The sequence below is a fragment of the Tenggerimyces flavus genome (assembly GCF_016907715.1).
GTDB classification, from domain to species: Bacteria; Actinomycetota; Actinomycetes; order Propionibacteriales; family Actinopolymorphaceae; genus Tenggerimyces; species Tenggerimyces flavus.
Genome location: NZ_JAFBCM010000001.1, coordinates 1,703,032 through 1,815,664, shown reverse-complemented (window position 1 = coordinate 1,815,664; position 112,633 = coordinate 1,703,032). Strand labels below are relative to the sequence as shown.

The following is a 112,633-nucleotide window of genomic DNA, read 5'->3' as shown; positions in this document are numbered from 1 at the left end:
CATCGTCACGATGGACGACCTCGTCGAAGCGGTCGGCGTCGATGCGGCACGGTACGCGCTGATCCGTTCCTCGGTCGACGCGACGCTGAACATCGACCTCGACCTGCTCGGGAAGAGGGCCAACGACAATCCCGTCTTCTACGTCCAGTACGCCCACGCCAGACTCGCCGCGATCGCGCGCGCCGCCGACGACCTCGGCATCGCGCCGGGCGACCGGTACGACCTCCTCGAGCACCCGCGCGAGAGCGAGCTGATCCGTACGATCGGCGCCTTCCCCGAGACCGTCGCGGCCGCCGCCGAGCTCCGGGAACCGCACCGGGTGGCGCGCTTCCTCGAGCAGCTCGCCGGCGCGTACCACCGGTTCTACGACACCTGCCGCGTCCTCCCGATGGGCGACGAGGAGACCACCGACCTGCACCGCGCCCGCCTCGCCCTCTGCCACGCGGCACGGCAGGTCCTCGCGAACGGTCTCGGTCTGCTCGGCGTCACGGCTCCCGAACGCATGTAGCGGGAGCTCAGAGCTCGTCGAGGCGAGCCGTCAGGTAGGCGCGTTCCGCATCGGTGGCAGCGAGCGCGATCGCCTCGCGGTAGGCCTCCGCCGCGGCGGCCGAAGCGCCCTGCCGGCGCAGCAGGTCGGCGCGCGTCGCCGGCAGCAGGTGGTAGCCGTCGAGCTCACCCGACGCGACGAGTTCGTCGACCAGCTTCAACCCCGCTGCGGGACCGTCCGCCATCGCGACGGCCACCGCCCGGTTGAGCCGCACGACCGGCGACGGCGTGTAGTGCAGCAGGTCGTCGTACAGCGCCACGATCTGCGCCCAGTCCGTCGCCTCGACGGTCGGTGCGATCGCGTGCACCGCGGCGATCGCGGCCTGCAGCTGGTACGGGCCGGGCGTCGCGCGCAGGTGCGACAGCCCCTCCGCGATCCGCGCCCGGTCCCAGCGCGAGCGGTCCTGCCGTTCCAACGTCACCAACGCGCCGTCGTCGTCGACCCGCGTCGAACGGCGGGCGTCGTGCAGCAGCATCAACGCCAGCAGCCCCAACGACTCCGGCTCGGGAAGCAGCTGAACGAGCAAGCGGGCAAGGCGAATCGCTTCACCACTGAGGTTCTGCCGGATCAGGTCCGCACCCGTCGTCGCCGAGTATCCCTCGTTGAACAGCAGATACACCACGGCGAGCACCGACGACAGCCGCTCCTGCAACAGGTGCGGAGGCGGCACGCGGTACGGGATGTTCGCCTCGCGGATCTTCCGCTTCGCGCGGGTGAGCCGCTGGTACATCGTCGGCTCGGGGACGAGGAACGCGCGTGCGATCTCCGCGGTCGTCAGACCGGTCAACGTCCGCAGCGTCAACGCGATCCGCGCGTCGAACGGCAACGCCGGGTGGCAGCACGTGAAGATCAGCCGGAGCCGGTCGTCGTGCACCTCGTCCGGCTCGGCGACCTCGCCGGACGCGTCGCGCTCGAGCAGAGCGAGGTCGCGCAGCTTCTCCGTACCCCTGGCCGCGTGCCGGATCCGGTCCGTCGCGCGATTGCGCGCGGTCGTCGTCAGCCAGGCACCGGGGTTGCGCGGGATGCCGTCGCGCTTCCAGCGTTCCAAAGCGGTCGTGAACGCGTCGGCCGCGCTGTCCTCGGCCAGGTCCCAGTCGCCGGTGACGCGGATGAGCGTCGCGACGACCTGACCCCACTCGCTCTGGAACGCCGCCGCGACCGCCGCCTCGACGTCGGAGGCATCGGACGTGTCGGAGGTGTCGAGGCTCATTCCCAGACCGGTCGGACCTCGACCGTGCCCCACTTCGCGAACGGGTGTCCCGCCGCGACCTCGATCGCCTCGTCCAGGTGCTCGACCTCGATCACCATGAACCCGCCGACGAAATCCTTGGTCTCGGCGTACGGCCCGTCAGAGACCAGCGTCTCGCCGTTGCGGACCTGCACCTTCGTCGTCGCCTCGGGGCGCAGCCGCGCGCCGCCTCGGGTGATGCCACGCGCCACCAGGTCGTCGTACCAGACCTTGTGCTCCGGCCACTCGCCGATCTCCTGCGGCGACTCCCAGTGGTCGTCGCCGTGCCAAATCGTCAGTTGATACTTCACGAGGCCCGACTGTAGAGCCTCGCACCGACAAACGGCGAGGTCACGACAGGTGGAGCTCCTTGGCGAGCTCGTCGAGCCGGTCCCACGCCGGGGACGGCAGCGCGGTCGACGCGACGAGCCGGGCGACGGTGAGGTCGTCGATCGGAGTACTCGTCCCCTGCTCCCCCAGCACCCGCACCGTCCGTTCGGCCAGCGGCCGAAGCCGCGGGTCGTCCGGCGACCAGGAGAACGCGGCGTCGTACTCGAGGTAGACCTCCCGGAACTCCGGGTTGCCGAAGATGTCCCGCTTGTCCGCGATCCACACTGCCGCGTCCTTCGGCGAGACCGACTGCATCAGGATCCAGCCGTCGCGCTCCATCCGGATCATCCGCTCGCTGACCCCGAGGGCACGCAGGTCGTCGAGGAAGGCGTTGACCTCGGCCGACACGAACAGCTGGTCGCCGGCGCTGAGCTGGGCGATCCGTTGCCGCGTACGACGGATCTCGGCGGCCCGTTCCCGCAGCGACTGGTCGATCTCGGTGATGGCCGCGGCGAACCGTTCAGGGCCTGCGGCGAGCAGTTCCTTGATCCGCGCGAGCGGCACGCCGGCCTGCGCGAGCGTCCTGATCTTGACCAGCTGGATCGCGTCCTCGGCGGTGTACCGCCGGTAGCCGGAGGAGTCCCGCGGCGGCTCGGCGAGCAGCCCGCGCCGGTGGTAGTGCCGGACGGCCTTGATCGTGACGCCCGCGTAGTCGGCGACCTGACCGATGGTGATCATCACCACCTCCGGTGTGAATGAAGGGCACCTTCATTCAATAGGTTCGAATGAAGGTGCCCTTCATTCAAACGGCGGCGGGTCATCCTGTCATCCGACGCGGCGGAAGATCCGGCCGGCGAGGTCGCCACCGACGATCGCGCCGCTGTCGTCGCGGGTGAAGTAGCCGCGCTGTCCCTGCATAGCGCCGCCGAGGATCAGGAACTCGTCGTCGGGCAGCAGGCCGACGGGCTCCGCGTCGTACCCCGGCGGCAGCTCCTGGTCGGCGGCCGCGCGGATCTCCGGGAGGATGTCGACGGCCAGCGTGAGCTGCGCGCCGTCGGTGGCGAGGACGACCTGCATGGCGTCGTTCGCGTACGTGCCCGCGATCTCCCGCGCTCGCGCGTCGTCGTACGCCAGCGGCTCGGGGTCGCGCTCGATCACGCCAACGTACGTCTCGAGTGCCCAGCGCACGACCGCCTGGTTGAACGGGATGCCGTTCGGCGCGGCGTTCGACACCGTGACGATCGCGATGTTCCGCTCGGGAACGAGCAGCAGCTCGGCGAACTGCCCGTTCGACGACCCGCCGTGGCCGGCCAAGCCGACCCCGTCGACGGTACGCAGGAACCAGCAGAGCCCGAGCGCGTCGCCGAGCGCACTCGCGCGCAGCTCCACGGTCGGCTGCCGCATCCGGCGCAGCTGCTCGTCGCCGTCGAGGTGCGACCGCGCCCAGGTCAGCAGGTCGGCGACCGACGACGCGAGCCCGCCGCCCGGGTTGTCGCCGCGCCCGAACCGCCATGGCCGCGCGACCGCCGGCGAGCCGTCGTCGGCGGGGTTGTGGCCGACCGAGAACCGCCGCGTCATCACGTCATCGCGCAGGAAGTGCGTGTTGCGCAGCCCGAGCGGTTCGGTCGCGATCGTGGCGACGGCCTTCTCGTACGTCAGGCCGGTGACGTTCTCGATCACGCGGCCGAGCAGGTTGTAGCCGCCCTGGCTGTACGAGGCGCGCGTGCCGGGCGGCGCGATCTGGCCGAGGTCGCCCATGGCTTCGACGTAGCGGGCCAGCGCGTCGTCGCCCTCGCCGGTGTCGACGAGGACGCCCCAGTCGAGGCCGGAGGTGTGGTTGAGCAGCTGGGCGATCGTGATGCTGTCGTCGGGCAGCTTCGCGTCGGGCACGTACTGGCGGACCGGCGCCTCCAGGTCGACCTTGCCCTCGGCGGCGAGGCGCATGATCACGGTCGAGGTGAACGTCTTGGAGACGGAGCCGATCAGGAACAGTGTGTCCTGGTCGACCGGCAGCGGGTTCTCGAGGCTGGTGACGCCGTGGGATGCGTACGACGCCTGGCCGTCGGCCCAGATGCCGACGGCCACGCCGGGGATCTCGAACCGCTTCGCGGTGGCGGAGACGAACTCGGTGAGGGTCTGTGTAGGGGTCATGCCGACGATGCTCCAAGGTTGCCCCAGGGTCAAGGTCAAGCCCTTACGCGGCGACCTCCGTCACGCACCGGTGCCTACCAGCGGTGCCGGTGGGGCCGGAAGTCCGCCCAGCTGTCGTCGAGGTAGTACGGAACGGTCGCCCGGCCGGGCGGTGCGATCCGGTCGAGCAGCGTCAGCTCGTCGTCGGACAGCTTGACCTCGAGGGCGCCGAGCTGCTCGGTCAGCTGCTCCGGCGTCCGCGCGCCGAGGACCACGCTCGACACCGCCTCCTGCTCCAACACCCAAGCCAGGCTGAGCTGTGCGGGGGTGCAACCCTTGTCGGCGGCCAGCGCGACGACCGCGTCGACCACCGCGTCCGCGCTGGGGTTGAAGTGCTTGACGTCCCATTCGTTCTCGCTGCCGCGCGCGAGTCTCGCGCCGGTCGGCGAGGCGCCGGCGCGGTACTTGCCGGTGAGCACGCCGCCGGCGAGTGGCGACCAGACGGTGAAGCCGATGCCGTACGTCGCGGCCATCGGGAGCAGCTCGCGTTCGACCCTGCGGTCGAGCAGCGAGTACGGCGACTGCTCGACGACCGGCCGGTTGAGATGGTGCTCCTTCGCCGCCCACAGCGACTCGAGCAGCTGCCAGGCCGCGAAGCTGCTCGTGCCGACGTAGCGGATCTTGCCGGCGCGGACGAGGTCATCGAGCGCGCGCAGGGTCTCGTCGATCGGCACCTGCGTGGTCGGGCGGTGCACGTAGAAGAGGTCGAGATGGTCGACGTTCAGGCGCCGCAGCGAGTCCTCGCAAGCCTGGATGAGATGGCGCCGCGAGCTGCCGCCCGAGTTCGGATCGCTATCGTCCATCGGGACGAACGCCTTGCTGGCAAGGACAATGCGATCGCGGCGGCCGGACTTGCCGAGCAGCTCGCCGAGCAGCTCCTCGCTCGCGCCGCGTCCGTAGACGTCCGCGGTGTCGATCGAGTTGATGCCCGCGTCGAGCGCGAGGTCCAGCTGTCGTGCGGCATTGTCGGCGTCGACGTCGTTGCCGAACAGCATGGTGCCAAGTGTGAACGGGGTCAGCGAGATCCCCGTTCGGCCCAGGGGTCGGTAGGTGGTCATCGTGGTTCCTCCGTGCTGTCGCGTACGACGAGCTCGGTCTCGAGCACGCGGCTCGGACCAGTGACTCCCGTACGCAGCTGGTCGATCAGTAGCGTCGCGGCGTGTGCGCCTTTGGCACGCGCGGGCTGCCGGATGGTTGTCAAGGCGGGCTTGCTCACCGCGACGGCCGAGGAGTCGTCGAAGCCAACGACCGACAGGTCGCGGGGTACGTCGCGGCCTTGGGCCTCGAGCGCGGCGATCGCGCCGAGCGCCAACTCGTCGGTCAGGCAGACGATTCCGGTCGTCTCTGGCGCCGCTTCGAGGAGCAACCGGACGGCCTGGCCGGCGTGGACGCGCTCGTTCGCTGGACAGGAGATCGTTGTGGGCATGGGGATTGCGGCTCGTTCGGCGCCCGCACGCCAGCCGGCCATGCGTTCCCGTACGACGTAGCTCGCACTCTCCGCGTACGGCGACACCAGCGCGCACTCGGTCGGGCCGGCGGCGACCGTGATCGCGCCGATCCGCTGGTGACCGAGCTCGGCGAGATGGCTGATCGCGGCGACCGCGCCGGCACGGTCGTCGATGTTGACGCTGGGCACGCCTTCTTGCGGCTCCTGGTCCACGAGGACCGCCGGGATGCCGCGCTTGCGGGCGGCCGACAGGCCAGGCGAGTCCTCGTCGACGGAGTAGATGACGAGCCCGTCGACCATCGCCTTCGCCATCGGGTTGGAGTCGCTGCCGCGCGGGACCGAGACCACGGTGATCGCGTAGCCGGCATCCTGGGCATGCTCGGCCAGGCCGGCGAGGAACTGCGACGACACCGGATCGGTGAACGCGTACCCGAGGTCGTCGGTGAACAGCACCCCGAGCGTGTCCGTCCGCCCGGTACGCAGCGACGCCGCCAACGGGCTCGGCCCCTCGTACCCGAGCTCTCGCGCGGTCGCGAAGATCCGCTCCCGCAGGTCGGCCGAGAGCTTCTCCGGGCGGGAGTACGCGTTGGAGATGGTCGTTCTGGACACACCCAGCCGCTGTGCCAGCCGCAGCATCGTGGGGCGGTCCATGTGAATCGATCAACCTTCCGTTGGTGAATCGAGAAACTACGCGTTCACCTGGGCTTGCGTCAAGCCCCTGTGTCGCTTGACAGGGATTGTTGTCAATGATTCGGTGAGGGCATGCGAGACATCGAGGTGATCGAGTCACCCGCGGCAGCGGCGGTGGCGCTGGACCCGGTCCGGTCGCGGTTGCTGGCCGAGCTGCGGGAGCCCGCGTCGGCGGCGACGCTGGCGCAGCGGGTGGGCGTGCCGCGGCAGAAGGTCAACTACCACCTGCGGCAGCTCGAGGCACACGGGCTCGTCGAGGTCGCGAGCACGAAGGCGTGGGGCGGGCTCACCGAACGGCTGCTGGTCGCGACCGCGGCCGGGTACGTGGTCTCGCCGTCGGCGCTCGGCTCGGCCCGGTCGGAGCCGTCGCGTTCGCGGGACCGGCTGGCCGCGGAGTACGTCGTCGCGCTCGCCGCGCGCGTGGTCACCGAGCTCGGCTCGATGCTGCGGCTCGCTTCCAAGCAGTCGAAACGCCTTCCCGCATTGGGGATCGACACCGCGATCCGGTTCGCCTCCCCGGCGGACCGGGCCGCGTTCGCGGACGAGCTCACGTCGGCGGTGACGTCGCTTGCCGCCAAGTACCACGACGAGACCGCGCCGGATGGGCGTTGGCAGCGCGTCGTCGCGGCCGTCCATCCCGTGCCGCAGGGCGTCGATCCCTCAGCACAGAAGGAGGAATCCGCGTGAAGCGGCGGCTCGAGCTCACCGTTCCGGGTACGCCGGAGGAGGTCTGGGACGCGATCGCCACCACCGAGGGACAGTCGGCTTGGGCCTTCCCGGCGGAGATCGGCGAGCACGAGGTGTCGATTCACCGGTCGCCGTTCGGTCCTGACGTGACGGGTCCGGTGACCGCTTCGGAGCGGCCGCGGCGCTTCGCGTACGAGGAGCCTGGCTCTTCGGACGTGCCCGTGCTGGCGGTCGAGTTCCTCGTCGAGGCGCGCGACCACGGCACCTGCGTCGTACGCGTGGTGACCGCGTTCGCCGACGCCGGCGAGGAGTGGGAGGAGCTGCTGGACGGCGTCACCGAGGGCTGGCGGATGTCGTTGCTGATCCTGCGGGCGTACCTGACGCACTTCGCCGGGCGTTCCTCGACGACGGTCGAAGCAACGGTCGACACCGGCCGGAGCGACCGCACCGCCGTCGCTGCCGCGCTGTTCGGCGAGCTCGGCCTCGCCGGACTCGCGGCAGGTGACGCGTTCCGTACGTCTCCGTCCGCGCCACCACTCGCGGGAACGGTGGAGTACGCCAGCCCGGGCTACGTCCTGCTGCGCGTCGACGACCCGCACCCCGCCCTGTACGCGATCTCCGCCTTCCCGATGGCGACGCCAACCGTCTCACTGAACGTCGTCGGTCACCTCTACGACGGTGCCGAGGCCGGCGTCGCCGAGCGCTGGCAGCAGTGGCTCAGCCTTGCAGGAGGGCCCGTTCAGCCTTCGGGAGCCGGCTGACGACGAGCGCGTGCGAGTGGGTGACCATGTCCTCGACCTCGTCGTCGGGGATCGTGCCGTCGAGGTCGACGGTGTTCCAGTGCCGCTTGTTGGTGTGGTAACCGGGACGTACGGCCGCGTGGCGGGCACGCAGCTCGAGGGCAAGGTCGGGATCGCACTTCAGCGTCACGCTCGGCGCCGAGTCGTCCACAGGGACCAGGGCGAACATCTTGCCGCACACCTTGAACACCGCGACCCCGTCGCCGAACGGATAGTCCTCGACGGCGCCGACCAGGCTCGCGCACAGGGCGAACAGCTCGTCGCGAGTCACGAGCCCATCATGCCGGCGATTCAAGGCTGGCAGTTGACTCGGACGCCCTGACGCTCAGGCCGGCGCCCGGCACATGACGATGTCGAGCAGCCGGTCGACCAGGTGCTCGGCGTCCTGCGCGGGCATCGGCGCGGTGAACAGCGCGCGGAAGTAGATCGGCGCCACCACCACCTCCAGCAGCTCGTCCAGCGTCGGCGCCGCCTCGCCTCGGGCGGACGCGCGCGACAGCATGGCCTGCAGCTCGCGGGTCCGTTCGACGAACGCCGGTGAGGGCTGCCGCGGCGAGCCAGCGCGCACCTCCAGCAACGCCGCGCGCAGCACCAGCGGGACCAGCACCTTCTCCAGGTCCGACGCCACCATCGACGCGTACGACAACAGGTCGGACCGCAGTGTGCCCGTGTCCGGCACCGGCGCGGACGAGGCGAAGCGGGCGCTGATCGCGTCGTTCAGGATCTCCGACGTCGTCCCCCAGCGCCGGTACAGCGTCGCCTGATGGACGCCGGACCGCTCCGCGATCAGCGGCACCGTGATCGCCTCGAACGGCAGCTCGTCGAGCAGCGACACGACCGCGTCGTGGACCGCCGTCCGTACCCGCGCGGTCCGTCCGCCGGGCCGTTGCATGGTTCGTCCGTTCCCCATGCGAGGAATCATAACGCGAAATCTCTTGCATTAAGCAACCCCTCGACCTACAGTCACTGATGCGAGGATCCTCGCTTTAAGACACCAGGGAGACGCAGATGAAGCGGTGGCTGGTCCGGGCAGCGACCGGACTTTCGATAGGAGTCGCGGCACTCGCCGCGATCACGGGCGCGGGCTGGACGACAGCCGCCGACGCGATCGGCGCGGTCTACCCGGCCCCCGTGGCACTGACGGACCAGGTCGAGACGGCCGTCGAGCAGGCCCCGATCCCGACGCACGACCCGACGCGACCCACCGCGGTGATCCTGCTGGGCAACCAGGGCGCGAACGTCGTCGACGCGATGGCGCCGTACGCGACGCTCAAGGAGTCCAAGGCGTTCAACGTCTACACGGTCGCCCCGACGCGGCGCCCGGTCCCGCTGAACGGCGGCCTCGACCTCGTCCCCGACCTCAGCTTCGAGGACCTGAAGCAGAAGGTCCCGCTCGGCGCCGACGTCATCGTCGTCCCCGCCGTGCCGGACCCGAAGAAGCCGGTCTCGGAGCCGCTGAAGAACTGGCTGCACGAGCAGGCCACCGCCGGCGCGACGCTCGTCGGAGTCTGTGTCGGCACCGAGCTCATCGCCGACATCGGCCTGCTCGACGGCCGCCCCGCGACCTCGCACTGGTTCGGCCTGACGCCGTTGACGCACGACTACAAGCAGATCGAGTGGATCCGCGGCCCGCGGTACGTCGACGACGGCGACATCATCACCACCGCCGGAGTCCTGTCCGGAATCGACGGCGCCCTGCGCGTGATCGAGCGGTACGCCGGCGAGGCGACCGCGCGGCAGGCAGCCGACGCCGTGCGCTGGCCGAACTACTCGCCCGGCAAGCCGGGCCCCGCGCCGGAGTCCACGCTGGCGCTGACGGACCTCGCGACGCCGATCAACCTGGCGTTCCGTACGCCGACGCAGCTCGGAGTCCTGCTCACCGAGGGCGTGGGCGAGATCGAGCTGTCCTCGATCCTGCGGCCGTACACCGAGCGGTCGTTCATCGCCCGTCCGCTCCCCCTCACGCTGGACGGGCAGCCGATCCGGTCGCGACACGGGCTGACGTTCGTCCCGCGCTCGACCCTCGCGGCCGCCGGCCAGCTGGACCGGCTGATCGTGCCCGGCGAAGCGGCGGCAGCGGCTGCCGACCCGGCGATCGCCCAGGCGGCCAGCGCCGCCGGGCTGACGGCGGAGTACGTCCACACCCGTGGCGGCTTCCCGTTCGACGACGGCCTGCGCGACCTGGCGGCGCACTCCGACCTGGCGAGTGCGAGGTGGACGGCGAAGGTGCTGGAGTACGCGGCACCGGCCGACCTGAGCGGACCTGCTTGGCCGTGGATGCCGACGCTGCGGCTGCTGCTCGTCGCGCTGGCCGGCGCGCTGATCGCGGCGGGGATCGTCTGGGTGCTGCGCCGCTGGCCCGGGTTCCGGCGCTTCACCGGGCACTACCTGGAGATGGTCGTCTCGATGCTGGCCGGAATGATGCTGCTCGACCCGGTCTGGACGGCGGTCTTCCGTGGGCTGTCGGAGAACGTGGTCGCGTCCACGCTGGTGATGGCGGCGAACATGACGATCGGCATGGGCCTGTGGATGTGGCTCCGCGGGCACGGGTGGCGGATGATCGGCGAGATGAGCGTGGCGATGGTGGCCCCGTTCGTCCTGCTGCTGGTCCCCACGCTGCTCGGACTGCTCACCGGGAACGAGCTGATGATGATCGGTCATGTGGCGATGTTCGTCACGATGCTGATCCCGATGCTGGCGCGGCGGCACCACTACAGCGCCAAGCGCGGCGGCGGACCGTTCCGCTGGTCGCGCAGGCGCCAGCCAGCGGAACAGCCCGTCCGGCAGGAGGTGCTAGAGAGCGTCGGCTCACGCTGACGCTAGTTCCTCCTCGGCTGCCCGCGTTCGCACGGCGAGCGCGGGCAGCCGCCGTTCCAGCGCGATCATCGCCAGCCCGGCGAGCAGCGACGCCGCCGCGATCACGAGCCAGGGCGCGGCGGGGTGCCAGCCGAACAGCTGCGTGAACAGGGCCGGGCCGATCGCGCCGGCGAGCGCGAACGAGAACTGGAACGTCGCCAGGTAGCTGCCGCGCTGCTCGGCCGGCGCCGCCGCGGCGGCGAGCGCGTTCGACGTCGGCGCGTGCAGGAGCTCGGCCAGCGTGTACGGGGCGGTCACCAGCAGCAGGAACGGCAGCACCGCCACCGTCGGCAGCCCGAGCGTCGAGGCCATCAGCACGCCCCACCCGGTCCACAGCACCGCCGCGACGAACAGCACCCGCGTACGCCGCCGCCCCTCCGTCCGCTTGACCACCCACACCTGGCACAGCGCGAGCGCCGCGGTGTTCGCGCCGAGGAGGACCGCGACCAGCCAGCCCGGCCCCGCCAGCGCGTCGGCCATGAACACCGGCAGCCCGAGCGCCAACATCCCACTGCACAAGGCGAAAACCGTGTTGGCGCCGACGAGCGCGACGAACGGCTTGTCCCGCAGCGGCCCGACGCCCAGCCCCTGCGCCTTCGGCGCCGGCGCTGCCTTCGTCTTCGGCAGACCGCGCCACAGCACCAGCGCGGACAGCAGGAACGTCGCCGCGTTCACGACCACCGCGACCTGGTAGGCGGACTCGTCGCCGACCGCGAGCAACAGCGCCGCGAGCACCGCGCCGAGCCCGACGCCGGTGTTCTGCGCGGCGCCGGCAATACCGTACGCACGGTCGCGCTCCGGCCCGCTCGCCAGCTCCGCGATCAGCGTGAAGATCGACGACCAGTACGCGCGCTGCCCGAGCGCCGCGAGCAGCGCGAACACCACCAGCGACCCCGGCGATCCGACCCACAGGTAGCCGAGGAACCCGACGCCCTGCAGGACCAGGCCGCCGAGCACGACGGTCCGCGCGCCGACCCGGTCGACCAGCCGGCCGATCAGCAGCGGCAACGGGAGCGTCGCGAGCTGCGCGAACGACAGGCACCAGCCCACCGTCGACAGCGGCAGGTCCGCGACTTTCGTGAAGTAGAGCAGGGAGACCGGCAGGTACAGGCCCGCGCCGAGCATGTCCACGAGCAGGACCGCGATCAGGACGCGCAGCCAGCCAGGTGTCGGTGTGGACGACATGGAGAACCCCTTCGGGAGCAGCAGAAGTCGTTCGCCATCGTGGATTCACCGGCAGGGGGTGCGCCAATCATTCTGTTCAGCCAGAATCGTGGACTGTGATCCAGTACCACTTCACGGCCGTCTCGATGGCCAATTCGCGGTTCGGCTACTCGCCGCTGCTCGAGGTGCGCAACGCGCTGCGCGTGCTGCATCCGTTGAGCCGCGCGTTCTTCCCTGCGTACGACACCTGGCGGCGTACCGCACAGGGGCTCGTCGACGGCGCGGGGCTCGACCTGCGGTTCCTCTACGCGCTCGTGCCCCCGGCGAACTACGTTCCCGACTTCCTCGCCCCGCCCGCCGCGCCGGAGCCGCTCGCGATCGAGGACGAGCTGGCGTCGGTTCGCGCGACGCCGTTGACGCGGGTCCGCACCGAGCTCGGCCTGATCGAGCACTGGCTCGCGCCCGGCACCGACCGGCGCCGTGTCGCCGAGGTACGGGCCCTGCGCCAGCGGCCGGGGCTCGTGCGGGACCGGGCCGCGGCCGAGCTGCTCGCGTTCTGGGAGCTCGTGCTGCTGCCCGACTGGCCGCGGATTCGTGCTTGCCTGCAAGCGGATCTGGACCGCCGCGCGCTGGACCTCGCCCTGCGCGGTGTCGCGCACGCGTTCGGCGCGTTGAACGACGGCATCCGCTGGCGGCGCGACACGCTCGAGGTCCGGCGGCCGTTCCCCGTCGAGGTGGAGCTCAACGACGAGGGCCTGGTGCTGATGCCGTCGGTGTTCGCGGGCAACCGGCTCGGCGGCGCGACGGATCCGCCGAACCCGCCGACGGTCTGGTACCGCGCGTACGACGTCCACCAGGTCTGGCGTACGTCCGCGCCCGTGCCCGACGGCCTGGTCCGCGCCCTCGGCCGAACTCGCGCGCGCATCCTCGCGCGGCTGCACCAGCCGACCCCGACGACCCAGGTCGCCGCGGACCTGGACGTCGCGGCCGGCCACGTCGCCGAACAGCTCGCCGTCCTCCGCGCCGCGGGGCTGGTCCAGTCCCAGCGCAGCGGCCGCCTCGTGCTCAACCAGCGGACACCTTTGGGCGACGACCTCGTCTCCGCCACACCTGGCCCGCGATGATCACCAGGATGATCCCGAGCGAGAGCCACAGGCCGTACTCGGAGATCCGTTCGGCAACGTCAACCGCGGGTTGCCCGATCGCGAAGCCCAAGCCCGCATAGACACCGACCCGGAGTGCGGTGCCGATGCCGTCGAGGACGAGGAACGTCCGCAGCCGCATGCCGGTCCACCCGGCGGCGGCGTAGACCAGCGACGACGGCACCGGCGTCCACGGCGCCAGCGCGACCGCCGGCCACAGCAGCCACCGGCTCGGCCGCTCGAGCTTGCGGGCGAACCAAGCCGCCGCCCTGCCTTTGCCGGCGAACTTGCGCACCAGCCCCGGACCCCACAGCTTGCCGGCCCACCAGACGAGCGCGTCGAACTTCATCATGCCCGCGATGCCCACCACCACGACGACCGCGAGCGGCACCTGCCCGACGTTCGCGAACGCCCCGGCGGCGATGATCGCCTCCTTGGAGCCGGTGAGCAGCTCCAGCAGCACCGGGTTGGTGCCGAGCAGGATCGGCCGCAGCGGCCACATCGCCGTGTAGAAGAGCGCCATCAGCCCGAGCGCCGTCCACGCGACCAGGTCCTTGCGCCCCGGCGTTCCCTCCCACGGCACCCACCGCGAGGACTTGGCCGGCAGTACGTCGGTTGTCATCTCAGCCACCTCCCTCTCTCCCGTTCATGCTCGGCGGGCCGGACGTTCGGCTGAGAGAGCGAAGTGTCACGACGTTTCCAGGCGGATCGCACGGGTGAGCCATGACCCCGTGGCGCGCAATCGGCTTGACGGGCGGAACGGTGGCGGGCACGCTGTGAGCGTCTGAGACCGATCTATGCACGCAGGGGAAGGGGGTGCCGCGTTGAAGCTGCTGAGGAAGCTCGTGTCCGCCCAGCTCCGCGGAGGTCCGCTTGCCCCGCTCGGTTCGTAGCGCGTTTCTCGACGCGCTCGACGTTCAGCCCGACCCGTTCCAACTCCAGGCCATGGCCGCCCTCGACGAGGGGCGTTCGGTCCTCGTCATGGCGCCCACCGGCTCCGGAAAGACGTTCGTCGCCGACTATGCGGTCGCGCGGGCCGTCGACGCCGGTACGCGAGCCATCTACACCACGCCGCTGAAGGCGCTCAGCAACCAGAAGCACCGCGACCTGTCGGCACGCCTCGGCGCCTCGACGGTCGGCCTGATCACCGGCGACCGGGTCGTCAACCCGGGCGCGCCGGTGCTGGTGGTGACGACCGAGGTGCTCCGCGCGATGTTGTACGACGGTGCCGCCGCGCTCTCGACGCTGGGCGCGGTGATCCTCGACGAGTTCCACTACCTGCAGGACGTCGAGCGGGGCGCGGCGTGGGAAGAGGTCGTGATCCACACGCCCGCCCACGTACCGCTCGTGTGTCTGTCGGCGACGATCCCCGATGTCGAGGCCGTGCACTCCTGGCTCGTGCAGGTGCACGGGCCGACCGAGCTGGTGGTCGCCGCGGAACGGCCGGTGAAGCTCAATCATCTTTACGCCATTGGAAATCTGCACCACGCGACACCGCTGCTGCTTCCGGTCTTTCTGGACGAACAGATGAACTCCGCGGCCGAGCTGCTCGACGGCGCTCGCCGGGACACCCGTGGCGACGGGCTCCGGGCCCGAGACCGGGACCGTCCGGTGCCGCCGGAGCGCGGCGACCTGATCGCCCACCTGCGGGCGAACGACCTGGCGCCGATCATCTGGTTCGTCCTGTCTCGCGCCGGCTGCGACTCGGCGGTGGTCGAGTGCGTCGAGAGTGGTCTGCAGCTCACCGACGAGGCGGAGCGGGTACGGATCCGTGCGCTCGTCAGCCAGGCGCTGGCGCCGCTGTCCGCGGGGGAGCTGCGGGCGATCGACGCGGGGCGGTGGCAGCAGGCGCTCGAGGCGGGCGTCGCCGCTCACCACGGAGGCCTGGCGCCGGTGCAGCGGGAGGTCGTGGAGGCGGCGTTCGCCGAGGGGCTGGTGAAGGTCGCGTTCGCCACCGAGACGTTGGCGCTGGGGGTCAACCTGCCGGCGCGGACCGTCGTGATCGACCGGGTGGTGCGGGCTTCGGGGGAGCTGCTGACGGCTGGGGAGTTCGCCCAGCTGGCCGGTCGGGCGGGGCGGCGGGGCATCGACGAGGTGGGCCACGTGGTCGTGCCGTGGTCCTCGCACGTTCCGTTCCATCGCGTTGCCGCCTTGGCCGGTGGGCATCTGGCGGCGATCCGGTCGGCGTTCCGGGTGACGCCGGCGATGGCGGCGAACCTGGTGCGGATCTGTACTCCTGCTTCGGCGGTTGCTGCTGTCGAGTCGTCGTTGCGGCAGCACCGGGCGCTGGATCACACCGCGGTGCTGCGGACGGATCTGGCTCTGCGGCGCGCCGAGCTCGAGGCACTGGGGCCGGAGGTCGCTGTCGCTTCGGCGCCGGTCGCGCCGGCCGCGCCGAAGCGGGACGACGTTCTCGCCGCGGTCTCGGCCGGGGACGTGGTGGTCGACTCCGGCGCTCCCGCGCGCGGGCCGGTCGTCGTGCTGGCGGTGGGTCGCAAGCGCGGCGCGGCGTACGTCGAGGCGATCGGCAGCAACGGCCGGCGGGTCCAGCTCACCACGTCGTCGCTGCGCGGCCGGCCCACCGTCGTCGGGCGGCTCGACCTCCCGGAGTGGGAGCCGACGCGCCGTGGGCATGCCCAGAGGGCGGCGGATGCCCTGGCCCAGTTCGAGGTTCCGGACGTGCCGGTCGAGGCCCCGCCGGCGAACGGCCGCCCGCCGAAGGCGAACGGGCAACGGCGGCGGCTGGTCGAGTCGATCGCCAGCCTGTCGGCGTTGCTGACGGAGAACACGACGGGCGTACGCGACGAGCTGGACCGGATGATCCGGCTGCTCGAGCGTCGCGGCCACGTTGTCAACTGGACGTTGACAGAGTCGGGCCAGGCCGTGCGACGGCTCTTCCATCCGTCCGGGCTGCTGCTCGCCGAGTGCATCGCCGCCGGCGTGATGGACGACCTCGACGCGCCGTCGTTGGCGTCCGCGGCCTCGTGGTTCACCGTACGAAGCCGCCTCGGCGCCCCGCCCTCGACCGGCATCGCCACACCGGAGCTCGCGAGCCGTTGGACGCTCGTACGCGACGTGACCCGGTCGGTCCAGGCGGACGAGCTGGCCTGCGGCCTGCCGCCCACCCAACACCCCGAACCCGCCCTCGGCGTCCCCCTCCACCGCTGGGCCAGCGGCGCCGCGCTCGACGTCGCGCTGGCCGGCAGCGGCGTCCTCGTCGGCGACGTCGTCCGCGAGGTCCGCCAGGTCGCCGAGCTGCTCGAACAGGTGCTGACAGTGCCGGGCAAGCACCAAGCCACCGCCGAGCAAGCCGTCCTCGCCCTCCGCCGCGGCGCGATCGTCGCCGACGACCGTTAGGACGTGGCGAGGGGGCGTTCGTCGACGACGCTCTTCATGACGATGGTCGAGGTGAGGCGGCGGACGCCGGGGAGGGTGGCGAGCTGCTCGTCGCGGAGGCGTTGGTACGCGGCGATGTCGGCGGTGGCGATGCGGACGAGGTAGTCGGGGTCGCCGAAGAGGCGTTCGGCGTGGCGGACCTCGGGGATCGCGGCGAGGCTGCGTTCGAAATCGGCGATCGTGCCCGCGTCCTCGCGGTCCATCGTCACCATCGCCAGCACCTCGAAGCCGAGCCCGACAGCCGCCTGGTCGATCACCGCGCGGTAGCCGCGGATCACGCCGGACCGCTCCAGCTCGCGCAGCCGCCGGTGGCAGGGCGCCACGCTCAGCCCCACTCGCTGGGCCAGCTCGGTGACCGTCAGCCGGCCTTCGTCCTGCAGCAGCGCAAGGATCTTGCGGTCGATCGCGTCCACGCCCAGAATCCTATCGCTGACGCACTCAGGTGAGCACACAATCGCAACTATCTCTCGCGCGGATTGAAATATCATTGCCGAACGTGGCTCATCCGCTCGACTATCTTCCCCTCGCCGCGGCAGCGTTCGGCATCCCGCAGTACCTCCCGCAGATCGTCAAGCTGCGCGTCACCGGCGACACCGCCGGGGTCTCGTGGGCGTGGGCGACGCTGACCAGCCTGAACAACGCCGCCTGGCTCGGCTACTTCGTCCTCTTCGAGTACTGGACCGCGACGGTCCCGTCGTCGGCCGCGATGCTGCTCGCCGGAACGGTCTCGGTCATGCTCGCGATCCGCGGCTGCCTCTCCGCGCGCGCCGCCCTCGTGGTCGCCGCGTGGGCAGCGGCACTCGCCACGGCGTACGGCATCGGCGGCCGGATCGGCCTCGGCACGCTGCTCACCATCGCGTCCTTCGTCCAGGTCGCACCCTCGATCTGGACCGCCTACCGGACGCCCAACCCCAGCGGCATCGCCCGCGGCACCTGGCTCCTCATCGGCGGCGAGCTCAGCTGCTGGACGATCTTCGGCCTGCACGAGTCCGACCCGCGGCTCCTCGTCCTCGGCGTCACGGGCATTGCCGCCAGCGTGGCCATGCTCGTGCGCACTCAGGCGTGGGCGGTACGGAACCGGTCCCGGTAGTCCGACGGCGCGATCCCGACCAGCCGATGGAACGCGCGCCGCAAGGTCTCGGCCGTTCCGAAGCCGTAGTGCCGCGCGATGCTCTCCACCGGATCGTCGCGTTCGGCCAACGCCCGTTGGGCAGCCTCGATGCGTACGCGTTCGACGTACGACGCCGGCGGCACGCCGACCTCGCGGGTGAACCGGCGCTGTAGATGCCGCGAGCTCATGCCGGCCAGGTCCGCGAGGTCGGAGATGCCATGCCGCCCACCGGGGTTGGCGTGGATCGCGTCGACCACCGCACGCAGCGGTTCGCTCGAAGGCTGCGCCGACCAGAGCGGAACGCTGAACTGCGACTGGTTTCCCGGCCTGCGCAAGAACATCACCAGCTCGCGCGCGACCTCCAGCGCTGCCTCGCGGCCGAGGTCCAGCTCGACGAGCGCGAGCGCGAGATCCATCCCCGCCGTCACGCCGGCCGAGGTCCAGACTCGCCCGTCCTGGATGAAGATCGGCTCGCAGTCGACGCGCACGGCGGGATAGTCGCGCGCGAGCCGCTCGCCTTGCCGCCAGTGCGTCGTCACCCGCAGCCCGTCCAGCAGCCCGGCCTCGGCGAGCAGGAACGCACCCGTACACACCGACGTGACGCGGTCGGCCGATGCCGCAGCCGCGACGATCCACGCGACCAGGTCGCGGTCCCGCATGGCGTCGCGGACGCCGCCTCCGCCCACGACCAGCAACGTGTCTGTGTCCCGCGGATCCGCCTCGGCGATGCCGTAATCCGCGTACACGGCCAGCCCCATGTTCGAGTGCACCGGGCCGGCCACGGGCGCCACGATCCGGCAGGGGTAGCCGGCCCGCCGCAACACCTCGAACGGGCCGGTCAGGTCGAGCGTCTGGTACTGCTCGAAGATCACGAAGGTGACCGCTCTCGGGTCCATGCCTCCAGCATGAACGCCGAAGCCAGCTGTCGTCTACGCCACGCACCCCACAGATCGCGCCACCTGCTCCGCCACCGCGCGTCCATGCTCGAGCCGGACGACCTGGTCGGCCCGCGCGATCGTGGCCGGCCGGTTGGAGACGACGAGCAGCGTCCGGTCACGGTTCGCCAGCAGCCGGTCCCAGAGCCGCCGCTCGGTCTCCACGTCGAGCGCGCTGGACACGTCGTCGAGAACGAGCAGGTCGGGCTTCCGTACGAGTGCCCGCGCGAGTGCCGTCCGCTGCACCTGCCCGCCGGACAGCCGTACGCCGCGTGCGCCGACCTCGGTGGCGAGCCCGGCCGGCATCGTCTCCACGTCCTGGTCGAGGACCGCCGTGCGCACCGAGGCCTCGAGGTCGTCGGCGTGGTGGCCGAGAAGCACGTTGTCCCGCAATGTTTCGCTGAACAGTCTCGGAACTTGCGGAACATAGGCCGCACGCGGCGGTACGAGGAACGCGGCAAGGTCGTCGATCGGCCGGTCGTTCCAGCTGATAGTTCCGCTCTGTACCGGTAACAGCCCGAGAATTGCGCGCAGCAGGCTGGACTTGCCCGCTCCGGCGGGGCCGGTGACGACGGTGAAGGTGCCACGCTCCAAGGCGAAACTTACGGCGTCGAAACCTCGGCCGGAAGTTTCGTGGACCGCGCCGAGAGCGTCCACCGTCAGCGACTCGAACGCGGGGTGCAGGACCGACGCCTGCCGCTCGGTCTCGTCGAGCGGCCGGTGCACGACCAGCGAGGACTTGTCGGGAGCGAGCTTCGCCATCCGTTCGATGGCCACCCCGGCTTGACGATGCCGAGAGATGAGCTGCCCGGCGTAGTACGGCACCCACACGAGACTGCCGATATAGCTGACGAACAAGGCCAGATCGCCCACGGTGAAGTCGCCGCGGTGCATCGCAGGAGCGGCCAGCAGCAGGACGACACCGATGCTGAGGTCGACCGTCGCGCGGTTGAAGCTGCTGAGCAGCTGGCTGAGGAGCTGGTCCTTCAGCCCCGTGCGGCGGCGGTGCTCGTTCAGGCGGGCGAGGTGGCGCTGGAGCTCGTTCCCGGCATGGCCGGACTTCACCGCGAGCACCGCGCCGAACAGCTCGCCGAGCAACCCGGTGACAGCCGCCGTCGCCTGCCGGTAGGCGACGCGGAGCGTACGGATCCGGCTGCTCACCAGCCTGGTGACGAGCACGACCGTGACCAACGGCAGCACCACGACGAGCGCGAGGACCGGCTGGATGGAGAGCATGATCACCATCGAGCCCACCGCGGTGACGACCTTCGACCCGGTGGTGAGCGCGGTCTGCACGAAGTTGAGGAAGTCGTCGGTGTCGTCGCGGAACCGGCTGACGGCCTCGCCCGGCGACGAGGCCGGCGTGCCGGCCTGCGGACCACCGCTGTGCAGCTGCGCCCGCAGCAGGTTGAGCCGCAAGAGGCCGCGCATGCGTTCCCACGCGTGCGTACGAACGACGCCGCCCCACATCACCGCGATCCGCGCGAGCTCCGCGGCAGCGAGCACCGCGACGAGCTCGAAGATCCCGAACCCCGCCGGCCGCGCGCCGGAGAGTGCATCGAACACCTGCTGCAGCAGCCAGCCGATGAGCAGCATCGAGGCACTCCAGGCCGTGAGCTGCAGGAAGCTGAGCGCGAACAGGCCCGGGCGGAAGCGGGCGATCCGGACCGCGATCTGCCAGGTGGACAGCTGTTCGCTCATCATCTGAGCACACCCTCCGAATCTTGTTGGCCAGATGCGGTGGCGAGGAGTCCGGCGAAGCGCGAGGCTCGAGTGTCAACGAGCGCTTGACGTGGCCCGTGCTCGACGATCCGGCCATGGTCGAGGACGACGATCTCGTCGGCGCGGTGGAGCGTGCCGAGCCGGTGGGCGATGACGATCGCGGTACGTCCGTCGAGCAAATTGTCGATCGCCCGCTCGATCCTCTCCTCGCTGAGGGGATCGAGGCGGGAGGTGGCCTCGTCGAGGACGACCAGGCCAGGATCGCGGAGGAACACGCGTGCGAACGCGACGAGCTGCGCCTCTCCGGCGGACACACCGGCGCCGTCGGGTCCGAGCATGGTGTCGAGCCCGTCCGGGAGCGCGCGGAACCACTGGCCGAGACCGAGGTCGTCGAGGAGCTCGACGAGGCGGTCGTCGTCGGCCCGGTGCGCGCCGAACAGCGTGAGGTTGTCGCGTACGTTCGCGCCGAACAGCTGGACGTCCTGGGTGACCAGGGCGACGCGTTGGCGGAGGCTCTCGAGCTGCACGTTCCGGAGATCCAGGTCGCCCACGCGTACGGCACCTTCGGTCGGGTCGAGCAGGCGGAGGAGGAGCCGTGTCAACGTGGTCTTGCCGCTGCCCGTACGGCCGACGAGCCCGAGGACCTTTCCCGGCTGGAGGTCCAGGTTGATCGAGTGGAGGACGTTTGTCCCACTGTGGTAGGCGAAACTCACCTGGTCGAGGGTGACGGAGAGCGGTCCGGCGGGGAGCGTCTTGGTCCCGTTGTCGCGGACCGTGGGTCGTTCGTCCAGCAGCTGTTGGACTCTGGCGAATCCGGCGATGGCCTCCTGTGCGATCTGTTGCTGCTCGGAGATCTGCTCGAGTGGGTCGCGGACCAGGCTGGTGTAGCGGAACAACAGGTAGACCGTTCCGAGGCTGATCGCGCCGGCCTGGAAGAGGAGCGTGCCAGCAGCGAGGCTGAGGACGCCGCCGACCGCGAACACGGCGGCGGTGATGACCCACATCGTCCGCGTCGCCATCGACGCTCTGATCGACGCGCGGATGAAGAACGCCAACGCCTGCTGGAACTTCCGCACCGCGTACGCCCCGCCACCGTTCGCGCGAAGGTCGTCGGCGCCGGTCAGCCGCTCCTCGATCTCGCCGAAGAGCCGGGCCGACGCCTCGCGGCGTACGGTCGCGCGCGGCACGGCGAAGTCGCGGAACTTCCCGAGCGTGAGCGCGGCGATCAGGACGAAGCCGAACATGCCGAGCCCGATCCGCCAGTCCTCGAGAAGAACGACCACGAGGACGCCGAGCAGCGTGAGCGCACTGCCGGCGACCTGGACGACGAACGAGGACATGAACGTCGACAGCGCGGTGACGTCGCCGTCGGTCCGTTCGATCAGCTCACCGGGCGAATGCCCATCGTGGAAGGACAAATCGAGGTCGAGCGCGTGCCGCGCGACCTCCTCGCGCAAGGCGTTGGTGGCAACCCAGGCGAGGTGGGTGCTGACGTACCCGACGACGACGCTGAGAGCCTGGTGCGCGAGCGAGACGCCTAGGAACGCGGCGGCGATGCCGGCGAGAAACGACACCGACCGACCCTGGGCCGCGTGGTCGATGAACGCGCGCAGCAGCTGCGGCCCGGCGAGCGGCAGTGCCGAACTGGCGATGAGGAGCACGCCGAGGCCCGCGAGCTGCGGCTCACGTCCCCGAGCGAGAACGCCGATCAGCCGCTGCCGCGAGGGAAACGCCACCTCTGCCGTCGCCATACTTCCACCGTGCCGCCTTCACGGCACGGCGGCCACGACGCGCTCCCCACACTTCGCGCCATCGGGGCGGCGGGGTCAGCCCCGCCACCCGTGCGGCGAGCACCTAACGAGCGCGGCAGACCTTGCCGTGGATGTCGGTCACGAAGTGGTCGACCTCCCAGTGCTGGCTGAGGTAGGTGTAGCCAGTCGCGCCCTCGTACCGGCCGGTGCCACCGGTGAACTCCTGGGTGCCGCCGGCGTGGCCGATGCCCGAGGTGCCCTCGGTGGTGTCGACGTTCCCGATCGCCGTCTCGAGCGCCGAGAGCGTCGAGCCGTCCTTGAACGTGTACGTGATGTTGCCGCTCACCGGGCGGTACGTGGGCGCCGTCGGCGGGGCGGTGCCGCGGGAGCCGAGGACGAAGACCGTGTCGGCGTTGAAGTTGTTCTTACCGCGAACGGTGCCGACCACGCAGGCCGCGCTCGGGGGCGGGCAGCCGACCGTGACGACCTTGTCCGAGATCGTCGCGTCGACCTCTTGGCAACGCGAGTGCGCGCTGGCCAGGGTGGAGCCGGCGACGACGACGGCCGCGGCACCGGCACAAGCCACGGCGAACGCGGAGAAACGCAGGGATCTCATCAAGCCTCCTGGTAAGGGGTACCGCGGCAGCCTAGGAACGCCGAGACCCCAGCGGACCCGCCGATTCGCCGCGATCCGCACCAGTCCAATCTCGATCAGATAACGCGCCGCAACGCCGCGAGCCCCGCGGGGATCCGATCGGCCGAGACGCCGCCGTACCCGAACACGAAACCGCTCGGGCCCGGCCGGTCGATCCCCCAGCCCGACACGGTACGGATATGCACGCCCTCCGCGTGGGCGCGCGCGACGAGCTCGGTGTCCGGCGGCTGCCCGGGCGTGAGCAGCGCGGCCAGGTGCGTTCCGCCGCTGGACTCGATCGGCGCGAGCACGTCGGCGAAGTCCGCGCGCAGGATACCGATCAGCAGGTCGTGCCGGCGTTCGTACGAGCGCCGCATCCGCCGCAGATACCGCGCCAGATCGCCGTCCTCGATGAACGCGGCCAGCGCTCCCTGCATGGGCAACGCCGTACCGAAGTCGGCGGCGAACTTCGCGCCGCGCGCCGCGTCGACCAGCGTCGCGGGGACGCCGAGGAAGCCGACCCGCAGCGCCGGCAGCAGCGTCTTGGAGAACGAGCCGACGTACAGCACGCGACCAGCCCGGTCGGTCGCCTGCAGCGGCGTGAGCGGACGCCCCGTGAAGCGGAACTCCGAGTCGTAGTCGTCCTCGACGATCGCCGCGTCGTGCCGGTCCGCCCACGCGAGCAGGGCGGCCCGACGCGACTCCGACATCGGCATGCCGAGCGGGAACTGGTGCGACGGCGTCACGTACACCAGCCGCGTCTCGGCCGGCAGTTTGTCGACCATCAGCCCCTCGCCGTCGACCGGCACCCCGACCACCTTGGCGCCGTGGGCGAGGAACGCGCGGAAGGCCAGCCGGTAGCCGGGATCCTCGATCGCGACCGTGTCGCCCGGCTCGAGCAGTACCCGCGCGGCGAGGTCGAACGCCTGCTGCGCGCCGGTCGTGATCACCAGCTGGTCGGGTGCCATCCGTACGCCGCGGCTCACCACGAGATGCCGCGCGAGCGCCTGCCGCAGCCGAGCGAGGCCGGCCGGGTCGGTGTAGTTGGCCTCGGTACGGGTCCGCAGCTGGTCGTTGAGCAGCGCCCGCCACCGCGGGAACGGGAATCGGTTGTGCGCGGGGACGCCGGGGGCGAAGTTGAACTCGACCGCCGGCGCGGTGAGATCCGGAACGACGAGCTGCTCGTCCCGCCACATCGCGCGCGGCCGCAACGGGGACGCGGCGCGCGCCGGCGCGGCGGAACCTCGTTCCCCGGTGACGATCGTCCCGATCCCGGCGCGCGAGCGGATCAGCCCGTGCGCGGCCAGCCGCTCGTACGCCGCGACCACCGTCGCCCGCGAGACCGACAGCCGCTCGGCGAGCTGACGCGACGACGGCAGCACCGTCCCCGCCGGCAGCGCGTCGGTGCTGATCCGCTCGTGCAGCTGGGCGTAGATCTGGTCGGCCAGACCGCCCGCGTCATCCAGATGGAGATGCAGATCCATGCCGGCTTCTCGGGGCGTCGCTGCGCGGGTGCGGATCGGCCCAGAACTGGTCCGGGCGACGGTGCCTGTCGTTCTGGCTCATCGATCCTCCCCCTTGTCGTCGATCCATCGTTGCAGCCGTCTGGCCTGGCGGGTCATCAGCTCGGCGAGTCCGAGGGTGGCGGTGAGGACGGCGCTGCCCTGATACGCGGCGAGCAGCTCGTACGCGAGGTCGCGGGCGTCGCGGCGGCCCATCGCGCGGAACTGCTCCTCCGCCCAGTCGAGCTGGATCCGCATCAGCGACGCGGCGAGCTCGTCCGGCACGTCGGGCTTCTTGGCGAGCTCCGTGGACAGCGTTCCGTACGGGCAGCCGTACTGCGGGCCGTACTGCTCGGCCGCTTCGACGGCTCGTTCGGCCAGGGCGTTCACGAACCCCTTGAGCCGCGCTCGAGGGCTGCGGTGACGGCGTTCGAGCTCGGCGATCAGCGCGCGAAGCTGCTCCTCGTACAGGTGGACGACCGCGCCGACGATGTCGTCCTTGGTCTTGAAGTAGTAGTACACGTTGCCCACGGGCACGTCGGCAGCGTCGGCGATGAGCGCGAGGCTGGTCCCGGAGATCCCCTTGAGATACACGAGCTCCCGCGCCGCGTTCACCAACCGCTCGCGTTTGCCTGGTCGCGGAACGGTCGCTGAGTCAGTCGTCACACTCACACTCTAGACATCATCGCGTCCTTGTACCTAGAGTGAGTTAACCAACTAACTCAGCTCTAAGGAGAAGACGATGCCCATCGGCTACCTCGAGGTCCCCGCCGGCGCCGACCGCGACACGAAGGCGGTGCTGGTGAAGGAGATGTACGACGCGATGCACGAGGTCTAACCGTTCCCGGACGACACCCGGATCTTCCTGCGCGAATGGCCGCTCGACAGCGTGAGCCAGAACGGCCAGCTCGGCTCGGAGCCGGCGCGGCCGGTGTTCGTCATGCACGTCTCGGTCGGCGGCGACCTCGACGCCAAGCGCACGATGCTGCGGAAGCTCAACGACGCGGTCACGAAGGCGTACCACCTGCCGGACTTCGCGCTCTTCCTGCAGGAGCACACGCTCGAGACAGTCGTGATCAACGGCCGCCTGCTCGCCGACGACCTGAAGCGGGTCGCGGAACAGGAGGCGGTCTACGGCCAGGCACTCCGTTCCTGACCTCCGTAATGGGCGGCGATCGCGGCGGCGTTGTCGCGGAGAGTGGTGCGAATCCACTGTGGGGCAAGGGCTTCCGCGTTCGTCGACAGTTTCCACAACGCCCATTGGGCATGCTGGGAGTCCTGGAAGGTCGCCTCCAGCCGCAACCAGCCGTCCGCGTCGGGCTCTTCGGCGCGGACGGCCAGCGCTGTACGGACCAGCTCCTCTCGCCGCGCCGGGTCGAGCCGAAGCAGCACGGTGAACTGGTCGCCGCTGTGCCGGAACCGCGTGCTGCGTTCCTGCCAGATCCGGTCCAGGTCGACCTGGCTCGGTCGTTGCGCCGGCTCGGAGAGTTCCTCGGCGGCCAGGATCCGGGACAGCCGATACGTGCGATCCTCGCCGGATCTCGTGGCCAGCAAGTAACCCTGGTCTCGTACGGTCACGAGGCCGATCGGGTCCACCGTGCGCCACGTCGGCGGATGGCCCACCGGCTCGTAGTGGATGCGCAGCTTGTGTCCCTCGAGGACCGCGCGGCGGATCTCGTCCATCGTCGTGTCGGGCACGTCCTCGGCGACCAGCTGGCGCGCGAGCAGGTCGGCTGCCGGGTCGAGGAGCAGCCGCTGGGCCGCGTCGGTCGCGGTGTCCCGGGCCCCTTCGGGGAGTGCGTCGACCACCTTGCGCATGGCCGAGGCGAGCGCCGCGCTGAGGCCGAACGCCTGCTCGCCGCGCCGCGATCCGGCCATCAGCAAGGCGAGGGCCTCGTCGTGGCTCAGCCCGGTGAGCTCGGTGCGGAAGCCGGGCAGCAACGCGAACCCGCCGTTCCGCCCCCGTTCGGCGTAGACCGGCACGCCGGCCGCGGACAGCGCCTCGATGTCGCGCAGAACGGTGCGCGTCGAGACCTCCAGCTCACGGGCCAGCACGGTCGCCGGGAGGCGGCCGCGTTGGCGCAGCAGGAGGATCAGCGAGACGAGCCGGTCGGCGCGCATCTCCTCAGCCTACGGAAATACACGACAGGAGGTGTCACGTATTCGCTGCGAAGGTGTCGGACATGACGAACGAAGCGGCTTCGGAGCCGAACGACCTGGGCAGATACTTCATCGAGCGCGGCAACGCGGGTGACGTGGAGGGGTTGGTGGCGTTGTACGAACCGGACGCGGTTCTCGCGTTCCCGCCGGGCAGCGTCGCGACCGGACACGCGGAGATCCGCAAGGTGTACGAGGGATTCGTCGCGGCCGCGCCGACGCTCTTGCCGGGTCGGCAGCACCCGGCGCTGGTGAGCGGCGACCTCGCGCTGACCGTGTCCACGCTCGCCAGCGGCGAGCTGGCCGTCGAGATCGCCCGCCGCCAGCCGGACGGATCGTGGCTGTGGGCTGTCGACCAGCCGTTCCTCATGTCGGAGCAACAGACGTGACCGAGCCCGCCGCCGCGACGGTCGGCGTCTACGGCTTCACGGTCGACGCGTTCCTCGAGACGCTCGCCAACGCGAGCGTGGGTCTGCTGCTCGACCTCCGCCAGCGCCGCGGCGTCCGGGGGCCGGAGTACGCCTGGGCGAACTCCGCGCGGCTGCAGGACGCGCTCGCGGCGACGGGCATCTCGTACCGGCACGTTCTGGAACTGGCGCCGACGACGGAGCTGCGCCAGCTCCAGTACCGCGAGGACGACCGCCAAGGCGTCGGCAAGCGTTCGCGCGTTGCGCTGGCGTCTTCGTACGCCGAGGGCTATGCCCGCGAGATCCTCGCACCGTATGACCTCGGCGCACTGGTGGCTGAGCTCCCGCGAGACTCGACGACCGCCCTCTTCTGCGTCGAGCGCGATCCCGAGGCGTGCCACCGTTCTCTCGTGGCCTCGCTGCTGCGCGCCGAGCACGGCATCTCGGTCACCGACCTCCGCCCGGACTGACTCGCCCGCGTGTCAGGTGGGCGTCAGGGCTGTGTCAGCTCAGGCGATGATGGTGAGGACATGACAACTTCCTCCACCAGCTCGGCATGGACCGGCATGGTCTCGATCGACGACACGGCGCTGGCCGTCACCGACACCGGCGGTGCGGGCGTCCCGGTGATCTACCTCAACGGCCAGTTCGCCACCCAGGGGTACTGGCGGCGGACCATCGCCGACCTGGGTACGGGGTGGCGGCACCTCACGTTCGACGAACGGGCTCGCGGCCGGAAGTCGAAGACGTCGTCGGACTACTCGTTCGAGGCGGCCATCCGCGACGTCGACGCGGTGCTCGCCGCCCGAGGCGTGGACCGGGCGCTGGTGGTCGGCTGGTCGTACGGCGCGTTCGTCGGAGCGCACTGGGCCAGCCGCAACCCCGACCGCTGCATCGGCGCGGTCCTGGTCGACGGCGCGCAGCCGTCGGACTGGCTGACCGACGAACTGGAGCAGGGGATGCGGAAGCTGTTCAAGCGGCTGTATCCGTTGATGGTGCTGGGGCGCCCGACCGGTCTGACGCCGCGGATGACCGCAGAGCAGATGGCCGTGAGCAACATCGAGATCGGCGAGATCGCCCGCGAACGTGAGCTCGGCCCGGTGCTGGACGCCATCACCGTTCCGGTGCGGTACGTGCTCGCGTCGGGGGCGTCGTTCGGCAGCAAGGGCGACGAGCAGGAAGTCATCCGCGCCGCCCTCGACCCGGTCTTCGCGCGCAAGCCGAACATCCAGCTCAGCGCCAAGGTGCCCAGCAACCACGGCGCGATCCTCCGCAAGGACTTCCACGCCGTCGCCAACGCCATCCGCGAAGTCGCCGCCCTCGACCCCACGTCCTAGCCCTCGACGTTGTCGCCCGGCGGTGGGATCGACCGGTCCACCCCCGGCCCCGCCCCACGGGCCAATGATCATGTTTACATGATCATTTGCCCCTTTACGCCGGGTAGACGCCAGGCAGAGGGGGCACTGGCCGGGTAAGGCGAGGCTAGACCTCGATGTGCGATCCCATCACCACCGTGTTGTCGCGGGGCAGGGCGAAGCTGTCGGCCGCGTCGGCGGTGATGTGGGAGGTGGCGATGAACAGCCGCTTGCGCCACATCGGCATGGTCTTCGCGTCGCCGGCCTGCAGCTCGATCTTGGACAGGAAGTACGACGCCGACTCCAGTTCGAGCCGTCCCTCCGTGGCCGCGGGGTCGAGTTTGGCTAGCGCGGCAGGGACGTCCGGAGTCTCCATGTAGCCGTACCTGGCGGTCACGTGCGTGATGCCGTCGTCGGCGTAGCCGAGGTCGTCGACCACGACGCGTTCGCTCTCCGGCACCCGCGGCACGGGCTCGGTCTCGATCGACATGATCGCGACGTGTTCGTGGCGTACGTGGTTGTGGTCGACGTTCGCGCGCATCGCCAGAGGCACGGTTTCGCTGCCCCGGTTGAGGAAAATCGCCGTTCCAGGGACCACCTGGGTCGGCTTCTTGCCACTGCGCAGGTCGTCGACGAACTCCCGCAGCGAGCCCTCGAGCTGCTCGCGCTTGGCGGTGACGATCTCGCGCCCCTTCTGCCAGGTCGTCATCACGGTGAACAGGGTGAGCCCGATCAGCAGCGGCAGCCAGGCGCCATGGGCGAGCTTGGTCAGGTTGGCCGCGAGGAACAGCCCGTCGACCACCAGCAGCACCGTCGCGCCGATGACGAGGACCCACCTCGGCGTTCCCCACTTCACGCGCGCGACGTAGAAGAACAGCAACGTGGTAAGGGTAATCGTGCCAGTGACGGCCATGCCGAACGCGAACGCCAACGCTGCCGACGTACGGAACGCGAACACCAGCGTGAGCACCGAGACCATCAGCAACCAGTTCACCCAGGGCACGTAGATCTGCCCCCGTTCGACCGCCGACGTGTGCGTGATCCCGAGCCGCGGCAGGTAGCCGAGCTGGGCGGCCTGAGCGGCCACCGAGAACGCGCCGGTGATCACCGCTTGCGAGGCGATCACGGTCGCAGCGGTGGCGAGCACCACCAGCAGGAGCCGCGCCCATTGCGGCACCAGCAGGAAGAACGGGCTGCTGATGTTGGCCGGATCGTCGAGGATCAGCGCGCCCTGCCCGAAGTAGCTGAGCACGCACGCGGGGAACACCAGGAACAGCCAACCCCGGCTGATCGCCCGGCGGCCGAAGTGGCCCATGTCGGCGTACAGGGCCTCGGCTCCGGTGACGGCCAGCACGACCGCGGCCAGGGCGAAGAAGGCGATGTGGAAGTGGCCGACGAGGAAGCCCAGCGCGTACGTCGGCAGCAACGCCCTGAGGATCTCCGGGTGGTGGCTGATGCCGAACGCACCGACGACGCCGATCACGGCGAACCAGGTGATCATCACCGGCCCGAACACGCGTCCGACCGCGGCGGTCCCTCGGCGCTGCACCAGGAACAGGCCGACGATGATCACCGCCGTGATGGGGATGATCCAGGCCTCGAAGCCCTCGTCGACGACCTTGAGTCCTTCGACCGCGGACAGCACCGAGATCGCCGGGGTGATCATGCTGTCACCGAAGAACAGGGCGGCGCCGAAGATGCCCACGCCGGCCAGGACGAGTGCCGCCCGCCGGCCGGTTCGCGCACCGAAGCGCCGCAGCAGCGTGATCAGCGCCATGATGCCGCCCTCGCCGTTGTTGTCGGCGCGCATGGCGAGCAGGACGTAGGTGACGGTGACGACGATCGTCACCGACCAGAAGATGAGCGAGACGATGCCGTACACGTTGTCGACGCTCACCGGGACGGGATGCGGGTCGGCCGGGTTGAACACCGTCTGGATCGTGTAGATCGGGCTGGTCCCGATGTCGCCGAACACCACGCCGAGCGCGCCGACGATGACCGCGAGCCGGACGGTGTCCTTGACCGCCTTGGCGCGAGCGGTCGGGTCCTGGCGATCGGTCACGATGGTCCTCCTCAGCGCGGGTGCAGGGCACACCCGCGCCGGAACGTACCGGCCGATCTCGCTGTCTTCCGTGCCACGCGGCGTCGAGACCGCGAATCTTGACGCGATCTTGACGCCGGTCAGGCCCCCGGGGTCAGACGTCCGGGTCGTACATGAACTTGCGCACGTCCTGCGGACACCGGCAGGCGACGGCGATCTTCGCGGCCCACGCCAACGCCTCGTCGCGGGTGGGCACCTCGACGATCGTCACGCCGCCGATGAACTCCTTGCCCTCCGTGAACGGCCCGTCGGTCAGCATCCCGTCGATGGCCACCACACCGTGCTCGACGTCGTCCTTCTCGTAGTCCAGCCCGCCGGCGAAGACGTAGACGCCAGCATCCTTGGCCGCCTGGACCACCGCGTGGGCGTCCTTGCCCACCTGCTCCAGGTCCCGATCGGGGATGTGGTCCATCGCGCCCTTGTCGAACGAGATCAGGTACTTCGACATCGCATCGCTCCTTGTCCGGCGGCCAGTCTCCGGCCTCTCACCGCTCATACGAACGGCCCGCTGCGGAATCGACACGCTACCGACGGAAACTCAGCCGGACAGGCTCACGCTCCAGCGCACGCCGAACCGGTCGCGGCACTCGCCGTACTCGTCGCCCCACATCTGCTGCTCCAGCGCGATGTCGACCGTGCCGCCGTCGATCAGCAGCTTCCACTGGTCCCGCAGGCCCTGGTCGCCGGCGCTTCCGGCCAGGCCCAGGATGACGTCGTTCTTGAACGGGTCGGCGGTCTCCCCCGGACGGTTGTCGGACGCGCTGATCGTGAACCCGCCGGTGGCGGTGAGCCTGCCGTGCATGACCTTGTCGGCATGGCCCGCGTCGCCCATCTGGGTGGCGAAGTCGACACCGTAGAGGTTCACCTCCAGGTCGCCACCGAGGACGCTCCGGTAGAACTCGAGCGCCTCCGCGGCGTTGCCTGGGAAGAACAGGTGCGGCGTCAAGGTGGTGGTCATCGTATGCTCCCCCGGTTGAGGTAAACTGAGTGGTTTCCAGCTAAGGTAAACTAGGTAGTTTCCGCACGTCAAGGGGCAACTCACAGGTGAATGCCATCGATCCCGCAGGCGGCTCAGGCCGGTCGCCAGCCAAGCGCGCGGCCATCGTCGCGGCGGCCCGAGTCGTGTTCGGTCGCCACGGCTACATCGGGGCGAGCATGGACGAGGTCTCCGCCGAGGCCGGGGTGTCGAAGCGAACGGTGTACCAGCACTTCGCCGACAAGCAGGACCTGTTCCGTACGGCCGTGCTGGACGCCGTGGATCGCGGCTACGAGCTGTTCCGCCCGCACAACGAGGCGCTGGCCGACGTACCCGACGACCAGCTCCCGGACGCCCTGCTCGCCCTCGCCGACCTGGCGTACCGCGGTCTGCTCGCTCCCGAACTGCTGCGGATGCGGCGCCTGGTCATGGCCGAGGCCGAACGCTTCCCGCACCTGGGACGGGAGTACTACGACCGCAGCTGGGGACGCAGCGTCGGCGGCCTGGCCCACTCGATCGGTCGACTACACGCCCGTGGGGTGTTGCACGCCCCCGATCACGACGCGGCGGCCCATACGTTCGTGATGCTGGTGGCAGGCCGCGAGCTCAACCGCGCCGCGTTCCTCGGGGCGGAGTCGAACGGCGACGCGGACCACCGCCACCGCGTCACCCGGGAAGCTGTCCGCATCTTCCTCACCGCGCACTCTTACGGGCGAGCGGGCTGATCGCCGCTCGGCGGCGGGGCGAGGAGGGTGCGGGTCCAGACGTCGGCGAGGAGGCGGGCGTATTCGTCGGGGGTGTAGCCGGCGTCCGCGAGCAGCTGGAAGTACTCCGGTGAGTTCATCGACCACACCAGGTCTGCCGCCTGCTCGTCGGTGAGGTCAGGGCGAAGCTGCCCGGTGCCGCGGAGATCGGCCGCGAACAGCAGCATGTTGGCCCGTCGGCGCCGACTGATCGACGCGCGGAGCTCCCGGCACTCCGGCTCGCGGGCGCCGGCGTCGCGGAGGGCGAGGTCGAGCGGGACGGTGTCCGGGAGCAGCTCGGCGAGCGTCTCGGCGTAGAGCAGGATCTTGTCCTCCGCCGTGGCGGCCTCGCGGAGCCGGCGTACGTAGTCGCGCTGCTCGGCGGGGATCGGTTCGTCGGAGGATCCGAGGATCATGTCGTGCACCGCCAGCAGGAGCTGTGGCTTGCGCCCCACACTCGCGTAGATCGTGTCGACCGAGACGTTCGCCTGGCGGGCGACGTCGGCGACCGAGGTCTCGGCGTACCCGCGTGCGATGAACAGCGCTCTGGCCGCTCGCAGCACGGCTCGGCGCGTCTCCTCGGCCTGTTGGCGACGGGCGGGCGAGTGATAACGGCGGGTGTTGACGGGATCTGCCACGTGACCTAGCCTACCCGTATTCGCCCGAAGTCGATTCGGGTCAATTGAGGGGGCGGGGCCATGACCGGCACCGACACACAGCACGACCAGGTGGTGGCGTGCGAGCCCGGCGCGGGCCGCGGCACCTGGGCGATGGGATCGCTGTTCGAACACCTCGTGGGGCCTGACCAAACCGGCGGCTCACTCGGCGTCGCGCTGGTGACCCAGCCGCCGGGCATCGCCACGCCCCTGCACCGTCACCATCACGAGGCCGAGGCGTTCTACCTGCTCGACGGCGAGCTGACCTACGTGGCCGGTGAGGAGACGTACGAGCTGACGGCCGGGTGGTTCATGTACCTCCCGAAAGGTCTGCCGCACGCGTTCCGCATCCGCGGCGACCGACCGGCCCGCTTCGTCGCTCTCACTGTCCCCGGCGGTCTCCTCCGCCTGTACGACGAGGTCGGCCTGCCCGCCGCCGCGATGCGCCTTCCCGCAGAGGGCGAGGGTCGCACGATGGCCGAGGAGATCGGCCGGTGGAACGACGTCGGCCCGCGGTACGGCCTCGAAGTCGTCGGACCGCCCATTCCGGAGTAGGTACGCGCATGTCGACGCCCTATCTGCTGGACAACAGTGCTGCCGATGCCGGCGGCCGGTTCGCGGCGCTGTCGAAGCTGTTCGACGCGGTGACCGATCGACACCTCGACGCCCTCGGGACCTCGCCGGGCGGGCGGTGCTGGGAGGTCGGCGCTGGGAGGTCGGCGCCGGCGGGCCGTCGCTGCCCTGCTTGCTGGCCCGCCGGGTCGGCGACTCCTGGTGCACGCGCGGCTGGTGCTGGTGCACGTTCCAGGGCGGAGCGACGCCCTGCGGCAGATGGTGAGCGCGCTGCGGCCAGGAACTGGCGAACGTCAACCAGGTCCGAGACGCCCTGATCGCCCAGGGCCACGCGACAGCAGCCGAGGTCGACGCGCACCTCGAAGCAGTCCGCACCGGCACGATCGACGTCGTCACTCCCCCACTGATCTCCGCCTGGGGCCGGCGCGCCCAGCCGTAATTCCGGTGCCGATCGATCCCGCCGGAATGTACGGTCCCGGGATGCCTGACGACGAGGTTCTCCAGGACAGGTCGGACCGGCAGGTCGTTCGGCGCGGCTCCACTGTGCGCCATCCCGTGCAGCCCTGGACCCCGGCGGTGCACGCACTGCTCGACTACCTCGGAGACGCTGGCTTTCCGTACTCGCCCCGCGTGGTCGGGATCGAGGGCGACGTCGAGATCCTCACCTACATCGAAGGGGAGTCCGGGCCAGACGGCTGGGCCAAGGTCGTCGACGAGGACGGGTTGGTGGCCGCGGCTCGCATGCTCCGGCTCTACCACGACGCCGTGGCCGCGTGGAAGCCCGACGAGGAGCCGGTCTGGTTCACCGGACAGACGGGAACCGGAGGACCTGGCGAGGTCGTCTGCCACGGCGACTTCGGGCCCTGGAACATCGTCTGGCAGGGGACCCAGCCGGTTGGACTGCTCGACTGGGAGTACGCGAACCTCGCCCCGCCCCGGCAGGACGTCGCGTACGCGCTGGAGTACCTGGCGCCGTTCCGAGACGACGAGACCTGCGTGCGGTGGCTTCGCTATCCCGAGCCTCCGAACCGTCGCCGCCGGCTCGAGTTGTTCGCCGAGGCGTACGGGCTGTCATCGACCGATGGGCTGGTCGACGAGGTCGTTGCCGTTCAGCGCGCCGGCTTGGACACGGTTCGCCGGCTCGCCGAGGAGGGTCACGAGCGCCAGGTCGCCATGGTCGCCGACGGTGAGCTGGAACGGCTGCGGGGAGACGTCGACTGGACCGAACGGCACCGGCACCTGTTCGACTGAGCGCCCGGGCAGGTCGTGTCTGGCAAATAGCGCCGGCCTGGCCTCGATCTTTCGTCCGGCGGTGGGTTCGACCGGTCCGGCCCCGCCCTGCGTCCAATGATCATGTTTACAGGATCATTGGCCGCTTTACGTGGGGTGGACGCCAGGTAGAGCGGTCACTGGCCGGGTAAGGCGACCACGACGCTTCACCTACGGAGTGCCTTCCCGCTCGGATTACTTGAGACGTCGCCATCCCAAGTCTCCCCAGCAGGACAGGCACTTCCGTCCTTCACAGGCCAATGTCGCCCACCAACACCTGAATCCCCGCCGCTAGGGCTTGCGGGCGACTCCGGCGAGCATCCAGCGGGAGCCGTCGCTGTCGGCGACTTCGGGGTCCACGGCACCCCAGAGACCGGCGAAGGTGACGGCCGGCTCGGCGCCTTCGTACGGGGAGACGAGCTCGAGGCCGTCGAAGAGGGTGCGGATGTACTCGGTGGGCCGGAGGTTGAAGTGGCCGCCGCGTCCCAGTACGCCGCTCATCCGTTCGGCGGCTTCGGGGGCCTGCTTGTCGCCCGTCGGGTGCGTCAGGGCGAGGTAGCTGCCCGACGCGAGCCTGCTGACGTAGCGCTGCACCAGTCCGCGCGGGTCGGACTCGTCGTCGACGAGCATGAGGAGGCCGGTCATGAACAGCCCGACGGGCTGGTCGAGGTCGATCAACGACTGAACCTCGGGGCTGTCGAAGATGGGGTCGGGCTCGCGTACGTCCCCGGTGAGCACCGCCGTGTTGGCGGCGCCGCGAAGCAGGTCGTCGGCGTGGGCCTTGACCATGGGGTCGATGTCGACGTACACCACGTGGGCGTCCGGGATGACCCGCTGGACGACCTCGTGGGTGTTGTTCTGAGTCGGGAGACCCGAGCCGACGTCGAGGAACTGGCGGATTCCCTTCTCCGCCATCCAGCGCGCCGCCCGCTGGTGGAAGCCGCGGTTGGACCAGGCGATGTCGGGGAGCTCCGGAACGCCCTTCTTGGTGTGCTCGACCGCCTGGCGGTCGACCTCGGTGTTCTGGGTGCCGCCGAGGATGTAGTCGTACACCCTCGCGGCCGCCGGCCGGGTGGGATCGACCCCGGGGGGAAGAGCGGCATCTTGCCCAGTCATCCGTAGCCTCCAAGCGACCGTGAACGTTGGATCGAGCCCGAATCTATCGAGCCCCAACTCACGCGAGGCCCGCAGTGTATCGACTGCCCTACCGTCCGCTGCCACCTGTCTTGCCAGGAGCCGGTCAGCGACGCACATTCTTTCGTGCCCACACCAGGCAGCCCCGCTTCGTGAGCGTGAGCGGCGTGGCCACCTGTTGGCCAAGCTCCGCGGGCAGCTGATGGTGGCGTACGTACGTCGCCACTGCCGCGCGATCGGGAAGGACCATGAACGGCCCGTCCCAAGCCTCGACCTGTACCGCCTCGGAACCGAACACCGAGGCCACGACCGCCGGAGCCTCCTCAGCGTCAAAGGTGCTCGGCGCATATCCGTCCGGAACCAACTCAGGATCCTGAGCCCGCGCCTTGGTCTGCGCGAGGAACAGTCCACCAGGGCGAAGCACCCGACGAGCCTCGGCGATCACGTCCGCGGGACGTTCGAAGTGATACAGCATGTTGCGGCACACCACCCCGCCGACGCTCTGGTCGCGAAACGGCAACCGCAGGGCATCGGCCTGGACGACCGGCCGCGCCGTCACCCTGGCGAGCATCGAGGACGAAGTATCGACACCGATCCACCTCGCAGCCGGCGACAACTTGGCAGCAAAGCCCCCGAAGCCGCAGCCGACATCGAGCACGGGTGCGAGCCCCTCCGCCACAAACCGTCCCGCGCCCTCGTCCCAACCCTCGCTGGCAACGACCCAGGACGGGTCCCACGCGGCCGACCTCCCCGTATCCGTGTCGTAGTCAGGCTCGATCGCGCTCACACGTTCATCGTCACCAACGCCCCCGACTCCCTGCAACCACAATGTTGGAGCTCAAGCCTCAACTCGCAGAGCCTGCCTGCGCGCCAGTGCGTCGAAGCGCGGCACGTTCGGCGCAGAAGCTAGCTACGTAGAGCGGCGACGGTTCCGACGAGCTCGTCTCGTTCGAGGCTGTGGAGTACGTCATCGGTCGTCGTTCCGTCAGACCAGGCGTCGGCCATCTGCTGGACAGCGGAGTGGACGACACCCTTGTCGAGGCCGATTTGATCAAGAACGAAGTCGTCCGGATGCTTCGCCTCGACGTTCCACGGGTCGAGCGCAGCCTTGGGAAAGTCGCGAAGGTTGTAGGTGACGATGAGTTGCGCTCGAGCCTTGATCGCCGCGGCCAGAACGTGGCGATCCCCAGGGTCCGGCAACTTCACGGCGTCGATCCGCGGCTCATACCCCATGACCATGCAGTCCCGGATGCTGCGCATCATGAGGGACCGCGTTCTCTCGAGAAGCGTCGGGTTGAGGTCGGGACGGTTCTTGCGGATGTTGTCGAAGGCTTCGTCCAGGATGTCGTCAGTCCACTTGGCTTGTACGAGGCCGGACTGTCCGATCCGGATGAGGAGGTCTCGGACGGTGCTTCGGTAGAGCACGTCCGCGTCGTAGACAACGACGAAGGCCACGACAGTTAGGCTCCGACGTCGCGCAGGGCGGAGAGTTCGTCGGCAGCCTTCCGCCGGCTCTCGTCGTCGCGCCGACGATAGTCGAGCAGCGACTCCGCACGGACTCGACGGTGGCTTCCCACCTTCTTGAACTCGATCTCACCGGCCTCCAGAAGACCGATCAGGAAGGGCCGCGACACGTTCAGCATGTCGGCCGCCTGTTGAGTGGTCAGTTCCGCATGCACCGGGAGGACGGACACACCTCTGCCAGCCGCCATGTGGGCAAGAATCCGGGCGAGCAGGGCAACCGCCGCCCGTGGCACTTCCAGCGTCTCTCTGCCGGACTCATCCACCACTTCGAGTGGGATCGTGTCGTCGCCCCTGTGGCGTTGGAGGTAGTTCCTAATGCGCGGAAGTACCTCGTCCGCCGCTTCGATGTCAGTCTGCTCCGGCAATACACCGTCGATCTGCGCTACACCCATCACATACCTCCTCAACCTCATCGCATTATCCGCAATAATCGCAATAAACGCAACGGCCAGCGCACGTGCCTGAGCGCAGGACGAGGGGACCATGCGACCGCCTGATCAGCCGCTTAGACGAGCTGCCAGGCGCAGCCGCGGTCGAGGGAGCCGGTGAAGGCGCGGACGGTGCGGGGGCGCAGCCGGAAGATGCCCTGCGTCGCGGGCTCGGGTTCCAAACGGCCGTACTTCGCGCTCCAGGCCAGCGTTATGCGCTCGCCGAGCTCAGCGGAGGTCTGTTCGAGGTCCTCCACCTCACCAGTCAGGATCACGACATCGTCCGCGCTCTCCAGATGCGCCGTCGCGCGTGGGTTCGCCGCGAGGTTGCGTCCCCAGCGGGTCGTGGGCAGGCCGTCGAAGTACAACGCCCGCTCGACCCACACGCCCCACAAGGGGGTCACGTGCGGCTGGCCGTCCGGACGTACGGTCGCGAGCCAGTAGTTCGTCGCCTCGAAGAGCCGCTTCTCGACATGTGACCAGGGCACGAACCCGTCCGTACCGCTTGGGAACTTGTACACCGACGGTGCTCGCAACGGGCGTGCTCGCGGTTCGTCGGTGGTCATGGCGGCGAGCGTACGAGCGACCACCGACAACTCCGCTTGCCGATCAGGGTCCTGTCGGTGGTCGGTGACAGAGTGGGGACATCGGGCTCTCGACAGGAGGCAGGCGATGCGCGGAAAACCCTCGTGGTGGGACATCCTGGTCGACGATCTCGACGTGGCCCAACGGTTCTACGGCGCCGTGTTCGGGTGGACCTTTCCGATCTCCGGACCCGACTTCGTGGTCGTGTTCGACGGCACCGAGCAGGTCGGCCAGCTCTACGCGTCAAGCGAGCCGGTCGCTGGCCGCGGCATCCGCATGTACTTCGACACCCACGACCTCGACGGCATCCTCGCCAAGGTCGCCAGCGCTGGTGGCATTGTCACGACCGAACGGACCGCGATCGCCCCCGAGATGGGCTGGTACGGCGAGTTCACCGATCCGAGCGGCGTCACGATCGGCCTCCACACCCGCGTACCCGCCAAGTAGCCCACGACTTGCCGAGTTGCCTTCTATGAGATCAACTGCCTCGGCTCTCGGCCTGCTACGACCCAAAGAACGGTCCAAGGCCGGTCGCCTCGCCGATACGTTCGTCCAGCCTTGACGAGTCGGTCCATCCGCGCTTCTCGATGCTCACGGTTTCGAGATCGACTTCCCTTGGTCGGACCACTAGGGACCGAGTGCTCCGTCTCGTAGTAGTCGGTGTCGAGTGCCTCCTGTATCAGGTGCAGCCCAATGGCTCTCGTCAAGGCGGCGACGCTCCGAGAGATGGCCGGGGATCCACTTGTGGGTCCCCGTACCGGCTAGCTTGCACCCCCGTAGTTTTCTAGGCTCGTGGCCATGTCCGATCCAAACGAGCAGGTTCTGCGGTGGGCCGAACGAACGCTTGGCGGCGGTGCCCGGGTCGTCGCCTGGGAAGCACTGAAGCTACAGGACACGCAAAAGACCTGGCTGCTGCGCGTCGAACAAGGGCATGCGTCCACGAGTTTGGTCCTGAAGACCAGTCCGTTGGGGTGGGACGCTGGCGTAGCCGTGGAGAAGGCGGTGCTGCCCCTGCTCGAGGAGTTGGGCGTTCCGGCGCCGCGGTTGCTCGGCGTCGACCTCACCGGGCATGCTGGCGTGCTGGCTGTCTTGTCGACAGTCGTTCCGGGTAGCAGTGGTCGTCCAGCGAACGCGCCGCTGCAGCGGCTGCGCGGTTTGGGAGCGGCCGCCGCTCGACTCCACGCGATCCCGTTACATCCACGCTCAGACCTACCGCACCGCGACCGCCCAGTTGCCTACGACCCCTATGTTGCCGAGCGGCGCGAGGGCAAGGCACCAACCTCGTCGCTCCTCGACGAAGCAGACCACGTCGTCAGCAACGTGGTCGTCCCGCCGGCGGACACGGTGCTCGTACACGGCGACTACCACCTGGCAAACACGATGTGGTCCGACGACACCTTCGTCGGATACATCGACTGGGACACAGCCGGCGTTGGCCAGCCCGGCATCGACCTGGGCTGGGCCCGGTTCGACGCCGCGTTGTTCTACTCACAGCAGGCTGCTGATGAGATTCTGCGCGGCTGGATGGAAGAGACGGGCTACGAACCCGCCGGGGTGGCCTACTGGGACGCGATCGCCGCGTTGCAGAGTCCCGCCGACCTGGGCGAACTCAGCCCGCAACGTGACGCTTTCCTCCTGTCGGCACTCCAAAGACTTGAACGCTGCTGAGACCAGGTTCGGTTGCGGAGTTAACCCGTCGCAGCTGAGTCCCGGCGTCCGGGGGCTGCCCACCGGCTCTCGTCAGGTGGTCCGACTGCTGCTCGGTAGGTCGCGGAGGTGTTGCAGCGGCGAGGCCGCGATGAGGATCGCGAGGGGTAGGAGGGCGACCATGGTGATCCACATGGTGGATCTGACTCCGAGCCAGCTGGCGAGCGTCCCGCCGAGAATCCCGCCGAGAACGCTGCCGGCGTATTGCAGTGTCCGCGCGACCGATGCGACGCGTCCAAGGAGTTCGGCCGGGCAGATCGAAAGGAGATAGCTGAACGGGATGATGTTGGTCACGGTGAGGCCGGCCCCGAGCACGGCCGCTCCGACGATGTAAGCGGTCAGGCCCCAGCCCGGCTGGGTCAACGGGATGAGCAGCCCAAGGGGGAAGCTGATCGTCACCGCCAGACGCAGTGTGCGGGCGGGGCCCAGGCGCTGGCTGAGCCGTGGTGCGAGCAGCGCACCGAGGAACCCGCCCGCACCTCCGACGGCGAGGAGTCCACCGACAGCTCCGGGTGGGAGGCCCACTGTGCGGACGAGGAAGAGCACGAGCAGGGTCTGGTGTGCGGCCATGACCAGTGCGCCGAAGGCGAAGAAGGCGACGAATGCGGCGGCGAGGGGGTGCTGGGTGAGGAACCTGGCCCCCTCGCCGAGCTCCCGGAACAGATGGATCCTTCGCTGGCGCGGTGGGTTGGGCTCCTTGGCTCGGATCGCTGCGAGGCACGCCGCGGAGAGAAGGTAGCTGGCGGCATCTGCCACTAACGCGAGCGCTGCGCTCATCAGCTGAACGAGGAGCCCGCCTAGCCCTGGTCCTGCGATGCCGATCACGGTGTTGGTGGCCTCGAGTTTGCTGTTGCCGTCGACCAGCCGGTCCCGGTCGATCAGGAACGGCAGGTAGGCAGTCCAGCCGAGACCGAACAGCATCGTCAGAACGCCAGTCGCCGCCGCCACGACGTACAGCGTCCACAAGTGCAGAACGCCGAGAGCCGCAACGAGCGGAACGGCCGCCAAGATCAGTGCCCGACCCACGTCCGCGGCCACCAGCAAGGGCCGGCGTCGTATCCGGTCGACCAGCACACCGGCCGGCAGGCCCAGCGCCAGTTGCGGAAGCCACGTCATCGTCGTCAGCAACCCGATCTCCAACGGCGAAGCGTGCAGGTCATAGATCGCGATCATCGGCAGCGCGATACCGGTCACGGCAGTTCCCGCGAGACTCACGGCGTTGGCCGCCCAGAGCATCCGGAAATCGCGACCCAGCCCGTCACTGCGATCACGGCGGCCAGAAGGCATCTGGTGAGCCTCATGCACCACGCTCACCGCGGTCGATACCTCTCTGCCAACGGCAGAGCGAACCCGTCGACTCCCGCCTGGGCAATACTGCTCGCCATGTGGGCAGTCATTGGAGTGTGGGACATCGATCCGGAGCTCATCGAGGGCTTGCGTGAGCAGTTGTCCCTGATGGCGTCGAGCAAAATCGCGTTGCCCGGCTTCGTGCATGGCACCTGGACCCGCGAGGGCCACATGATTCAGGTGTACGCCGACGAGGCGAGCGCACGTGGTTACCACCGGGACATGATCGACCAGGGTGCGGTCGACCGACCCGGCGTACGCAACATCGTCTGGGACGTTGCCGAGGTCGGCGCCGAGTCCGACACCACCGGCTGGACTGACCGCGACGGACACCGCCACACCCCGGCTTAGGCACCCGCGCGAACAGCGGGCGGTCGATTGCGCTCTTTCACGGGGTCCGGCGGTCACTCGCGTTCGGTGATATCGCCAGGTCAACGAGGTGGGCAGGGGCGGGGTCGAACCGCCGACCTTCCGCTTTCAGGTCTGGTTCATGATCATCCGTTTCGTTATCTGCACTCTCGGGGCGACTCTCGCCGGCTCGTCAGGCCTGCCCCGGCTCCGGTCGGTTGCTGTACGCGCTGCTGTACGGCCGCGGGAGCACGGAGGCGGCGAGGGTTTGGCCGGTGTCCTGGCTTGGGCCGGGAGGTCGGGGACCCGTAGCCTGCCCGGGCTCGGCGGGCGGCTCGCCGCCTGCCCGCAACCACCCGCCGTGGGTCCCTGGCCTTCAGGCCCCGCTCCAAGCGAGGTGGCTAAACCCTCGGCGCCGCCCTAGCGGCGCCACCCTGCGGCACCGTGAGGGTCGTCCATCCATGTCGATGGCGGCCCTCATCATCGCGCCCAGCCGCGCCAGGCCGACCGGCGCACCCTCAGGCGCAGAGGGAGGCCTGGCGCTACCCAGGCGGGCGCGGCGGCCCGGGTCGGGCCGCCCTTGAAGACGTAGGGAAACTCATCACCGCAAGGTGACTGGCGTCGGATCACACCGATGGTACGGAAGTGACGGCAATCTCGGAAACCGTAGAACTAGCGCGAGCCGTCCATTATTTCCCAGACCGCTTGGTAAGCATTCCCGGCATCGCCAAGAAACCTGACCCAATCGCTCTGGCTCAAGCGCGACAATCTCTCGCGAATCTCACCTATTTGTAGTTCGCTGTCATCGCGTACACCGGTCATCATCTGTTCGGAGTGCATGGCGGCTGCCAACTGCGACGCCGCTGATCGCGGAACCCCAAGAAGACGCATCGCAATCGATGCCTCGTCGTTTACCCCATAGAATACAAAAGAAGGGACGTTTCTCAGGGAGCGTTGTTCCTCAGGTGGCAGGTCATCGAATACGCCTGCGAGGGTCATTGCTTGCATTGCTGAGAGCCCCCACGCGATTGTAGGAGCAATGTCTCCGAACAGCCTTTGACAGCATCTCGTTACGGCCACAAGCTGGTTGTCACCAGGTCGCCGGAAGTAGTCATCGGCGATATCCGTCACCGCTCTGCCGTTTACCCAGTCACTTACTACGTTGGCAATGTACGTTCCGCCCGCGTCTCCGTGCTCTATTGCAAGTTCCAGGAGGTTCTCACGGAGTTCCGGAACCTGAAGCATCACGCCGACAAGATCCGATAGAGGTCGATGCTCGCCTGCGAAGATGTCCTCGGACCATATGTCTCGATCAAGTCTTCGCTCCGAAAGCCGCCCAAGTGTGGCTGACACGCTCTCCCACGAGAAACCGGTACTGTCGACTAGCGATAGGGGGCGACCCGTGAGTCGTTCAGTGTATGAACGGACCGCCTCAATCAGCGTGTTGGCTGCTATTGGATCTACTCTTCGCAGCTCCTGATATCCAAAGGAGCCTCTAAGGATCTGGTCGATCTCGCTGGCAAATTCGCGGTGACTGGGAAACTGTCGATACGTGTGCGCCAGAAACTGAGCAAACGCTGACCAGCCTTCTTGATACGTCAGCGTGTGGAGGGCCAATTGCCCAGATGTTTCGATCGCCTCCTGTACTAACGAAACGAGGGTCGAGTTTAGATCTAGAACGCTTCGTTCAACGAAGGTCCGAAGCTTGTCCGCTCGTTCGGCATCGGGAGCCGCAAGCGCTACGAGGCCCACCTCTCCCTGATCGACGCGCCCCGCCCTACCTGCAAGATTCCAGAAGTCTGCGGTAGGTATATCTACACCGTAAGGAAACTGATGAGATGCGAGAACGACATTTGCTACAGGAAAGTTGACGCCCTGAGCGATTGTTGTCGTTGCGACAAGATGATTAATGTCGCCACGCTCAACGAGATATTCAATTACGGTTCGAACCTCGTCGGGCAGCCCGCCGTGGTGGAGGCCGATCCCACGATCGAGGAGGTCTAGGAGGGGAAAGTTTGCTCCGAACTCTGCTGCTACAACTGTCTTTATAGCATCCAGCTCGGCTGAGCGCGCGGAAAGGGGAGGAGTCGTATCCCCTAATTTCTGCGCCAACGCCCACGCATATGACGGTCTCTGTGCAAGCGTAATCGTCGTTCCGCGACCAGCTAGAATAGCGGAGGTGGCCGCAGCAAGGGAGCCTGGAGAACCGGCATCAGAGTACGTCTGGTGAAGAGGCCTATTTCCGCCCACGGGTAGCGCGTCAGCAACGCCAAGAGTGCTACGGCTGGTGACAAGGGTTTCTAGCTCAACATGATAGTCGCCGCGCTTTCCCCCACGTTGTCGGTGCGCCAGCGCAATGATTCGGTCGTTTGGCGTCCAGTCAATTGTCATACCGATTGCTTGGTTACTTGCTGGGTCCAGCCAGGCCGCGATCTGCTGCGCGTTCCGAATGAAAGGCGTCAGTAGAATGAACGCTGCATCTTGCGCTTCTCGGTTAATCGTCGCCAGAAGTAGTTCCAGACGTATTCCGCGGGTCGGTGTCGACAAGTTGTGCGCTTCATCTACGACGACAAGGCAGAGGGGTCGGCCTATTCTCTCTTCCCATCCGGTTCTCAGTAGAAGGTCGAGTTTCTCTGGAGTCGAGACTACAATCTGAAATTGGCGATCCGGATCGTCTTCACTAAAAATTCCTGCTTCTAGGCCGTCGACTTCCAGGGCTGGGCTCACGCGTTCAACCCTTATTCCGAGACTGCCGAGGTCCTGACGCAGCCGTCGCGTTACTTGATTGACAAGGGCGCGGGTTGGAGCAAGATACGCGACCCAACCTCCCTGTTCCCGGTAGGCGCTTAGCGCCTGTAAGATGCGGAATTCGGCTATTAGAGTCTTGCCGGCGCTGGTGGGAAGGCTAACGACTACGCTGCGAAATGACGACCGGATTAGCCCTTGCTCCGCTAGTGCGTGTCGCTGTGGCGGTAAGGCTTCGAAAATTGGCCGCCCCCGCCCACGCCCTATTAGGGCTGCAACGAATTCGGACGTGCGAGGGCTAACTGCACGTGCGACGGTCCACAAACTGTTGTCGACGATTTGCTCTGACGTTGGGCGCAGAAGCCGGATGAGTTCTTCTAGCTCGATATCTTGCGAGCTAGAAGCGGCATCAATTGCGCGATCGAAGTGCCCCTGTAGGCGCTCTCGAATATCGAAGCGAGTATTACCACCTTCGGTGGTGATCTTACCCTCCGCCAGGTACTCCGCCATCAATTCGCCCGCCTTTAGCAGGTGATATGAAGCAACAAGCTCGAACGCCCCAGTGCGCGCCATGTCACCGAGGTTGTTGAGATAAGCGCGCTCTAGCTCATCCTGGCTGGATCGCAGCCCTGCTAAACGCTGAGCCAACAGATCGATGTCGCTCCAGCCATTCTTTCTCAAAATGATCAGCCAGACGTCGATAACGCCTTCTCGTACTATGTCGCCCCAAGAGTTAGAAGTCGTTGCTAATGGCGAAATAGCCTCATCGACGAGTAGTCGAGTGGCCAGAGTGGGTTCGTCTGCAAGCCAGCCCAAGCATGCGGTGCGGAGAAGTGCGATTCGTCGCGTATCCGCGGGTACCTCATCTAGTTGTGTTCGAGCTAGAGCGAACGCTTGGGCACAGAGCTGTCGAGTTTGAGGGTTTGCGCGGTCGGAAGAAACGATTGCATCCCAGGCAACGAGATCGAGACTGCGGCTGACAAATGTCAGACTTGATGAGTCCTCCGCTGCTGTGCGTTGCGAGGGCACGTCGCTCACAGCGCCGTCGGGAGCCTCAACCGAGCGTAGCGCTTCACGCACGATTCGGCGTTTTGCCTCGTGGTCCGCCCGCTGGATCGAACCGGCATCGAGTGATCCTTCGAGCCATGAGAGGTCAGTCATCTGCTGATGTCACCGGCCCTCCCACCTGTTCGTGCCACGTGCTCATTGGCAGCGGAACATACCAGGCCACGAGCATAGCTCGTGTCGGCGCACTGGTGACTGTGGATAACGCGGTAGCTCGGGCCTTGAGATCATTCTCATGAGGGGTTGTGTCACGCACCAAGCATCCGACGAGCGCTAGGTCGCGCCCCTCTGACTCGACGTAGCGCCTGGCCGCGCGCTTGTAAAGGTCGAGATGTGCGTCTGAGGTGCACCGAACCCTGAGCCAGCGAAGGAGCGTGAAGTGATTTAGGGATCTATCGCAAAGGCCTTCTAGCTGGTGGATCATGCCTGTTCTGCTGTACATCACCTGCGGAGGATTCCTGGCGTCTGATGAGGTCTTCACTTCACCGAAGAGAATAGCCACCCCCCGCTCGTCGACAATCATGCCAACGATATCAGCGCCCGGGAGGCTCGCGTGACGTGTTCGGCGGTCGCGACCGCTATTCCAAACCCATATCGCTCCATGCCATTCTTGGAGTAACGTTTCCGCTAGAGCTTCGCCGAGTTCCCAAGGTAGGGGAATCGATTCATTCTCGATTGCCTCCCGTAGCGCGACCACTTGCATGTCAGTAGTCGCTAGCGAATGGAGCTCCCTTACGACTCGGAGAGTCTGCTCTGCGTCATATGCACGTTCCCTCCAGGCGTAGAGAACGCCCTTTACCAGGTCTTCAGTGAGTTCGACGCCGGACCAAGTGACCGAGTCGACTTGTCCTCCGTACCGCTCCACGCCTTTTTGGAGTGGTCCCGATGAGGCGCCTTGGGAGGTGTCCCCGGCGTTCCCCATCGCGGCTTGGCCCCTTGTAGAGTCGGTAGGCAGATACTCGTTGTTTCAGTATCTTGCTTCGGGCCTCCGTCTGTCTGGGGATTGCCTGAACTCGTCGTGAAGGGGCGGCGCGTGCCCGATCAGGCGGCGGTTAGGTCAGGCACTCGCGGGGATTCCAAGGGTCGGGTCATCCGAAGAGGCCGCACCACGATCACCGCGAACCGGCTCCTCAAGGCCCACGCCGTGAAGCACGGCGATACCGGCCGGGTGCGACTCTCTCGTTCGGCAAGGTCGCCGAGTTCCAACGACGCGGCATCGCCCACTTCCACGTCCTGGTCCGCTTTGACGGCATCGACCCCGACGATCCCGATGCCGTGATCGCTGAACCGGAAGGGCGAACATCTTCGAACTCACCGCCCTGCTCCGCGGCGCCGCAGAGACGATTACTTTCCACACGCCGCCGCTGCGCATCGAGAACCACCTCCGAGAGGTCCTCATCGACCAACCCGACGGCTGGCCGATGAGCTTGGGGCACCCAACTCGACATCCGCCCGGTCCGAGTCCGCGGCAGCGACCCACTTAGCGACGAACGAGTTACCGCCGAGCTGGACCAGAAGACGAGACGACGTCGCATCCTCTCCGGGCAAGCCGTCGCCGGCTACCTCGCCAAGTACGCGACCAAGGCAACGGAGACGACCGGTCATCTCTCCCGCCGGCTCGACCAGACCACCGTCGGCTTCTACGCCACCGACACCCACACCGGCCGCCTCGTCGACGCCTGCTGGCGCCTGGGTCACCGCGGCTTGCTCACCACTACCGAGTACGCCAAGCACCCTTACGCACGGCTTCGCCGTTGGGCACACATGCCCGGCTACGGCGGCCACTTCTTCACCAAGAGCCGCCGCTACTCCACGACCTTCGGCCAGCTCCGCCGCGCTCGCATCGACTGGCGACGCTCCCACCACCGCACGATCGAGCACCAGGTCGACGACGAAGACCAAGCGCTCGAACCGCAGCCGAGCTGACCTACGCCGGAAGCGGCTGGCTCACCTCCGGCGACGCCATGCTCGCCAACACCACCGCCGCCCTCGCCCGTGAGCACAGCCGCGTCGCCCGAGAGGAGATCAGCAGCCCCGCTTGACGCATTGGTGTCAAGAGGATCGGCAGGACCTCAATGTAGAAAGGAGAAACGCTCATGGACAAGCTCTTGTTGACGACGACGGAAGCCGCCCAGCGCCTAGGTATCGGTCGGTCTGCGCTCTACGACTTGATCCGAACGCGGCGGCTACGAACCGTCAAGATCGGGGCTCGACGGCTCGTACCTGTCGACGCCCTGCCCGAAGTGATAGCCGTTCTCGTCGAGGAGACCGCCGCATGACTCGACGACGCAAGATCGGACGTAAGCGCCCGAACGGGAATGGCACGGTCTACCAGCGCAAGGACGGACGCTGGGTCGGGCGGGCGTACCTCCTCATGGGCGACGGGACGACGCAGCGAAGGGACTTCTACGCCGACACCGAGGCCAAAGTCCGCGGCAAGCTCGTGGATGCACTGAGCCGCTCCCAGCAAGACGTACCCGCTGAGGCAACCGGTTGGACGTTGGCGCTGTTCCTGGCGTACTGGCTGGAGCACATCGTTCGACCGGCACGGAAGCCGAAGACGCATCATGGCTACGAGGTGATCGTTCGCGTCTACCTGGTGCCGCAGCTGGGCAGGAAGAAGCTGCACAAACTCTCCGCGCCAGACGTCCGGCACTTCCTCACTCGAATGCGGAACACCTGTCCGTGCTGCCTGCATGGACTCGACGAGCGCCGTCCCGAAGGTCAGCGACGGTGCTGTGCTTTACGACCGAAGAACTGTTGCCAGTTCCCATCTGATCGACTCGTACAGCAAGCCCACGCGGTATTGCGCAACGCGTTGCAGGCCGCCGTCCGCGAGGAACTGCTCGCCAGGAATGTGGCCAAGCTCGTGCAGGTCTCCGGCCCGAGCTACGAGATCAACCGCTGGTTGAACGTTGAGCAGGCGCGGAAGTTTCGGGCCACTGCCAGCGAGGACCGGCTAGAGGCGCTCTACGTGCTCGCGCTCTACCTCGGCCTGCGCCGAGGCAAGCTGCTCGGACTCAGATGGGACGACATCGGTCTAGACGCTGGGGCCTTGGAGGTCCGAAGGACCCTGCAACGCGTCGGCTCACGCCTCCAACCGGTGACGCCGAAGACTCGGTCCTCCCGTAGAACTGTCCCGCTGATCGGCCTCTGCCACGACGCGTTGGTCTCGCACAAGGAACGACAGGCTCAGGAACGCGCTGAGGCCGGGTCGAGCTGGGAGTCGACCGGCTACGTCTTCACCTCGCGTCGAGGTACTCCCATCGAGCCGGACAACCTGCGTCGGAGCTGGTACCCGCTCCGCGATGCCGCTGGGCTCGGTCCGATCCGGTTTCATGATCTACGGCACAGCTGCGTGACCCTGCTACTTGATCTTGGCGTGCCGCCGCACGTGGTCCGAGACATCGTCGGACACGCCGACATCGAGGTCACGATGACGATCTACGCCCACGCCTCAATGACGGAGAAGCGGGAAGCCCCTGAGGAAGCTCGATGAGCGTCTTCGCTATGCCGGTTGGCGTCACGGTTGGCGTCAAACGATCTTGGAAGCAGCAACGCCGATGGCGTTTGCGCTGGTCAGATGAGGTGGGCAGGGGCGGGGTCGAACCGCCGACCTTCCGCTTTTCAGGCGGACGCTCGTACCAACTGAGCTACCTGCCCTCGGCAGGCCGGCGAACCGGCCACCCAGCGACCCCGACCGGACTCGAACCGGCGACCTTCGCCGTGACAGGGCGACGCGCTAACCAACTGCGCTACGGGGCCATTGTGAAGCAACTGCGACGATGCATCGTATCGCACCGCACACACATCGCCCCACACCAGGTCAGTCAGACCAACCCAGGAGGGGCGAACGCCACTATAGCCGCCCCGCGGGCCGAAGCACTACGCGGTTCCGACAGCTACCGTGGCCCGCGATGAACCGAGCCCGAGCCCAGGCGTTCGACCACCGGTGGCTGGGACCGGTCTACGCAGTCACGGCGTCGCCCCAAAGCGCAGGTCCCGGGCCGAAGCACTACGCGGTTCCGACAGCTACCGTGGCCCGCGATGAACCGAGCCCGAGCCCAGGCGTTCGACCACCGGTGGCTGGGACCGGTCTACGCAGTCACGGCGTCGCCCCAAAGCGCAGGTCCCGGGCCGGACGTACTGCGTCGGAGCCGCCCGCCGGATCCCCTAGGGCATCACCAGGTACGGCGCGGAGTTCGAAGGCGCCACGTTCGGCTGGGCACTCGGACCGCGGACGATGTTCTGGCAAGACCCAACACGAGTTCACGGGTCGAACGGCTGAGATTCACCCGCAGAACGCCAGAAATCCACGCGCCCATGCACGGTCACGCCAGACGTAGAACTGCCCACGCCCTCTGACCTGCGGACCAGCAAATCGCCCAGGGCGAGTACGAACGTTCCGCCTCCTGGCCACGCAAAAAGCTGGCAAAGTGAAACGTGCGTGCCCAGTGAGCCCGGGAAGCCTGCTGGGCGCGCTCCATTACCTATGAGGGGGAAGAATGCGGTTTCGCGCCATTCGAGCGTTGACGATCGGCGCCCTCACGATCACCGCCGGGCTGGTGTGGACCATCCCGACTACTGCACAATCTGAGATCGACAAAGAATCCGAAATACTCCCAGGACGGCCACAGGTGTCGATTGCCCAGCAACTCGCCGTTCCGACGTACTTTCCGCCAAGAGACGAAACCGTCGCGTACTGGGACAAGCTCACGAAGTCCGGCAAGAACGTCAGCATCGCGATCGCGAACCCGTTCAACGGCCCGCACGACCTCGTGGATCCCAACTACACAAGGGTGATCAAGGCCGCCGTCGACTCGGGCATCACCATGCTCGGGTACGTCGACATCGGCTACTTCGGCACGACCGGCCACACCACGCGGCTCGGCGCGACCGACCCCGACGCGTGGCTTGCCCAGGCTCAGCAGGACGTCAACGCCTGGTACGAGCTGTACGGCGACGCGGGCATTGGCGGCATCTTCTTCGACCAGGTCACCAACCAGTGCGGCACGGACAACGAATACGTCCACCGCATCTCGATGCTGAACGCGTATCTCAAAGAGCTCCACATCGACGCGATCTCGGTGACGAACCAGGGCACCGGCATGGACGAGTGTTACCGCGACTCGGCCGACATTCTGCTCGCGTTCGAAGGCACCCTCACCACGTACCGCGAATGGGAACCGCCCGCGTGGACGCTCGAAGAGGACCCGCACAAGTTCTGGCACCTGATCTACGACACGCAGACCGAGGCCGAACTGACCGAGGCGATCATCCTGTCCAAGGTCCGGAACGCCGGGTACGTCTACGTCACCCCGGGCGTCATGCCCAACCCGTGGAACCTGCTGCCGAGCGACGGGTACTGGGGGAAGCACATCGAGCTGCTCGAGCCGTGGCGGCGCGACCGCACCCCGCCGTCGGAGCCGAACGGGCTCCGCTGGGTCGGCCGCACGTCGACGACGATCACACTCGCCTGGGACAAGGTGCCGAGCCGGCACGGCGTTGTGGCTTACGACGTGTACGACGACGGCCTGCGCGTCGCGACGGCGAGCAAGGGCGCGACGTCCGCGGTGGTGCGGGACCTCGAGGCGGACAGCCGGCACGAGTTCACCGTGCGGGCGCGCGACGCGGCGGGCAACCGTTCCGGCGCGACCGACGAGCTCCGCGTGTCGACGCTCGACTCCGACCGCCGCCGCCCGCAGGCGCCGACGGGACTCTCGGGCATCGCCTCGACACCGACGAGCGTCTGGCTCACCTGGGTGCCAGCGGTCGATCCGGACGGCGAGGTCGCGAAGTACGACGTCTACCGCGACGGCAAGCGCATCCTCAGCCTCCCGCCGGCAACCGTGTCGATCGCGATCGGCGCCCTGAAGTCGGCGACGACGTACGAGTTCCACCTCGTCGCCCGCGACCAGAGCGGCAACGCCTCGCCTGCCTCTGCCAAGGTCAGCTTGACGACGCCACCCGACCCGCAGACACCGCCAACGCCATAAGCAGGTTCGGTCACGGGATCCCGACGCCGGGTATCTTGCTCCACGCCTGGGCCTGCCTGGCCGTCATGGCAGGCCAACGGCGTTCGCCCGGGCGGGCGAACGTGCGGCTCTCGTAGCGGGCGGGTGTGTAGCTGGGGTTGAAGAAACAGCCCGTTCCGTACGTCGCGTCGGCCGAAGGACAGCGCTTTGCGATCGACTGCGCCGACGGCTTGCGCCCGTTCCGCACCCAGGTGACGAGCGCGTCGAGCGCGGTCGCGTACTCGGCGTCGCTCAACGCGCTGTGCTCGTGCTCGTTCGTGAACACCTGCTGGAGCCAGCGCGCGTTGCCGGCGACCGCGACGCTGCTGCGGTACGCGGACTCGTGCTCGACGACCGCCGTCGGATCGTCGATCGCGTGCATCGTCAACACAGGAACGGAAATCTCGCCAGTCAGGTCGCTGTCGTAGGACAGGTCGCGCTTCGCGGTGGGGTCGGCGCCGAACCGTTTCGCGCCGAGGTTGAGCGCAACATCGTCGTGCGATCCGCGGTACCAGACGCCCTGGTTGGAGAAAGGGTTCCGCCCGCCGAGCCGCTGATGGACGATGTCGCGGAACGTGAACGTCGCGAAGCTCAGGTGGGAGGCCAACGTACGTTCGGGCAAGCGGGTCACGGCGAGGAGGTCCGCGAGGTTGCGCTGTTGCAGGGGCGTACGTTCGGCTGCCGGCGACTCGATCCCCGTACACTCCTGCAGCCGTGCCCGGAGCCCGCCGCTCGTCATCGTCGAGCCGGCGCGAAGCCCCATCCACAACGGGTATTGAGGTTCGTCGGGGCGTGGGTGGTTGCGGCAGTAGTACTGGTAGATCACCCGGAGGTCGACGCGCGCGTTGTAGCCGCGGGAACCTCCGCCCAGGACGCCGTTGGTGAGCAGCACGCCGTCGTACCGGAAGGACTCGGCTGCCTTCGCCGCGACGTTCCCGCCCCACGACTGTCCGTGCAGGATCGTCAATCGGGGTTGGCCGAACATGCTGACGAACCATCGCCGGAGCGCCTCGGTGTCGCGCACCGCCATCTGTGTGCCGTACCCGCCGCGGGGGTACGAGGAGCCCGCCCACGCGTATCCCTCGCGCACCATCGCCGCCCAGCGGTTGAGGTCGTCGACCGTCCGCGCCTGTCCGGGCGGGCCGAGGTCCGGGCCGCCGTGCGCATGGAGGACGAGCGACCCGTTCCAGTTGGCGGGGATCGCGACCGAGTAGAACGCGCCGTTCGCGTCCTGCCCGTTGAAGCATCGCGTCCCCGCGGGCACACGGTCCGGGCACGGAGCCGTCGGCGGCGACGAACCGGTCGCCGCGACGACAGGGCTGACGAGCAGGGCACCGACCACGATCATCGAGGCGAGCATCCGCGACCTCCCACACCATTGGGTGGCCGTGACGCTAGTCACGCGGAGGGCGGCGACCGAGGTTCCGGTCATTGTGTTCAAGGCGGGCTCGTCGCTTCGGTATGTTCGTGCCAGCCGGGCAGGTGGTGTTGGGAGGACTCGATGGACAGGCAGCTCGTGTTCGAGGACGACTTCGACGGGTCGGAGCTCGACAGAGGCGTGTGGCTTCCGCACTACTTCCCGGCCTGGAGCTCGCGCGCGGCGACGAAGGCCACCTACGAGCTCAAGGACTCCCAACTCTGGCTGACCATTCCCATCGACCAGGGCCTGTGGTGCGAGCAAGAGCACCCCACGCCGTTGCGTGTCTCCGGCATCCAGTCCGGCAACTACTCCGGCCCCGTCGGCAGCACGCAAGGGCAGCAGCCGTTCCGGGACGGGCTCGTCGTCAGGGAGGCGCAGGACACCTTCTGGGGATGGACGCCGGAGTACGGGCGACTCGAGATCCGGCTCAGGGGCGAGGTCACCCAGCGCTCCATGGTCGGCGTCTGGATGATCGGGCTCGAGGACCGGCCCGAGCGCTGCGGGGAGATTCTGCTGAACGAGGTGTTCGGCGAGTCGGTGAAGGCCGGCGAGTCGTGCGAGGTCGGCGTGGGTCTCCGCCCGTTCCGCGACCCCGACGTCGCCGACGCGTTCACCGCGCCGCGGCTCGCCGTCGACGTGGCCGACTTCCACACCTATGCCGTCGAGTGGACCGCGGAACGGGCCGACTTCTTCGTTGACGACGAGCAGGTCCACACCAGCGCCAAGCCGCCGCGGTACCCCATGCAGATGGAGATCGCCGTCTTCGACTTCCCCGACAAGTCCACCGGCGACGACCACGACGCGGTCCCCGCGCTGGTCGTCGACTGGGTCCGCCAGTACGCCTGACCAGGCCATATACCCCAGACGCATCGAGACATAATGCATGCGTCTTGGACATAAGCCGTCCCGTCCGATGGGCTGAGGCACGCAAGCCGAAACCCCACCGGGAGGGACCCCCACATGCAACGCAGGACGAGAACGGTCAGCCGCCGGAGCCTCCTCGGCGCCGGCTTCGCGCTCCCCGTCGCCGGCCTGATCCCCGCCAGCCAGGCCGCCGCGGCCAGGACCACCGTTCGCGACATCGAGCGCCAGTACGGCGTCCGCCTCGGCGTCTACGCCCGCAACCTCGCCACCAAGCGGACCCTCGCGCACCGCGCGTACGAACGGTTCGCGATGTGCTCCACGTTCAAGACCCTCGCCGCCTCCGCACTCCTGCGCGACCACGACCAACACGGCGAGGTCCTCGCCAAGAGAATCACCTACACAGCAGCCGATCTGGTCGCGAACTCCCCCATCACCGAGCAGCACGTCGCCGACGGCATGACCAACCGCGAGCTCTGCGACGCCATGCTCCGCTTCAGCGACAACACCGCCGCCAACCTGGTCCTGCGCCAGCTCGGCGGCCCGCGCGCGATCACCCGATTCGCCCGCAGCGTAGGCGACTGCACGAGCCGGCTCGACCGGTACGAGACCGAGCTCAACACCGCCCACCCGGGCGACCCGCGCGACACCACCACCCCGAACGCGCTCGCCGCCACCTACACGAAACTCCTTGTAGGCAAGGCACTTCCGGCACACGACAGAGCCACTCTCAAGGCCTGGATGCTCGACAACCAGACCAGCGGCACCAGGTTTCGCGCCGCCCTCCCCGAGGGCTGGACGCTCGCCGACAAGACCGGCGGCGGTGGGTACGGCAGCAACAACGACGCCGGCATCGCTTACCAGCCTGACGGAACGCCGATCGTGATCGTCGTGATGGGGCGTACGTTCGACCCCGACGCCACCGCCGACAACCGCCCGATCGTCGACGTCGCGCGGCTGGTGTTCGATCGGCTCGGCTGAAACCGCAACGATTCTGCAATCGCCGGCGCCATACTGCACGGCATGAGCGAGGAGTTCAGCCAAGTCAGCGACCAGGCGGCCGTGTTCTACGAAGAGTTCCTGCTGCCCGCCCTGTTCGCGCAGTGGACGAGCGTCATGCTGGACGCGGCGAACGTCGGGCCAGCAGACCGCGTACTCGACATCGCCTGCGGCACAGGCGTTCTCGCCCGCGCCGCGACCGAACGCGTAGGCAAGCAAGGCGAAGTCGTCGGAATCGACCGCAATCCGGGCATGCTCTCCGTCGCTCGGACCAAGGCGCCGGAGATCACCTGGCAGGAGGGCCTCGCCGAAGAACTCCCTTACCAGCAAGAAGAGTTCGACGCGGTCGTGTGCCAGTTCGGGCTGATGTACTTCGACGACCAGCGCGGAGCACTCGCGGAGATGTGGCGAGTGCTCCGCCCTGGCGGCAGCATCGCGGTCGCCGTCTGGGCCGGGCTGGACCAGGTCCCCGCCTACCAGGGGTTCAACGCCATCGTCGGGCGCCTCTTCGGTGCCGAGGCAGAGCGTGCGATGAACGCGCCGTTCTCCCTCGGCGACCCAGCGACGCTGAGCAGTCTGGCGACCGAGGCGGGCATCCCCGACGCGAGAGTCGTCACGCACCGGGGGACCACACGCTTCCCGTCGATGGACTGGTGGGTCACCGCGGACGGGAAGGGCTGGCTGCTGGAACGGTACGTGGACGACGCCGGCCTCGCCCGACTGCTCGAACGGGCGACGGACGTACTGGCGGAGTACGTCACCGCCGATGGCCGCGTCGAGTTCGCGATGCCCGCGAACCTCCTCAGCGCGACCCGAACGAGCTAGCTGCCAACAAGAGCAGCGGCCGTCTCGGCCGACGCAGGATAGAACGTCTCGATCGCGAGCTCCGACACCGTCACGTCCAGCGGCGTACCGAACACCGTCGTCATGCTGAACATCGACAGCTCGAGCCCGGAAGCGAGCCGATAGCGCAGCGGTACGACGAGGGAGTCTCGCGGCAGCGGCTCGTCCGGCGACCCACCCGGCAGCGAACGAAGCTCGTCCAGCAACGCGAACAACACCGGGTCGCCGGTCACGTCGGCCTGCCGGGCGAGCCGGCCGAGCAGATGTGCCTTCCACTGCGCCAGGTTGACGATCCGCGGCGCCATGCCCTCGGGATGCAGGCTCAACCGCAGCACATTGATCGGCGGTTCCACCAGCCACGACGCGGCACCGGCCAGCAACAGCGCGGTCGGCTCGTTCGACGCCACCAGCTCCCAGTGCCGGTCGACGACGACCGCGGGGTACGGATGCGCGTCCAGGAGCTGGTTGACCGCCGCCGAAACTACCGACATCGGCGCCTCGCTCAGCTCGTGCTCGGGATACACCGGCGCGAAGCCGCCCGCGAGCAGCACCTCGTTTCGCTGCCGGAGCGGAACTTCCAGATGTTCCGAAAGGTGCAGGATCATCTCTCGCGTCGGCCGCGCCCGGCCGGTCTCGACGAAGCTGAGATGGCGCGCCGAAACTTCCGACGAGTTCGCCAGCTCGAGCTGGGTCAGCCGCCGGCGCTGCCGCCACGTACGCAACAGGTCGCCGACGGTCGGAGCGCGATCGGTCTGAACGGTCATGCCCCTATTCCAGCCCAACCACCGCCGCCCTGCCATGACCTCCGAGGTAATCGACCGGCCGCACCGAGCGAGCCGAGCATGGCGGCATGACAAACCTCCACCAGCTCGTCACCGACTACCTCCAGACCTGGAACCTCACCGACGACGCCCGCCGCGACGCGATCGTGCGGCTCTGGGCGGACAAGGGCCGGTACGTCGACCCGCTCGTCGACGTCCAGGGCCACGACCAGCTCGACGCCACGATCGCCGCCGTGCAAGGACAGTTCGCCGGCCTCACGTTCAGCCTGCACGGAGACATCGACGCGCACCACGACGTCGCGCGCTTCCAGTGGGGCCTCGGCCCCGCCGGACAGGAGCCGCTCGCGATCGGCTTCGACGTCCTGACCGCGAACGAGGAGGGCCGGATCGAGAGCGTCGTCGGCTTCCTCGACAAGGTCCCGGGCTAGGCCCCCGGCGAGGTCGCCAGCTGGAAGCGCTCGAAGCGACTCAGCTCGGCATCGATCAGAGCCTGGTGGGACCGCTTCGAGCCCCGTCCCACCCACGTCCACTGCTGCACGAGCAGCGCGCCCTTGTCCCGGTCGGTCTTGAGGTCGATTACCGCGACGACCTCGTCGCCGACCAGGACGGGCAGCGAGAAGTAGCCGAAGACACGCTTCGCCTTCGGCACGTACGCCTCGAACAGGTGGTCGTAGTCGAAGAACAACGAGAGGCGCTTGCGCAGGATGATCAACGGGTCGAACGGCGACAGGATGTGCACCAGCTGCTCATCCGCAGCCGGCGGGACGGCGTCGAGCGTCGCAGGCGCGGCCCAGTGCTTCGTCTTCCCCGCGCCCTCGAGGTCCACCGGCACGAGCTCGCCTCGCTTCACCCGCGCCTCGATCAGGGCGAGGACGGCGGCCTTCACCGGCGGGCGCTTGAGGTGGCACGTGGAGTCGATACTCACCACCCCCTGCGCGAGCAGCGCGCGATCGAGCATGTACGTGTGCAGCTGCCGCGCGGTGGCGGCCCTCGGCAGCTTGTCCCAGCCGAAGTGGCGCTCGGTCAGCTCGTACGTCTTCACCATCCCGGACCGTTCGCTGACCGTGAGCTCGCCGCGGCCGAACGCGACCTGCAACGCTCCCTTCGACGGCTTGCGGCTCGCCCAGGGATGGTCCTTCTCGACCAGCACCTCGTCCTTGAAGTCGCGGATCGTCTGCGCGCCCTCGGCCCGGATGAGCCGCACGACCCGGCGCACGTCGGCGAGCGTCACCGCCCCGTGCCAGGGCGCGATCTCCGCACGACGTTCGGCCATCATCGCCGCCACATAGAAGTGGAAGTCGCGGACCGGGACGTACGCCAGCGCATGCGTCCAGAACTCGAAGATCGACTTGTCGACGGTCTGCGCCTGGCGCAGGTCGGCGCGCGAGTACGACGGGATCCGGCTGTAGAGGATGTGGTGGTGGCAGCGTTCGATCACGTTGATCGTGTCGATCTGCACGTAGCCGAGGTGCTCCACCGCAGCCCGCGTCGCAGCGGCACCGGCGCCGAACGGCTCCCGGGTGTCCAGCCGTTGGGCATGCAGCCAGATCCGACGGGCGTCGGCCTTGCTGAGCGTACGAGGCGTGGGTGCGGGCGGCATGGGGGAGACGCTAGCGGCCCCCACCGACACCTTCCTCCCACCGCGCGCCGGTGAGCTGCTCGTACATCGCGATATAGCGGCGCCGCACCTCGGCGACGACGTCGGCGGGGATCTCGGGCGCGGGCTCCTGCTTGTTCCACCCGGTCGACGAGGCCCAGTCGCGCAGGTACTGCTTGTCCATCGAGTGCTGCGGCCGCCCCGGCTCCCAGTCCTCGACCGCCCAGAACCGCGACGAGTCCGGCGTGAAGACCTCGTCGGCGAGGACGAGCCGCCCGTCGGTGTCGCGCCCGAACTCGAACTTGGTGTCGGCGACGATCACGCCGCGTTCCCGCGCACGCTCGACGCCCCGCGCGTACAGGCCGAGGGTCAGCGCGCGAAGCTGGGCAGCGGTTTCGGCGCCGACGAGGGCGACGACCTCGTCGTACGTCATCGCCTCGTCATGCCCCTGACCGACCGGCACCTTCGTGGACGGCGTGAAGATCGGCTCGGCGAGCTGGTCGCCCTCCCGGAGCCCGGGCGGCAGTTCGACGCCGGAGATGGTGCCGCTCTCGCCGTACGAGAGGAGGCCGGTGCCCGCGAGGTAGCCGCGCGCGATGCACTCGACGGGCACGATCTCGACCTGCCGGCAACGGATGGCCTGACCCTTGAGCTCGGCGGGGACGTCGTCCGCGCTCAGCACGTGGTTGGGGATCAGGTCGGCGACCTGGTCGAACCACCAGAGCGACAGCGCGGTCAGCACCTTGCCCTTGTCGGGGATCGGCGTCGGATGCACGATGTCGAACGTCGAGACCCGGTCCGACGCGACGAGCAGGATCTCGCCGGGACGGTCGGAGTAGATGTCGCGGACCTTGCCTTTGTGCAGCAGCTCCATGCGCCTCAGTCTCGCAGCTCAGGCGCGTCACTCCCCATCAGGTCCCACACGCGGCTTTCGCCCTGAGAATCCGCCTTGTTTCCAAGCACCTTCCCAGCAAACGACTACTCCCGGGTGCGACTGTGAAGTGAGGGCCGAGCGCTCGGTCGAGCATCCCCACTGCCGGAGATCGAGCGTTCGGCCCTCTTGCCTGGGCAGGACAAGATGGGAGACATGTACATCCCGTCGCACTTCGCCGCGGACGACGCCGTCGTGCAGGATCTGCTCGCCCACCATGGTGCGGGCAACCTGATCACGGCGACGCCCGACGGCCTGCTGGCCACGTTGCTGCCGTTCATCTACGACCCGTCGGTCGGTGCGCACGGCGCGCTGCTCGGGCATCTCGCGCGGAACAACGTGCAGTGGAAGACGCCGGTGAACGGTGCGGCGCTGGCGATCGTGGCGGGACCGGACGCGTACGTGACGCCCGCGGGGTACGCCTCGAAGGCCGAGCACGGCCGCGTCGTGCCGACGTGGAACTACGTGACGGCGCACGTGTACGGCGAGCTCGTGGTGCATGACGACGTGGTCTGGCTGGACGAGCTCGTCCGCCGGCTGACCACGAAGCACGAGGCCGCGGCCGCCTCGTCGTGGACGGTCGACGACGCGCCGGAGGCCTTCGTCCGCGGCCAGCTGCGCGCGATCGTCGGCGTCGAGCTGGTGATCAGCCGGATCGAGGCCAAGGCGAAGCTCTCGCAGAACCGTTCGGAGGCCGACGTCGAGGGCACGATCGCCAACCTCGCCGCCCGAGGCGAGACGGCGACAGCCGAGGCCATGCGTACGGTCGCGGGCTGAGCTATCCTCCCATTCAGATGTTCACAACATCTGAATGAGGAGGCCATCCATGGTCGGCCTGACCCTGCTGCTCAACCCGCTCCGGACGCGGCGGACGTGGGTGGCGCCAGGCACGGTCCGGCCGCGGGTCGAGGCGGCGGCTCATCGGCTGCTCGACCGGCTGCCGGACAAGGAGGTCGTCGACCTGGTCGAGCACTTCGCCGAGGGCGGGTGGCGCGAGGCGGGGACGTCGGGGCTGATCGCTTACGGCATCGAGACGTTGCTCGCGAACGAGGACCAGCTGACCGCCCTGCTCGACGACCTGAGCCTGATGCCCACCGTGGTCGAGCAGCTCCCACGGCGCGACAACGTCGCGGAGCTCGCGCGGCTCGAGACCGAGGTCGCGCTGACCACGTTGCTGCGCCGCTTCCCGCACCTCACGTTCGGCGGCAGGCCGCGGCGCGCTCCGGACGGCACCCTCGCCGAGCTACCGATCCGCCTCTGACGCCGCGAACCACAGAACGAATCGCCGCTGCCCCGGCGTCTCCACCGCGTGCCGCCGGTAGTTCTGTCGCACCCACCCGACCGCGTCGGCCGCGGGTTGCCCGGCGAGCACGGCCATGCAGGCGAGCACCGTTCCGGTCCGGCCGTTCCCGCCGCCGCACGCCACCTCGACGCGTGCGCCGGCACGCGCCAGCGCGTACGCCGAACGGATCGACGCGGAGGCCGCCGCCCGGTCGCGTGGGGAACGGAAGTCCGGCCAGTCGATCCACTCCGCCGGCCACGCGGGCTCGAACCCTCGAGGCTTGCCGAGATACAGCCCGAACTCCGGCAGCGGCCCCGGCGGCAGCGGCTTGCGCCGGCCCCGACCGCGGACCAGCGTCCCGTCGGGCAGCGCGATGGCACCGGTCAACACGTTCCCATTATTCGGTTGACGCGCGACCGCCGCTGCTGATGGGGTTGGCGCGGACGCCGGAGCAGCCGGCCAGAGCGAGAGGGGGCGGTCACGATGGACATCACGCCCCGTCACTTCGCTCTGAGAGGTTCATTGGCTTGGCATTCGCTCGTACGTTCCAGTGCGGACACTGCGGCGTAGAGGTCTCCCTCGACGCCCCTGGCACCACGCATCGCAATCACTGCCCGAGTTGTCTGTGGTCGCGCCATCTCGACCGCAACGTTCCGGGCGACCGGAAGGCCGACTGTTCGGGCGGCATGGAGCCCATCGCCGTCACCGTTCGCGGTGAGGGTCGCTGGGTCCTGGTCCACCGATGTACGAACTGCGGCCGGCTCCGGCTGAACAAGACCGCCGGCGACGACAACGTGCTGCTGTTGATGCGGCTCGCCGCGTTGCCGCTGACGATGCCGTTCGTCCCCTTCGCCGCGGACCCCGTGCCCGCGACGGCACCGAACGGATCCCGAAAGCGGTAAGAGACGCAGAAAGCCGCCCTTCCCAAATAAGGACTCGCGCGGATGCCGCGCCAGAGGGAGAGCGCGGTGAACGCCCGGCACCGGCTTGGGATGCAGAAAGCCGCCCTCGGGGGTAGGGCGGCTTTCTGTGGACGACACATGATCGCCCAACGAGGCAATGGCGACGGCCGGGGGTGCCGACACCTACCCCGTTGTCTGACCAACGTCCCCAGGGTCGACTTGGTTAGCCCTTCTACGACACCGACGGCTAGCGGATCCAGTACGAGTAGAGGTCCGCGTTCACCACGCTGAACTTCAACCGCACCTCCTTGCCGGCGAGCTGCGCCAACGTGCGGCCGCCGGACCAGCGGACGGTGGAGTCGAGGCGGTCGCCGCGAAGCGGGAGGGCCTGCCGTACGCCGTAGCCGGGGAGCTCGTTGCCCGCCGCGTCCAGCACCGAGACACGGATCTCGCCCTTCGGGAACACCACGTGGTTCACGTGCAGGTCTCGACCGGTGAACACCAGCGGCTTGGTCACCAGCTCGCCCGCGTCGCCCGTTCCCGGGAGCGAGCGGTTCGTCAGCGACACGAAGCCGTCCCGCCGCCAGGTCGCGAGTCCGGTCTGCCCGCGGTGGTTGTCGCGGTTCGGGTCGGTCGGGTCCGCGCCTCCGTGCCCGTTGTTGAAGCCGGCGTAGTAGAGCCGAATCTCCTTGTCCGTCACGAGAATGTTCGACGCCGTGTAGAGCGCGCCATCGTCCCATGCGCCGCCGAGGCTCGGCTCGAGCAGCGAACCGCGCACGGGCCGGACCCAGCGCAGCAGGTCGCGCGACACCGCCACCTGCGGCAGCACCGGCCCGTCCGCCGCAGACGCGTACTGACCGGCGGTGTAGTTGAGCGTGAGGAACACCCACGGCAGGCCGATGTACAGACCCTCGTACGGCAGGATCGGCATCCCGTAGATCTGCCCCTCGAGCCCGCCGATCGACTCGGCCAGACCGTCGTCGGCGTAGTCGCCGCTGGTCGCGAGCTGCGGCTCGGTCCAGGTCAGGAAGTCCTTGCTGGTCGAGACGAACGCCGACCGCTCGTAGATCCCCGGCGTGCGCGAGGTGAACATCCGCTTCTTGACCGACGCGATGTAGAGGTCGCGCGTCTCGTCGTACGCGACCTGCGACACGTCGCCGTCGAGCAGCAGCGGGTCGGGCGACAGCGGCGTCCAGTCGAGCCCGTTCGGCGACTTCCAGCCGTAGTAGCCGTTCGGCCCGCCCTGGAACTTCATCAGCAGGAACGTGCGATCGGCCGGCGCCTTCGGGTTGTACGCGATCGTGCCCGATCCCTGCAGCACGATGTTGGTCTGCGAGGCCGGAATGTCCTTGTACGCAACGCGTCCGACGTGCGGCTTCACCCAGTCGACGCCGTTCGCGCTCTCGGCGTAACACATGTGGTAGTTCGGCGCGACGTCGGAAAAGCAGGTGTACCAGAGCTTGTACGTCCCGCCGATCTTGAACGTCGAGCCGTACGTGTACGCGCTGATCTCCCACGGCTTGTCCGCGCGCACGACCGGGAGCTGCCGCTTCTGACCCGGATGAACGACGCGTTCCAGATCGTGCGTCGACTCGATCCGGTAGTCGTCGAGGAAGAGCTCGCGGTCGCGGCCCAGCGCCTTGTCGTACGGCAGCGGGACCTGCCGCAACGTGACCTGGTCCCAGTACGAGTCGCCGACCGCCGCGACGTCCGCGAAGATCCGCAGCGTCACGTGCGCGGTCTTCGCCGGCGCCGTCCCGGTGAGCGTGACCGTCTGGAACTCCGTGCCCGGGCCGGGCGTGACGGACTTCGTGGTCAACAGGTTCTGGTCGAAGTCCCAGAACTCCAGCTCGAAGCTGGCCGGCGCGCCCGTCCGGAGGCGCACCTTCGCGCTCGCCTCGTACGACGCACCGGTGGTCGCGACCATGCGTTCGGTCCGTACGGCGACCGAGGAGCCCGCGACGTCCTTGACCTCGAGCGAACCGAGCCCGGCGGTGCGCCAGGCGCCGAGGTTGACGATGTTGGCGCCGGCCTCGTTGCCCTCGACGCCCCACGCGAGCGGCTTGGCGGTCCGGTCGCCAACGTCGAAGCCGCCGTTCGCGACGAGCTCGCCCGGCTTCCCCACGACCGGTTCCGGTAAGGGCTGGGCCGCAACCGGCACTCCGCCGGCAAGAGCGAACGTGGCGGCAAGACTGACGGCGAGAAGCTGCACGATCGTCCGCATGCGCGTCACGCTGGACGGAACACCGTTCCATGTCAAGGAGACCGCAATGATCAAGATCGCCGAGATGTTGCCGCCGGTCGAGTCCGCGAGCCGGCTGTGGCGGCTGATGCGGCAGGCCGGCGTCGACTTCGCGGTCGGCGGCCTGCCCTCGCCGGAGAGCCTGACAGCCGGCGAGGCACCGTGGGACTACCTGCCGTTGTTGCGGATGAAGCAGAAGTACGAGAACGCGGGCTTCACCCTCGCCGTCATCGAGGCGCGGCCGCCGCTGAACCTTGTCAAGCGCGGCTTGCCCGGGCGCGACGCGGAGATCGACACCGTGTGCACGTTGCTCGAGAACATGGGTCGGCTCGGGATTCCGGTGTGGTGCTACGAGTGGATGACGGACTTCAACTGGCTGCGGACGAGCACCGACGTACCGTCCCGCGGCGGCTCGGTGGTGAGCGGCTTCGACGCGTCGCTGCTGCGGGACGCGCCGCCGACCGAGCTCGGGCCGATCGGCGAGGACGAGCTGTGGGTGAACCTCGAGTACTTCCTGGAACGTGTGCTGCCCGTGGCCGAAAGTTCCGGTGTGCGGCTCGCGATGCATCCGGACGATCCGCCGCTCTCGCCGATCCGTGGCGTCGGAAGGATCATGCGAAGTCTCGATAATTATCAGAGACTTCTCGACCTCGTTCCGAGTCCGATGAACGGCATCACGTTGTGTCAGGGCAACTTCCGGCTCATGACCGACGACATTCCGGCGGCGATCCGAAAGTTCCGGGACAAGGTCTTCTTCGTTCACCTACGGGACGTCCGCGGAACGGTGGAGGACTTCGTCGAGACCTGGCACGACGACGGGCCGACCGACCTGCTCGAGTGCCTGCGTACGTACCGGGAGGTCGGCTTCGAAGGCGTCCTGCGGCCTGACCACGTCCCCACGGTCGAGGGCGACAGCAACGACCGCCCGGGCTACTCCATGTACGGCCGCCTCTTCGCGATCGGCTATATCCGCGGCCTCCAGGAAGCGGTCTACCGGCTGTAACATCCGCGCGGGCTCGCGACGTCTAGAAGGGGAGGAACTCTCTCCGACCTCGACAGGAGTGCGATGTCCGCCGGAACGTTGTTGCTCACCCTGAGCCTCGCCGTCTCACCACTGCAGTGGAGTCCGGAGCCCACGGGGGTGACGGACGGCGTTCTCTACCGGATCGAGGGGACGACGCCGCACTCGTTGTGGACGGTGGGCATCGACATCACGCGCGACGGTGAGGCGCTCGCGTTCAGCCCGCTCGCGCTCCACCGCGAACGAGGACGGTGGGTGGAGACGAAGCAGCCCGTGACGTCCGGGCGGCTCGACGACGTGGCGGTCCGTCGCCCGTCCGACGTCTGGGCGGTCGGGACCGCGCCGGACGACGTCGACGGGTTGCCGTACGTACAGCACTGGAACGGCCGGAAGTGGGCCGTCGTCAAGTCCCCCGCGTTGCAGCCGGGCTGGGGCGGGTCGTTCACCTCGGTCAGTACGGCGCCGAACGGCGACCTCTGGATCACCGGCAACTCCTTCGCTCTGGACGGATCGGCGTTCGAGCAACTCCTCTACCGCTATGCGAACGGCACCTGGCACCGCATCCCCACCGAGGGCGTGCCTTCTTACCTGTGGAACACGATTCCGCTGTCCCCGCGCGACGTCTGGGCGGTCGGCATCGGCGGGATCGCGCACTTCGACGGGCAGACGTGGACGCCGGCCAAGCTGCCGGGCGACACCGGCCCGCGAGAGCTGAACCTCCAGGACCTCGTGGTGCGCGGGCCGAAGGACGTCTGGGCGGTCGGCCACCGGCCCGACGACACGCTCTGGCGCCGCCCGTTGATCGTCCACTACGACGGGACGACGTGGACCGAGCTCGCGACGCCTGCCGAGACCGGGCAACTGCACAGCCTCCAGTTCGTGGACGGCAAGCCGATCGCGCTCGGCGAGAACCCGGAGAGCGGGCGCGAGCCGTACCTCCTTGTACGGAAGGGCGATGCGTTCGTTCGCGCCGACAGTCCGGAGGGTGCCGGTGCCCTCTACGACTCCGTCCTCGTGCGCGGCCGGATCTGGGCGGTGGGGACCAACGGGCCGGACGGCGACGACGTTGCCGACCCCTATGTCGCTACGAGTAAGTGGTAGTTCACTAGTCTTCCCGGGTGACTGTGCCTCTGAGTGAGCTCACGCGCCGGCTGCTGGATGGTCCGAACTTCGCCGTTCTCGCGACGACGAACACCGACAACAGCCCGCAGACGTCGATGATGTGGATCGGCCGGGACGGGGAGGACCTGATCTTCTCCGCCCGGGCGAGCCGCCTCAAGAACCGCAACATCCGGCACCAACCGTCGGTCAGCGTGATCCTCATGAACGCCAACGATGCCTACGAGTACGTGGAGATCCGCGGCACCGCGACGATCGAGGACGCCGGCGGCTGGGAGCTGCACGACGCGTTGTCGGTCAAGTACGACGGGAAGCCGGCCGACCCCGAGCCGCCGGACTGGGTGCGCGTGGTGATCCGAGTCAAACCGCAGCGGCTGCGCGACTACACGGAGACGGCGTAGCCTTCGGGCCATGTCGTACCCCGAACCCCGCTACTTCGCCGACGAGGGCGTGGTGAGCGCGACGTACCGGCCCGTCGATTCCGCGCCGGAGCTCGTGTACGCGACGGGCACCCATATCCATTACCTGGCGACCGGCGCCAGCACCGACGGCGACTTCGGCATGTATCGCTACGAGATGCCGGCGGCACCATCTGGCCCGTCGGCGCACTTCCACCGGACGATGTCGGAGTCCTTCTACATCCTGTCGGGGTCGATCCGGCTCTACGACGGCTCGCAATGGGTCGACACGTCACCGGGTGACTATCTGTACGTGCCGCCGGGCGGGATCCACGCGTTCCGGAACGAGTCCGGCTCGCCGGCGACCATGCTCATCCTCTTCGCGCCGGGCGCGCCTCGGGAGGGGTACTTCGAGGAGCTCGCGTCGATCGGCGCGAGCGGCCGGAAGCTGACCCCTGAGGAATGGACCGACCTGTACCAGCGGCACGACCAGTACATGGTGTGAACGTCCTCCTCATCCACGGCGGCCTGTGGGACGACATGGACGCCCCGCGGTTCTGGCACTCGCCGGGTGTGGTGGCTGGGCTGGCTGCGCGCGGCTTCGTCGTCGACGCTCCGGATCGGCTGGCTCGGGCTTCTTCCTGGGAGGCCGAGGTGGCGCATGCGTCCTCCTGGCTCTCCCGTGGCCCTGTCGCCGTCGTCGCTGGGTCGAACGGGTGCACGCTCGGCGTCAAGCTGGCATTGACGTACCCCCTGCTGGTGTCTCGGCTGTTGCTGGCGTGGCCGGCTACGCCCTTGCCCGCGCCGTCTGTTCCGTCTGGTTTGTTGGACGGGGAGACGCTGCGCGGCGTCCGCGATGCCGAGCTGGCTTCGTTGCGGCTGCCGGTGGGTGTGTTGCGTGCCGTACCGGAGAATCCGGTGCACGCCTGGCGGACGGCGGACGCGCTGCTCGACCTCGTGCCTGTGGCTGTGGAGCTGCCGGGTTGTACGGAGCCGCCGCGACCCACGTTCGCCGCGGACCTGCCGGGTTTCGTCCTTACCGTCGCGGAGTTCGTCGAAAATCGTTAGCCATCGCGCGACCGGCGGGCGATGCTTGGACGATGCTCACTGATGCGCAACGGTCGGAGTTCGATCGCACTGGAATCGTCAAACTGCAGGGCGTTTTCAGTGCGGACGACGCTGCCCGGATGCGCGAGGTGGTGTGGTCGGAGCTTGGTGATCTGTACGGCATGCGCGCCGACGATCCGTCGACCTGGAACGGTGATCAGTATCTTTCGGGCTTGAAGCGGACCAAGAAGCACAGCGCGTTCGACGCGATTCTTGGACCGGCGCTGGAGGAGGCACTGGACGACGTGCTCGGCCCTGGCTGGGAACGGCCCAAACATCAGGGGCAGGTGCTGGTCACGATGCCGGATTCCGCCGAGTGGCGGGTTCCGCATCAGCAATGGCACACGGACGTAGCGTTCGAAGGGCACCCACGTGGCGTCAAGCACTGGGCGTTCTTCGACAAGGTCGAGCCGGGCGGCGGCGGGACCGTTCAGCTGGCTGGTTCGCACCGGCTGCTTTCCCGTTATCTGGAAGGGAAATCCCTCGCCGAGCGAGAGCTCAAGACCATCCGCGACGGCTTCCTCCGTTCCCATCCCTGGCTGCGCATGCTGACCCGCGACGACGGCGCACCGGACCGCAACGAACGGCTGATGACCGAGACCGACCTCGACGGCCTCCCCGCTCGCGTGGTCGAGCTGACCGGCGAACCCGGCGACGTCTATCTCACCGACCTCTGGATCATGCACGCCAGGCCGCGCAACGCCAGCTCCCGACCGCGGCTGATGCGGAGCCGGGTCTACTCAGCTGGCGGCGAGTGACTTCTTCACGTCGTCGAGGATGCGGTACGCGCCGTAGTAGTTGCTCGCGCCCCAGTACGCGTAGTCGACCGTGAACGCCTTGTTCGCCTTCACTGCTTGCAGGTTCTTCCACAGCGGGTTGTTGAGCGCGGCGTTCTTCTGCGCGGTCTGGCCGTTGTCGGCGTTCGGCAGCACGAACACGACCGGCGCGTCGGCGTCGAGAAGGCGCTCGGGGCTGACCGAGAGGAAGTCCTTGTCGCCGGCGGGCTGCTGCTGGTTCGCCGGGCGCTTGAAGCCGACATCGCCGAGGATCTGGCCGGGGAACGAGGCGACGGTCTCGAACCGGAGCTCGTCGTCGCGCTGGACGCGGATCACTGAGACCTCGATCGCGCCGGGATCGCCGACGGCCGTCTTGACGTCGTTCACGCGCTTGTCGTAGTCCGCGACGATCTCCTGCGCCGTGTCCTCCGCGCCGACGACTTCGGCCACGTCGGTCAGGTGGTTGCGCCAGGAGCCGGTGCCGGTCCACTCGACGAGGACGGTCGGGGCGATCTGGCTGAGCTTGGGCAGGAGTGCCTGCTGCTCCTCGTTGCTGGTCGCCGTGCCGATGATGAGGTCGGGGTCGAGCTTCTGCAGCTGCTCGAGGTTGACGTCCTCGGGCGAGGAGGACGCCGAGATCAGCTGGATCGTGCTGGGGTCGTCGCCGTCGGGGAGGTACGGCGCCCAGCCGTGGTCGGCCGTACCGGGGTCGCCGATCGCGCCGACCGGGCGGTGCCCGAGCTGGACGAGCGCCGACATCGTCGGCCGCCAGAGCGCGACGATCTTCTTCGGGTCGGTGGGCACCTCGACGTCGCCGTTCGTGCCCTTGACCGTGCGCGTCTCGGAACCTGTCGTGGTGGCGCCGGGCTCTGCCTCGGCCCCGCCCCCGCTCGAACATCCGGCCGCGGCGAGTACGAACGCGGTCGCAAAAGCCACAAGCACAACCGATCGGCGCATCTTTCTTCGTCCTCCCTTCGAGTAAGGCTTGCCTAATCTAACAGCTTCCGGACACGGTCCGGAATTGGTAACGCACAGGTGCTGCGCGGGGACGGCCCGTCGACAATCATGGAGAGATGGGCCGGTCTGGGTCGCCGTCGCGTCGCCAGGCGGCTCCCCGTGCCTCCGCGTTCGAGTCGATCGCGTTCGACCTGTATGGGTTGGCGCCGGGTGAGTTCACGGCGGCGCGGGACCGGCAGGTGTCGGTGGCCAAGGCCGCTTCGGACGTGGAGCTGGCGCGGTCGCTCGGGGAGTTGCGGAGGCCGACGCAGGCCGCCTGGTTGGTGAACTTGCTGTGGCGCGACCAGGGCGACGTGGTCGAGCAGCTGCTGACGCTTGGGGAGTCGTTCCGCACGGCGCAGAAGACGTTGGCGGGCGACCAGCTGAGGGCCCTGTCGACGCAGCGGCAACGCTTGATCACCGGCCTCGGCCGACACGCACGCCGGCTGGCATTGGCGGCGGGATTACGGGTTTCGTCGGACGTCGCGCGGGACGCGGAGATCACGCTGGAGACCGCGATGGCCGACGAGGCGTTGGCTTCGCTGATTCGTTCGGGGCGGTTGACGCAGGCGGCCACGTACTCCGGCTTCGGCCCCGTAGCGGCGGGGTTGGTGAACAGCAGTCCGCCGTCGCCGCCGCCGAAGGTGCCGGCCGCGCGCAAGGCACCCGCCGTCGACCCACGCCGCGAGGCGAGGCGCGATGCCGAAGCCACGTTGGGCATCGCGTCCCGCGACGCGGCGGAGTCGTCGTCGAAGCTGACGCAAGCCGAGGTTGACGTCACGGACGCGTCGCGAACCCGCGACGAGCTCCGGGGCCGGATCGAGGAGAGCCGCTACGAGCTGCGCCTCCTGGAGGACCAGCTCCCGGAGGCCGAGCGCGAGCTCCGCACCCTGACCCGCAAGCGCGACCAAGCCAAGCTGACAGACACCCGCGCCCAGCGCCGGTTGGAGAATTCCCAACGGGAGTTGGACAAACTCAGCTAGAGCAGCTGGTTCGGCCTGACGGTCTGGTCGAGCTACGCAGCTGAGTTGCTCTCCGGTGCGGGTTGTGGGACGTTCGCGGCCTTGGCTCTACGACGGATTGCGACGATCACCGCGACCAAGGCGAGGACGCCGCCGGTGGAGCCGAAGATCAGTGGGGCTGATTCGGCCGCGTCCTTGATCTCCGCGTACGTCCGCTCGTCGCCCTGGTCGCTCACGCAGACGTCGCCGGGCTTCATCTGATCGCCACCGCAGGAGACGCCCTGGGCGTTGATGCCGAACCCGATGCCCGCCACGATGACGGCGAGGATCAGCAACGCGATGCTGGGATGCAGTTTCTTCTGAGCACGTGCATGTGCCACGGTATGAACTCCGGTTTTCCCCGCCCACCCAACAGGTTAGCGGCGAAACCCAACCCGCACAGGCGAAATCAACCAGCCACTCCCACCTGCGTGGCCCGGAACCGCGACGGCGGGATGCCGAAGCGGTCGACGAACGCCTGCCGCATCGTCTCCGCCGACCCGAACCCGCACCGCGTCGCCACCCGCGCCACCGGCAGGTCGGACGACGCGAGCAGCTGGGCGGCGGCCTCGATCCGCGCCTGCCGCACGTACTTGCCCAGCGTCAGCCCGAGGTGCGCGACGAACAGCCGCACCAGATGCCGTTCGCTCACCCCCGCCTGCGCCGCGAGCGTCGACGCGGACAGATCCGACGACAGGTTGCCGGCGATGTACGAGACGACCTTGCGTACGACATCGTGCTCCGGCGGCGGCGCCGCGGTGAACATGCTCATCTGCGCCTGGTTGCCCGGCCGCTGCAGGTACGTGACGAGCGCCCGGGCGACCCAGCGCGCCAGCTCCGCGCCCAGGTCCTCCTCGATGAACGCGAGCGTCAGATCGAGCGCGCTCGTCACCCCGGCCGACGTCGCGACGTTGCCCTCCCGGATGAAGATCGGCTTGGGATCGATCGTGACCTTCTCGTACGTCTGGGCGAGCTGGTCCGCGTACCGCCAGTGCGTCGCCGCCCGCTTCCCGTCCAGCAACCCCGCGGCGGCGAGAACGGAGACGCCGACGCACACCGAGGCCACGCGCCGCGACTCCCGCGCCAGCCGCCGGACGTGCCCGACCAACCGGGTGTCGGCGGCCGCCGCCTCGTAGCCCGTGCCGCCCGTGATCAGCAGCGTGTCCAGCGGCCCGCGAACGCTCTCCAACGACTGGTGCGCGAGGAGCTGGAGCCCGGAGTCGCAACTGATCGTCTCCGCGCCCGGGCTGACCACCCGCAGCTCGTACAGCTCGCGCTCGCTGATCAGGTTCGCCATCGCGAACGCGGAGGTCACACAGGCGACGTCGAGCAGCTCGGTGTTCGCGTACGCGACCACCACGACGCGGCGCTTGTCCATACGGCAGACCGTAGCCGAAATGGACAGGGATCCCAGGTTTTCAGACCTTTGAGAGAGTCCCTCGAGTCGTTGGCGTGGCTGCCACCAGTGACCCTTACTGCGAGAAACCCCCGGGTCGTCCGTCAGCGTCGCCAGGCCGGTACCGGATGTTCACCGCGCTCTCCGTCTGGCGTGGCTTTCCGCCGGTGATCCTTATTTCAGACCTTTGAGAGAGTCCCTCGAGTCGTTGGCGTGGGTTCCACCGGTGATCCTTACTGCTCGACAACCCTCGAGTCGTCCGTCAGCGTCGCCAGGCCGGTACCGGATGTTCACCGCGCTCTCCGTCTGGCGTGGCTTTCCGCCGGTGATCCTTATTTCAGACCTTTGAGAGAGACCCTCGAGTCGCTGGCGTGGCTGCCACCAGTGACCCTTACTGCTCGACAACCCTCGAGTCGTCCGTCAGCGTCGCCAGGCCGGTACCGGATGTTCACCGCGCTCTCCGTCTGGCGTGGCTTTCCGCCGGTGATCCTTATTTCAGACCTTTGAGAGAGACCCTCGAGTCGCTGGCGTGGCTGCCACCAGTGACCCTTACTGCTCGACAACCCTCGAGTCGTCCGTCAGCGTCGCCAGGCCGGTACCGGATGTTCACCGCGCTCTCCGTCTGGCGTGGCTTTCCGCCGGTGATCCTTATTTCAGACCTTTGAGAGAGACCCTCGAGTCGCTGGCGTGGCTGCCACCGGTGATCCTTACTGCTCGACAACCCTCGAGTCGTCCGTCGGCGTCGCCAGGCCGGTACCGGATGTTCACCGCGCTCTCCGTCTGGCGCGGCTTCCGCCAGTGATCCTTATTTGGCAGCCGGCTCCTCTGCAGGCGTGTCCAGCGGATGCGCCAGCTCGTCAGCCGGCATCCGGGCCCACAGGACGGCCACGACGGCGAAGACCAGCGGCAGCACGCCGGCGATGATGAACGTCGGCGCCAGCCCGATCCCCGCGCTGACCGGGCCGGCCAGCGCCATCGAGATCGGCATGAACACCAGCGAGACGAAGAAGTCCAGGCTCGAGACGCGGCCGAGCAGCGCCGGCGGGACGCGGCGTTGGAGCAACGTTCCCCAGATCACCATCGGCCCGCTGAACAACGCGCCGATCACGAACGCCGCGCCCGCGATCACCCACACGTTCGTCGCGAACCCGATCAGCACGAACGGCAGGCAGGCCACGCCCCACAGCACGTTCATCCAGGTGAGGTACCGCCGCGGCAGCTTGCGCGACGCCATGAACAGCGACGCCGCCGCGCCAGACAGCCCGAACGCGGCCATCACGATCGCGTGCTCCTGCGGCCCACCACCCGCGCGGTCCTTGATCGCGAACGGGATCAGGACCTCCATCGGGCCCATCATCACCAGGATCATCAGCGACGCGAACAGCAGCGTCGCGAGGAGCCACGGCGTGCGGACCATGTAGACGAAGCCCTCCTTGAGGTCGACCAGCATCGAACGGATCGGATGCTGGTCCTTCGTCTCGGAGGTGTCGCGTCGGAGCGCGACGGGCTTCATGAAGAACAGGAACAGCATCGCGATCGCCTGCGTGACGGCACCGACCGCGAGCGCCGCGCCGGGCGAGTACGCGGCGACGATGAGGCTCGCGATCGCCGGGCCGGCGGCCTGCATGATCACCGGCCGGAGCGTGCCCTCGACACCGTTCGCGGCGAGCAGGTGCTCCGACGGGATGATCGACGGAAGCATCGCGGAGTACGCGGGGTAGTAGAAGCCGCCACCGATACCGCGGATCGTGGCGACCACGACGAGGTGCCAGAGCTGCAGCTGGCCGGTGAGCGCGAGAGCCGCGAGGGCTGCGCCGAACGCGGTCAGGCCGAGCTCGACGATCATCAGGATGCGGCGCTGGGAGATCCGGTCGGCCACGACGCCGCCGATCAGGGCGGTCGCGACCAGGCCGACGGACGTCCCGGTGGCGACCAGCGACAGCTCGCCCGCCTTGCCGCCGAGCGCGATGACCTGCCAAACCATGGCCATCAGCCAGAGGCCGTCGCTGAACACGTTCGCGGTCAGCGACCCCGCGAGCAGCCTGTACTGGCCGTGCTGGAACGGCCTCAGCGGCCCGCGCAACCAGCGCGGCGCACCGTTCGGCGGCGGGGTGACAGTGGTCTGGTCGGACATGAAGGGACTCCCGAGGCGTTGCTGTGAGAGTCCTTCCTACCTGATCGCGCCGACATCCCGCTTGAACGTTTCCGACCGCGACGATGGCGGAGGGCCGTTTGGATGAAGGGCACCTTCATCCAAACCTATTGGATGAAGGTGCCCTTCATCCAAACGAGGAGCTCGGTTACGGGGTGGTGTAGGCGAGGTCGTCGATGAGCCAGTCGTCGCCCACGGGGACGGTGCCGGAGGAAGCGAGCTGGTTGCCGTTGAAGCTGGCGGCGGGTTGGGACGGTCCGAACGTCGCCACGACCGACCCGTTCGCCGACAGCGTCGCCGAGGTCGTCGTCGCCACCAACTTCAAGGAGTTCCAGTTGTTCGCCACCAGCGGAGTCGCGTTCAACGGCGAGCCCCAGGACGCGGCCGCCCAGTCGTAGCGGAACAGCTGGCCGGAAGCGTTCAGCAGCAGGTGGTACGGCGTCGCCGCCGCGCCCGCGGCCGTGGTCCCGAACAAGGAGAACAGCAACCCCTGGTTCGCCGTCCCGACAGCACGCGACTTGAACTCGTACGTCACCGCGCCCGAGGTCGCGTGCCGCCAGGTCGCCCGCGAGATCGCCGTACTGCTCGTGTCCCGCACCCGCAGGAACCGCGACGACAGCCGCTCCGCCACAGCAACGTCCGAAGCGTTCACCACCGTCACGCCCTGCGCGGACTGCACTCCATTCCCCACCGGCGCCGAGCCCGGGTAGTCGTTCTCGAACCCGTCCGTCGTCGTGTACACCTCGAGCTCGTGCAGGAACCCGGCGTCCGTCACCGACGACACGTTCGGGTCCGTCAGCCGCAGGTACCGCGCGACGACCGGCGTCGCGAACGGCCGCAGGATCCCCACCCGCGTCGCCCGAGCGGGCGTCGTCCACGAAGACCCGTCCAGCGACGTCTCGATCCGTACGTCCGTCGCACCCAGCAGGTACGCGGAAACGCCCAGCCCCGTCAGCTCGTACGGCCGATCGAGCCGCACCACGACGGACCGCGACGAAGACACCACCGACGAGTCCGCCCGTGCGTCACCGTCAAACCCGTACGCCGCAAGAGACGCCCGCCCCTGCCCGTACGACGTCAACGGAGTCAGCACCGCGACCTCACCACGCTGGAACTTCGTCTGCAGATCCACCTTGCCCCATTGGGGAGTGTCGGCCTCGACCATCGACTTCCACAGCGCGTGCTGCTTGCCCACCTGATGCCCGGTGTCGCCCGCGGGACAGCCCCAACCCGGCGCGCAGTTGTCGCCGACAACGAGGAACCGGTTCGAGGCCAGAGCAGCGATCCCCAAGTACCCGGACGACCCACGAGTCCGCGACTGGGTCGGATAGTTCACGTACGGGATCTGCTTGTGCAGCCACGTCGCGCCGGTCCCGTCCATCGAGAACCGCAGCACGTTGTCGTTCCGCCCCGACCCCATCACGATCGCGCCGTTCGCCGCCTTCACCAGCAGCGGCGCCGCGCCAGACGCGGACGAGACGATCGAGGGCGTCGACCACGGCCCGTTCCCGGTCGCGTTCGTCGAACGGGAGACGTACAAGTCGATCGAGCCCGAAGCCTGCTTGCGCAAACCCACGACGAGCTGCCCGTGCGACGTCTCCACGATCGATGCCTCGTTGAAGCCGCCGCCGGTGACCACGCGGGACGCCTCGGTCCAGTTCGCGCCGCCGTCCGTCGAGCGCGCGACGACCACAAACGTCGTGCCCGACGCGTACGCGCCGTACAAGGTCACCAGGATCGTCTTGCCGTCGCCGAGCAGGATCGGCGCCTGCTCCACCCGAGCCCACGAGAGCGGCTCGGAGAACGAGAACGTCGCGAGGCCGCCGTTCGCCCAGCCGGTCGGCGTGAGGATCCAGCGCCGGAACTGGTTCGCCGCACCCGGCGGCGCCGTGACCGCGGTGGGCTCGTAGTCGATCGCGACGACCGTCCCAGCGGCGTCGGCGAGACGGATCACGTTCACCATGCCGGTCGTGCCGTCCGGCGACGTGAAGTCCGTCCACGTCGTGCCCTCGTTCGCGGACTGCTTCACCCGCGTACCGCCGGTGCCGACCGCGTCGGTGGCGGTCTTGTACGACATCAGCAGCCGGTTGCTCCGCGTGCCGTCGGCGTTCGTGCGGCTGGCGTCGAACAGCGCCGCGAAGCCGGCGTACGGGAAGTCACCGCCTGCCGTGTTCGTGTAGAAGATCGCGCCGGCGGGAGCGTGGACGTGCTCCACACCGGGGTCGGGTTGGGTCGCGGCGGTGCCCGTTCCCACGAGAGCGAGCACCAGAGCCGGGACGACTGCAAGGACGACGGCGGGTCTCCTCATGAACAGGACCGTGGATGGTACGCCGTTCCATGTCAACGTTCGGGCGGGGATTCGGCACCAAGCTGCACCTCCGCGATCGACCGGACCTTCGGAATCGCCGAGAACGCGATCCAGACCGTCCCCAACGGGATGCCGAGCGCCCCGACCAGCATCGCGGTGTGCGGGCTGAACTGGGTCGCGATGAGCCCGCCGAGGCTCGCGCCGATCGGAACCGCGCCCCAGGACACCATCCGGTAGGCAGCGTTCACCCGTCCGTGCAGGGCGCTCGGGATCACCGTCTGACGGAGGCTTGTCGCGTGCACGTTGGCGATTCCGGTCCCCAAGCCCATCAGGAAGAACACCGAGGCCAGGATCAGAATCGCGGTGCCCTTGTCGTTCATCAGCAGGAGCAGGACCGACGCGGAGTTGCCGACCAGGAACGTGACGAGCAGCACGCGGCCGTACCCGAAGCGCCCCGCGACGCGCGCGCCGAACCACGCGCCGAGGAACGTGCCGACAGCGCCGATCGTGAACGCGAGGCCGATCAGCGCCGCACTCATTCCGAGGTCGCGCACGGCGAAGACCATCAGGCCCACGAGGAAGAGCTCGAAGAAGAGGTTGTAGGTCGTGGACTCCGAGACCAGCGGTCGCAGGTACTTGTTGCGTAGGACGATGCGAAGCCCCTCGGCGACCTCGCGCCAGACGGAACGACCGGCCTTGCGCTCGATGCGCTCGTCGATGTCGATCCGGCTGATCGCGAACGCGGAGACGAGGTAGCCGACCGCGTTGAACAGCACGGCGAACGGCGCGGTGAGCGCCTGCACGAGGAGCCCGCCGAGACCCTTGCCGCCGATCTCGGCGGCGGACTGCGTCGCCGTCAACTTGCTGTTGGCATCGAGCAGGCGCTCGGAGGTGACGACGCGCGGGAGGAACGCGAAGTCCGAGAGCTGGTAGAGAACGGTGAGCATCGCGGCGGCGAAGACGAAGACGTACACGAGCTCGAGGTGCCCGGCGCCGACCCAGATCAGCACCGGGATGCCGCCGATCAGCACGAACCTGCCAAGATCGGCGCCGATCATCAGTGGGCGCTTCCGGCAGCGGTCGACGAGAACGCCCAACGGCAACGTGGCAAGGAGAAACGGTAGGAACTGCATCGTTCGCAGCAGTCCCAACTCGGCGGGCGTCGCGGCCAGCGTGATCAGGGCGAGCAGCGGGATCGCGAGCTCGCCGATCTCCGCGCCGAACCATGACGCGCTCGAGCCGACCCAGAGCCGCCGGAAGTTCCGGTCGGTCCAAGCCCTAACCGTTGTCATGGTTTCGTAGGTTAGGCATAACCAATGTCTAGCACAAGAGGGTTAGCATGTCGGTGTGAGCCCGACTGCGCCCGCCCCCGGACAGTTGGAGCTCGTGCGCGCGTTCGTCAACACGCACAACGTCGAACGCCGGACGGACACGCTCACCTCCCCCTGGGAGCGGGAGGTCCGTGAGGCGATCCGGCTGGCGTTGGTCGCCAACCACGACCGCACCCCGGTGCCGCCGGCCGTCGTCCGGGTGCTCGACGAGGCGGCCGAGCGAGTCGGCCTGTCCGTACGGTTCACCGCCGACGGGTCGTTCGCCCTCCGGCCTGCGCGGCGGAGCCGGGTCGGGGACGTGCTGGTGGCGATGACCGAGGCGATGACCGACGGCACCTGGAGCCGGCTGAAGGTGTGCTGGGACGACGAGTGCCTGTGGGCGTTCTATGACAATTCGCGCGCCCGTACGGCCAAGTGGTGCTCGATGGAGGTCTGCGGCAACCGGATGAAGCAGAAGGCCTGGCGCGACCGCGGCCGGAGCTGACCGGAATTAAGTGGACGGACCTGGCATCCTGGACCGGTGCCTGCAGGGGGTGGGGCGGCGGAGATCACCGTCCACGTACTGGGGCCGGTAGAGGTACGGATCGAGGGCACGTCGGTTCGCCTGGACCGACCGCTCGAACGCGCGCTCGCGGCGAGGTTGGCGCTGGCGGCGGGCGCGAGCGTGCCCGACGACCGGCTGGCCCGCGACCTGTGGGGCGACACCGACCTGAACCGCCCGACGGCTCGCTTGCAGGTCCTCGCCTCTCGGCTGCGGGGCTCGCTCGGGTCGGTAGGCCCGGCGGCGCTGACCAGGTCCGGAGGCGGGTACGCGCTCGCCGCGACGACGCCCGACCTCGCGGCCGCCGAGGCGGCGAGTGAACGGCTGCAGGCCGCGGTCCGTTCCGGCGATCACGCGGCCGTCCGTTCGGCGGCTTCCGAGGCCGTCGCGCACTGGCGCGGTCCGGCTCTCGCCGACCTGCGCGCGATCCCGTACGCCCTCGGCGAGGGCGAGCGGCTCGACGCCTGGCTGTTGGAGCTGCGGATCGAAGGCTTGGCGGCCGACCTCGAGCTGGGCGGCGGCACTGGGCCGGAGGCCGTCGCGGAGCTGCAGGGGCTCGCCACCGAACACCCGTTGCACGAACGGCTCCGCGGCCTGCTCGCCGTCTCCTACTACCGGAGCGGACGCCAGGCCGACGCGCTCGAGACGTTGAGCACGCTGCGTACCGCCCTGGCCGACGAGCTCGGCGTGGACCCGAGTCCCGCGACGGCCGAGCTGGAGCTGCGGCTGCTCCGGCAGGAGCCGTCCCTGCTTGCCGCGCCACCGCCACCGGTCGCGCACACCCCCGACCAACGCCTCCCCGTACCCGCGACCAGCTTCGTCGGTCGCGACGACGACGTCGCCGACCTGCTGGAACGGGTGGTGAACGACGAGCTCGTGACGCTGCTCGGTCCTCCCGGGGCGGGCAAGTCGCGGCTCGCGATCGAGGTCGCCCGCCGCGTCGAACGACCGGTCACGCTGATCGAGCTGGCCCCGTTGACCGCGACCGACGACCTGTCCGGGACGTTCCTGCGGGCCGCCGGCCTGGACCGCGGCCCCGGCGATCCGTTGCAGCGCACCGCGGCCGCGTTGTCCGGCCGGCTCGTCGTGGTCGACAACGCCGAGCACGTCGTCGAGGCGACGGCCACGGCAGTCGAGGCACTGCGCCGGTACGGCACGCAGCTTGCGGTGATCGTCACTTCGCAACGCCCGTTGCTGATTAGCGAGGAGCGCGTGTACGAGGTGCCGACGCTGTCGACGGAGGCGGCCGCCAAGCTGTTCGACGATCGCCGGCTCGCCGGCTCCGGGCCGCTCGACCCGCAGCTGGTCGACGACGTGGTCGCGGCCGTCGACCGGCTGCCGCTCGGCGTCGAGCTCGCGGCCGGCCTGACCCGTACGTTGTCGGTGAGCCAGCTCGCCCAGCGCATCCACGACCGGATGCGGCTGCTGGTCGGCGGCTCACGGATCGACGGGTACCGGCATACGAGCCTGCGCGCCGCACTCGACTGGTCGCACGATCTGCTCGACCCCGTTGAGCAGATCGTGTTGCGGCGGGCGGCGATCTTCGCGGGCGGGTTCACCTTGGAGGCGGCCGAGGCGGTCCTGCCGGACGACCTGCTGGACGCGGGCGGGGTGGCGCCTGCGCTGATCGGGTTGGCGGACCGTTCGCTGGTGGCCGTACGTTCGGCCGGCGACGGGAAGCGGTTCGTGCTGCTGGAGACCGTTCGCGACTATGCCGCCGATCGGCTGCGGGAGGCCGGCGAGCAGTCCGACGTTCTGGCGCGGGCGTTGCGATGGGCGCGGGAGTACATCGAGGCGAAGGACTACCTCATGACGCACTCGGCGGAGGCGTTGGAGGAGGTGATGTACGAGTGGACGAACGTGATCGCGCTGCTGGAGGCGGCGGTGCCGAGCGCGCACGGCGGGCTCGCGCTGGAGCTGGCGACCTGGACCGACGAGATCCTGATCAGCCGCGGGCGCTACCAGGACTGCATCCGCTTCTATGAGGCGTTCGTCGACGCTCCCGACGCCGAGGACGCGATCCGTGCGGAGGCGTTGAGCAACCTGAGCTACGCGTACGTGATGGTCGGCGAGGTCGAACGCGCTGCCGGCGTCCTCGTCCGGGCTGGGGAGATCTCGGCTCGGATCGGCAACGACGTCCAGCTGATGCGGGTGCTCTACCACCGCGGGATCGTGGCGATCCAGCGCGGCCTGCCGATGGAGGCGCTGTCGCCGTTGCGCAGTGGGCGGGCGCTGGCCGGGCAGCTGGGGAAGATGATGGCGCACTCGGCGTTCCAGGACGCGGAGGCGATCGCGCTGGAGTACGCGGGCGACCTGCCGGGTGCGTTGGCGCTGTACGAGGCGTCGCTCGAGGCGGACCGGGCGGCGAACAACGAGCACGGGCTGGCGCGGGTGGCGGGCATGGCGACGGCGTTGATCGCGACCGGCCAGATCGCGTCGGCGATCGAGTGCCTCGACCTGGCGGAGACCCATGCTGACCGGTTGGGCGACCCGGTGGCGTTGTCCGACATCCACGTCGGGCGCGGGCGGGTGCTGCTCGCGTCGGGTTCGTTGCCGGCGGCGATCGAGTGCTTCCGTTCGGCGTTGTCGCATCCTGATGTGGCGGAGTCGGATCTGCCGGGGCGGATGGCGCAGCTCGATCTGGCAGATGCGTTGTTGTTGGCCGGGGCGGTGGACGAGGCCCGTTCGCTGGTGTCGTCGGTCGTGGCGTCGTCGCCCGAGCACAACCTCAACTGGCTGGTGGCGCAGCCGCTGCTGGCGTTGCTCGCGTTGTCCGCGGGAGACGCCCCGGCGGCGGCTTCGCTGGTTGCTTCGGCCGCCGCCGAGTACGACTCGCGTTCCTTCCACTGGTGGCCGGCGGTGACCCGGCTCGACCGGGCTCGTGCTGGCCTTTGATCTCCCCCTGTCCCCCTGTCCCCCTGTCCCCCTGTCCTAACCGACGCGGGAACCGAGCGGCATGGCTCGCTTCACGTCGTACTCCTTCCGCGCAATGCCCGGCGCGTTTCCCAGCTTGGCGGCCGGACCATTCACCGACCTTTCACGGGACTCTCAACGGATGGCCCTATTCTTCGCGTTATGTCCGCTCCCGCCGCCGATGCCGTGTGGTCCCGCCGTTCGGACGGACGGCACGTGGTCGTGCCACTGCTCGGGGCGCTGCTTCTCGGGTGCTTCGTGGCTTTGGGAGTGCATGCGTTCCTGACGTACTGGGACGGTGTGGAGCGGGTGATCGGCGGTCTCTTCACCGGGCTGTTCTTGGGCTTGCTGCTGCTCTTCGTGGTCGTTCTGGTGCGCCGTCTGATCGGCGGTGGCGCTGGCCTCCCCGCGGTGGCACTGGACGCGTCGGGCGTCTGGTACGTCCGGGGGCCGCAGCAGACGCTGGTCCCATGGTCGGAGATCGCTGGTGTGGGAATCGGCTACCTGCACCCACCCACCGCGGTCGCCGTGGCGGGCTCGTCGCTGGCGATCCGCAAGAACTTCGCCCTCGAGGTCTTCCTCCGCGGCACCCGCCCCGAGTCCCTGGCTCCGTGGTCGGCCACCGAGCCCGCACCCAGGCCAGACCTCCCCACCGACCGCGTGCGCTACGTCCTCCTCGCCAGCGGCGACCGCCACGACCTCCAAGCCGCAGTGGAACGCCACGCCCCAACCCTCTGGCTCGGCGAGTACGAACGACGCTGGACCGCTCTGCACTTCCTCAACCAGTAACAACGTCCGGGAGGAGGCCCGTCGCGCGCAAATCGTCGCCGCGGGATCGGCCGAGCAGCCACGCCAGCAGGGAACGTTGCGTGCCACCGACCTCAACCGGCGCGACGAGATCGCCCGTCCACTTGTCCACCGGCCGACCACGTCCCACGCATCCCCCGGCATGCGAACGAACTCCTCAGCGAACGCCGCAGGATCATGGGACGAAGGCACGGCGGGCTTGTTGGCGGAACGTGCGGGGCGACAGGCCGTGGGCGTCGCGGAAGCACCGGGTGAAGTAGCTCTGGCTGGAGAAGCCGCACCGGTAGGCGATCTCCGTCACCGTCGCCGACCCTGCCGCGAGCAGTGTCGCGGCGTGCTCCAACCGCAGCGACGCCACGAACTGGGTCGGCGTCACGCCGTTGTGCAGGCGCATCGACCGGGACAGGTGCGCCGGGCTCACCGAGGCCAGCTCGAGCAGCCTGGGGACGCCGCCACGGAGGTTGGACTCGCGGCGCATCGCGAGGCACGCCCTGGTCAGCCACTCGGGCCGGCCCGCGGTCTCGTACGGCTCCGGCGCGTCCGCCATCAGCTCGATCGCGCCCGACCAGAACCGCACCAGGTCCAGCATCGTCGGCCGCCGGCCGAAGGCGTCCAAGGCCCCGTCGAACACCGACGTGAGCGCCGCCAACGGCACCGACGTGCACGGTGGTGAGGCCTCCCGCTCCCGCCCGTCCACCCCGGTCAGGTCCACGAACGACCGCCACGCATCCGCCGCGAAGGCCACGTTCACGAACGTCATCCCCGCTGGCGGCGAACCGTAGATCAGATGCTCGTCCCGCGGCCGTACCAGCACCAGATCGCCCGCCGACAACGGCCGCGCACCGCCGTCGGCCAGCCGGTGCCCGCCCGTTCCCGACACCACCGCCATGAACTCGAAGAAGTCCGCATGCCCGTGCGGCGAGGCCGCCGCCCGCGGGCCGAAGCTGACCGAAGCCGCGTGGAACGGCCGTCCCAGCGCGTGCGCTTCGAAGTTCAACAGGGTCGCGGCCACATCAAGAAAGTACATGTTCCTGCATCTCTAGTGATAGCCCAGCGGTCTGCGGCGAACGCACCATAGCCGTAACCGACGAAAGGGCAGCCATGACCACCATCACGGCCGATCGACGAGAGGTCCTCGAGAAGTACGACCGCGACGGGTACGTCATCTTCAAGAACGTCGTCGACTCCGACCTGATCAAGGAAGTGAACGCGCACGTCGAGTGGCTCCAGGCCAAGCACCCCGAGCTCCGCGGCGAGCAGCTCGGCAACACCCTGATGCCCAACGACCCGTTCTGGGTCCGCCTGGTCAGCGACGATCGGCTGCTCGACCTCGCAGAGATCTTCATCGGCCCGAACATCGCGCTGTTCGCGTCCCACTACATCTCCAAGCCGGCGTTCTCCGGCCAGCCCGTGCTCTGGCACCAGGACGCCGCCTTCTGGCCGCTCGAGCCGATGTCGGTCGTGACGCTCTGGCTGGCCGTCGACCACTCGACGCCGGAGAACGGCTGCGTCCGCGTCGTGCCCGGCAGCCACAAGCACGGCGTCGACGAGATGCGCGACAACAACGACGTGGAAAGCGTTCTGGGTAAGGAGATCGCGGTCGACGTCAAGGAAGAGGACGCCGCCGACATGGTGCTCGCGCCCGGCGACGTCGAGGTCCACCACCCGAACATCGTGCACGGCAGCAACGCCAACACCTCGCCCAACCGCCGGTGCGGACTGACGATCCGCTACATCCCCACGTCCACGCGGATCGTGACCGACGAGCCCCCGTGGCCGAGCGCCTTCCACCTGCGCGGCGAGCCCGGCGTGAACCCGTATCAGTCCCGGCCGAAGTACGTCGAGGGATCCCATCTGCCCTTCACCGGCAGCGAAAACTGGGGCTAGCCTCGATCCTGCGTCTGGTGGTGGGTTCGACCGGTCCGGCCCGGGCCAATGATCATGTTCACATGATCATTGGCCCCTTTACGTGGGGTGGACGGCAGGTAGAGGGGTGGTTGGCCGTGTGAGGTGACCGCTGGCGGGCGGCGCGCTCCGCCGGCCCCGGCCATGGTTAGGCGGCCGGGGTGAGGCGGTGGTTGCGGAGTGGTCGGCGCTGGGAGTCGATCCAGTCCGGGGGTAAGAACTCCGGTAACCCGTCGAGCGCGATGCGGACTTGCCACGCGCCTTGGTGGATCAGGCGGTGGTGATACCCACACAGCAGTACCCCGTTGTCGCGGGTGGTGGGTCCGCCCTTACTCCACGGGACAACGTGGTGGGCGTGGCACCAGCCTGGTGGCCGGTCACAGCCGGGGAACGCACAGCCACCGTCGCGGAGTTCGAGGATGCGGCGGAGTTTGCCTTGGAAGAGTCGCTGCTGGGTGTCGGTGAGGATGCTGACTCTGCCAGGCTGATCCTCAGGCTTCACCAAGTAGGTGCGGTCCGCCTCACACATCAGCTGCTCGACAAGTTTGCGGGACAGCTCGATCCCGGTGTGCAGAGTCCGCCCACCAGTCTGGGTGACGGTCACCACCAGCTGGGTCGGGTTCCCACCATGGGAAGGCACCAACCGCTCAGTCAACAACCGCCGGCAGGCCTCGTCCAAAGCATCCACATTGCGCTGCTCGGGGAACCGGGTGTCACGTCCGTCGGGTCCAGGCTGCGGCGCCGCCAACGGATCGAGAACCAGCTTGAGTCGCTCCCCGACCACCTTCGGCAGCCGGGCGGTGACCCGCCACGTCCCCGACGTGGCGTCGAAGGACATGCGCAGGAACCGATCCCGTTCGGCGCTGGCCTCTTCCTGTTTGAGCTTCAACTCCAGGACCTGGTCGGCAAGATCGGGAGCGACGGTCTCCAACAACCGGTTCCCGACCTGCCGCAGCGTGGCGGGGTCGAAGGTGACGGCCCCCTTCAGCAGCGTCGCCTCCACCTCCGAGCGCAGCTCGGGTGTCGAAATGTGGGAAGGCAGCAGCTGCACCACCCGCGAGATCACCCGCGCATGCGGAACAGAAATCTCACCCTCAGCCAACGCTCGCGCGGTCGCAGGAAGCTCGGCGTCGAGATGAGAGGCCAGCTTCACCATCGCCCCGGCCTCAGCCGAAGGAACACGAAGGACGCCGGCCACCCACTGCGCCGTGTTCGCCGCACCCGCCGACACGGCGAGGTTGCGGGCGTCGGCCTCGCGGATGAGCTCGAGCCGGCGGGCTTCGTGTTGGTTGAGGGCCGCCTGGTTGTCGAGGAGTGCGGTGGCGAGGTCGGCGTCGGACATCGACCATGCCGCAGCACCGGCGGCGGTGCCGGTGGTGTTCGAGCAGGTGGTCGATTCCATAGCGCAATTCTACCAGCCGGATCGGCTTAATGCCCAACCCGGCAAGGGAAACCTCCCGACATCATCCGCCACCACAAGAAGCCGAAGGCTCCACAAGCAACCGCAACACGGCCACAGACCCAAGGCGCAGGCAGGCCTTGCCCGGGACCCTGTTCCGGGGGCAGGGGCGGCGCGTGAAAAACAGGTGGCCGGGCCGGGGCGAGTCAAGGGCCGCAAAGCGGTCGCGAAGCGACGCCTCTCTCCTCCGCGAAGCGCCCCAGAGAGGCGCCCTTGACGCGCCCCGGACCGGCCACCACAATCGACCGCCGCCACAGCCCGACCAGCCAGCCCGCCCAAACACAGCAGGGCAAGGCAACTGCGAGGAGGAGAAGACCAGCACGCCCACATGTGAGGCGCTGCGCAGACGATTCGGAGAGTACGAGCCGTACCAGGGCAAGTTCGCTCATGCCGGTGAAGACGGTTTCGCCTCGGCTTGGGCGGATGCGACCTCGTCGCTCTACTCCGTTTCAGGCCCATGCGTCCTCGGTAGGTGGGCGCCGGCGATCGTTCGCCGAGAACTCCCCGCCTTCTACGCTTCGGCCCAGCTGAGTCGCTGGCTACCGGTCGAGTTGTTCGCCACCATCGGCCCGAATCTCGAGCAGGTCCGGCCGGTCCCACTCGTTTCGCGCGGGGAGGATCCTCGCGGCACTCGAGTTCGTGGTCGATCCTGCGTAATGGAGGTGTGCGGAGGGCGCGGGAAAGCGGTTCAGGGTGACATGATGTCTTGGTGGTTGGTCGCGTCGTCAGTCCCGTCTTCGTAGGTCGAACGGTCGAGTTGTCGCAACTCACCGAGGCCTTCCATCGTGCGGCGGCGGACGGTCCCGGTTTGGTGCTGGTTGCGGGAGAAGCCGGAATCGGGAAGACGCGGTTGGTCGCGGAGTTCGCCGGCCGGCTGGACAGTTCGGTCCGCGTGCTCCGTGGCAGCTGCCGCGACGGCGTTCCGTACGCGCCCTTCCACAGCACGATCCGCCAGCTCGTTCGCGAGATCGGCACGAGTGTCGTACGACAGATCCTCCCCGGACCCCAACGCAGCTTGGCAAACTGGCTGCCCGAGCTCGGCGCCGGCGACGACACGCAGGGAAAGGCCAAGCTGTTCGAGGAGATCGGCACCATCCTCGACCACGTCAGCACCGACCGTCCGCTCGTACTCATCGTCGAGGACCTCCAGTGGGCCGACACCTCGAGCCGCGAGCTCCTGACCCATCTGTCCGAACATCTCACCCAGCCAGGGATTCTGCTCGTCGGCATCACCCGCACCACTGCCGACAACGCCGTCGAGATCGGCCCACTCTCCAGTCACGAGGTGGGCAGGCAGGTCGCGTCCATCCTCGGCCGCGAGCCGGATCCGGCCAACGTGAAGCGGACCTTCGAACGCAGCCGCGGCAACCCGTTGCGCGTCGAGGCGCTGCTGGCCGCGGGCGACGACTCGGTCACCGAGTTGTGCGAGTTGTTCCGTGCCAGCTTGAGGAATCTCCCGGACGGTCCGCGCGCCGTTCTGCACGCTGCAGCCGTGATCGGCCGGCAGGTCGGACCCGGTCTACTCGCCGCGGCGGCGGGCAAACGCGAGACCGAGTTGGAGAATCCGATTCACCTGTTGGTCGATCGCGGACTGTTGATCACGACCGACACGGGATATTCGTTCCGCCATCATCTGATCTACGAGGCCGCGTACGCCGACATTCCCGCCGAGGAGCGCGTGCGGCTGCACGCCAACTGCGCGAGGGCACTGACCAACCGGCCATCCCTGCTCGCCGACGGTCGCGCGCACGAGCTCGCGACCCACTGGCACGCCGCCGACGAACCCGGTCGCGCACTCGCTGCCGCGTGGCGCGCGGCCGCCGCGGCGGCGCGGTCGTACGGCTTCAGCGAGCAGCTGCGCCTGCTCGAACGCGTTCTGGAACTCTGGGATCGCGTCCCGGACGCGGCCGAACGGATCGGGCACGAACGCGTCGACGTGCTCGAACTGGCCGCCGAGACCAGCCGCTCCGACGGCGACCCCACCCGCGGGCAGGCGTTCGCAACCGAGGCGTTGGCCGAGATCGACGAACGCAAGGAGCCCGAACGCGCCGCTCGGATGCTGCTGGCCAGGGCCGGCCTGAAAACGCGGGCGAACGAGAACGGACACGAGGATCTCCTTGTGGCATTGCGGATTCTCCCATCGGACGCCGCCGACCTCACCCGCGCCACCGTGCTCGTCGAGCTGGCGGCGAGCGAGCTCGAGGACGAGAGCGACGTCGACCAGGCGAGCACCTACGCTGAGCAGGCTTTGGCGATGGCCCACGGCGACGCGCGAATCCGGGGCCGCGCACTCGCGGTGGTGTCCGGCGTGGCCGTTCGCCGCGGCGACCTCGCCGCCGCGGCCCGGATGCGGGACCAGTCCCGTGAGCTGTCCCGCGCCTCCGGCGACCGCGACCTGGAAGGAAGACTCGACCGGCTCAGCCCGCGGCCCGCTGCCCCGGCAGGTCGACGTGAGGACGACGGCGACCCCGACGGCTGAGCACGAACAGCAGGCCACCGAGCACCGTCGCGAGAATCGGCAACCAGGCAAGGCGAAGCAGGACCCAGCTCACTGACTCCGGCGACCCGATCAGCCCAGGAATCACCGACGCCAAAGCCGATCCGACCAGGACCGTGATGAGCAGCGCGCTCTGGTGCCACAGGTAGATCGGCATCGCGAACGCGTTCATCATCTCGACCGATCGCGACGCTCGGTCCAACTTGTCGCGCACGAGGAGGAACAAGCCGAGCTGGATCGCGGCGAGCGCGAGTGCCATCAGCGAAGGTGGGTTGAGGTTCGAACGTTCCGCACCGGTGACACCGACCATGCTGAGCGGGTAGCCGGCGTACGACACGAGCACGAACGCGGCGGCAGCACCGGCGGCGACGAGGACGAGCGCGACCCCACGGTGGCGCAGCCCGCGACCCGCGTACGCGATGCCCAACACGTACGGAACAGCCCATGCGCAGGGAATCGCGACCCAACCGAACGCCGAGGCATGAATCGGCCCGTACTGCAGGAAGTCGGCGATCCCCACCACGGCGACGAGCGGCATCGCGGCTGGCGCGCCGAACCGTGCGACCGCGGCGCGCAGCAGCGGCGTCGCGGCCATCAGGACCGCGAGCACGCCGAGGAACCACAGCGGCGACACCACGAACATCGCCGCCTTCTTCAACGTGTCGAACGGCAGCCCGCCCACGAGCAGCGCGACGAGGATCGGCAGCCAGAACGCGACCAGGATCCCCACGCCAGCGAGGATCTTCGCGAACCGGCTCGCGATCCACTGACGCCAGCCGGGCCGCCGGCGGAGACTCACCGCCGCGGCGAACCCGGCCGCGAAGAAGAACGGCGCGAGCGTCTGGAGCACCCAACTGATCGGCGTCAGCGCGGGCACGTGCTGGAGCGGGCTGGCGACCGACCAGCCGGAGCCCGTGATCACCACCGCGGTGACCAGCCAGTGGCCGAGCACGACGCCGACGATCGAGAACGCGCGCAGGGCGTCGATCGCCCGGTCGCGCTCGGCGGGGACGTGCGTCGGGTGGCGGGTGGTGGGAGCGGGCAGTGTCGTTGTCACGGGCCGGAACGTACGGACGACCTGACCGGCGGCACGTCACCCCGAAGCGCTCACTCCCGCGTCATACCGGGGCACTACGGGACGCCCCCGCCCGCCTCCCGTCCGTGATCATGTACGTGATCATGAAGGGAAACCCGGCCTATATGACCAGTCCGGCTTCATGATCACGTACATGATCACCGGTCAGGGTCAGCGGCGGCGGACGCGGAGGAGGCGGGCGCTGGGGGCGGGGGGCAGGGTGAGGCGGAGGACTCCGGTCGAGCGGTCCCAGCTCGCGGTCGTCGGCAGGTCGGTCGGGTACAACACCTGCACGGTGCTCGGCAGCCCTGCCAGCCAGGGCAGCTTCAGGTGGCAACGGTCCAAGCCGCCCCGGCGCCAGACCGCGAGCAAGGTGTCCTCGCCGTCGTCCAGGGCGAGCGCCACCCACGGGTCGTACCAGCCCGGCAGCCCGAGCGGCCAGCGCGGGACCGAGGTACGGATCTGCGAACGGATCGACTTGTACGCGTTCAACGCCGCGCGCACGCGACCGAGCTGGCGGCTGCTCATCAGGTCGATGCGGCCGGACAAATGCACCCGCCCGAGCATCGCGTTGACCATGCAGAACGCGTTGAGCTCGTTGTCGTAGTCCGGCTGCGGATACGCCCACACCGCGGCCTGTTCCGGCGTCACCCCGGTCGGCGAAGCCGCCGCGATCGACGCGTACCGCACCGGGTCGGTCTGGTCGCTGGTCGAGTGGATCGACAGCCGCGCGAGCTGCGCGTAGTCCGTGCGCATGCCGCCCGACGAGCAGTTCTCGATCACGAGGGAGGGATGCCGTACGAACAATCCGTCCAACCAGGCAAGGAAAGCGCGGTTGTGTCCGAGCAGTCCGTCACCTGGCGCGTCGGCGTCGACCTCGGTGCCGACCCCGATGTTCACGTTGTAGTCGAACTTGAAGTAGCCGACGCCGAGTTCACCGACCAGCCGGTCGATCACGCCGTCCATGTGCGCGATGACGGCCGGATGCCGGTAGTCCAGGTGGTAGCGGCCCTTCTCCTCGGCACGCCGCCCACCACGCATGAAGAACGCCTCGTCCGGCAGCTGGTCGGCGACCGCGCTCCGGATCCCGACGACCTCGGGTTCGACCCACAAACCAGGGACCATCCCAGCCGCGCGAACCTGGTCCAGCAGCGACGCCAGGCCGTCGGGGAACCGCGTCGTCGACGGCTCCCAAGCGCCGACCGTGTCCCACCAGCCCTCGTCGTCGGCGTACCAGCCGGCGTCGATGACGAAGTACTCAGCACCGGCCTTCTGCGCCGCCGCGATCAGCGGGAGTTCCTTCTCCGTCGACGGATCGCCGAACAGACAGTTCATGTAGTCGTTGAAGATGACCGGGAGTCGCTCGTTGTCCGGGTTGACGCGCCGGATCGCGCGGCGGTACGCGGTGAGCTCCGCCACCGCTCCTTCGAAGCCGCCGCCCGACACCGCGAGCGAAGTGGCAACAGTGGTGAACGTCTCACCCGGCACCAGGATCTTGCGCCACTGGTGCTCCTGGTCGGTGGGACCGCTCGCGACGAGCACGAGGTCCGGCCCGAGGTCGACCAACTCCCAGTGCCACGGGCCGTTGTGCTCGACCTGCCACAACCAGGTCTGCCCCTCGACACCGTCGATCAACGCACCCATCGGCAGGTAGTCGCCGGTCGACCAGCTGCCCACGCCAGACAGCGCGAACCTGCCTTGCGTACTCCCGCGTCCCGGCGTCTCGGCGTAGCTGACGAGACCGGCCTGGTTGAGGTCGAGCCGTTGCCAGCGCAGCTCCGCACTCCACGCGTTGCGCGCGAGCAGCACCTGCAGCCGGTCGGCGAACGAGCCCTCGTTGACGAAGCCGGTGAGAACGAGAGTGGAACTGTAGACGACGGTCTGTGCCACCTCGCCTTCGTTGCACACGTCGTTCCACATCCGCAGCGCGGAGATGTCGTCGAACTGTTCGACGAACGTGGTGACACGAATCCCGCTGGTGGGGTCACGTTGCACGATCTCGAGGTGCCGGCCGCTCTCGGTCGTCTCGTGCGAGACGTACCGAAGTCTTCCGGTCGCGGCCTGATTGCGATGCCCGGCGGAACCACCGCTGCCGACCCGGCCTTCGCCCAACAGACCGAGTTCCACAAGTGGAACGCCCGTTGTGGAACGGCCCGGCTTCCCTTCCCTGGCGCCGATCCCAGCGACATGGACCGGCCCGTCCGGCACGATCTCGAGGGTCAGCTCGGCGCCGTTGGCGCCCCAGCGGATCACCGTGGGTTCACCGCTCAACGTCGACCCCTTTCGGGCGCAAGAGTCACTGTACGGGCGCTGTTTCCCAGGTAGCGGGACGTCAGTTGAGTGGCCACCCGAGGTTGGTCGAACCGACCCTAACCACCTGTGTGGAAGGCCTCCAACCCCGGTCCACCCTTCTGACTGGAAACGTTCACACCCCCGGTTTGGGGTACCGACCGGATCCGGTCAATGGCCCAGAAGTGACACCTGTCAAGGCGAACTTGTCAAGAGAGATGGGAGGTCTCGCATGTCGGTGAACACGACCGTGTTCGGCCCCTCGAGACGTTCGCCGGGTGTGACACCGCCGCCAAACGCGAACGCGCGCATGCCCGCGGCGCGTGCCGCTTGTACGCCGTGCTGGCTGTCTTCGACGACCGCGCAGCGGTGCGGTTCGACGTCGAAGTGCGCGGCCGCGTGCAGGAACAGATCGGGTGCGGGCTTGCCGTTCAGCACGTCGGTGGCGCTGAAGATTCGCCCTTCGAAGCGGTCGAACAGACCCGTCAGTCCGAGCTTCTTGCGCAGCGAGCTGTGCGTGCTGCTGGACGCGACACAGGTCAACGCGTCGCGCTTCGCGAGCGCGTCGAGAGCCTCGACGATGCCTTCCACCGCGACGAGATCGGTGATGAACCGTTCGCGATAGGCGGTACGCCACCGTTCGACCGCTTCCGGAGTGAGCGGACCGACGTTCGCCTCGACCTCGGCGATCACGTCGGCGTCCGAACGCCCGACGAACCTGTCGATGATCTCGCTCTCGGTCAGCGGCCAGCCGACCTCGGCGAGGAACGCATGGTCGATCTTGATGCCGAGCGTCTCACTGTCGACCAGCACGCCGTCGCAGTCGAAGATCACCAGGTCGTACGGTTCCGCCACGCCCTCGACTCTATTCACCACAGGCGAAGGTCCCCCACCGAGTACTGGTCGGTGGGGGACCGGAGTCCATTGTCGCGCTGGTCAGGCGGAAACGCCCTGCTCTTCGCCGAGCTTCGACCGACGGCGGAGCAGGTAGTGGTCGAGGCCGAGTCGCCCGGAGCCCGCCGCGGCGATCGCCACCGCGCCGACGCCGATGGCGAGAACGAGCTCGAAGCCGCCCTGGCTCGCGAACAGGCCGTTCGGCAGGTGCACCAGCACCAGCGCGCCCGCCATGTCGAGGGCGACCAGCAGGCCGACCAGCGGAAGCGCGAGACCGAGGATGAGCGCGACGCCACCGACGAGCTCGACGAACGTCGCGTAGTAAGCACTGACCGTCGGCAGCGGGACACCCATCTGACCGAAGCCGGCGGCGGTCCCGGCGAGGCCCTGGTCGGAGAGCTTCTGCCAACCGTGGGCTATGAGAATCACGCCGAGCCCGAGGCGGGCGACGAGCAGGGCGAGGTCGCGGGCGATCTGAACAGGAGAAGACATGCAGGTCCTTCCGTGGAGGGAGGCGCGGATGGATCGGCTCGTCTCCACAGAACGACCAAAGGGGCTTATCGGTTCAGAATGCGTCCAAACTATGAGATACGGGACGCGGTGCCGCCCGGCGTGAGCACGCCGTAGCGCTCCTCCTCGGCGACCAGGTCGAGCGGCCGGATGGTCTTGCGGCCCTCGAGGATCTCGTCGGTGAGCTGGTCGGCGGGGACCAGCCAGACGACCTCGAACTCGATCCCGTCGGGGTCCTTGCCGTAGAGGCTCTTCGTGCTGGAGTGGTCGCTCGTACCGACCAACGCGCCGGCGGCCAGCAGCTTGGACTGGATCGTGGCCAGCTCGGCGAGGGTGTCGACCTCCCAAGCCAGGTGGTAGAGCCCGACCGTCTGGCGTCCGGCCTGGGAGCTGCCGGCGTTCTCGCCGACCTCGAACAGGCCGAGGTCGTGGTCGTTGTCACTGCCGGCGGCCTGCAGGAAGGCAGCACCGGAAAAGCCATCGGGCGTCATGTCCAGCCGTCGGAACCCGAGCACGTCGCGGTAGAAGGCAACGCTACGGTTCAGGTCGCGTACGTAGAGAACGGCGTGGTTCAAGCGGGTGATCGGCAACGTCCGCTCCGATGTGTGCGTTGAGAGTTGAGGCCTCAACCTTGGACGGTAGCAGACACTGGTTGAGCGCTCAACAAATCTCGTATGATCCAGCCATGGCTGTGCGTTGGCTCGACGACTCCGAGCAGCAGACGTGGCGCGCGTTCATCTTCGCGCAGCGGATGCTGTTCGAGCAGCTGGACCGCGAGCTGCAGCGCGACGCCGGAATGCCGCACGCCTACTACATCCTGCTCGCCGTGCTGTCGGAGCAGCCGGGGCGGCGGTTGCGGATGAGCGAGCTCGCGGAGATCCTCGGGTCGTCGCGGAGCCGGACCTCGCACGCGGTGGCGCGGCTGGAGGAGTGGGGCTGGATCGAGCGAGTGGCGGATCCGTCCGACGGGCGGGGACAGGTCGCGCAGCTGACCCCGAAGGGCTATGCGGCGGTCGACGCGGCGGCGCCCGGGCACGTGGAGGGCGTACGGAAGCACCTGTTCGACCAGCTGACGCCGACGCAGGTACGACAGTTGCGTCGGATCAGCGAGTCGATCGTGGCGCACCTGAACTCGATGGACTGACGCGTTCGCCCTCTGCCAGGCTTGTCGATCATGACAGTCGCAACAGAGCCTCGGGTGTCGCTGCTCGTCTGGCAGCTGGACTTGTGTTGGTCGTTGTTCTCTCATCACTCCGCTGGTCTCACCGATGCGGAGTGCCTGTGGTCGCCGGCTTCTGCCGCGTGGACCGTTCGGCCGGATGCCGCGGGTCGGTGGGTGGCCGACTGGGAGGTGCCGGAGCCGTCGCCCGTTCCCGCGACGACGATCGGCTGGCTGACGTGGCATGTCGGCTTCTGGTGGACGTCGACGTACGACGTCTGCTTCGGCTCCGGTGCCGCACCGGAGCGCGAGTCCGTGGTCTGGCCGGGCTCCGCTTCATCGGCGGTGTCCTGGCTGGAGGAGCTGAAGGACTCCTGGCGTACGGCGTTGCTCTCGGTGTCAGCCGAGGAACTCGACTCGACCGCGCGCACCGCCGCCCTCCCGTTCGGCGACTCCCCCTTACCGTTGGGGGAAGTCGCCGCCTGGGTGAACTTCGAGCTGACGAAGAACGTTGCAGAGATCGGCCAGACCCGCCATCTCTATGCGCTCACGGTCGGGTCGGCCCCGACACCCGGATGAAGTTGCCGTCGAGCACCATCGTGAACTCCCGTCGGTACCAGGGCATGTCCTCCGGCGGGGATTCGGTCTCGATCCCCTGGTCCTGCGCGCGCTGGTAGCACTCGTCGACAGAGGAGCCGATCCCGACGATCACCGTCGCGAACGCCTTGTCCTCCTCGACGAGGTCGAGACCGACGCTGGCCGTCCATGGCCTCGCGGCCAGTCGGATGTACGTGTCGTGCTCGAACTCCACCCGCAGCCCGAGCACCCCGCAGAGCGCGCTCGCTGTCGCCTTGCTGTTGCGAACGGAGAGCATCGGCCGGACCGCCAGCACCTCGGGATCTCGCGGTTCGGCGGCTCGCGCCATCACGACCTGCTGGGCGAGATGATCGGCGTACACGCGCGGCATCCGTGACACCTCGTCGAGTCCCGCGCGTCGCGCGACGCCGATCGACGCGAGGTTCCTCGTGTCGATCCAGGCCTCGACCCCGTCGATGTTCGGTTGGGCGAGAAGGTGGTCGACGACGGCCCTCGCCGCTTCGCTGGTGATGCCGCGACCCCAGTGGTCGCGGCGCAGGTACCAGCTCAGGCCGCGGATCGTCGTGCCCTGGTCGTAGAAGACGCCGGCCCAGCCGAGGGCCTGCTCCGTTCCTCGGAGGCGGATCACCCATGTCAACCCGCCGTTGCCCGCCACGTCCTTCTCCAAGCGGGCTTCGGTTTCGTGGACATCCTTGGTGGCGTTCTCCTCGCCGTACGCGTGCACCTCGGGATCGCTCAGCAACGCGTGCAGGGCGACCGCGTCCCGCGCCGGATCGAGGGGAACGAGCTCCAGGCGGTCAGTGGTCAGTGTCTGCATCGTTTCCCCCGCTCAGCAACGCGATCGTCTCCGTACGTTCGAAGTGCTCGGCCCAACCCAACGGCGTGGCGTCGAAGTTGTTGTCGCGGAGAGACTGGTCGGCGCCTCTCTCCAGCAGCAGCTTGGTCAGCTCGACGTTGCCGTCGCCAGCGGCGCAGTGCAGCGCCGTGGTGAAGTCGCACTCCTCCGGCACGTCGCTGCGGCCGCGGGCATTGACGTCCCAGCCGTGGTCCAGCATCGTTGCGACGGCGTCGATTCGCCCTTGCGCGGCTGCCCAAACGAGCAGTCCTGGACGGGCGCTGCGCGCCTCCGCGACCGCGTCGGGATGGGCTTCCAGCGTCGTACGGTCTCCCGCCATGGCCGCGGCGATCACCGCGGCGACGGGGTCGAGCGTCGGACGCTCTGCACCCGCCGCGGCGAGGACGTCCGCGATCGCCGCATGGCCGTTCACCGTGGCCAGCTCGATCGGCGTTCCCCCATCGTCGTAAGGGGAAAGTACGTCCACACCGTTCGCTGCCAGCAGCCGGACGCGGTCGAGGAGCCCGTGCTGGATCGCCCACTTCAGCTGGGTGCGCAGCATTTCCGCGGGCGTCTCGCCCATCCGCTCTTCCCACGTGCCGCCGTCGCCGCCGAGCCCGTACTCGAAGAGCAGCTCGAGATGTTCGTTGCCTGGTTGGAACATCCGGTCATACAGCGTCTGGCTGTCGTTGGCGTTCGTGCCTGACTCGAGGAGCAGCCGCGCGAGGTCCTGCGCATGCGCTTGCCGCGGTTGGTTGTCGGGACCCTGCTCCCCTTCGCCGAACACACCAGTGATCACGGTGAACGGGTAAGGGCCGCCGTTCCACAGGTAGCCCTCGTTCGGATCGGCGCCGGCCTCGAGCAGCCGGTGCGCGATTCCGAGCAGCGTGTCCCTGGGTACGTCGCGAGCGATGCGCGAGTAGGAGAGATAGAACAGCGGGGAGCACCCGTACGGGCCGCCGCCCTTGCGGGCCAGCGACGGGTCGTCGACGAGGAGCCGTTCGACGGTCGCGGCGTCGAACGCGGCCGCTGCCGCCCAGATGTCGTTCTCGACGAGATTCGGCTGCTGGGTAAGGAGATCGCGTGCCTGGGCCCAACGATCTGGGCCGTCTCCGCGGGTGTAGATCAGGCACGCGAGCCGGCAGAACCGCGCGGCAACGGACTCGCCGTCCGGTGCGTCGGTGCGCACCTCCCAGCGGTAGCTGCCGGAGATCTCCACGAACTTCTTCAGCCGCGGCCAGCTGGGGAACCCGTACTCCCGCGCGATCACCAGCTGCGCGGTGGCGAGCGGGAAGGCCTCGCGGTCGGTGGCACCGGACGGGTAGCGGCTCTCGACGCGTTCGATGGCCTCGGCCGTACCGGCGCGAACGTCCTGCTGGAGGGCGCGCGCCTGCTGCTTGAGGTAGCCCAGGCTGGGATGGTCAGGGAGCGAAATGGTCGACATCGCCGACCTCCTTTCGTCTGCCTCGATGTCCGCGTCGTCGAGGTGAAAGGAGGGCGATGAGCCACACCACAATGAAGTCCTGCTCAGGTGGGCTGTGCCCTTTCCGCGGACCGGCGGCTCCCTGGAAGCCACACAGGATGCTAGCAGATCTCTCAGGTTCCCTTTATTCGTTGAGCCTCAGGAAGACCTCAGGTCGTTCTTGGGAGCGGCGACGAAGCTCTGAACCATGACTGAGACGCAGACCCCAGGAACTGTTCCCCCGCCAGCGCCCTGGAGGGCAGGGCCGATGTATGGCCCACCGTTCGGTCCGCCCTTCGGCCCGCCCGCGGCGCCTCCCCCTCCCCCGCCGGTCCCGCCCGCGGGCGGCCCGAAGGGACCACGCAAGACCATGCGGTTGGCGGCGGCGTTCGCGGCCGTGGCGATCGGTGCCGGTGCGATCGGCGGACTGGCCGGTGGCCTCGCTTCGGCGAACTCCGGCTCGCCCGTCGCGAGCTCGTCCGCGACGGGCTCGCAGATCTCCAGCCAGACCGCGGCGACGATCGCGGCCATCGCGAAGAACGTGTCGCCGAGCGTCGTGCAGGTCGAGGTGCAGACGTACAACGGCACCGGGATCGGCTCGGGGATCGTCTTGTCGTCCGACGGCAAGATCCTGACCAACAACCACGTGGTCGCCGACGCCGCCGACGGCAACGGAGAGATCAAGGTGACGTTCAACGACGGGTCGACCGCCTCGGCGACGATCGTCGGCCGTGACGCGTCGAGCGACCTCGCGGTGATCAAGGTGTCCGGCGTCTCCGGCCTGAAGGCCGCGACGTTGGGTGACTCGTCCAAGGTCCAGGTCGGCGACGAGGTCGTCGCGATCGGCTCGCCCGAGGGCCTGCAGGGAACGGTGACCTCCGGCATCGTCAGCGCGCTGAACCGCGACGTGACCGTCGGCGACTCCGCCCCCTCGCCGCAGAGCCCGTACGACCGGACCAGCTCCGGCTCGGAGCCGGAGACCGTGACGTACAAGGCGATTCAGACCGACGCGTCGCTCAACCCGGGCAACTCCGGCGGCCCGCTGCTGAACCTGAAGGGCGAGGTGATCGGGATCAACTCCGCGATCTACTCCCCGGCCAGCGGGAACGGGCAGCAGGGTGGCTCGGTGGGACTGGGCTTCTCGATCCCGATCAACCAGGCCAAGCAGATCATCGCCGAGCTCGAGGCCGGCAACTGAGCGAACAACGGAACGGCTCCAGCCCCCGGCCCCACCGGGGGCTTCGCCGTCTCCCCTGGAAGATACATAAGCACGTGATATAAACAATTACGTGGATTTTCCCGAAGACACGTGGGCGCCGCCGACGGAGCTGGTCGCGGCGCTGGAACGGGTGGTGCGACTCGTTCGGCGGCTCAGCCCCTCGACCGGCATGTCTCTCACCGCCGTCGGCACGTTGTCGACGCTGGATCGCGTCGGCCCGCACCGGCTGACCGAGCTCGCACTCACCGAGGCCGTCAGCCAGCCGGCGATGACCCAGCTGATCGCCCGGCTGGCGGACGCGGGCCTGGTCGAGCGGGTCGCCGACCCCGGCGACCGTCGCGTCGTCGTCGTACGGATCACCCAAGCGGGCAAGGACGAGCTCGCCTACCGGCGGAGCATCCGCACCGAGCGGCTCACCGAGCTGCTGGAGGACCTCGACCCGCGGCACCAGCAGGCGCTGCACGCCGCGGCGCCGGCGATCGTCGCGCTGAGCGAGCTCGCGGGGGTGCCGTCGTGACCACGGGGACAGCGACCGTCAGCCCGTTCCGCCAGCCGAAGGCCGTGTTCGCGGTCGCGTTCGCCTGCGTCGTCTCGTTCATGGGCATCGGCCTGGTCGACCCGATCCTGCCGGCGATCTCGCACGATCTGGACGCCACGCCGAGCCAGGTCACGCTGCTGTTCACGAGCTACCTGGTGATCACCGCGCTCGCGATGCTGATCACCGGGTGGGTGTCGAGCCGGATCGGCGCGAAGAAGACGCTGATCGCCGGGCTCGCGCTGATCGTGGTGTTCAGTGCGCTCGCTGGCACGTCGGGCAGCATCGGCGGGATCGTCGGCTTCCGCGCCGGCTGGGGCGTGGGCAACGCGCTGTTCATCGCGACGTCCCTCGCGGTGATCGTGGCGTCGGCGACCGGCGGGTTCGTGGGCGCGATCATCCTGTACGAGACCGCGCTGGGCCTGGGCATCGCCGTTGGCCCGCTGCTCGGCGGGCTGCTTGGCGAGGTCAGCTGGCGTGGCCCGTTCTTCGGCGTCGCCGTGCTGATGGCGATCGCGCTGATCGCGACCGTGGTGCTGGTCGAGCCCGTACCCAAGCCCGCGCGGAAGACCTCGCTCACCGAGCCGCTGAAGGCGCTCCGGCACCGCGGGCTGTTGATCATGTCGCTGACCGCGCTCTGCTACAACTGGGCGTTCTTCACCGTGCTCGGGTACGCGCCGTTCCCGATGGGCCTCGGCGCGATCCAGCTGGGGCTGGTGTTCACCGGGTGGGGGCTGCTCGTCGCGGTGTTCTCCGTCTTCGGCGCTCCGTGGCTGCAGCGCCGGCTCGGCATCGCGCGGACGCTGTACCTGAACCTCGCGCTGTTCGCCGTTGTGGTGTTGGTGATCGCGATCTTCACCGACTCGCCTCCGGTGCTGATCGTGTCGGTCATCGTCGCGGGCGTCTTCATCGGCGTGAACAACACCGTCACCACCCAGGCGGTCATGTCGATCGCGCCGGTCGAGCGGCCGATCGCCTCGGCGGCGTACGGCTTCGTCCGGTTCATCGGCGGCGGCCTGGCCCCGTTCGCCGCGGGCAAGCTGGTGGAGGCGACGAACGTGCACGTGCCGTTCTTCCTCGGTGCCTTCGCGCTGGTCGTGGGCATCGGTGTGCTGTCGCTGGCGCGCACTGAGCTGGGCGAGGCCGAACGCGTCCAGGCGGCGTCCGTTCCCGTCGCACCCGCGGTCGCCGCATCACCATGATCATCAACCAGGCTTGGGATTTGGTGCCCTTCAGCACAGGGTAGGCAACCCTTCGTTACGGTCCCGCCGAAACTCGGGTGCGGTTGTCGGTGGGCACCGTTACGGTCGATCGAGTGCTGACCCTCATGCGGTACGCCCTGCGGGTGGCGCCTGGAAGTACGGCCCTGACGATCGGTCTCGCGGCACTCGGCTCGGTGTTCGGCATCGCCGTGACCTTGCTGACCGGACAGGTCGTCGGCGCTGTTCCAGGTGTGCTCAGCGACTCACCGGACGCGATGCCGCTCGCTCAGTTCGCCTGGCTGCTGGCCGGGCTGCTCGGCGTGTTCGTCATCCAGAGCCTTACTCCCGCGATCCACCAGGTCGCCTCGATGATCATGGACGCCGCGCTCGTACGCGATGTCGGCAACGCGATCACCGAGCCGCTGCTGCGCCCGCACCGCGTCGCACACCTGGAGGACACCGAGGTGCAGGACAGTCAGGAGCGGGCGAAGGGCAAGGCCGGCTTCCAGACCGTCACCGGTATGCAGACGCTGCCGTGGCTGATCGCGAGCCGGATCTCGTTGATCGGCTCCGCGGTGATCGTCGGCTTCATGTTCTCCTGGTGGGTGGCCGCGATGCTCGTCGCGGTGACGCTCGTGCTCGAGTGGTACGGCGGCCGCCTCGTCGAACGCGAGATCGACGTCTGGTGGGGCAACACCGAGGAACAGCGGCGCGCCAACTATCTGTTCGACCTCGGCATGCGCGACGCCCCGAAGGAGCTGCGCGTCTTCGGGCTCTCCGGCTGGCTCGTCGACAGGTACGTCCGCGACTGGACCGCCGGCTTCCTCCCCGTGTGGGAGCGGCGTCGCACGAACGCGAAGTGGTCGGTGCTCGCCGGTGGGCTCCACCTGGCCGGGACCGCCGTCGCGATCCTGCTCGTCGGCCGCGCGGCGATCGCCGGGGAGCTCCCGCTGACCGAGATCGCCACGACCGTGCCCGCGATCCTCGGCGTCGCGATGTCCGGCAACGGCTACAGCGTCGTGCAGGTACGCCGCGGGCTGTCCGCCTACCGCGCGATGAAGCAGCTGCCGGAGACGATCGCCGAACGGCATCCCGAGCCCGCCTCGTCCAGCAACCATCGGGTCGAGACCATGCCGGCACGCGAGGTGCGGTTCGAGAACGTGAGCTTCCGCTACCCGAACTCCGAGGTCGACGTCCTCAAGAATCTCGACCTCACCATCCGCGCGCACGAGGCGCTCGCGCTGGTCGGCGTCAACGGTGCGGGCAAGTCGACGTTGGTGAAGCTGCTCGGCGGCGCGTACAAGCCGACCACCGGGCGGATCCTCGTTGACGGCGTGGACCTTGCCGAGCTCGACCTCGCGGCCTGGCAGCGCCGGATCGCCGCCATCGTGCAGGACTTCCTGCGTTTCCCGTTGTCTGTCACGGACAACGTCGTGTTCGGTGCGGTCGAACGAGCCGGCGACGACACCACGCTCGCGAAGGTAGCGCGCGAGGCCGGCATCGACGACGTGGTCGCCGGACTGCCGGCGAAGTGGGACACCGTGCTGGACAAGACGTTCGACGGCGGCGTCGACCTGTCCGGTGGTGAGTGGCAGCGGATCGCGTTGGCCCGTGCGTTGTTCGCTGTCCACGCCGGCGCGGGTGTGTTGGTGCTGGACGAACCCGCTGCCGCGTTGGACGTACGCGCCGAGGCGGCACTGATCGAGCGGTATCTCGAGCTGACCTCAGGGGTGGCTTCGTTGATCATCTCGCACCGGTTCTCCGTTGTGCGTAACGCGGATCGGATCTGCGTGCTCGCCGATGGCGGGATCATCGAGGACGGTACGCACGACGAGCTGCTGGACCGCGGCGGCACGTACGCGACGATGTTCCGGCTGCAGGCCGAGCGCTACGTGACCGTGGAGGCCGAGAATGCGTAGCGTCCGGATCGTCTGGCTGTGGTTCTCGACGTCGTTCCGGGCCGCGCCGGTCCTGATGACGGTATCGGCGGTGCTCGTCGCCGCCCGGGCCGCTGCTGCGCCGGCGCAGACGTACGGCGTCGCGCTGCTCGTCGATGGGCTGACCGCGCAGCGTTCCGCGACGATCGGGCTGGGCATCGGCATCATCGTCGGCGGGCTGGGGGTCTCCTACATCGCGGACGTGCTTGGTGGGCCGCTGCAGGACACGGCGCAGGAACGCATGGCCGGTCGCGTGCACGCCGACCTGCTGCGGGTCACGTCGGGGATCCCCGGGCTGACGCACCACGAGCGGCCGGACGTGGCGGACAAGATCGAGCTGGTGCGCGAGCGTGCGTGGCGGATGGGCGTCGGCGCCGAGGTGCTGTTGTGGGCGTTCGCGACGATCGCCAACACGGTGACCGTGCTCGGCCTGCTGGCCTCGGTGCATCCGCTGCTGTTGCTGCTGCCGTTGCTCGGGGCGACGCGGATCTGGTCGGCGTACGTGAGCGGCTCGAAGCAGCACAAGGCGTGGGAGTCGACGTTGCCGCAAGAGCGGCTGATCGACCGGTTGATCGAGATGGCCAAGGACGCCCGGACTGCTCTGGAGCTTCGAGTCTTCGGGCTCGGCCAGGTGCTGCTCGATCGGATCTTCTCCTTGCAGACGGCGCGATTCGAGCGTCGGGTGGCCGCGGCACGCTGGGGCGGCAAGGTCGACGGCGCGGTGCGGTTGGCGTTCGGGCTCATCTACGCGGCGGCGATCGTGTGGGTGATCATGCGGGCGCGGGCCGGTCAGCAGACGGCGGGCGATGTCGTTCTCGTGTTGCTGCTGGCGCCGCAGGTCGACCAGATGACGGGCGGGATCGCGAGGAACGTCTACTGGGTGGGCGAGGTGGTGCGGAGCTTCTCGCGGTACGACTGGCTGCGGGAGTACGCGAAGTCGCACTCGTGGCAGTCCAGCGTCGCCGCGGCACCCGCTCGGCTGACGTCGGGGATCGAGCTGCGGAACGTGGGATTCTCCTATCCTGGAACGGACTTCTCCGTCCTCTCCGACGTGTCGTTGACGTTACCGGCGGGGTCGGCGGTGGCGTTGGTGGGCGAGAACGGCGCGGGCAAGACGACGTTGGTGAAGTTGCTCGCACGGCTGTACGACCCGACGTCTGGGCAGGTGCTCGTCGACGGCGTGGACCTCGCCTCGATCTCGCCGGACTCGTGGCGTGGGCAGTTGTCGGCGGGGTTCCAGGACTTCGTCAAGTTCGAATTGACAGCACGTGAGGTCGTGGGGATCGGCGATGTCGCGCGTTCGTCGGACGAGGCGGCGGTGCGTGCCGCCATCGCGCGAGGCGACGCGGCGTCCGTGGTCGCGGGGTTGCCGAAGGGGCTGGACTCGCAGCTGGGCAAGAAGTTCACCGACGGCGTGGAGCTGTCCGGTGGCCAGTGGCAGCGCCTCGCGTTGGCCCGCGCGTTCATGCGCGAACGCCCGCTGCTGTTGCTGCTGGACGAGCCGACCGCGGCGCTGGACCCGGAGGCGGAGCACCGGCTGTACGAGCAGTACGCCTCGGCGGCGAAGATCGCGGCCACCGAGACCGGCGGCATCACCGTGCTGGTGTCGCACCGGTTCTCGACCGTACGGATGGCCGACCTGATCGTGGTGATGCACGAGGGCCGGGTGGAGGAGTTCGGCAGCCACGAGGAGCTGCTGGCTGCAGGACGCCGCTACGCCGAGCTCTTCGAGCTCCAAGCCCGCGCCTACCGCTGACGCCCATCCAGCGCCCGGGGGCCAATGATCATGTTGACATGATCATTTGCCCCTTTACGCGGGGTAGACGCCAGGTAGAGGGGCCACTGGCCAGGTGAGGCGAACCCTGCGATGCGCATCTTGCGCATGATGCGCATCGCACGTACGCTGGCACCACCTCGCGAGGGACAGGAGAGTCGATGGCCCGACTCAACATCAGCATCCCGGACGCTCTGTACGAGCGCCTGGATCGGCTCAGGGACCGCGTCAACGCCTCGAAGGTGTGCGCGGCTGCCCTGGAAAAGGAGCTGACGATGATCGAAAGTCCCACCGTGGCGATGGACAGCACGGAGGCTAAGGCCGCCCTGCTGGTTGGACGACTGCGAGGTCACCGCGAGGAGTGGTATCAGCGCGGACGAGAGGCCGGCGAGGGCTGGGCTCTCGAGGTGGCGTCGCTCGAAGAGCTCAAGGAGGTCGAGCGAGGCTGGTCGGGGATCGAGGACTTCGACCTGATCACGAGCGGCGCTGAGCGGCTCGGAAGCTTTGCGGACAAGCTCCCCTACACGTTCACCGAGCGCGACGACGCCATCTGGAACGAGCCACTCGCCATGGATGCGGCGATCCGTGGCGCCTACCTTCTCGGCTGGCACAAGGCGGTCACCGAGCTGTGGGCCGCCGCCCGCCCCCAGCTCATGGAGAGCGACGACTAGCCCGCCGACCAACTGCGAGGAACGCGGCGCCGAACAACGCCACGGGGGCGAGCAGAACGAGCCAAGCCCGGGCGTCGATCGGGAGCAGCAGCGTCACCACGATCACGACGGTCGCGCAGCCGCTCGCCACCAGCAAAGGCACCTGCGCCCGTACCCAGGCGGCCAACCCCACAGCCCGCAACGCGGCAGCACCGGCCAACGTGCCAGCGAGATCCGTCGCCAGCAGATAGCCGAACACCAGCAGCGCGATCAACGTCGCCGACGGGATCGACAGCCGCGAGTACATCGCCGCCACGCCGGCGCCCGAGACGACCAGCACCACCACGATCGGCTCCAGGAACGACAGCCACGACCGCCAGCCGGCGATCAACGCCGCCGCCCCGCCGAGAACGAGCAGCCAACCGTTATACGGCGGTGGCAGATGCACCACCGTCACCACCACACACGCCAAGCCCCAAGCCGCCGTGCCCAACTGCACCAGCAAGGAAGTCATCGGCCCACCCGGATCAGCGGCTCGAGCCGAACACGGTCCAGCGCGACGCCAGACTCCTCGTCCCACTTGAGCAAAGTCACGCCGAGCGCACGCAGGCCATGCAGCAGCACCTCGCGTTCGAGCCGCCAGATCCGCAACCCCAGCTCGTCCGCCGCTCCCTTCCCAACTGGCTCGACGGTGAGCACGTCCACGACAACGACGGCATGACCACGTTCGCGCAGGTCCCGAATCGCCTCCATCGCGCGCGGATCGAGCAACGGGCTGAAGAAGAACACCAACGCACCCGGAGGCAACGCCTGCCGCGGCAGGTGCGCGATGTCCGGATCGATGACGCTCTCGTCGAGGCGCGCGGCGAGCAGCGTCTCGACGATGCGGAAGTACTGCCGCGTCCCGGCGTCGGGCGCGAGCCAGCGAAGCCGCCCGCCGAGCGAGACGAGCCCGACGCGGTCGGCATAACGCAGGTACGCCTGCACGACGGCGGCCGCGCCACGGACGCCGAGGTCGAGGCTCGACGTCGGGAACGGCCCGACGTCCACGGTCGTGTCGACGACCGCGATCACGTCGGCGGCGCGTTCGGCGGCGAACTCGTTGACGTACAAGGCACGTCGCCGCGTACTCACCGGCCAGTTGATCCGCCGCGCCAGGTCGCCCGGCGCGTACGGACGAGTGCCCGCGAACTCCACGCCCGCCCCGACCCGGCGCGCGACGTGACTGCCGACGCGCGCAAGCAGCGCTGGTGGAACGGCGACATCGCGAGCCCGCGACGGCGGCGGGAACACCGTGAGCTGACCGACCGAGATCTTCGCCATGCCCTGATGCCCGAACGTCGCGGTCCGCACCTCGATGCGCACCGGCCCCACCGGCCACCGCCCCCAGCGCCGCGGCCGCAGCACCCACACCGCCTCGTGCGACATCGTGCGGAACGACGTCCGCCGGATCGGCGGCTCGACGTCGAACGTCTCCGGCACCTCCAGCTCGAGCGCGATTTCCCCAAGCACAGCGGACGAACTGACCCGAACGCGTACCTCGATCGGGTCACCCTCGAAGCACCGCGGCTCGTCGATGTGCGCCTCGACGTCGAGCCGCTCCACCCGAGGCGTGCGGAACGTGAGGACGAGCGCCACCAGACAGGGAGCGGCGAGAACGATGAGCTCCGCGCGGCCGGACATGCCGGCGATCGCGGCGGCGAGCAGCCCGACGGTCGCGAGCCGGCGTGCGAACCGGCTCACCCGCCAGCGCGGCTCAACGAACCCGAGCGGCTTCATCCGCATGCACGGGTCGGGTCGGCGGCGTGGGGACCTGGGCGAGCACCTCGGCGACGACGTCGTCGCCGGAGACGCGGCGCACCCACAGCTCGGGCCGGAGGACGAGGCGGTGCCCGAGCGCTGGTACGGCGACGCGCTTGATGTCCTCGGGCGTGACGTACTCGCGGCCAGCCAGGACAGCGGCGCCGCGGGCGAGCTGCGTGACCGCGAGCGTTCCGCGCGGCGACGCGCCGACCATCGCCTTCGGGTGATGCCTGGTGGCGTTGACGATCGAGACCACGTACGCGACGAGGTCGTCGTGCACCTCGATCTGTTCCAGCGACTCCGACATCGCGACGACGTCGTTCGCGGTGGTGATCTGCCGGAGCACGGGCGGCGCCGAGCCGCGGGCGATGCGGCGCCGGACCATGTCCGCTTCGGCATCGGCGGGGAGGTAACCGAGCCTTGTCCGCAAGAGGAATCGGTCCAGTTGCGCTTCGGGGAGCGGGTAGGTGCCCTCGTACTCGATCGGGTTCTCGGTGGCGAGAACGGCGAACGGCTGCGGCAGCTTCCGCGTCACGCCGTCGGCGGTGACCTGACGTTCCTCCATCGCTTCGAGCAACGCCGCTTGGGTCTTCGGCGGCGTGCGGTTGATCTCGTCGGCGAGCAGGATCTGCGTGAAGACAGGACCCTCGCGGAACGAGAACTCACCGGTCTTCTGGTCGTAGATCGAAGCGCCGGTGAGGTCCTGCGGGAGCAGGTCGGGGGTGAACTGGATCCGGGAGAACGACAGCCCGAGGATCTGCGCGAACGACCGGGCGAGCAGCGTTTTACCCAACCCGGGAAGGTCTTCGAGCAGGACGTGGCCGCCGGCGAGAATGCCGAGCAGGACCTGCTCGACGGTGTCGCGCTTGCCGACGACGACGCGTTCGACCTCGTCGATGACCGCCTCGGCTCGGGCCTTGGTCTGCGCCGGGGTGAATGTCACGGGTGCTCCTTCTCGGCGCTCGTGGTGCTGGGTAGTGACTCGATCGCACGGACGACGTCGTCCAACGCGCGGAGCTCGTAGCCGGGTTCGCCGCGGTCGTCGCGCGCGGGCTCTCCGGGGCGGAGGACCGACCAGGCGTGCTCGCCGAGCAGCGCTCTCGCCCGGTCGGGCTGCTTGGCGAGGTCGATGCCGCTCCCGTCGCTGAGGCGGACCTCGAGCGCCCGGAGCAGTCGTCGGCGCAGGCCGTGGTCGAAGTCGCGGACCGAGTAGTGCGCCCAGGACAGGTCGCCGGCGATGCGTTCGTACGACGGGAACGGCACCCGGATCTTCTTGCGACGCCACGGCCAGCGCAGATTCGTGTTGCCTGGTTGGCCATCGGTCAGTTGCAACCGCAGGATGAGCAGCTCGGTGGCGAGCACGACGGTGAGGCCGAGCAGCAGCCCGGCGACCCCCTTGAGGACCGCCGCGGCGATGAGCAGCCCGAAGGCCAGGACACGTAGCCGGCTCACCGTTGCGGGACCCGTTCGCCGAGGTCGTCCTCGAGACTGCGCAGCGCGGTCGCGGCGTCGTCGGGTGCGCTGTCGGCGAGCGGGCGTTCGGAGAAGCGCGCTTCGCGGAACAGTTCGGCCAGCCGTTCGGCGGCGTGGCTCGCCCGCGGCCCGAACAGGTCGCCCACGGACGCTCGCGCGAGCAGCTCCGCCGGGGTGTCGGCGATGCGTTTGGCGACGCCGGCGTTAGCGAGCGCGTTCTCCATCGCCGCGTACGCCCGCAGCACGCGGTCGCGGGCGTCGCCGCTTCCGGCGAGCATCGCGCGGCCTTCGGCGAGGACGGCCCTGATCTGCTCGGCCGCCTCGTTCCGCTGCTGCTGGACGCCGGTGGGCGTGGGGGCGCGGCGGGCCGCGAGGACGACGAAGACCGTGATCGCGGCGATGAACAGCAGCGTGACGATCGCGACCGGCCAGGACCAGAACGGGAGATCGGGGCCCTGCCCAGGACCACCCGTGGGCGCCGACCCGGCCGGTTCGTACTTCGTCGGTTGCTGGCCGAGGCGGTCCCAATTGATGATGATCACGTAGATCAGGCCGAAGATGATGGCCATCCGGAGCATCGAGGTGAAGAAGCTCTCCCGCTTGCGTTCGCGGCTGGCGCCCTTGTCGCCCTTGCTCATCAGCAACAGGATCACGAAGCCGGCGGCCGCGGCACAGAGGATGACGATGAGCGCGGCGGCGAGCTGGCTGCGGTCGAGCCGGTCGTCCGGCAGCGCGATCTGTTCGCGCGACGCGATCCCGATCGCGGCGACCGCCAGCAACGCGACGATGCCAGCCGGCAACAACCACCGACGGCCCGTGCCGCGGACCCAACGCGTCACATCCATCGGTCGCCGCCTTCCTCCCCGGGCGCGCCTGGCCGTCACCTTATGCCGCGCCAGCCCGGCCAGACGATCGAACGAGATACCGATTCGGCAACGGATGTACCGGAGAGTGACCGAATCCGGCGCCCCGCTGTGACGTTCAGTGAGGAGCTGCTCCTAGGGCCATGAACGCGCCTCATCGGGTTGGGTCGGGGGCACCCTCGTCCCATAGGTCCGGACCAGGGTGCCCCCGACCCAGCCAGAGCTCGCCCCACCAGCACCACGGGCCACCTCGACACCAGCCGGACCGCCGCACCTATTGAATGAAGGGCACCTTCATTCAATAGCCCGGCCCATCCACCATGTCCCATCAAACTGTGGGGTTCTGGTCGCGAAGAGCAGAGGGTCCCCTCGCTCGAGGAGGCTGGTCATGTCAATATATACCCTCAAATCGGATCGTTGGATTTTGGCCTTGCAGATCGCGACCGACGTTGTTGCAGGTGAGGGCACGGAGGTGGCATCAACGTCGTGAGATTGCCGTCGACCACTCCTTGCCGTCGTCCTCGCAACTAGCCATCGATAGGCCGGAGTGGAGCGAGTCATTAGGGTCGAAGATCACGAAGTGACGCCATCGGCGCCCTTGAAGCGCGCCACAGCGGCCGGACAGTGGCATGCGAGGAGGACGGCACCCCGCGCTCGCCCCCATCGACGACGGTACTCTTCGTTGAATCGCTGATCATGAGGTGGGCGCCGTGGGACCTGGGCGGGGCGTGTCCGTCGAGTTCAGGCATCGCGAACCGTTGGATGAGGACGAGCTGCAGCGGTTGTTCGAGGCGTCGTGGCCTGACGGGCGCAAGGATGGCTATCGGTCGGTCTTAGAACAGAGCTTCACCTGGGTGACTGCCCACGCACCCGCGGCGCTCGTCGGCTTCGTGAACGTTGCCTGGGATGGTGGGATCCACTTCTTCCTGCTCGACACAACGGTTCACCCGGAGTGGCGTCATCGCGGGATCGGGTGGCGGCTCGTGCGGGAGCCCGCCGCGGATTGCCGGGGCTATCTCCACGTGGATGCCGACGAGGTGCTGATGACATCGTTCTACTCGCCGTGTGGCTTCAAGCCGACGCCGGCCGGCGTGCTCGACACGCGGGCTGCCAGGTCCGAATGACAGTACCGTCGCCGACTGGTCCGCCCCGGCCCGGCCGAGGGCAGAACCCGGCCTTCTCGGACCGACTGACATCCATGTTGTGACGCGGGCATCATCTGGCACACGGCAAGAGACGAGGATGCCTCGCCCTACACTCGGCGGATGCCCACGGCACATCTCATCTATGGCTACATCGGCTCTGGCAAGACGACGTACGCCCAGGAGTTGGAACGAACGCTTCCGGCCATGCGATTCACCACGGACGAGTGGATCGCCAAGCTGTACGACGAAGATGAGTCCCATCTCCAAGACTTCCGCGCACTCGTGAGTCGAGTCGAGGCCGTGATGGAGCCACTGTGGTGCCGCTGTCTAGAACTCGGGATCGATGTCGTTGTCTATATGGGATTCTGGGCCCGCACGAAGCGTGACGCGGCGCGCTCCCTGGCCGAACATCTAGGTGCCACGGCGCAGCTTCACTACGTGCATTGCCCCGACGAGATCGCCTGGGCACGAGTCGAACACCGCAACCAGGACCTGCCCGGCAACAGCATCCGGATGGTCCGTAACACCTTCGACGTGCTAAAGGTCAGGTTCGAGCCGCTCGGCGACGACGAGGAGCATGTACGAACCGAGACATCGTAGGGTAGGCCCGCCGCGTCGCCCAAGTCGTGCCATTGGCGTGCTAGTCGGCCGTACCGTTCGCGGGCTCCCCTGCGGTACCGGCCCGGCCATCCGCCCCATGGTCGAACCCAGACTACCTCCAGGCCATTCGCCAGCCGGGTACACCGCTGATCGAGCCGTCATATCTCTCCGATTCCCAAGCTGACAGTCCACGGGTTATACGCGGGACGATCATGAACTCCGTCGGTTGTGACGACCAGCCCCCGCTGAGGACCGCCTATCGGCGAAGGTGATGGTCAAAGAACTCGATGGTCTGCTCGCCGATGTTGTCCCAGACGTCGCTGTCGTATGGGAGGTCGGGGTTGTCGCGGAGGTTGTGATAGCCGCCTTCGATGGGGATGAATGTCGTGGTGGCACCGGCTTGTTCCAGCGCGCGGTGTAGGTGTTCGCCTTGTTCGAAGGGGACGGTCTCGTCACGGGTGCCGTGAACGATGAGGTACGGCGGTGCGTCGCGGTGGACGTGGTTGATCGGGCTGGCGAGTCGCATGAGGTCCTGTCGTTGGGCGAGTGGGCCGCCGAAGAGCTGGGAGAGGGTGTCGACGGGTCCGCCGAGGTCCCTACAGAATCGAATCGGCGGTTGTGGCGGTGGCTGGGTGGATTGGCAGCTGTCGAGGCTGAGGAAGTCAGAGTTGGCGCTGATGGCAACGACGGCTTGCACAGTGCTGGAGTAGCCGGGTGAGCCGCTGTCGCCTTCGATGTCGGGGTTGTCGCTGGTGAGTCCGGCCAAGGCGGCGAGGTGGCCGCCGGCTGAGTCGCCGAGGATGCCGATCCGATCGGGATCGATGGGGTAGTCGTCGGTATGCGCCCGTAGCCAGCGGATCGCAGCCTTGACGTCGTGGATCGGCGCGGGAAAGGGAGCTTGCCAGCTGAGCCGCACAGAGATGGCCCCGGCGAGGAATCCCGCCGCCGCGAGGAACCGGATGCCGAGGCGGCTGACGGAGTATCCTGCGCGGTTCTCTTCAGTCCAGCCGGGGCCGGTCACGCGGATCACGGTCGGCAACGGCCTGTCTGGCAGCGGATAGGGTCCGAGCAGGTCGAGCACGAGCGTGGGTAGATCCGTCCTGCCGTACCGAATCCCGGTGATGCTGGTCAACGGTTCTGAGTTGATGGGCATCGCATAATCACCTTCCTTCGGTGTGCGGCCCATGCTCATCCATCAGGGCTTGCCGCACCGAGAGCGGATGACCGCAACCGGCCTAGCCCTACCGCAATTGCGGCGGCACAGCAGTGAGGTACAGCAGTGCAGGCAACCGTAACCAGCTCACGTAGACCAAACTGCTCGCCGGAAGCTCACACCGCGGCCCGTTAACGGGCCATTGGCCCAGGGCAAGCGAGGTACTCCGGGCCGTTTAAGCCCCCTCGCTCACACCGCGGACCGGGCTCGGAGCGCCGCAGATGTACCGTTCCCAAGCTGACAGTGCCGAGCCCCCGACGTCCGATCGAGCGGGTTGGCTATCCCGGGCCGATCCTCGCGTCACAGGGATAACAGGACGCGACGAAGAGAAACGAAGGCTGAAACCTTCGCCTCGTCCTCAACGGGGTCGGCGGCCTTGACCCGCCGCCAAAACGCGATATCGCGGCGCAGACGCTCTCGCATGAGCGGGATCAAGGAATTCGACGGTTGGACGGGGCCACCCGCTTGCCGGTATGCGGTCAGAAACTCCAGGGCGCGATCCAGCAGGAGGGTGTCGCCAGGTGGCGACTTCCCGAACTGCCAAACCGCTATTGCCAGTTCGGCGATCAGCGGCCCCCACTCAACTTCGTCCCAATCAACCAAGCCGACGATCTCCCCCTGCCGGCAGAGGATGTTGCCCGGAAAGAAGTCTCTGTGCATCCAGCCGATCTGCTCTTCGGCGGCTTGGTTGTCATGCCAGGATCGCAGCCACTCATCCAACTCAGCATCCGGGAGAAGTCGCGCAGCCTCGGAGTCGTCGCGATCCGGGGCTTGTCCATCACCGAGGCCGGAGCACTCCAGCGCCGCTTTGTGCAGCCGCCCCAAGAGGCGAGCCGCCTGCCGAAGCTGAGTGAGGTCTTGCCTGTCCAAGGGCAGGCCATCCACGAACGGCCAGACCGTGACCGGCTGTCCATCCCAGAGGAAGGCCGGCTCGCCGTCGGTCCCGACGAGCGGCCGGATCGCCTCCGGGATCGTGCGGGAGAACTCGTCGGCGACCCTGCACGAGCGCTGCAAGTCCTTCAGTTGGTAGTACTGCGACACTCGCACCACGACTGGCGGAACAGAGTCCAGCCGCCAGACCTTGGATGCAGACCCGCCGCCCAGCGCCTCGGCACTCCCGGCCACGACGCCGTACCGGTCAGCAACCGCCGACAGCAGTCCCTCAGGAATGGCTTGCATGCCGCGACCGTAGCGGGACTCAACTGCGTGTGCACAGGCTGCTGGCGTCGTCGGCCACAGTTTGCGCAGTCATGCGGGACTGCTGGACAGCCGTGGGCAGATCGCCAGCAAGAGCAGGCCCACCAACTGACGACTTTCGCATGGGTTCACCGCCGGCCGTGGGTCGGTCGGGTGACTGCGGAGGGAACTTTTGGTGTTCGACCCCTTGGTTTGCCCATGCCACGCAACTGAGCGGTCGTCCCTCGCGTCCGGATGAAGGACTCCGAGGTTGAGCCAGTGGGGTGGCGGTCTCGCGCGGAGCTGGGTACGGGCGAGACGCCTACACGAGTCCAGCTTTGACGAGCAGCGCACGCAGCACGCCCCGCCTGATACCGGCCGCCTCGTACCGGTCGCTGTGTTGTCTGTGAACGTTGCGGATCGGCTCGTCCTGCTCGTTCACGCACCAGCCGCTTCGCTGTCCGCAGTGTAGGCAGTAGGTAGCCAGCAGTCGTCGCCGTTCGGCATCGGCCTGCTCGTACTCGTCCATCCCACGCTTCCCCGTCAGTTGGCGAGCTCAGTTGTCCCCGGCATCCGCGGGTGCGTCGACCGGGGGTGTGGACTTTGGTGCGGGCGGCGGCCAGGAAGAGCCGGGGCATCCGACCGCCGCACCGTAGTCTCAGACTACGCAAGTCTAGTCGCGACTAACAAGGCTGTGTCGGGAATCTGTGTTCTGAGGCGTTGCGAGTCCGACTAGCCCGGGCTACCGTCTGTGCCACAGACACCACTCGCGGGAGGACCCATGAAGCTCACTCACATCGCAGGCATCTCCTGCCCCGACGACGACTGCCCCGCGGCGTACCTGACCGACCGCGGCACCGCGATCATCCAGGGCGGGATCGTCACCGACCCCGATGCTCTGGCCCGGCTCGGCCTGCCCGCCCACGAGACCGCCGTCGAGGTTCCGATCAGCCTGCTCCACGACGCCGCACTGGGACTTCCTGCCCAGTGAAGCTCAGCGACCTCTTCGACTCCTTCGAGCGCTCCGCGTTCCGGCTCGAAGCCCTGGACGCCTACGACGTCCCGCAGGACACGGAGCGGCTCGCGCAGTTCCTCGCAGGTGAGCCAATGAGCCCGCGCACCGTGGAGACCAGCCCGTGGCTCCAACGCGTCCAAAAGACAGTCGCCGAGGGCCGCTCCATGTCGAGGGTCCACGCGGTCAGCCGCCCGCTCACCGACTACATCCGATACGAGCTGGCCAGCTACGCGGGCAACGTCGCGGCCGGCGAACACGTCCTCATCGCCGATCGGGGCCAACACGACGACGGGCTGGCGGACCTGTCGGACGATTTCTGGCTGTTCGACGACGCGACCGTCGCGCTGATGCGCTA

General features: G+C 68.5%; 110 protein-coding genes, 2 tRNA genes and 1 pseudogene (2 of these 113 running past the window's edge). 52 read left to right on the top strand and 61 right to left on the bottom strand.

Annotation, left to right across the window (positions count from 1 at the left end; all coding sequences use genetic code 11):
• On the top strand, positions 1-508 hold the 3' portion of the coding sequence (gene argS / locus JOD67_RS08385; RefSeq protein ID WP_205116801.1) for an arginine--tRNA ligase. Its footprint begins 1,127 nt before the window's first position; the window shows 508 of its 1,635 coding nt (coding positions 1,128-1,635); its start codon lies beyond the left edge, outside the window; it ends in the stop codon at positions 506-508.
• Between the two features lie 7 nt (positions 509-515).
• Here argS and JOD67_RS08380 read toward each other — a convergent pair whose 3' ends face one another.
• From JOD67_RS08380 to JOD67_RS08355, 6 genes are all read right to left on the bottom strand, one after another.
• Positions 516-1,757 (bottom strand): RNA polymerase sigma factor, encoded by a 1,242-nt coding sequence (locus tag JOD67_RS08380; RefSeq protein ID WP_205116800.1) that lies wholly within the window; start codon positions 1,755-1,757, stop codon positions 516-518.
• Positions 1,754-2,086: a YciI family protein gene (locus tag JOD67_RS08375; RefSeq protein ID WP_205116799.1), complete on the bottom strand. Its 333-nt coding sequence runs from the start codon at positions 2,084-2,086 to the stop codon at positions 1,754-1,756. The genes JOD67_RS08380 and JOD67_RS08375 overlap by 4 nt, the downstream gene beginning before the upstream one ends.
• A gap of 40 nt (positions 2,087-2,126) precedes the next feature.
• Complete coding sequence (locus tag JOD67_RS08370) at positions 2,127-2,843, bottom strand: MerR family transcriptional regulator (RefSeq protein ID WP_205116798.1); 717 nt, start codon at positions 2,841-2,843, stop codon at positions 2,127-2,129.
• Between the two features lie 87 nt (positions 2,844-2,930).
• Complete coding sequence (locus JOD67_RS08365; protein WP_205116796.1) at positions 2,931-4,256, bottom strand: serine hydrolase domain-containing protein; 1,326 nt, start codon at positions 4,254-4,256, stop codon at positions 2,931-2,933.
• Positions 4,257-4,330: 74 nt separating this feature from the next.
• Positions 4,331-5,353, bottom strand: coding sequence for an aldo/keto reductase (locus JOD67_RS08360; RefSeq protein WP_205116794.1), 1,023 nt, complete (start codon positions 5,351-5,353; stop codon positions 4,331-4,333).
• Positions 5,350-6,393, bottom strand: a complete 1,044-nt coding sequence (locus JOD67_RS08355; protein WP_205116792.1) for a LacI family DNA-binding transcriptional regulator — start codon at positions 6,391-6,393, stop codon at positions 5,350-5,352. The genes JOD67_RS08360 and JOD67_RS08355 overlap by 4 nt, the downstream gene beginning before the upstream one ends.
• Positions 6,394-6,504: 111 nt before the next feature.
• On the opposite strand from JOD67_RS08355, the gene JOD67_RS08350 reads away from it, so the two are divergent.
• Entirely contained in the window at positions 6,505-7,119 is a 615-nt protein-coding gene (locus JOD67_RS08350; RefSeq protein ID WP_205116790.1) for an ArsR/SmtB family transcription factor, read from the top strand.
• A complete protein-coding gene (locus tag JOD67_RS08345; RefSeq protein WP_205116788.1) occupies positions 7,116-7,880 on the top strand; it encodes an SRPBCC family protein in 765 nt (254 codons plus the stop codon). The genes JOD67_RS08350 and JOD67_RS08345 overlap by 4 nt, the downstream gene beginning before the upstream one ends.
• Here JOD67_RS08345 and JOD67_RS08340 read toward each other — a convergent pair.
• Both JOD67_RS08340 and JOD67_RS08335 read right to left on the bottom strand, forming a co-directional pair.
• A complete protein-coding gene (locus tag JOD67_RS08340; RefSeq protein WP_205116786.1) occupies positions 7,837-8,190 on the bottom strand; it encodes an MmcQ/YjbR family DNA-binding protein in 354 nt (117 codons plus the stop codon). The genes JOD67_RS08345 and JOD67_RS08340 overlap by 44 nt on opposite strands.
• Before the next feature lie 54 nt (positions 8,191-8,244).
• Complete coding sequence (locus JOD67_RS08335) at positions 8,245-8,829, bottom strand: TetR/AcrR family transcriptional regulator (protein WP_205116784.1); 585 nt, start codon at positions 8,827-8,829, stop codon at positions 8,245-8,247.
• A 98-nt stretch (positions 8,830-8,927) separates the two neighbouring features.
• On the opposite strand from JOD67_RS08335, the gene JOD67_RS08330 reads away from it, so the two are divergent.
• Complete coding sequence (locus JOD67_RS08330) at positions 8,928-10,736, top strand: DJ-1/PfpI family protein (protein ID WP_205116782.1); 1,809 nt, start codon at positions 8,928-8,930, stop codon at positions 10,734-10,736.
• Here JOD67_RS08330 and JOD67_RS08325 read toward each other — a convergent pair.
• On the bottom strand, positions 10,728-11,960 hold the full coding sequence (locus tag JOD67_RS08325; RefSeq protein WP_205116780.1) for an MFS transporter: 1,233 nt from the start codon (positions 11,958-11,960) through the stop codon (positions 10,728-10,730). The genes JOD67_RS08330 and JOD67_RS08325 overlap by 9 nt on opposite strands.
• Positions 11,961-12,055: 95 nt before the next feature.
• On the opposite strand from JOD67_RS08325, the gene JOD67_RS08320 reads away from it, so the two are divergent.
• Positions 12,056-13,063 carry an ArsR/SmtB family transcription factor gene (locus tag JOD67_RS08320; RefSeq protein WP_205116778.1) on the top strand — a complete coding sequence of 336 codons (1,008 nt, stop codon included), beginning with the start codon at positions 12,056-12,058 and terminating at the stop codon, positions 13,061-13,063.
• Here the strand turns inward: JOD67_RS08320 and JOD67_RS08315 are convergent.
• The gene (locus tag JOD67_RS08315) at positions 13,005-13,703 is read right to left on the bottom strand and encodes a DedA family protein (RefSeq protein ID WP_205116776.1); all 699 of its coding nucleotides are present in this window, start codon (positions 13,701-13,703) and stop codon (positions 13,005-13,007) included. The genes JOD67_RS08320 and JOD67_RS08315 overlap by 59 nt on opposite strands.
• A 251-nt stretch (positions 13,704-13,954) precedes the next feature.
• Between JOD67_RS08315 and JOD67_RS08310 the strand changes: the two genes are divergently transcribed.
• Positions 13,955-16,438, top strand: coding sequence for a DEAD/DEAH box helicase (locus tag JOD67_RS08310; RefSeq protein WP_205116774.1), 2,484 nt, complete (start codon positions 13,955-13,957; stop codon positions 16,436-16,438).
• On the opposite strand, the gene JOD67_RS08305 is transcribed toward JOD67_RS08310, so the two are convergent.
• On the bottom strand, positions 16,435-16,890 hold the full coding sequence (locus JOD67_RS08305) for an Lrp/AsnC family transcriptional regulator (RefSeq protein ID WP_205116772.1): 456 nt from the start codon (positions 16,888-16,890) through the stop codon (positions 16,435-16,437). The genes JOD67_RS08310 and JOD67_RS08305 overlap by 4 nt on opposite strands.
• 83 nt (positions 16,891-16,973) lie before the next feature.
• On the opposite strand from JOD67_RS08305, the gene JOD67_RS08300 reads away from it, so the two are divergent.
• On the top strand, positions 16,974-17,567 hold the full coding sequence (locus JOD67_RS08300; RefSeq protein WP_205116770.1) for a hypothetical protein: 594 nt from the start codon (positions 16,974-16,976) through the stop codon (positions 17,565-17,567).
• Here JOD67_RS08300 and JOD67_RS08295 read toward each other — a convergent pair.
• The 6 genes from JOD67_RS08295 to JOD67_RS08270 form a co-directional block, all read right to left on the bottom strand.
• Positions 17,534-18,484: a GlxA family transcriptional regulator gene (locus JOD67_RS08295; RefSeq protein WP_205116768.1), complete on the bottom strand. Its 951-nt coding sequence runs from the start codon at positions 18,482-18,484 to the stop codon at positions 17,534-17,536. The two genes, JOD67_RS08300 and JOD67_RS08295, sit on opposite strands and share 34 nt — an antisense overlap.
• 33 nt (positions 18,485-18,517) lie before the next feature.
• Entirely contained in the window at positions 18,518-20,224 is a 1,707-nt protein-coding gene (locus JOD67_RS08290) for an ATP-binding cassette domain-containing protein (protein ID WP_205116767.1), read from the bottom strand.
• Positions 20,224-21,996, bottom strand: a complete 1,773-nt coding sequence (locus JOD67_RS08285; protein ID WP_205116765.1) for an ABC transporter ATP-binding protein — start codon at positions 21,994-21,996, stop codon at positions 20,224-20,226. Before JOD67_RS08285 ends, JOD67_RS08290 begins: the two co-directional genes overlap by 1 nt.
• A gap of 103 nt (positions 21,997-22,099) precedes the next feature.
• Positions 22,100-22,612: a hypothetical protein gene (locus tag JOD67_RS08280; RefSeq protein ID WP_205116763.1), complete on the bottom strand. Its 513-nt coding sequence runs from the start codon at positions 22,610-22,612 to the stop codon at positions 22,100-22,102.
• Between the two features lie 95 nt (positions 22,613-22,707).
• Positions 22,708-24,114 carry a MocR-like pyridoxine biosynthesis transcription factor PdxR gene (gene pdxR / locus JOD67_RS08275; RefSeq protein ID WP_205116761.1) on the bottom strand — a complete coding sequence of 469 codons (1,407 nt, stop codon included), beginning with the start codon at positions 24,112-24,114 and terminating at the stop codon, positions 22,708-22,710.
• A gap of 78 nt (positions 24,115-24,192) precedes the next feature.
• Positions 24,193-24,798 carry a TetR/AcrR family transcriptional regulator gene (locus JOD67_RS08270; RefSeq protein ID WP_205116760.1) on the bottom strand — a complete coding sequence of 202 codons (606 nt, stop codon included), beginning with the start codon at positions 24,796-24,798 and terminating at the stop codon, positions 24,193-24,195.
• A gap of 223 nt (positions 24,799-25,021) precedes the next feature.
• On the opposite strand from JOD67_RS08270, the gene JOD67_RS08265 reads away from it, so the two are divergent.
• Positions 25,022-25,288: a hypothetical protein gene (locus JOD67_RS08265; protein ID WP_205116759.1), complete on the top strand. Its 267-nt coding sequence runs from the start codon at positions 25,022-25,024 to the stop codon at positions 25,286-25,288.
• On the opposite strand, the gene JOD67_RS08260 is transcribed toward JOD67_RS08265, so the two are convergent.
• Positions 25,264-26,253, bottom strand: coding sequence for a helix-turn-helix transcriptional regulator (locus tag JOD67_RS08260; protein WP_205116758.1), 990 nt, complete (start codon positions 26,251-26,253; stop codon positions 25,264-25,266). The genes JOD67_RS08265 and JOD67_RS08260 overlap by 25 nt on opposite strands.
• A 62-nt stretch (positions 26,254-26,315) precedes the next feature.
• Between JOD67_RS08260 and JOD67_RS08255 the strand changes: the two genes are divergently transcribed.
• The 3 genes from JOD67_RS08255 to JOD67_RS08245 are packed head-to-tail and all read left to right on the top strand — an operon-like array spanning position 26,316 to position 28,033.
• Positions 26,316-26,678: a YybH family protein gene (locus JOD67_RS08255; protein ID WP_205116757.1), complete on the top strand. Its 363-nt coding sequence runs from the start codon at positions 26,316-26,318 to the stop codon at positions 26,676-26,678.
• Positions 26,675-27,166 carry a DUF488 domain-containing protein gene (locus JOD67_RS08250; RefSeq protein WP_205116756.1) on the top strand — a complete coding sequence of 164 codons (492 nt, stop codon included), beginning with the start codon at positions 26,675-26,677 and terminating at the stop codon, positions 27,164-27,166. The genes JOD67_RS08255 and JOD67_RS08250 overlap by 4 nt, the downstream gene beginning before the upstream one ends.
• A gap of 60 nt (positions 27,167-27,226) precedes the next feature.
• Positions 27,227-28,033, top strand: a complete 807-nt coding sequence (locus tag JOD67_RS08245) for an alpha/beta fold hydrolase (protein ID WP_205116755.1) — start codon at positions 27,227-27,229, stop codon at positions 28,031-28,033.
• 145 nt (positions 28,034-28,178) lie between these two features.
• Here the strand turns inward: JOD67_RS08245 and JOD67_RS08240 are convergent, their stop codons facing one another.
• From JOD67_RS08240 to JOD67_RS08230, 3 genes are all read right to left on the bottom strand, one after another.
• Positions 28,179-30,113: a potassium transporter Kup gene (locus tag JOD67_RS08240; RefSeq protein ID WP_205116753.1), complete on the bottom strand. Its 1,935-nt coding sequence runs from the start codon at positions 30,111-30,113 to the stop codon at positions 28,179-28,181.
• A 133-nt stretch (positions 30,114-30,246) separates the two neighbouring features.
• The gene (locus tag JOD67_RS08235; protein ID WP_205116752.1) at positions 30,247-30,600 is read right to left on the bottom strand and encodes a YciI family protein; all 354 of its coding nucleotides are present in this window, start codon (positions 30,598-30,600) and stop codon (positions 30,247-30,249) included.
• A 90-nt stretch (positions 30,601-30,690) separates the two neighbouring features.
• Positions 30,691-31,110, bottom strand: a complete 420-nt coding sequence (locus JOD67_RS08230; protein WP_205116751.1) for a VOC family protein — start codon at positions 31,108-31,110, stop codon at positions 30,691-30,693.
• Positions 31,111-31,196: 86 nt separating this feature from the next.
• Between JOD67_RS08230 and JOD67_RS08225 the strand changes: the two genes are divergently transcribed.
• The gene (locus JOD67_RS08225; RefSeq protein WP_205116750.1) at positions 31,197-31,853 is read left to right on the top strand and encodes a TetR/AcrR family transcriptional regulator; all 657 of its coding nucleotides are present in this window, start codon (positions 31,197-31,199) and stop codon (positions 31,851-31,853) included.
• Here JOD67_RS08225 and JOD67_RS08220 read toward each other — a convergent pair.
• Positions 31,835-32,509 (bottom strand): TetR/AcrR family transcriptional regulator, encoded by a 675-nt coding sequence (locus tag JOD67_RS08220; RefSeq protein ID WP_205116749.1) that lies wholly within the window; start codon positions 32,507-32,509, stop codon positions 31,835-31,837. The genes JOD67_RS08225 and JOD67_RS08220 overlap by 19 nt on opposite strands.
• 60 nt (positions 32,510-32,569) lie before the next feature.
• Here JOD67_RS08220 and JOD67_RS08215 point away from each other — a divergent pair, with 60 nt between their 5' ends.
• Both JOD67_RS08215 and JOD67_RS08210 read left to right on the top strand, forming a co-directional pair.
• A complete protein-coding gene (locus JOD67_RS08215) occupies positions 32,570-33,082 on the top strand; it encodes a cupin domain-containing protein (RefSeq protein ID WP_205116748.1) in 513 nt (170 codons plus the stop codon).
• Between the two features lie 498 nt (positions 33,083-33,580).
• Complete coding sequence (locus tag JOD67_RS08210; RefSeq protein ID WP_239553767.1) at positions 33,581-34,351, top strand: aminoglycoside phosphotransferase family protein; 771 nt, start codon at positions 33,581-33,583, stop codon at positions 34,349-34,351.
• A gap of 309 nt (positions 34,352-34,660) precedes the next feature.
• Here JOD67_RS08210 and JOD67_RS08205 read toward each other — a convergent pair whose 3' ends face one another.
• The 5 genes from JOD67_RS08205 to JOD67_RS08185 form a co-directional block, all read right to left on the bottom strand.
• Positions 34,661-35,485: an SAM-dependent methyltransferase gene (locus JOD67_RS08205; RefSeq protein WP_205116746.1), complete on the bottom strand. Its 825-nt coding sequence runs from the start codon at positions 35,483-35,485 to the stop codon at positions 34,661-34,663.
• Between the two features lie 124 nt (positions 35,486-35,609).
• The gene (locus tag JOD67_RS08200; protein WP_205116745.1) at positions 35,610-36,290 is read right to left on the bottom strand and encodes a class I SAM-dependent methyltransferase; all 681 of its coding nucleotides are present in this window, start codon (positions 36,288-36,290) and stop codon (positions 35,610-35,612) included.
• Positions 36,291-36,409: 119 nt separating this feature from the next.
• The gene (locus tag JOD67_RS08195) at positions 36,410-36,958 is read right to left on the bottom strand and encodes a PIN domain-containing protein (RefSeq protein ID WP_205116744.1); all 549 of its coding nucleotides are present in this window, start codon (positions 36,956-36,958) and stop codon (positions 36,410-36,412) included.
• A gap of 5 nt (positions 36,959-36,963) precedes the next feature.
• The gene (locus JOD67_RS08190; RefSeq protein WP_239553766.1) at positions 36,964-37,440 is read right to left on the bottom strand and encodes a helix-turn-helix domain-containing protein; all 477 of its coding nucleotides are present in this window, start codon (positions 37,438-37,440) and stop codon (positions 36,964-36,966) included.
• Between the two features lie 92 nt (positions 37,441-37,532).
• Entirely contained in the window at positions 37,533-38,021 is a 489-nt protein-coding gene (locus JOD67_RS08185) for a pyridoxamine 5'-phosphate oxidase family protein (RefSeq protein ID WP_205116743.1), read from the bottom strand.
• Between the two features lie 106 nt (positions 38,022-38,127).
• Between JOD67_RS08185 and JOD67_RS08180 the strand changes: the two genes are divergently transcribed.
• Both JOD67_RS08180 and JOD67_RS08175 read left to right on the top strand, forming a co-directional pair.
• Entirely contained in the window at positions 38,128-38,487 is a 360-nt protein-coding gene (locus JOD67_RS08180; RefSeq protein WP_205116742.1) for a VOC family protein, read from the top strand.
• A gap of 351 nt (positions 38,488-38,838) precedes the next feature.
• Positions 38,839-39,708 (top strand): phosphotransferase family protein, encoded by an 870-nt coding sequence (locus tag JOD67_RS08175; protein ID WP_205116741.1) that lies wholly within the window; start codon positions 38,839-38,841, stop codon positions 39,706-39,708.
• A 72-nt stretch (positions 39,709-39,780) separates the two neighbouring features.
• Here JOD67_RS08175 and JOD67_RS08170 read toward each other — a convergent pair whose 3' ends face one another.
• Complete coding sequence (locus JOD67_RS08170; protein ID WP_205116740.1) at positions 39,781-40,983, bottom strand: MFS transporter; 1,203 nt, start codon at positions 40,981-40,983, stop codon at positions 39,781-39,783.
• A gap of 147 nt (positions 40,984-41,130) precedes the next feature.
• On the opposite strand from JOD67_RS08170, the gene JOD67_RS08165 reads away from it, so the two are divergent.
• Positions 41,131-41,445, top strand: coding sequence for a hypothetical protein (locus JOD67_RS08165; RefSeq protein ID WP_205116738.1), 315 nt, complete (start codon positions 41,131-41,133; stop codon positions 41,443-41,445).
• Between the two features lie 669 nt (positions 41,446-42,114).
• On the opposite strand, the gene JOD67_RS08160 is transcribed toward JOD67_RS08165, so the two are convergent.
• Complete coding sequence (locus tag JOD67_RS08160) at positions 42,115-45,348, bottom strand: DEAD/DEAH box helicase (RefSeq protein WP_205116736.1); 3,234 nt, start codon at positions 45,346-45,348, stop codon at positions 42,115-42,117.
• A gap of 1,068 nt (positions 45,349-46,416) precedes the next feature.
• On the opposite strand from JOD67_RS08160, the pseudogene JOD67_RS41770 reads away from it, so the two are divergent.
• Positions 46,417-47,178: pseudogene (locus JOD67_RS41770) on the top strand (replication initiator); the annotation flags it as partial.
• A gap of 1 nt (position 47,179) precedes the next feature.
• On the opposite strand, the gene JOD67_RS08150 reads toward JOD67_RS41770, so the two are convergent.
• Positions 47,180-47,350: a hypothetical protein gene (locus JOD67_RS08150; RefSeq protein ID WP_205116732.1), complete on the bottom strand. Its 171-nt coding sequence runs from the start codon at positions 47,348-47,350 to the stop codon at positions 47,180-47,182.
• Here JOD67_RS08150 and JOD67_RS08145 point away from each other — a divergent pair.
• Together JOD67_RS08145 and JOD67_RS08140 are read left to right on the top strand one after the other, a co-directional pair.
• Positions 47,349-47,531 (top strand): helix-turn-helix domain-containing protein, encoded by a 183-nt coding sequence (locus JOD67_RS08145; RefSeq protein ID WP_205116730.1) that lies wholly within the window; start codon positions 47,349-47,351, stop codon positions 47,529-47,531. The two genes, JOD67_RS08150 and JOD67_RS08145, sit on opposite strands and share 2 nt — an antisense overlap.
• On the top strand, positions 47,528-48,751 hold the full coding sequence (locus tag JOD67_RS08140; RefSeq protein WP_205116727.1) for a site-specific integrase: 1,224 nt from the start codon (positions 47,528-47,530) through the stop codon (positions 48,749-48,751). Before JOD67_RS08145 ends, JOD67_RS08140 begins: the two co-directional genes overlap by 4 nt.
• A gap of 90 nt (positions 48,752-48,841) precedes the next feature.
• On the opposite strand, the gene JOD67_RS08135 is transcribed toward JOD67_RS08140, so the two are convergent.
• Both JOD67_RS08135 and JOD67_RS08130 read right to left on the bottom strand, forming a co-directional pair.
• Positions 48,842-48,915 (bottom strand) — tRNA-Phe (locus JOD67_RS08135).
• A 28-nt stretch (positions 48,916-48,943) separates the two neighbouring features.
• Positions 48,944-49,017: transfer RNA gene (locus JOD67_RS08130), tRNA-Asp, on the bottom strand.
• Positions 49,018-49,889: 872 nt separating this feature from the next.
• Here JOD67_RS08130 and JOD67_RS08125 point away from each other — a divergent pair.
• The gene (locus tag JOD67_RS08125; RefSeq protein WP_205116725.1) at positions 49,890-51,248 is read left to right on the top strand and encodes a spherulation-specific family 4 protein; all 1,359 of its coding nucleotides are present in this window, start codon (positions 49,890-49,892) and stop codon (positions 51,246-51,248) included.
• Between the two features lie 10 nt (positions 51,249-51,258).
• Here the strand turns inward: JOD67_RS08125 and JOD67_RS08120 are convergent, their stop codons facing one another.
• Positions 51,259-52,626 (bottom strand): alpha/beta hydrolase, encoded by a 1,368-nt coding sequence (locus JOD67_RS08120; RefSeq protein WP_205116723.1) that lies wholly within the window; start codon positions 52,624-52,626, stop codon positions 51,259-51,261.
• A 141-nt stretch (positions 52,627-52,767) separates the two neighbouring features.
• Here JOD67_RS08120 and JOD67_RS08115 point away from each other — a divergent pair, with 141 nt between their 5' ends.
• The 3 genes from JOD67_RS08115 to JOD67_RS08105 all read left to right on the top strand — a co-directional run bounded on the left by JOD67_RS08115 (position 52,768) and on the right by JOD67_RS08105 (position 55,371).
• Positions 52,768-53,532, top strand: a complete 765-nt coding sequence (locus JOD67_RS08115) for a glycoside hydrolase family 16 protein (RefSeq protein WP_205116721.1) — start codon at positions 52,768-52,770, stop codon at positions 53,530-53,532.
• 114 nt (positions 53,533-53,646) lie between these two features.
• On the top strand, positions 53,647-54,528 hold the full coding sequence (gene bla, locus JOD67_RS08110) for a class A beta-lactamase (protein WP_205116719.1): 882 nt from the start codon (positions 53,647-53,649) through the stop codon (positions 54,526-54,528).
• 42 nt (positions 54,529-54,570) lie between these two features.
• Positions 54,571-55,371, top strand: coding sequence for a methyltransferase domain-containing protein (locus JOD67_RS08105; protein ID WP_205116717.1), 801 nt, complete (start codon positions 54,571-54,573; stop codon positions 55,369-55,371).
• On the opposite strand, the gene JOD67_RS08100 is transcribed toward JOD67_RS08105, so the two are convergent.
• The gene (locus JOD67_RS08100; RefSeq protein ID WP_205116715.1) at positions 55,368-56,153 is read right to left on the bottom strand and encodes a helix-turn-helix domain-containing protein; all 786 of its coding nucleotides are present in this window, start codon (positions 56,151-56,153) and stop codon (positions 55,368-55,370) included. The two genes, JOD67_RS08105 and JOD67_RS08100, sit on opposite strands and share 4 nt — an antisense overlap.
• Positions 56,154-56,239: 86 nt before the next feature.
• On the opposite strand from JOD67_RS08100, the gene JOD67_RS08095 reads away from it, so the two are divergent.
• A complete protein-coding gene (locus JOD67_RS08095; protein WP_205116713.1) occupies positions 56,240-56,599 on the top strand; it encodes a nuclear transport factor 2 family protein in 360 nt (119 codons plus the stop codon).
• On the opposite strand, the gene JOD67_RS08090 is transcribed toward JOD67_RS08095, so the two are convergent.
• Together JOD67_RS08090 and JOD67_RS08085 are read right to left on the bottom strand one after the other, a co-directional pair.
• Positions 56,596-57,771 carry a winged helix-turn-helix domain-containing protein gene (locus JOD67_RS08090; RefSeq protein WP_205116711.1) on the bottom strand — a complete coding sequence of 392 codons (1,176 nt, stop codon included), beginning with the start codon at positions 57,769-57,771 and terminating at the stop codon, positions 56,596-56,598. The genes JOD67_RS08095 and JOD67_RS08090 overlap by 4 nt on opposite strands.
• A gap of 10 nt (positions 57,772-57,781) precedes the next feature.
• On the bottom strand, positions 57,782-58,642 hold the full coding sequence (locus JOD67_RS08085) for a phosphoribosylaminoimidazolesuccinocarboxamide synthase (RefSeq protein ID WP_205116710.1): 861 nt from the start codon (positions 58,640-58,642) through the stop codon (positions 57,782-57,784).
• A gap of 213 nt (positions 58,643-58,855) precedes the next feature.
• Between JOD67_RS08085 and JOD67_RS08080 the strand changes: the two genes are divergently transcribed.
• Positions 58,856-59,476: an FMN-binding negative transcriptional regulator gene (locus JOD67_RS08080; protein ID WP_205116708.1), complete on the top strand. Its 621-nt coding sequence runs from the start codon at positions 58,856-58,858 to the stop codon at positions 59,474-59,476.
• A gap of 49 nt (positions 59,477-59,525) precedes the next feature.
• On the top strand, positions 59,526-59,960 hold the full coding sequence (locus tag JOD67_RS08075) for a cytochrome P450 family protein (RefSeq protein ID WP_205116706.1): 435 nt from the start codon (positions 59,526-59,528) through the stop codon (positions 59,958-59,960).
• Here JOD67_RS08075 and JOD67_RS08070 read toward each other — a convergent pair.
• Positions 59,943-60,371 carry a protein-tyrosine phosphatase family protein gene (locus tag JOD67_RS08070; RefSeq protein WP_307782317.1) on the bottom strand — a complete coding sequence of 143 codons (429 nt, stop codon included), beginning with the start codon at positions 60,369-60,371 and terminating at the stop codon, positions 59,943-59,945. The genes JOD67_RS08075 and JOD67_RS08070 overlap by 18 nt on opposite strands.
• A 38-nt stretch (positions 60,372-60,409) precedes the next feature.
• Between JOD67_RS08070 and JOD67_RS08065 the strand changes: the two genes are divergently transcribed.
• Complete coding sequence (locus tag JOD67_RS08065) at positions 60,410-60,883, top strand: RNHCP domain-containing protein (protein WP_239553764.1); 474 nt, start codon at positions 60,410-60,412, stop codon at positions 60,881-60,883.
• A 247-nt stretch (positions 60,884-61,130) separates the two neighbouring features.
• Here the strand turns inward: JOD67_RS08065 and JOD67_RS08060 are convergent, their stop codons facing one another.
• On the bottom strand, positions 61,131-63,107 hold the full coding sequence (locus JOD67_RS08060; RefSeq protein ID WP_205116701.1) for a glycoside hydrolase family protein: 1,977 nt from the start codon (positions 63,105-63,107) through the stop codon (positions 61,131-61,133).
• Here JOD67_RS08060 and JOD67_RS08055 point away from each other — a divergent pair.
• From JOD67_RS08055 to JOD67_RS08030, 6 genes are all read left to right on the top strand, one after another.
• Positions 63,106-64,128 carry a mannonate dehydratase gene (locus JOD67_RS08055; RefSeq protein WP_239553763.1) on the top strand — a complete coding sequence of 341 codons (1,023 nt, stop codon included), beginning with the start codon at positions 63,106-63,108 and terminating at the stop codon, positions 64,126-64,128. The genes JOD67_RS08060 and JOD67_RS08055 overlap by 2 nt on opposite strands.
• 63 nt (positions 64,129-64,191) lie before the next feature.
• Positions 64,192-65,247 (top strand): beta propeller repeat protein, encoded by a 1,056-nt coding sequence (locus JOD67_RS08050; protein ID WP_205116699.1) that lies wholly within the window; start codon positions 64,192-64,194, stop codon positions 65,245-65,247.
• Between the two features lie 17 nt (positions 65,248-65,264).
• The gene (locus JOD67_RS08045; RefSeq protein ID WP_205116698.1) at positions 65,265-65,666 is read left to right on the top strand and encodes a PPOX class F420-dependent oxidoreductase; all 402 of its coding nucleotides are present in this window, start codon (positions 65,265-65,267) and stop codon (positions 65,664-65,666) included.
• Positions 65,667-65,676: 10 nt separating this feature from the next.
• Positions 65,677-66,168 carry a cupin domain-containing protein gene (locus JOD67_RS08040; protein ID WP_205116697.1) on the top strand — a complete coding sequence of 164 codons (492 nt, stop codon included), beginning with the start codon at positions 65,677-65,679 and terminating at the stop codon, positions 66,166-66,168.
• Complete coding sequence (locus JOD67_RS08035; protein ID WP_205116696.1) at positions 66,165-66,731, top strand: alpha/beta fold hydrolase; 567 nt, start codon at positions 66,165-66,167, stop codon at positions 66,729-66,731. Before JOD67_RS08040 ends, JOD67_RS08035 begins: the two co-directional genes overlap by 4 nt.
• Before the next feature lie 32 nt (positions 66,732-66,763).
• On the top strand, positions 66,764-67,528 hold the full coding sequence (locus tag JOD67_RS08030; protein ID WP_205116695.1) for a phytanoyl-CoA dioxygenase family protein: 765 nt from the start codon (positions 66,764-66,766) through the stop codon (positions 67,526-67,528).
• Here JOD67_RS08030 and JOD67_RS08025 read toward each other — a convergent pair.
• Positions 67,511-68,482 (bottom strand): iron-siderophore ABC transporter substrate-binding protein, encoded by a 972-nt coding sequence (locus JOD67_RS08025; RefSeq protein WP_205116694.1) that lies wholly within the window; start codon positions 68,480-68,482, stop codon positions 67,511-67,513. The two genes, JOD67_RS08030 and JOD67_RS08025, sit on opposite strands and share 18 nt — an antisense overlap.
• Positions 68,483-68,619: 137 nt before the next feature.
• Here JOD67_RS08025 and JOD67_RS08020 point away from each other — a divergent pair, with 137 nt between their 5' ends.
• Positions 68,620-69,525 (top strand): hypothetical protein, encoded by a 906-nt coding sequence (locus JOD67_RS08020; protein ID WP_205116693.1) that lies wholly within the window; start codon positions 68,620-68,622, stop codon positions 69,523-69,525.
• Positions 69,526-69,557: 32 nt separating this feature from the next.
• On the opposite strand, the gene JOD67_RS08015 is transcribed toward JOD67_RS08020, so the two are convergent.
• The 5 genes from JOD67_RS08015 to JOD67_RS07995 form a co-directional block, all read right to left on the bottom strand.
• Positions 69,558-69,884, bottom strand: coding sequence for a hypothetical protein (locus JOD67_RS08015; protein ID WP_205116691.1), 327 nt, complete (start codon positions 69,882-69,884; stop codon positions 69,558-69,560).
• A gap of 68 nt (positions 69,885-69,952) precedes the next feature.
• Complete coding sequence (locus JOD67_RS08010) at positions 69,953-70,921, bottom strand: GlxA family transcriptional regulator (RefSeq protein ID WP_205116689.1); 969 nt, start codon at positions 70,919-70,921, stop codon at positions 69,953-69,955.
• 823 nt (positions 70,922-71,744) lie between these two features.
• Complete coding sequence (locus JOD67_RS08005) at positions 71,745-73,073, bottom strand: MFS transporter (protein WP_205116687.1); 1,329 nt, start codon at positions 73,071-73,073, stop codon at positions 71,745-71,747.
• A 166-nt stretch (positions 73,074-73,239) separates the two neighbouring features.
• Positions 73,240-75,399 carry a glycoside hydrolase gene (locus JOD67_RS08000; RefSeq protein ID WP_205116685.1) on the bottom strand — a complete coding sequence of 720 codons (2,160 nt, stop codon included), beginning with the start codon at positions 75,397-75,399 and terminating at the stop codon, positions 73,240-73,242.
• A gap of 32 nt (positions 75,400-75,431) precedes the next feature.
• Complete coding sequence (locus JOD67_RS07995) at positions 75,432-76,691, bottom strand: MFS transporter (protein ID WP_205116683.1); 1,260 nt, start codon at positions 76,689-76,691, stop codon at positions 75,432-75,434.
• Positions 76,692-76,746: 55 nt separating this feature from the next.
• On the opposite strand from JOD67_RS07995, the gene JOD67_RS41765 reads away from it, so the two are divergent.
• From JOD67_RS41765 to JOD67_RS07980, 3 genes are all read left to right on the top strand, one after another.
• Entirely contained in the window at positions 76,747-77,214 is a 468-nt protein-coding gene (locus tag JOD67_RS41765) for a CGNR zinc finger domain-containing protein (protein WP_205116682.1), read from the top strand.
• 36 nt (positions 77,215-77,250) lie between these two features.
• Positions 77,251-80,166: an ATP-binding protein gene (locus JOD67_RS07985; protein ID WP_205116681.1), complete on the top strand. Its 2,916-nt coding sequence runs from the start codon at positions 77,251-77,253 to the stop codon at positions 80,164-80,166.
• A 180-nt stretch (positions 80,167-80,346) separates the two neighbouring features.
• Positions 80,347-80,973 carry a hypothetical protein gene (locus JOD67_RS07980; protein ID WP_205116680.1) on the top strand — a complete coding sequence of 209 codons (627 nt, stop codon included), beginning with the start codon at positions 80,347-80,349 and terminating at the stop codon, positions 80,971-80,973.
• A gap of 193 nt (positions 80,974-81,166) precedes the next feature.
• Here JOD67_RS07980 and JOD67_RS07975 read toward each other — a convergent pair whose 3' ends face one another.
• Positions 81,167-82,003 carry a helix-turn-helix transcriptional regulator gene (locus JOD67_RS07975; RefSeq protein ID WP_307782316.1) on the bottom strand — a complete coding sequence of 279 codons (837 nt, stop codon included), beginning with the start codon at positions 82,001-82,003 and terminating at the stop codon, positions 81,167-81,169.
• An 89-nt stretch (positions 82,004-82,092) separates the two neighbouring features.
• Between JOD67_RS07975 and JOD67_RS07970 the strand changes: the two genes are divergently transcribed.
• Positions 82,093-82,878, top strand: coding sequence for a phytanoyl-CoA dioxygenase family protein (locus JOD67_RS07970; protein ID WP_205116678.1), 786 nt, complete (start codon positions 82,093-82,095; stop codon positions 82,876-82,878).
• Between the two features lie 166 nt (positions 82,879-83,044).
• Here the strand turns inward: JOD67_RS07970 and JOD67_RS07965 are convergent, their stop codons facing one another.
• Positions 83,045-84,298, bottom strand: coding sequence for an HNH endonuclease signature motif containing protein (locus tag JOD67_RS07965; RefSeq protein WP_205116677.1), 1,254 nt, complete (start codon positions 84,296-84,298; stop codon positions 83,045-83,047).
• A 766-nt stretch (positions 84,299-85,064) separates the two neighbouring features.
• On the opposite strand from JOD67_RS07965, the gene JOD67_RS07960 reads away from it, so the two are divergent.
• On the top strand, positions 85,065-86,834 hold the full coding sequence (locus JOD67_RS07960; protein WP_205116676.1) for an ATP-binding protein: 1,770 nt from the start codon (positions 85,065-85,067) through the stop codon (positions 86,832-86,834).
• Here JOD67_RS07960 and JOD67_RS07955 read toward each other — a convergent pair.
• The 5 genes from JOD67_RS07955 to JOD67_RS07935 form a co-directional block, all read right to left on the bottom strand.
• Entirely contained in the window at positions 86,773-87,909 is a 1,137-nt protein-coding gene (locus JOD67_RS07955) for an acyltransferase family protein (protein ID WP_205116675.1), read from the bottom strand. The genes JOD67_RS07960 and JOD67_RS07955 overlap by 62 nt on opposite strands.
• Before the next feature lie 189 nt (positions 87,910-88,098).
• Positions 88,099-90,198, bottom strand: coding sequence for a glycoside hydrolase family 36 protein (locus JOD67_RS07950; protein WP_205116673.1), 2,100 nt, complete (start codon positions 90,196-90,198; stop codon positions 88,099-88,101).
• 213 nt (positions 90,199-90,411) lie between these two features.
• Positions 90,412-91,071, bottom strand: a complete 660-nt coding sequence (locus tag JOD67_RS07945) for an HAD family hydrolase (protein ID WP_205116671.1) — start codon at positions 91,069-91,071, stop codon at positions 90,412-90,414.
• Positions 91,072-91,152: 81 nt separating this feature from the next.
• Positions 91,153-91,602: a DoxX family protein gene (locus JOD67_RS07940; RefSeq protein WP_205116669.1), complete on the bottom strand. Its 450-nt coding sequence runs from the start codon at positions 91,600-91,602 to the stop codon at positions 91,153-91,155.
• A gap of 89 nt (positions 91,603-91,691) precedes the next feature.
• Positions 91,692-92,210, bottom strand: a complete 519-nt coding sequence (locus JOD67_RS07935; protein WP_205116666.1) for a VOC family protein — start codon at positions 92,208-92,210, stop codon at positions 91,692-91,694.
• Positions 92,211-92,305: 95 nt separating this feature from the next.
• Here JOD67_RS07935 and JOD67_RS07930 point away from each other — a divergent pair, with 95 nt between their 5' ends.
• Entirely contained in the window at positions 92,306-92,764 is a 459-nt protein-coding gene (locus JOD67_RS07930) for a MarR family winged helix-turn-helix transcriptional regulator (protein ID WP_205116664.1), read from the top strand.
• A gap of 30 nt (positions 92,765-92,794) precedes the next feature.
• Positions 92,795-93,358, top strand: coding sequence for a DinB family protein (locus JOD67_RS07925; RefSeq protein ID WP_205116663.1), 564 nt, complete (start codon positions 92,795-92,797; stop codon positions 93,356-93,358).
• Here JOD67_RS07925 and JOD67_RS07920 read toward each other — a convergent pair.
• Together JOD67_RS07920 and JOD67_RS07915 are read right to left on the bottom strand one after the other, a co-directional pair.
• Positions 93,327-94,193 (bottom strand): GNAT family N-acetyltransferase, encoded by an 867-nt coding sequence (locus tag JOD67_RS07920; RefSeq protein ID WP_205116662.1) that lies wholly within the window; start codon positions 94,191-94,193, stop codon positions 93,327-93,329. The genes JOD67_RS07925 and JOD67_RS07920 overlap by 32 nt on opposite strands.
• Positions 94,174-95,655 carry an ankyrin repeat domain-containing protein gene (locus tag JOD67_RS07915; RefSeq protein WP_205116661.1) on the bottom strand — a complete coding sequence of 494 codons (1,482 nt, stop codon included), beginning with the start codon at positions 95,653-95,655 and terminating at the stop codon, positions 94,174-94,176. The genes JOD67_RS07920 and JOD67_RS07915 overlap by 20 nt, the downstream gene beginning before the upstream one ends.
• Positions 95,656-96,043: 388 nt before the next feature.
• On the opposite strand from JOD67_RS07915, the gene JOD67_RS07910 reads away from it, so the two are divergent.
• The 6 genes from JOD67_RS07910 to JOD67_RS07885 all read left to right on the top strand — a co-directional run bounded on the left by JOD67_RS07910 (position 96,044) and on the right by JOD67_RS07885 (position 103,011).
• Positions 96,044-96,871 (top strand): S1C family serine protease, encoded by an 828-nt coding sequence (locus JOD67_RS07910; protein WP_205116660.1) that lies wholly within the window; start codon positions 96,044-96,046, stop codon positions 96,869-96,871.
• Positions 96,872-96,962: 91 nt separating this feature from the next.
• Entirely contained in the window at positions 96,963-97,409 is a 447-nt protein-coding gene (locus tag JOD67_RS07905) for a MarR family winged helix-turn-helix transcriptional regulator (RefSeq protein WP_205116659.1), read from the top strand.
• Complete coding sequence (locus tag JOD67_RS07900) at positions 97,406-98,629, top strand: MFS transporter (protein WP_307782315.1); 1,224 nt, start codon at positions 97,406-97,408, stop codon at positions 98,627-98,629. Before JOD67_RS07905 ends, JOD67_RS07900 begins: the two co-directional genes overlap by 4 nt.
• Positions 98,630-98,742: 113 nt before the next feature.
• Entirely contained in the window at positions 98,743-100,548 is a 1,806-nt protein-coding gene (locus JOD67_RS07895; protein WP_307782314.1) for an ABC transporter ATP-binding protein, read from the top strand.
• The gene (locus JOD67_RS07890; protein ID WP_205116657.1) at positions 100,541-102,322 is read left to right on the top strand and encodes an ABC transporter ATP-binding protein; all 1,782 of its coding nucleotides are present in this window, start codon (positions 100,541-100,543) and stop codon (positions 102,320-102,322) included. Before JOD67_RS07895 ends, JOD67_RS07890 begins: the two co-directional genes overlap by 8 nt.
• A gap of 179 nt (positions 102,323-102,501) precedes the next feature.
• Positions 102,502-103,011, top strand: a complete 510-nt coding sequence (locus tag JOD67_RS07885) for a hypothetical protein (RefSeq protein ID WP_205116655.1) — start codon at positions 102,502-102,504, stop codon at positions 103,009-103,011.
• Here JOD67_RS07885 and JOD67_RS07880 read toward each other — a convergent pair.
• Genes JOD67_RS07880 through JOD67_RS07860 form a run of 5 tightly spaced genes read right to left on the bottom strand, consistent with a single transcriptional unit; the run spans position 102,992 to position 107,111 of the window.
• The gene (locus JOD67_RS07880; RefSeq protein ID WP_205116653.1) at positions 102,992-103,504 is read right to left on the bottom strand and encodes a hypothetical protein; all 513 of its coding nucleotides are present in this window, start codon (positions 103,502-103,504) and stop codon (positions 102,992-102,994) included. The two genes, JOD67_RS07885 and JOD67_RS07880, sit on opposite strands and share 20 nt — an antisense overlap.
• A complete protein-coding gene (locus JOD67_RS07875) occupies positions 103,501-104,733 on the bottom strand; it encodes a DUF58 domain-containing protein (RefSeq protein WP_205116651.1) in 1,233 nt (410 codons plus the stop codon). Before JOD67_RS07875 ends, JOD67_RS07880 begins: the two co-directional genes overlap by 4 nt.
• Positions 104,734-104,746: 13 nt before the next feature.
• Positions 104,747-105,736 carry an AAA family ATPase gene (locus JOD67_RS07870; RefSeq protein ID WP_205116650.1) on the bottom strand — a complete coding sequence of 330 codons (990 nt, stop codon included), beginning with the start codon at positions 105,734-105,736 and terminating at the stop codon, positions 104,747-104,749.
• Positions 105,733-106,245, bottom strand: a complete 513-nt coding sequence (locus tag JOD67_RS07865) for a hypothetical protein (protein ID WP_205116648.1) — start codon at positions 106,243-106,245, stop codon at positions 105,733-105,735. The genes JOD67_RS07870 and JOD67_RS07865 overlap by 4 nt, the downstream gene beginning before the upstream one ends.
• A complete protein-coding gene (locus JOD67_RS07860) occupies positions 106,242-107,111 on the bottom strand; it encodes a DUF4129 domain-containing protein (protein WP_205116646.1) in 870 nt (289 codons plus the stop codon). Before JOD67_RS07860 ends, JOD67_RS07865 begins: the two co-directional genes overlap by 4 nt.
• A gap of 776 nt (positions 107,112-107,887) precedes the next feature.
• Here JOD67_RS07860 and JOD67_RS07855 point away from each other — a divergent pair.
• Both JOD67_RS07855 and JOD67_RS07850 read left to right on the top strand, forming a co-directional pair.
• Positions 107,888-108,253, top strand: a complete 366-nt coding sequence (locus tag JOD67_RS07855; RefSeq protein WP_239553762.1) for a GNAT family N-acetyltransferase — start codon at positions 107,888-107,890, stop codon at positions 108,251-108,253.
• 141 nt (positions 108,254-108,394) lie between these two features.
• The gene (locus JOD67_RS07850; protein ID WP_205116642.1) at positions 108,395-108,874 is read left to right on the top strand and encodes a P-loop nucleotide/nucleoside kinase family protein; all 480 of its coding nucleotides are present in this window, start codon (positions 108,395-108,397) and stop codon (positions 108,872-108,874) included.
• A 256-nt stretch (positions 108,875-109,130) separates the two neighbouring features.
• On the opposite strand, the gene JOD67_RS07845 is transcribed toward JOD67_RS07850, so the two are convergent.
• The 3 genes from JOD67_RS07845 to JOD67_RS07835 all read right to left on the bottom strand — a co-directional run bounded on the left by JOD67_RS07845 (position 109,131) and on the right by JOD67_RS07835 (position 111,792).
• Positions 109,131-110,060 (bottom strand): alpha/beta hydrolase, encoded by a 930-nt coding sequence (locus JOD67_RS07845; protein ID WP_205116640.1) that lies wholly within the window; start codon positions 110,058-110,060, stop codon positions 109,131-109,133.
• A 327-nt stretch (positions 110,061-110,387) separates the two neighbouring features.
• Positions 110,388-111,266, bottom strand: a complete 879-nt coding sequence (locus JOD67_RS07840; RefSeq protein ID WP_205116638.1) for a phosphotransferase enzyme family protein — start codon at positions 111,264-111,266, stop codon at positions 110,388-110,390.
• A 319-nt stretch (positions 111,267-111,585) separates the two neighbouring features.
• Positions 111,586-111,792 carry a hypothetical protein gene (locus tag JOD67_RS07835; protein WP_205116636.1) on the bottom strand — a complete coding sequence of 69 codons (207 nt, stop codon included), beginning with the start codon at positions 111,790-111,792 and terminating at the stop codon, positions 111,586-111,588.
• Positions 111,793-112,044: 252 nt separating this feature from the next.
• On the opposite strand from JOD67_RS07835, the gene JOD67_RS07830 reads away from it, so the two are divergent.
• Both JOD67_RS07830 and JOD67_RS07825 read left to right on the top strand, forming a co-directional pair.
• Positions 112,045-112,254: a hypothetical protein gene (locus JOD67_RS07830; protein WP_205116634.1), complete on the top strand. Its 210-nt coding sequence runs from the start codon at positions 112,045-112,047 to the stop codon at positions 112,252-112,254.
• Positions 112,251-112,633 carry the 5' portion of a DUF6879 family protein gene (locus JOD67_RS07825; protein ID WP_205116631.1) on the top strand. The gene runs 139 nt beyond the window's last position, so only the first 383 of its 522 coding nucleotides appear in the window; its start codon is at positions 112,251-112,253; the stop codon falls past the right edge of the window. The genes JOD67_RS07830 and JOD67_RS07825 overlap by 4 nt, the downstream gene beginning before the upstream one ends.

Bases quoted from the DNA above. Each gene is read 5' to 3' on its own strand.
- JOD67_RS08145 (WP_205116730.1), top strand. From the start codon at position 47,349: ATGGACAAGCTCTTGTTGACGACGACGGAAGCCGCCCAGCGCCTAGGT.
- JOD67_RS08280 (WP_205116763.1), bottom strand. From the start codon at position 22,612: ATGAGATCCCTGCGTTTCTCCGCGTTCGCCGTGGCTTGTGCCGGTGCC.
- JOD67_RS07835 (WP_205116636.1), bottom strand. From the start codon at position 111,792: ATGGACGAGTACGAGCAGGCCGATGCCGAACGGCGACGACTGCTGGCT.
- JOD67_RS08285 (WP_205116765.1), bottom strand. From the start codon at position 21,996: ATGGCGACGGCAGAGGTGGCGTTTCCCTCGCGGCAGCGGCTGATCGGC.
- JOD67_RS08245 (WP_205116755.1), top strand. From the start codon at position 27,227: ATGACAACTTCCTCCACCAGCTCGGCATGGACCGGCATGGTCTCGATC.
- JOD67_RS07830 (WP_205116634.1), top strand. From the start codon at position 112,045: ATGAAGCTCACTCACATCGCAGGCATCTCCTGCCCCGACGACGACTGC.
- JOD67_RS08380 (WP_205116800.1), bottom strand. From the start codon at position 1,757: ATGAGCCTCGACACCTCCGACACGTCCGATGCCTCCGACGTCGAGGCG.
- JOD67_RS08080 (WP_205116708.1), top strand. From the start codon at position 58,856: ATGTACATCCCGTCGCACTTCGCCGCGGACGACGCCGTCGTGCAGGAT.
- JOD67_RS07965 (WP_205116677.1), bottom strand. From the start codon at position 84,298: ATGGAATCGACCACCTGCTCGAACACCACCGGCACCGCCGCCGGTGCT.
- JOD67_RS07930 (WP_205116664.1), top strand. From the start codon at position 92,306: ATGGCTGTGCGTTGGCTCGACGACTCCGAGCAGCAGACGTGGCGCGCG.
- JOD67_RS08230 (WP_205116751.1), bottom strand. From the start codon at position 31,110: ATGACCACCACCTTGACGCCGCACCTGTTCTTCCCAGGCAACGCCGCG.
- JOD67_RS08085 (WP_205116710.1), bottom strand. From the start codon at position 58,642: ATGGAGCTGCTGCACAAAGGCAAGGTCCGCGACATCTACTCCGACCGT.
- JOD67_RS08050 (WP_205116699.1), top strand. From the start codon at position 64,192: ATGTCCGCCGGAACGTTGTTGCTCACCCTGAGCCTCGCCGTCTCACCA.
- JOD67_RS08290 (WP_205116767.1), bottom strand. From the start codon at position 20,224: ATGAGCGAACAGCTGTCCACCTGGCAGATCGCGGTCCGGATCGCCCGC.
- JOD67_RS08115 (WP_205116721.1), top strand. From the start codon at position 52,768: ATGGACAGGCAGCTCGTGTTCGAGGACGACTTCGACGGGTCGGAGCTC.
- JOD67_RS08185 (WP_205116743.1), bottom strand. From the start codon at position 38,021: ATGACCACCGACGAACCGCGAGCACGCCCGTTGCGAGCACCGTCGGTG.
- JOD67_RS07860 (WP_205116646.1), bottom strand. From the start codon at position 107,111: ATGGATGTGACGCGTTGGGTCCGCGGCACGGGCCGTCGGTGGTTGTTG.
- JOD67_RS08150 (WP_205116732.1), bottom strand. From the start codon at position 47,350: ATGAGCGTTTCTCCTTTCTACATTGAGGTCCTGCCGATCCTCTTGACA.
- JOD67_RS08005 (WP_205116687.1), bottom strand. From the start codon at position 73,073: ATGTCCGACCAGACCACTGTCACCCCGCCGCCGAACGGTGCGCCGCGC.
- JOD67_RS07995 (WP_205116683.1), bottom strand. From the start codon at position 76,691: ATGACAACGGTTAGGGCTTGGACCGACCGGAACTTCCGGCGGCTCTGG.
- pdxR (WP_205116761.1), bottom strand. From the start codon at position 24,114: ATGGATCTGCATCTCCATCTGGATGACGCGGGCGGTCTGGCCGACCAG.
- JOD67_RS07850 (WP_205116642.1), top strand. From the start codon at position 108,395: ATGCCCACGGCACATCTCATCTATGGCTACATCGGCTCTGGCAAGACG.
- JOD67_RS08235 (WP_205116752.1), bottom strand. From the start codon at position 30,600: ATGTCGAAGTACCTGATCTCGTTCGACAAGGGCGCGATGGACCACATC.
- JOD67_RS07880 (WP_205116653.1), bottom strand. From the start codon at position 103,504: ATGACTTCCTTGCTGGTGCAGTTGGGCACGGCGGCTTGGGGCTTGGCG.
- JOD67_RS08120 (WP_205116723.1), bottom strand. From the start codon at position 52,626: ATGCTCGCCTCGATGATCGTGGTCGGTGCCCTGCTCGTCAGCCCTGTC.
- JOD67_RS08360 (WP_205116794.1), bottom strand. From the start codon at position 5,353: ATGACCACCTACCGACCCCTGGGCCGAACGGGGATCTCGCTGACCCCG.
- JOD67_RS08335 (WP_205116784.1), bottom strand. From the start codon at position 8,829: ATGGGGAACGGACGAACCATGCAACGGCCCGGCGGACGGACCGCGCGG.
- JOD67_RS08090 (WP_205116711.1), bottom strand. From the start codon at position 57,771: ATGCCGCCCGCACCCACGCCTCGTACGCTCAGCAAGGCCGACGCCCGT.
- JOD67_RS08140 (WP_205116727.1), top strand. From the start codon at position 47,528: ATGACTCGACGACGCAAGATCGGACGTAAGCGCCCGAACGGGAATGGC.
- JOD67_RS07980 (WP_205116680.1), top strand. From the start codon at position 80,347: ATGTCCGCTCCCGCCGCCGATGCCGTGTGGTCCCGCCGTTCGGACGGA.
- JOD67_RS08105 (WP_205116717.1), top strand. From the start codon at position 54,571: ATGAGCGAGGAGTTCAGCCAAGTCAGCGACCAGGCGGCCGTGTTCTAC.
- JOD67_RS07925 (WP_205116663.1), top strand. From the start codon at position 92,795: ATGACAGTCGCAACAGAGCCTCGGGTGTCGCTGCTCGTCTGGCAGCTG.
- JOD67_RS08205 (WP_205116746.1), bottom strand. From the start codon at position 35,485: ATGACTGGGCAAGATGCCGCTCTTCCCCCCGGGGTCGATCCCACCCGG.
- JOD67_RS08040 (WP_205116697.1), top strand. From the start codon at position 65,677: ATGTCGTACCCCGAACCCCGCTACTTCGCCGACGAGGGCGTGGTGAGC.
- JOD67_RS07940 (WP_205116669.1), bottom strand. From the start codon at position 91,602: ATGTCTTCTCCTGTTCAGATCGCCCGCGACCTCGCCCTGCTCGTCGCC.
- JOD67_RS08100 (WP_205116715.1), bottom strand. From the start codon at position 56,153: ATGACCGTTCAGACCGATCGCGCTCCGACCGTCGGCGACCTGTTGCGT.
- JOD67_RS08030 (WP_205116695.1), top strand. From the start codon at position 66,764: ATGCTCACTGATGCGCAACGGTCGGAGTTCGATCGCACTGGAATCGTC.
- JOD67_RS08255 (WP_205116757.1), top strand. From the start codon at position 26,316: ATGACGAACGAAGCGGCTTCGGAGCCGAACGACCTGGGCAGATACTTC.
- JOD67_RS08325 (WP_205116780.1), bottom strand. From the start codon at position 11,960: ATGTCGTCCACACCGACACCTGGCTGGCTGCGCGTCCTGATCGCGGTC.
- JOD67_RS08215 (WP_205116748.1), top strand. From the start codon at position 32,570: ATGACCGGCACCGACACACAGCACGACCAGGTGGTGGCGTGCGAGCCC.
- JOD67_RS08295 (WP_205116768.1), bottom strand. From the start codon at position 18,484: ATGGACCCGAGAGCGGTCACCTTCGTGATCTTCGAGCAGTACCAGACG.
- JOD67_RS08075 (WP_205116706.1), top strand. From the start codon at position 59,526: ATGGTCGGCCTGACCCTGCTGCTCAACCCGCTCCGGACGCGGCGGACG.
- JOD67_RS07890 (WP_205116657.1), top strand. From the start codon at position 100,541: ATGCGTAGCGTCCGGATCGTCTGGCTGTGGTTCTCGACGTCGTTCCGG.
- JOD67_RS08165 (WP_205116738.1), top strand. From the start codon at position 41,131: ATGTGGGCAGTCATTGGAGTGTGGGACATCGATCCGGAGCTCATCGAG.
- JOD67_RS08010 (WP_205116689.1), bottom strand. From the start codon at position 70,921: ATGGACAAGCGCCGCGTCGTGGTGGTCGCGTACGCGAACACCGAGCTG.
- JOD67_RS08365 (WP_205116796.1), bottom strand. From the start codon at position 4,256: ATGACCCCTACACAGACCCTCACCGAGTTCGTCTCCGCCACCGCGAAG.
- JOD67_RS08160 (WP_205116736.1), bottom strand. From the start codon at position 45,348: ATGACTGACCTCTCATGGCTCGAAGGATCACTCGATGCCGGTTCGATC.
- JOD67_RS07910 (WP_205116660.1), top strand. From the start codon at position 96,044: ATGCGGTTGGCGGCGGCGTTCGCGGCCGTGGCGATCGGTGCCGGTGCG.
- JOD67_RS08350 (WP_205116790.1), top strand. From the start codon at position 6,505: ATGCGAGACATCGAGGTGATCGAGTCACCCGCGGCAGCGGCGGTGGCG.
- JOD67_RS07885 (WP_205116655.1), top strand. From the start codon at position 102,502: ATGGCCCGACTCAACATCAGCATCCCGGACGCTCTGTACGAGCGCCTG.
- JOD67_RS08175 (WP_205116741.1), top strand. From the start codon at position 38,839: ATGTCCGATCCAAACGAGCAGGTTCTGCGGTGGGCCGAACGAACGCTT.
- JOD67_RS08170 (WP_205116740.1), bottom strand. From the start codon at position 40,983: ATGCTCTGGGCGGCCAACGCCGTGAGTCTCGCGGGAACTGCCGTGACC.
- JOD67_RS07845 (WP_205116640.1), bottom strand. From the start codon at position 110,060: ATGGGCCGCACACCGAAGGAAGGTGATTATGCGATGCCCATCAACTCA.
- JOD67_RS08060 (WP_205116701.1), bottom strand. From the start codon at position 63,107: ATGCGGACGATCGTGCAGCTTCTCGCCGTCAGTCTTGCCGCCACGTTC.
- JOD67_RS08260 (WP_205116758.1), bottom strand. From the start codon at position 26,253: ATGCGCGCCGACCGGCTCGTCTCGCTGATCCTCCTGCTGCGCCAACGC.
- JOD67_RS08330 (WP_205116782.1), top strand. From the start codon at position 8,928: ATGAAGCGGTGGCTGGTCCGGGCAGCGACCGGACTTTCGATAGGAGTC.
- JOD67_RS08190 (WP_239553766.1), bottom strand. From the start codon at position 37,440: ATGAGGTTGAGGAGGTATGTGATGGGTGTAGCGCAGATCGACGGTGTA.
- JOD67_RS08315 (WP_205116776.1), bottom strand. From the start codon at position 13,703: ATGACAACCGACGTACTGCCGGCCAAGTCCTCGCGGTGGGTGCCGTGG.
- JOD67_RS07920 (WP_205116662.1), bottom strand. From the start codon at position 94,193: ATGCAGACACTGACCACTGACCGCCTGGAGCTCGTTCCCCTCGATCCG.
- JOD67_RS08055 (WP_239553763.1), top strand. From the start codon at position 63,106: ATGCGCGTCACGCTGGACGGAACACCGTTCCATGTCAAGGAGACCGCA.
- JOD67_RS08095 (WP_205116713.1), top strand. From the start codon at position 56,240: ATGACAAACCTCCACCAGCTCGTCACCGACTACCTCCAGACCTGGAAC.
- JOD67_RS08020 (WP_205116693.1), top strand. From the start codon at position 68,620: ATGGGCCGGTCTGGGTCGCCGTCGCGTCGCCAGGCGGCTCCCCGTGCC.
- JOD67_RS08065 (WP_239553764.1), top strand. From the start codon at position 60,410: ATGGGGTTGGCGCGGACGCCGGAGCAGCCGGCCAGAGCGAGAGGGGGC.
- JOD67_RS08210 (WP_239553767.1), top strand. From the start codon at position 33,581: ATGCCTGACGACGAGGTTCTCCAGGACAGGTCGGACCGGCAGGTCGTT.
- JOD67_RS08000 (WP_205116685.1), bottom strand. From the start codon at position 75,399: ATGAGGAGACCCGCCGTCGTCCTTGCAGTCGTCCCGGCTCTGGTGCTC.
- JOD67_RS07915 (WP_205116661.1), bottom strand. From the start codon at position 95,655: ATGTCGACCATTTCGCTCCCTGACCATCCCAGCCTGGGCTACCTCAAG.
- JOD67_RS08355 (WP_205116792.1), bottom strand. From the start codon at position 6,393: ATGGACCGCCCCACGATGCTGCGGCTGGCACAGCGGCTGGGTGTGTCC.
- JOD67_RS08370 (WP_205116798.1), bottom strand. From the start codon at position 2,843: ATGATCACCATCGGTCAGGTCGCCGACTACGCGGGCGTCACGATCAAG.
- bla (WP_205116719.1), top strand. From the start codon at position 53,647: ATGCAACGCAGGACGAGAACGGTCAGCCGCCGGAGCCTCCTCGGCGCC.
- JOD67_RS07970 (WP_205116678.1), top strand. From the start codon at position 82,093: ATGACCACCATCACGGCCGATCGACGAGAGGTCCTCGAGAAGTACGAC.
- JOD67_RS07840 (WP_205116638.1), bottom strand. From the start codon at position 111,266: ATGCAAGCCATTCCTGAGGGACTGCTGTCGGCGGTTGCTGACCGGTAC.
- JOD67_RS08180 (WP_205116742.1), top strand. From the start codon at position 38,128: ATGCGCGGAAAACCCTCGTGGTGGGACATCCTGGTCGACGATCTCGAC.